The sequence below is a fragment of the Flavobacterium suncheonense GH29-5 = DSM 17707 genome (assembly GCF_000430025.1).
GTDB classification, from domain to species: domain Bacteria; phylum Bacteroidota; class Bacteroidia; order Flavobacteriales; family Flavobacteriaceae; genus Flavobacterium; species Flavobacterium suncheonense.
The window spans coordinates 1-115,343 of sequence record NZ_AUCZ01000007.1; the positions used below are offsets into that span (position 1 = coordinate 1).

Annotated in this window: 102 protein-coding genes, 4 tRNA genes and 3 pseudogenes (1 of these 109 running past the window's edge); 48 read left to right on the plus strand and 61 right to left on the minus strand. The window is 41.5% G+C overall.

Annotated features, from left to right (window positions below; genetic code table 11):
- Together G498_RS0103960 and G498_RS0103965 are read right to left on the minus strand one after the other, a co-directional pair.
- Positions 1–963 (minus strand): IS256 family transposase (locus G498_RS0103960; RefSeq protein WP_026979965.1); only part of this gene is annotated, 963 nt, incomplete at its 3' end.
- A 107-nt stretch (positions 964–1,070) separates the two neighbouring features.
- Complete coding sequence (locus G498_RS0103965) at positions 1,071–3,245, minus strand: carboxy terminal-processing peptidase (RefSeq protein WP_026979966.1); 2,175 nt, start codon at positions 3,243–3,245, stop codon at positions 1,071–1,073.
- A 166-nt stretch (positions 3,246–3,411) separates the two neighbouring features.
- Between G498_RS0103965 and surE the strand changes: the two genes are divergently transcribed.
- The 4 genes from surE to G498_RS0103985 all read left to right on the plus strand — a co-directional run bounded on the left by surE (position 3,412) and on the right by G498_RS0103985 (position 7,651).
- Positions 3,412–4,176, plus strand: coding sequence for a 5'/3'-nucleotidase SurE (surE, locus tag G498_RS0103970; protein WP_026979967.1), 765 nt, complete (start codon positions 3,412–3,414; stop codon positions 4,174–4,176).
- Between the two features lie 19 nt (positions 4,177–4,195).
- On the plus strand, positions 4,196–4,468 hold the full coding sequence (locus tag G498_RS0103975) for a hypothetical protein (RefSeq protein ID WP_026979968.1): 273 nt from the start codon (positions 4,196–4,198) through the stop codon (positions 4,466–4,468).
- Position 4,469: 1 nt separating this feature from the next.
- Complete coding sequence (gene lpxB / locus G498_RS0103980) at positions 4,470–5,582, plus strand: lipid-A-disaccharide synthase (RefSeq protein ID WP_026979969.1); 1,113 nt, start codon at positions 4,470–4,472, stop codon at positions 5,580–5,582.
- Between the two features lie 134 nt (positions 5,583–5,716).
- On the plus strand, positions 5,717–7,651 hold the full coding sequence (locus tag G498_RS0103985) for a ComEC/Rec2 family competence protein (protein WP_211227762.1): 1,935 nt from the start codon (positions 5,717–5,719) through the stop codon (positions 7,649–7,651).
- Here the strand turns inward: G498_RS0103985 and G498_RS0103990 are convergent.
- The 6 genes from G498_RS0103990 to G498_RS0104015 form a co-directional block, all read right to left on the minus strand.
- Positions 7,644–8,123: a thioredoxin family protein gene (locus tag G498_RS0103990; RefSeq protein ID WP_026979971.1), complete on the minus strand. Its 480-nt coding sequence runs from the start codon at positions 8,121–8,123 to the stop codon at positions 7,644–7,646. The genes G498_RS0103985 and G498_RS0103990 overlap by 8 nt on opposite strands.
- A 1-nt stretch (position 8,124) precedes the next feature.
- Positions 8,125–8,604 carry a thioredoxin family protein gene (locus G498_RS0103995; protein ID WP_026979972.1) on the minus strand — a complete coding sequence of 160 codons (480 nt, stop codon included), beginning with the start codon at positions 8,602–8,604 and terminating at the stop codon, positions 8,125–8,127.
- Between the two features lie 55 nt (positions 8,605–8,659).
- Positions 8,660–10,165 carry a peptide MFS transporter gene (locus G498_RS0104000; RefSeq protein ID WP_035743976.1) on the minus strand — a complete coding sequence of 502 codons (1,506 nt, stop codon included), beginning with the start codon at positions 10,163–10,165 and terminating at the stop codon, positions 8,660–8,662.
- Position 10,166: 1 nt separating this feature from the next.
- Positions 10,167–11,825, minus strand: a complete 1,659-nt coding sequence (locus G498_RS0104005; RefSeq protein WP_026979974.1) for a peptide MFS transporter — start codon at positions 11,823–11,825, stop codon at positions 10,167–10,169.
- 77 nt (positions 11,826–11,902) lie between these two features.
- Positions 11,903–13,621, minus strand: a complete 1,719-nt coding sequence (locus G498_RS0104010) for a peptide MFS transporter (RefSeq protein ID WP_026979975.1) — start codon at positions 13,619–13,621, stop codon at positions 11,903–11,905.
- Positions 13,622–13,659: 38 nt separating this feature from the next.
- The gene (locus G498_RS0104015) at positions 13,660–15,831 is read right to left on the minus strand and encodes a S9 family peptidase (RefSeq protein ID WP_051269702.1); all 2,172 of its coding nucleotides are present in this window, start codon (positions 15,829–15,831) and stop codon (positions 13,660–13,662) included.
- 229 nt (positions 15,832–16,060) lie between these two features.
- Here G498_RS0104015 and G498_RS15345 point away from each other — a divergent pair, with 229 nt between their 5' ends.
- From G498_RS15345 to G498_RS0104030, 3 genes are read left to right on the plus strand one after another with little or no spacing between them, the layout of a single operon-like run.
- The gene (locus G498_RS15345) at positions 16,061–22,582 is read left to right on the plus strand and encodes a PAS domain S-box protein (RefSeq protein WP_051269705.1); all 6,522 of its coding nucleotides are present in this window, start codon (positions 16,061–16,063) and stop codon (positions 22,580–22,582) included.
- Positions 22,583–22,623: 41 nt separating this feature from the next.
- The gene (locus G498_RS0104025) at positions 22,624–23,946 is read left to right on the plus strand and encodes a hydroxymethylglutaryl-CoA reductase, degradative (protein ID WP_026979977.1); all 1,323 of its coding nucleotides are present in this window, start codon (positions 22,624–22,626) and stop codon (positions 23,944–23,946) included.
- Positions 23,947–23,970: 24 nt separating this feature from the next.
- Positions 23,971–24,885, plus strand: a complete 915-nt coding sequence (locus tag G498_RS0104030) for a GYDIA family GHMP kinase (RefSeq protein WP_026979978.1) — start codon at positions 23,971–23,973, stop codon at positions 24,883–24,885.
- 52 nt (positions 24,886–24,937) lie between these two features.
- On the opposite strand, the gene G498_RS0104035 is transcribed toward G498_RS0104030, so the two are convergent.
- The 5 genes from G498_RS0104035 to G498_RS0104050 all read right to left on the minus strand — a co-directional run bounded on the left by G498_RS0104035 (position 24,938) and on the right by G498_RS0104050 (position 29,858).
- Positions 24,938–27,040 carry a peptidylprolyl isomerase gene (locus G498_RS0104035; RefSeq protein WP_026979979.1) on the minus strand — a complete coding sequence of 701 codons (2,103 nt, stop codon included), beginning with the start codon at positions 27,038–27,040 and terminating at the stop codon, positions 24,938–24,940.
- A 101-nt stretch (positions 27,041–27,141) separates the two neighbouring features.
- Positions 27,142–27,318: a hypothetical protein gene (locus tag G498_RS15700; RefSeq protein ID WP_154656440.1), complete on the minus strand. Its 177-nt coding sequence runs from the start codon at positions 27,316–27,318 to the stop codon at positions 27,142–27,144.
- Between the two features lie 2 nt (positions 27,319–27,320).
- Positions 27,321–27,878, minus strand: a complete 558-nt coding sequence (gene lptC / locus G498_RS0104040; RefSeq protein ID WP_035743974.1) for an LPS export ABC transporter periplasmic protein LptC — start codon at positions 27,876–27,878, stop codon at positions 27,321–27,323.
- A gap of 8 nt (positions 27,879–27,886) precedes the next feature.
- Positions 27,887–29,131: a membrane protein gene (locus G498_RS0104045; RefSeq protein ID WP_026979981.1), complete on the minus strand. Its 1,245-nt coding sequence runs from the start codon at positions 29,129–29,131 to the stop codon at positions 27,887–27,889.
- Complete coding sequence (locus tag G498_RS0104050; RefSeq protein WP_026979982.1) at positions 29,124–29,858, minus strand: type III pantothenate kinase; 735 nt, start codon at positions 29,856–29,858, stop codon at positions 29,124–29,126. The genes G498_RS0104045 and G498_RS0104050 overlap by 8 nt, the downstream gene beginning before the upstream one ends.
- A 128-nt stretch (positions 29,859–29,986) precedes the next feature.
- Here G498_RS0104050 and G498_RS0104055 point away from each other — a divergent pair.
- Positions 29,987–30,059 (plus strand) — tRNA-Phe (locus G498_RS0104055).
- Between the two features lie 67 nt (positions 30,060–30,126).
- On the opposite strand, the gene G498_RS14640 is transcribed toward G498_RS0104055, so the two are convergent.
- From G498_RS14640 to G498_RS0104090, 7 genes are all read right to left on the minus strand, one after another.
- Positions 30,127–32,895 carry an AsmA family protein gene (locus G498_RS14640; protein ID WP_240470439.1) on the minus strand — a complete coding sequence of 923 codons (2,769 nt, stop codon included), beginning with the start codon at positions 32,893–32,895 and terminating at the stop codon, positions 30,127–30,129.
- 109 nt (positions 32,896–33,004) lie between these two features.
- Complete coding sequence (locus tag G498_RS0104065; RefSeq protein ID WP_026979983.1) at positions 33,005–34,771, minus strand: DUF885 domain-containing protein; 1,767 nt, start codon at positions 34,769–34,771, stop codon at positions 33,005–33,007.
- Between the two features lie 38 nt (positions 34,772–34,809).
- The gene (locus G498_RS0104070; protein ID WP_026979984.1) at positions 34,810–35,172 is read right to left on the minus strand and encodes a nuclear transport factor 2 family protein; all 363 of its coding nucleotides are present in this window, start codon (positions 35,170–35,172) and stop codon (positions 34,810–34,812) included.
- 37 nt (positions 35,173–35,209) lie between these two features.
- On the minus strand, positions 35,210–36,079 hold the full coding sequence (locus tag G498_RS0104075) for a pseudouridine synthase (protein WP_026979985.1): 870 nt from the start codon (positions 36,077–36,079) through the stop codon (positions 35,210–35,212).
- Between the two features lie 62 nt (positions 36,080–36,141).
- Positions 36,142–37,059, minus strand: a complete 918-nt coding sequence (locus G498_RS0104080; protein WP_026979986.1) for a geranylgeranylglycerol-phosphate geranylgeranyltransferase — start codon at positions 37,057–37,059, stop codon at positions 36,142–36,144.
- Positions 37,060–37,102: 43 nt separating this feature from the next.
- The gene (locus G498_RS0104085; RefSeq protein WP_026979987.1) at positions 37,103–38,041 is read right to left on the minus strand and encodes a mevalonate kinase family protein; all 939 of its coding nucleotides are present in this window, start codon (positions 38,039–38,041) and stop codon (positions 37,103–37,105) included.
- 50 nt (positions 38,042–38,091) lie between these two features.
- Positions 38,092–39,177: a diphosphomevalonate/mevalonate 3,5-bisphosphate decarboxylase family protein gene (locus G498_RS0104090; protein ID WP_026979988.1), complete on the minus strand. Its 1,086-nt coding sequence runs from the start codon at positions 39,175–39,177 to the stop codon at positions 38,092–38,094.
- Positions 39,178–39,278: 101 nt separating this feature from the next.
- Between G498_RS0104090 and G498_RS0104095 the strand changes: the two genes are divergently transcribed.
- The gene (locus G498_RS0104095) at positions 39,279–39,758 is read left to right on the plus strand and encodes a TspO/MBR family protein (RefSeq protein WP_026979989.1); all 480 of its coding nucleotides are present in this window, start codon (positions 39,279–39,281) and stop codon (positions 39,756–39,758) included.
- Between the two features lie 138 nt (positions 39,759–39,896).
- On the plus strand, positions 39,897–40,424 hold the full coding sequence (locus tag G498_RS0104100; protein WP_035743973.1) for a hypothetical protein: 528 nt from the start codon (positions 39,897–39,899) through the stop codon (positions 40,422–40,424).
- A gap of 4 nt (positions 40,425–40,428) precedes the next feature.
- On the opposite strand, the gene G498_RS0104105 is transcribed toward G498_RS0104100, so the two are convergent.
- Positions 40,429–41,646: a BaiN/RdsA family NAD(P)/FAD-dependent oxidoreductase gene (locus tag G498_RS0104105; RefSeq protein WP_026979991.1), complete on the minus strand. Its 1,218-nt coding sequence runs from the start codon at positions 41,644–41,646 to the stop codon at positions 40,429–40,431.
- Positions 41,643–42,323 carry a glycerophosphodiester phosphodiesterase gene (locus tag G498_RS0104110; RefSeq protein ID WP_026979992.1) on the minus strand — a complete coding sequence of 227 codons (681 nt, stop codon included), beginning with the start codon at positions 42,321–42,323 and terminating at the stop codon, positions 41,643–41,645. The genes G498_RS0104105 and G498_RS0104110 overlap by 4 nt, the downstream gene beginning before the upstream one ends.
- Positions 42,324–42,408: 85 nt before the next feature.
- Between G498_RS0104110 and G498_RS14645 the strand changes: the two genes are divergently transcribed.
- Positions 42,409–42,879, plus strand: coding sequence for a hypothetical protein (locus G498_RS14645; protein WP_051269711.1), 471 nt, complete (start codon positions 42,409–42,411; stop codon positions 42,877–42,879).
- Between the two features lie 27 nt (positions 42,880–42,906).
- Here the strand turns inward: G498_RS14645 and G498_RS0104120 are convergent.
- A tRNA-Leu gene (locus tag G498_RS0104120) sits at positions 42,907–42,988 on the minus strand.
- A 248-nt stretch (positions 42,989–43,236) separates the two neighbouring features.
- Between G498_RS0104120 and G498_RS0104125 the strand changes: the two genes are divergently transcribed.
- A complete protein-coding gene (locus G498_RS0104125; protein ID WP_026979993.1) occupies positions 43,237–44,625 on the plus strand; it encodes a dipeptidase in 1,389 nt (462 codons plus the stop codon).
- A gap of 39 nt (positions 44,626–44,664) precedes the next feature.
- Here the strand turns inward: G498_RS0104125 and G498_RS0104130 are convergent, their stop codons facing one another.
- On the minus strand, positions 44,665–45,498 hold the full coding sequence (locus tag G498_RS0104130; RefSeq protein ID WP_026979994.1) for a hypothetical protein: 834 nt from the start codon (positions 45,496–45,498) through the stop codon (positions 44,665–44,667).
- A 239-nt stretch (positions 45,499–45,737) separates the two neighbouring features.
- Between G498_RS0104130 and G498_RS0104135 the strand changes: the two genes are divergently transcribed.
- Positions 45,738–46,838, plus strand: a complete 1,101-nt coding sequence (locus G498_RS0104135; protein ID WP_026979995.1) for a DUF4407 domain-containing protein — start codon at positions 45,738–45,740, stop codon at positions 46,836–46,838.
- Positions 46,839–47,030: 192 nt separating this feature from the next.
- On the opposite strand, the gene G498_RS0104140 is transcribed toward G498_RS0104135, so the two are convergent.
- A complete protein-coding gene (locus G498_RS0104140) occupies positions 47,031–47,753 on the minus strand; it encodes a PH domain-containing protein (protein ID WP_026979996.1) in 723 nt (240 codons plus the stop codon).
- A 47-nt stretch (positions 47,754–47,800) separates the two neighbouring features.
- Entirely contained in the window at positions 47,801–48,166 is a 366-nt protein-coding gene (locus G498_RS0104145; protein WP_026979997.1) for an MmcQ/YjbR family DNA-binding protein, read from the minus strand.
- Between the two features lie 419 nt (positions 48,167–48,585).
- Here G498_RS0104145 and G498_RS0104150 point away from each other — a divergent pair, with 419 nt between their 5' ends.
- Together G498_RS0104150 and G498_RS0104155 are read left to right on the plus strand one after the other, a co-directional pair.
- A complete protein-coding gene (locus G498_RS0104150) occupies positions 48,586–48,792 on the plus strand; it encodes a hypothetical protein (protein ID WP_131387668.1) in 207 nt (68 codons plus the stop codon).
- 43 nt (positions 48,793–48,835) lie between these two features.
- Positions 48,836–49,390: a hypothetical protein gene (locus G498_RS0104155; RefSeq protein WP_131387667.1), complete on the plus strand. Its 555-nt coding sequence runs from the start codon at positions 48,836–48,838 to the stop codon at positions 49,388–49,390.
- Positions 49,391–49,395: 5 nt separating this feature from the next.
- On the opposite strand, the gene G498_RS0104160 is transcribed toward G498_RS0104155, so the two are convergent.
- From G498_RS0104160 to ruvC, 5 genes and pseudogenes are all read right to left on the minus strand, one after another.
- Positions 49,396–50,163 carry a cyclase family protein gene (locus tag G498_RS0104160; RefSeq protein ID WP_026980000.1) on the minus strand — a complete coding sequence of 256 codons (768 nt, stop codon included), beginning with the start codon at positions 50,161–50,163 and terminating at the stop codon, positions 49,396–49,398.
- A gap of 50 nt (positions 50,164–50,213) precedes the next feature.
- Positions 50,214–50,591 (minus strand): annotated as a pseudogene (locus G498_RS14650) (GxxExxY protein).
- Between the two features lie 52 nt (positions 50,592–50,643).
- Positions 50,644–51,780 carry a radical SAM family heme chaperone HemW gene (gene hemW, locus G498_RS0104170; RefSeq protein ID WP_026980001.1) on the minus strand — a complete coding sequence of 379 codons (1,137 nt, stop codon included), beginning with the start codon at positions 51,778–51,780 and terminating at the stop codon, positions 50,644–50,646.
- Positions 51,781–51,863: 83 nt separating this feature from the next.
- Entirely contained in the window at positions 51,864–52,751 is an 888-nt protein-coding gene (locus tag G498_RS0104175) for a hypothetical protein (RefSeq protein WP_026980002.1), read from the minus strand.
- Between the two features lie 347 nt (positions 52,752–53,098).
- Entirely contained in the window at positions 53,099–53,653 is a 555-nt protein-coding gene (gene ruvC / locus G498_RS0104180) for a crossover junction endodeoxyribonuclease RuvC (RefSeq protein WP_026980003.1), read from the minus strand.
- Between the two features lie 23 nt (positions 53,654–53,676).
- On the opposite strand from ruvC, the gene G498_RS0104185 reads away from it, so the two are divergent.
- Entirely contained in the window at positions 53,677–54,621 is a 945-nt protein-coding gene (locus G498_RS0104185) for a lysylphosphatidylglycerol synthase domain-containing protein (protein ID WP_026980004.1), read from the plus strand.
- On the plus strand, positions 54,609–55,736 hold the full coding sequence (locus G498_RS0104190) for a glycosyltransferase family 2 protein (protein WP_026980005.1): 1,128 nt from the start codon (positions 54,609–54,611) through the stop codon (positions 55,734–55,736). Before G498_RS0104185 ends, G498_RS0104190 begins: the two co-directional genes overlap by 13 nt.
- Here the strand turns inward: G498_RS0104190 and G498_RS0104195 are convergent, their stop codons facing one another.
- Entirely contained in the window at positions 55,737–56,219 is a 483-nt protein-coding gene (locus tag G498_RS0104195; RefSeq protein WP_051269715.1) for a hypothetical protein, read from the minus strand.
- Positions 56,220–56,259: 40 nt separating this feature from the next.
- Between G498_RS0104195 and G498_RS0104200 the strand changes: the two genes are divergently transcribed.
- Complete coding sequence (locus G498_RS0104200; protein WP_026980007.1) at positions 56,260–56,760, plus strand: DUF456 domain-containing protein; 501 nt, start codon at positions 56,260–56,262, stop codon at positions 56,758–56,760.
- Here G498_RS0104200 and G498_RS0104205 read toward each other — a convergent pair.
- From G498_RS0104205 to G498_RS0104245, 7 genes are all read right to left on the minus strand, one after another.
- Complete coding sequence (locus tag G498_RS0104205; protein WP_026980008.1) at positions 56,757–57,614, minus strand: DMT family transporter; 858 nt, start codon at positions 57,612–57,614, stop codon at positions 56,757–56,759. The genes G498_RS0104200 and G498_RS0104205 overlap by 4 nt on opposite strands.
- A 62-nt stretch (positions 57,615–57,676) precedes the next feature.
- Positions 57,677–57,753 (minus strand) — tRNA-Asp (locus G498_RS0104210).
- Between the two features lie 267 nt (positions 57,754–58,020).
- Positions 58,021–58,097: transfer RNA gene (locus tag G498_RS0104215), tRNA-Asp, on the minus strand.
- Between the two features lie 87 nt (positions 58,098–58,184).
- Positions 58,185–59,111 (minus strand): DUF58 domain-containing protein, encoded by a 927-nt coding sequence (locus G498_RS0104220; RefSeq protein ID WP_026980009.1) that lies wholly within the window; start codon positions 59,109–59,111, stop codon positions 58,185–58,187.
- 328 nt (positions 59,112–59,439) lie between these two features.
- A complete protein-coding gene (gene trxA / locus G498_RS0104225) occupies positions 59,440–59,757 on the minus strand; it encodes a thioredoxin (RefSeq protein WP_026980010.1) in 318 nt (105 codons plus the stop codon).
- Between the two features lie 204 nt (positions 59,758–59,961).
- A complete protein-coding gene (gene dnaE / locus G498_RS0104235; RefSeq protein ID WP_026980011.1) occupies positions 59,962–64,485 on the minus strand; it encodes a DNA polymerase III subunit alpha in 4,524 nt (1,507 codons plus the stop codon).
- A gap of 273 nt (positions 64,486–64,758) precedes the next feature.
- Complete coding sequence (locus G498_RS0104245; RefSeq protein WP_026980012.1) at positions 64,759–65,103, minus strand: RNA recognition motif domain-containing protein; 345 nt, start codon at positions 65,101–65,103, stop codon at positions 64,759–64,761.
- A gap of 195 nt (positions 65,104–65,298) precedes the next feature.
- On the opposite strand from G498_RS0104245, the gene G498_RS0104250 reads away from it, so the two are divergent.
- The 3 genes from G498_RS0104250 to G498_RS0104260 are packed head-to-tail and all read left to right on the plus strand — an operon-like array spanning position 65,299 to position 67,151.
- The gene (locus G498_RS0104250) at positions 65,299–65,868 is read left to right on the plus strand and encodes a 30S ribosomal protein S16 (protein WP_026980013.1); all 570 of its coding nucleotides are present in this window, start codon (positions 65,299–65,301) and stop codon (positions 65,866–65,868) included.
- A gap of 18 nt (positions 65,869–65,886) precedes the next feature.
- Positions 65,887–66,414, plus strand: coding sequence for a ribosome maturation factor RimM (rimM, locus tag G498_RS0104255; protein WP_026980014.1), 528 nt, complete (start codon positions 65,887–65,889; stop codon positions 66,412–66,414).
- A gap of 32 nt (positions 66,415–66,446) precedes the next feature.
- Positions 66,447–67,151 carry a tRNA1(Val) (adenine(37)-N6)-methyltransferase gene (locus G498_RS0104260; RefSeq protein WP_026980015.1) on the plus strand — a complete coding sequence of 235 codons (705 nt, stop codon included), beginning with the start codon at positions 66,447–66,449 and terminating at the stop codon, positions 67,149–67,151.
- Here the strand turns inward: G498_RS0104260 and G498_RS15950 are convergent.
- Positions 67,148–67,273 (minus strand): annotated as a pseudogene (locus G498_RS15950) (HlyD family secretion protein); the annotation flags it as partial. The gene G498_RS0104260 and the pseudogene G498_RS15950 sit on opposite strands and share 4 nt — an antisense overlap.
- Before the next feature lie 52 nt (positions 67,274–67,325).
- Here G498_RS15950 and G498_RS15595 point away from each other — a divergent pair.
- Both G498_RS15595 and G498_RS14660 read left to right on the plus strand, forming a co-directional pair.
- Entirely contained in the window at positions 67,326–67,466 is a 141-nt protein-coding gene (locus tag G498_RS15595; RefSeq protein ID WP_035743999.1) for a transposase, read from the plus strand.
- Between the two features lie 4 nt (positions 67,467–67,470).
- A pseudogene (locus G498_RS14660) lies at positions 67,471–68,052 on the plus strand (IS3 family transposase); the annotation flags it as partial.
- Between the two features lie 8 nt (positions 68,053–68,060).
- Here G498_RS14660 and G498_RS15985 read toward each other — a convergent pair.
- Both G498_RS15985 and G498_RS0104275 read right to left on the minus strand, forming a co-directional pair.
- Positions 68,061–68,192 (minus strand): hypothetical protein, encoded by a 132-nt coding sequence (locus G498_RS15985; protein WP_262486421.1) that lies wholly within the window; start codon positions 68,190–68,192, stop codon positions 68,061–68,063.
- Positions 68,193–68,205: 13 nt separating this feature from the next.
- Positions 68,206–69,117, minus strand: coding sequence for a hypothetical protein (locus tag G498_RS0104275; protein WP_131387666.1), 912 nt, complete (start codon positions 69,115–69,117; stop codon positions 68,206–68,208).
- Between the two features lie 227 nt (positions 69,118–69,344).
- On the opposite strand from G498_RS0104275, the gene G498_RS0104280 reads away from it, so the two are divergent.
- A complete protein-coding gene (locus G498_RS0104280; RefSeq protein ID WP_026980017.1) occupies positions 69,345–70,523 on the plus strand; it encodes an acyl-CoA dehydrogenase family protein in 1,179 nt (392 codons plus the stop codon).
- A 124-nt stretch (positions 70,524–70,647) separates the two neighbouring features.
- The gene (locus G498_RS0104285) at positions 70,648–71,433 is read left to right on the plus strand and encodes a DUF3050 domain-containing protein (protein ID WP_026980018.1); all 786 of its coding nucleotides are present in this window, start codon (positions 70,648–70,650) and stop codon (positions 71,431–71,433) included.
- A gap of 32 nt (positions 71,434–71,465) precedes the next feature.
- Here the strand turns inward: G498_RS0104285 and G498_RS0104290 are convergent, their stop codons facing one another.
- From G498_RS0104290 to trmB, 7 genes are all read right to left on the minus strand, one after another.
- Positions 71,466–71,798: a 2Fe-2S iron-sulfur cluster-binding family protein gene (locus tag G498_RS0104290; RefSeq protein ID WP_026980019.1), complete on the minus strand. Its 333-nt coding sequence runs from the start codon at positions 71,796–71,798 to the stop codon at positions 71,466–71,468.
- Between the two features lies 1 nt (position 71,799).
- The gene (locus tag G498_RS0104295; RefSeq protein ID WP_026980020.1) at positions 71,800–72,858 is read right to left on the minus strand and encodes an NAD(P)/FAD-dependent oxidoreductase; all 1,059 of its coding nucleotides are present in this window, start codon (positions 72,856–72,858) and stop codon (positions 71,800–71,802) included.
- 175 nt (positions 72,859–73,033) lie between these two features.
- Entirely contained in the window at positions 73,034–73,273 is a 240-nt protein-coding gene (locus G498_RS0104300; RefSeq protein WP_026980021.1) for a NifU family protein, read from the minus strand.
- Between the two features lie 80 nt (positions 73,274–73,353).
- The gene (locus G498_RS0104305; protein ID WP_026980022.1) at positions 73,354–74,484 is read right to left on the minus strand and encodes an Mrp/NBP35 family ATP-binding protein; all 1,131 of its coding nucleotides are present in this window, start codon (positions 74,482–74,484) and stop codon (positions 73,354–73,356) included.
- Positions 74,485–74,610: 126 nt separating this feature from the next.
- On the minus strand, positions 74,611–74,943 hold the full coding sequence (locus tag G498_RS0104310) for an MGMT family protein (protein ID WP_026980023.1): 333 nt from the start codon (positions 74,941–74,943) through the stop codon (positions 74,611–74,613).
- Position 74,944: 1 nt separating this feature from the next.
- Positions 74,945–75,577 (minus strand): LysE family transporter, encoded by a 633-nt coding sequence (locus tag G498_RS0104315; RefSeq protein ID WP_026980024.1) that lies wholly within the window; start codon positions 75,575–75,577, stop codon positions 74,945–74,947.
- Complete coding sequence (trmB, locus tag G498_RS0104320) at positions 75,578–76,252, minus strand: tRNA (guanosine(46)-N7)-methyltransferase TrmB (RefSeq protein ID WP_026980025.1); 675 nt, start codon at positions 76,250–76,252, stop codon at positions 75,578–75,580.
- A 154-nt stretch (positions 76,253–76,406) separates the two neighbouring features.
- Between trmB and G498_RS0104325 the strand changes: the two genes are divergently transcribed.
- Positions 76,407–77,465 carry a glycosyltransferase gene (locus tag G498_RS0104325; protein WP_035743972.1) on the plus strand — a complete coding sequence of 353 codons (1,059 nt, stop codon included), beginning with the start codon at positions 76,407–76,409 and terminating at the stop codon, positions 77,463–77,465.
- 3 nt (positions 77,466–77,468) lie between these two features.
- Here the strand turns inward: G498_RS0104325 and G498_RS0104330 are convergent, their stop codons facing one another.
- Together G498_RS0104330 and G498_RS0104335 are read right to left on the minus strand one after the other, a co-directional pair.
- On the minus strand, positions 77,469–78,512 hold the full coding sequence (locus G498_RS0104330; RefSeq protein WP_026980027.1) for a sensor histidine kinase: 1,044 nt from the start codon (positions 78,510–78,512) through the stop codon (positions 77,469–77,471).
- Positions 78,513–79,196 (minus strand): response regulator transcription factor, encoded by a 684-nt coding sequence (locus tag G498_RS0104335; protein ID WP_026980028.1) that lies wholly within the window; start codon positions 79,194–79,196, stop codon positions 78,513–78,515. It abuts the gene before it with no gap.
- A gap of 199 nt (positions 79,197–79,395) precedes the next feature.
- Here G498_RS0104335 and G498_RS0104340 point away from each other — a divergent pair, with 199 nt between their 5' ends.
- From G498_RS0104340 to G498_RS0104370, 7 genes are all read left to right on the plus strand, one after another.
- Positions 79,396–82,137 (plus strand): TonB-dependent receptor, encoded by a 2,742-nt coding sequence (locus G498_RS0104340; protein ID WP_026980029.1) that lies wholly within the window; start codon positions 79,396–79,398, stop codon positions 82,135–82,137.
- Between the two features lie 149 nt (positions 82,138–82,286).
- Entirely contained in the window at positions 82,287–83,465 is a 1,179-nt protein-coding gene (locus tag G498_RS0104345) for a hypothetical protein (RefSeq protein WP_026980030.1), read from the plus strand.
- Between the two features lie 103 nt (positions 83,466–83,568).
- Complete coding sequence (locus G498_RS0104350) at positions 83,569–83,910, plus strand: T9SS type A sorting domain-containing protein (RefSeq protein WP_026980031.1); 342 nt, start codon at positions 83,569–83,571, stop codon at positions 83,908–83,910.
- 128 nt (positions 83,911–84,038) lie between these two features.
- Complete coding sequence (locus G498_RS0104355) at positions 84,039–85,772, plus strand: T9SS type A sorting domain-containing protein (RefSeq protein ID WP_161625334.1); 1,734 nt, start codon at positions 84,039–84,041, stop codon at positions 85,770–85,772.
- A gap of 257 nt (positions 85,773–86,029) precedes the next feature.
- Positions 86,030–86,866, plus strand: a complete 837-nt coding sequence (locus G498_RS0104360) for a hypothetical protein (RefSeq protein ID WP_026980033.1) — start codon at positions 86,030–86,032, stop codon at positions 86,864–86,866.
- Positions 86,867–86,884: 18 nt separating this feature from the next.
- Positions 86,885–90,403: a M43 family zinc metalloprotease gene (locus G498_RS0104365; RefSeq protein ID WP_026980034.1), complete on the plus strand. Its 3,519-nt coding sequence runs from the start codon at positions 86,885–86,887 to the stop codon at positions 90,401–90,403.
- Between the two features lie 66 nt (positions 90,404–90,469).
- Positions 90,470–91,450: a LuxE/PaaK family acyltransferase gene (locus tag G498_RS0104370; protein WP_026980035.1), complete on the plus strand. Its 981-nt coding sequence runs from the start codon at positions 90,470–90,472 to the stop codon at positions 91,448–91,450.
- Positions 91,451–91,543: 93 nt separating this feature from the next.
- Here G498_RS0104370 and tyrS read toward each other — a convergent pair whose 3' ends face one another.
- Positions 91,544–92,839 carry a tyrosine--tRNA ligase gene (gene tyrS, locus G498_RS0104375; RefSeq protein WP_026980036.1) on the minus strand — a complete coding sequence of 432 codons (1,296 nt, stop codon included), beginning with the start codon at positions 92,837–92,839 and terminating at the stop codon, positions 91,544–91,546.
- A gap of 99 nt (positions 92,840–92,938) precedes the next feature.
- On the opposite strand from tyrS, the gene G498_RS0104380 reads away from it, so the two are divergent.
- Positions 92,939–93,937, plus strand: coding sequence for an NAD-dependent epimerase/dehydratase family protein (locus G498_RS0104380; RefSeq protein WP_026980037.1), 999 nt, complete (start codon positions 92,939–92,941; stop codon positions 93,935–93,937).
- Here G498_RS0104380 and G498_RS14665 read toward each other — a convergent pair.
- From G498_RS14665 to G498_RS0104395, 3 genes are read right to left on the minus strand one after another with little or no spacing between them, the layout of a single operon-like run.
- Positions 93,906–94,283 carry a DUF4296 domain-containing protein gene (locus tag G498_RS14665; protein WP_051269718.1) on the minus strand — a complete coding sequence of 126 codons (378 nt, stop codon included), beginning with the start codon at positions 94,281–94,283 and terminating at the stop codon, positions 93,906–93,908. The two genes, G498_RS0104380 and G498_RS14665, sit on opposite strands and share 32 nt — an antisense overlap.
- Before the next feature lie 4 nt (positions 94,284–94,287).
- On the minus strand, positions 94,288–95,625 hold the full coding sequence (locus tag G498_RS0104390) for a dihydroorotase (RefSeq protein WP_026980038.1): 1,338 nt from the start codon (positions 95,623–95,625) through the stop codon (positions 94,288–94,290).
- 5 nt (positions 95,626–95,630) lie between these two features.
- Complete coding sequence (locus G498_RS0104395) at positions 95,631–96,353, minus strand: polyprenol monophosphomannose synthase (protein WP_026980039.1); 723 nt, start codon at positions 96,351–96,353, stop codon at positions 95,631–95,633.
- A gap of 106 nt (positions 96,354–96,459) precedes the next feature.
- Between G498_RS0104395 and G498_RS0104400 the strand changes: the two genes are divergently transcribed.
- Together G498_RS0104400 and G498_RS0104405 are read left to right on the plus strand one after the other, a co-directional pair.
- Positions 96,460–97,125, plus strand: a complete 666-nt coding sequence (locus G498_RS0104400; protein ID WP_026980040.1) for a DUF4271 domain-containing protein — start codon at positions 96,460–96,462, stop codon at positions 97,123–97,125.
- A 20-nt stretch (positions 97,126–97,145) separates the two neighbouring features.
- Positions 97,146–97,904 carry a uroporphyrinogen-III synthase gene (locus G498_RS0104405; protein WP_026980041.1) on the plus strand — a complete coding sequence of 253 codons (759 nt, stop codon included), beginning with the start codon at positions 97,146–97,148 and terminating at the stop codon, positions 97,902–97,904.
- A gap of 168 nt (positions 97,905–98,072) precedes the next feature.
- Here G498_RS0104405 and pckA read toward each other — a convergent pair whose 3' ends face one another.
- A complete protein-coding gene (pckA, locus tag G498_RS0104410) occupies positions 98,073–99,686 on the minus strand; it encodes a phosphoenolpyruvate carboxykinase (ATP) (protein ID WP_026980042.1) in 1,614 nt (537 codons plus the stop codon).
- A 78-nt stretch (positions 99,687–99,764) separates the two neighbouring features.
- The gene (locus G498_RS0104415) at positions 99,765–100,154 is read right to left on the minus strand and encodes a DUF423 domain-containing protein (protein WP_026980043.1); all 390 of its coding nucleotides are present in this window, start codon (positions 100,152–100,154) and stop codon (positions 99,765–99,767) included.
- Between the two features lie 103 nt (positions 100,155–100,257).
- Here G498_RS0104415 and G498_RS0104420 point away from each other — a divergent pair, with 103 nt between their 5' ends.
- The 3 genes from G498_RS0104420 (at position 100,258) to G498_RS0104430 (ending at position 102,816) form a co-directional block, all read left to right on the plus strand.
- A complete protein-coding gene (locus G498_RS0104420) occupies positions 100,258–101,022 on the plus strand; it encodes a DUF3108 domain-containing protein (RefSeq protein WP_051269719.1) in 765 nt (254 codons plus the stop codon).
- 12 nt (positions 101,023–101,034) lie between these two features.
- Positions 101,035–101,370, plus strand: a complete 336-nt coding sequence (locus G498_RS0104425) for a hypothetical protein (RefSeq protein ID WP_026980045.1) — start codon at positions 101,035–101,037, stop codon at positions 101,368–101,370.
- A 93-nt stretch (positions 101,371–101,463) separates the two neighbouring features.
- Positions 101,464–102,816, plus strand: a complete 1,353-nt coding sequence (locus tag G498_RS0104430; RefSeq protein WP_026980046.1) for a saccharopine dehydrogenase family protein — start codon at positions 101,464–101,466, stop codon at positions 102,814–102,816.
- A gap of 35 nt (positions 102,817–102,851) precedes the next feature.
- Here the strand turns inward: G498_RS0104430 and G498_RS0104435 are convergent, their stop codons facing one another.
- Positions 102,852–103,499: a hypothetical protein gene (locus G498_RS0104435; RefSeq protein WP_026980047.1), complete on the minus strand. Its 648-nt coding sequence runs from the start codon at positions 103,497–103,499 to the stop codon at positions 102,852–102,854.
- Positions 103,500–103,683: 184 nt separating this feature from the next.
- On the opposite strand from G498_RS0104435, the gene G498_RS0104440 reads away from it, so the two are divergent.
- The gene (locus G498_RS0104440; RefSeq protein WP_026980048.1) at positions 103,684–104,154 is read left to right on the plus strand and encodes an Lrp/AsnC family transcriptional regulator; all 471 of its coding nucleotides are present in this window, start codon (positions 103,684–103,686) and stop codon (positions 104,152–104,154) included.
- 193 nt (positions 104,155–104,347) lie between these two features.
- Here G498_RS0104440 and G498_RS0104445 read toward each other — a convergent pair whose 3' ends face one another.
- Positions 104,348–105,043: a zinc metallopeptidase gene (locus G498_RS0104445; RefSeq protein WP_026980049.1), complete on the minus strand. Its 696-nt coding sequence runs from the start codon at positions 105,041–105,043 to the stop codon at positions 104,348–104,350.
- Positions 105,044–105,287: 244 nt separating this feature from the next.
- Positions 105,288–108,371 carry a leucine--tRNA ligase gene (locus G498_RS0104450; RefSeq protein WP_026980050.1) on the minus strand — a complete coding sequence of 1,028 codons (3,084 nt, stop codon included), beginning with the start codon at positions 108,369–108,371 and terminating at the stop codon, positions 105,288–105,290.
- 181 nt (positions 108,372–108,552) lie between these two features.
- Here G498_RS0104450 and G498_RS0104455 point away from each other — a divergent pair, with 181 nt between their 5' ends.
- From G498_RS0104455 to truB, 4 genes are read left to right on the plus strand one after another with little or no spacing between them, the layout of a single operon-like run.
- Entirely contained in the window at positions 108,553–109,428 is an 876-nt protein-coding gene (locus G498_RS0104455) for a cell division protein FtsX (RefSeq protein ID WP_026980051.1), read from the plus strand.
- 24 nt (positions 109,429–109,452) lie between these two features.
- Positions 109,453–109,692, plus strand: coding sequence for a DUF3098 domain-containing protein (locus G498_RS0104460; RefSeq protein ID WP_035743968.1), 240 nt, complete (start codon positions 109,453–109,455; stop codon positions 109,690–109,692).
- Entirely contained in the window at positions 109,692–110,504 is an 813-nt protein-coding gene (locus tag G498_RS0104465) for an undecaprenyl-diphosphate phosphatase (RefSeq protein WP_026980053.1), read from the plus strand. The genes G498_RS0104460 and G498_RS0104465 overlap by 1 nt, the downstream gene beginning before the upstream one ends.
- Positions 110,501–111,211, plus strand: coding sequence for a tRNA pseudouridine(55) synthase TruB (gene truB / locus G498_RS0104470; RefSeq protein WP_035743966.1), 711 nt, complete (start codon positions 110,501–110,503; stop codon positions 111,209–111,211). The genes G498_RS0104465 and truB overlap by 4 nt, the downstream gene beginning before the upstream one ends.
- On the opposite strand, the gene G498_RS0104475 is transcribed toward truB, so the two are convergent.
- Positions 111,192–111,794, minus strand: coding sequence for a thioredoxin family protein (locus G498_RS0104475; RefSeq protein ID WP_026980055.1), 603 nt, complete (start codon positions 111,792–111,794; stop codon positions 111,192–111,194). The two genes, truB and G498_RS0104475, sit on opposite strands and share 20 nt — an antisense overlap.
- Positions 111,795–111,900: 106 nt before the next feature.
- On the opposite strand from G498_RS0104475, the gene G498_RS0104480 reads away from it, so the two are divergent.
- The 4 genes from G498_RS0104480 to G498_RS0104495 all read left to right on the plus strand — a co-directional run.
- A complete protein-coding gene (locus G498_RS0104480; RefSeq protein ID WP_026980056.1) occupies positions 111,901–112,680 on the plus strand; it encodes a patatin-like phospholipase family protein in 780 nt (259 codons plus the stop codon).
- 70 nt (positions 112,681–112,750) lie between these two features.
- Entirely contained in the window at positions 112,751–113,458 is a 708-nt protein-coding gene (gene pyrH / locus G498_RS0104485; RefSeq protein ID WP_026980057.1) for a UMP kinase, read from the plus strand.
- A 23-nt stretch (positions 113,459–113,481) separates the two neighbouring features.
- Entirely contained in the window at positions 113,482–114,045 is a 564-nt protein-coding gene (frr, locus tag G498_RS0104490) for a ribosome recycling factor (RefSeq protein WP_026980058.1), read from the plus strand.
- An 84-nt stretch (positions 114,046–114,129) separates the two neighbouring features.
- Positions 114,130–115,343 carry the start of a DUF5686 family protein gene (locus tag G498_RS0104495; RefSeq protein ID WP_026980059.1) on the plus strand. Its footprint extends 1,291 nt past the window's final position, so the window shows 1,214 of its 2,505 coding nt (coding positions 1–1,214); the start codon lies at positions 114,130–114,132; its stop codon lies off the right edge, out of view.

Genomic DNA, 115,343 nt, shown 5'->3' on the forward strand with positions numbered 1-115,343 from the left:
GTCAAAGAAAACAGTAAGTTCCTCCCAGTTTTCCTGCCATGATTTGACGGCATAAGGGTATTTATGATTCCATTTATTGGTAAAATCCTCTAATGCACCCCGAGCAGCTTGTTTTGTTGGAGCATCATAAATTTGCTTCATGTCTTTAGAAAATTCCTTTTTGTCTTTCCAAACCACATAACGAGCCGAGTTTCTAATTTGATGCACCACACAGATTTGTGTTTGAGATTCGGAGAATACGTTTTTAATGGTTTGAGTGAATCCGTTTAAATTGTCGGTAGCTGTAATGAGGATATCTTCAACGCCACGAGCTTTCAAATCAGTCAATACACCTAACCAAAAACTGGCACTCTCGTTTTTACCTAACCACATTCCCAAAACTTCCTTTTTACCATCTCTGTTCAGGCCTACAGCTAAATAGATAGTCTTATTAATAACCTTGGAACTTTCCCGAACTTTAAACACAATCCCATCCATCCAAACAATTAAGTAAACGGGATCTAATGGGCGGTTTTGCCAAGCAATAATATCATTAGCTACTGATTCGGTAATACGAGATATAGTAGAAGTCGATACATCAAAATTATACACTTCTCTGATTTGTTCTTCAATATCGCTTACACTCATTCCTTTGGCGTAAAGCGATATTATAACATTTTCCAATCCATCAGCCATACTCTGGCGTTTTGGGATAATCATCGGATTGAAAGTGGCTTCGCGGTCTCTGGGAACCTGAATTTCCGACTCTCCAAAGGAGGTTTTTATTTTTTTATTAGAAAAACCATTGCGAGAGTTGGAAGAAGTAGATTTCTCGTGTTTATCATACCCTAAATGAGCGTCCAATTCGCCTTCAAGGATTTTTTCTAAACCACGCTTTTGCAATTGTGCTAAAAAATCGTTCAAATCTTCACCCGTTTTGAACTGCTTTAAAAATTCGTCTGATAATAAATAGTCTTTTTTCATAAACTGTGTAATAATTAAAATTAAACAAAAAAATAATGGGGTTTTAAAACCCCATTATTTTTATACTTACACAGTTAGTGAGATACTACCTTTTTTTATTTTTCAGCTTATTGCTTCACTTCGGCAATTTTCTTTTTGTCTTTTAAATTGATGTTGCCTTTGCTGATAACTGCATTGGTTTTCATATCCGACAACACATTCAAAGCTTCCTCCACATAAATATCTTTGGACAGACTTTCGTGCCATCTCTCGCGTTTTTGTGCCAGAACGGTATCGTTTTTAAACAATTCCTGCTCGTAAGGCAAAGAGGTAAACTGTAAGTTGTTTTTATATTCAGAAATTCCTTTGAATTTTTTAGCCGCCGCTTCAACAGCATCTTCTTCGGCTTTGAACTTGTTGAAATTCAGGCTGTATACGTTTACATCTTTTCTTTCGTTAATCCATTTTGCATTTTCATCGATTAAACGGAAAGTCGGATTGGCCGCCATTCGCTCTTTACTTTTGGCAATCACATCGTTAAAATTTGCTGTTTTAGACACTTTATAACCGGCTTCATCGATTTTGTCCCAAGGCATTGCGTTTTCAATATCGCGCTCTCCCATATCGATATACGAATAACGATCCGGCATTACGATGTCGCTCAAAACGCCTTCGCGCTGGGTAGAACCTCCGTTAATACGGTAGAATTTCTGCGTGGTGGTTTTTAAGGCGCCTAAATCGCCATACGAATTGCTTCGCACAAACTGGTTCAAATCGATAAGGTTCTGAACGGTTCCTTTTCCGTAGCTGTGTTTGCTTCCGATCACGATACCGCGCTTGTAATCCTGAATAGCGGCTGCAAAAATTTCAGAAGCCGAAGCGGAGAAATTGTTTACCATCACTACCAGCGGACCATCCCATTGCACACGTGAATCTTTGTCGTACAACACTTCTTTTCGCTTGCCGGCCGATTTGATCTGTACCACCGGACCGTCTTCAATGAACAATCCGACCATGTCTACCACGGTTTGCAGCGAACCACCGCCGTTATCGCGTAAATCCATCACGATGCCTTCCACGCCGGCTGCTTTCAGACGTTCGATTTCTTTGGCTACGTCTTTAAATGCATCGCGGTTGTCTTTATTTTCAAAGTTGATGTAGAATTTCGGCAGATAAATAACTCCAAAAGTCTTATCGCCCTGCTTCACCACACTTGATTTCGCATAGGTTTCTTCCAGCTCCACCACTTCGCGGACAATGGAAATCACTTTAATGGTACCGTCTACTTTTTTAACGGTCAAACGCACTTCCGTACCTTTTTTCCCTTTGATTTTTTTCACCACATCGTCCAGACGCATGCCTACCACATCAACCGGTTCGGCATTGCCCTGGGCTACTTTCAGGATTAAATCGCCCTGTTCCAGCTCTTTGCCTCTCCAGGCCGGTCCGCCCGGAATCAATTCGGAAATTTCGGTGATGTCGTTTTTCTTCTGCAGACGGGCGCCGATACCTTCTAAGGTTCCGCTCATGCTGATGTCGAACTTGTCTTTTTCTTCGGGAGCAAAATAAAAGGTATGCGGATCAAAACGCTCTACGATGGCGTTGATGTAGATTGAGAACCAGTCGTTACGGTCTAAATCTCCCACAAAATCGAAATACTCATCCAAGGATTTTAAGGTTGTTTCACGGGAATTTTTCTCCAATTCTGCCAACGTTTTCATCTGATAGTTGGCATCTTTTTCCTTTTTATCTTCTTCCAGTTTTAATTTATCCGTTACCGAAGACAATACCGAAAGTTTCAGTTGTTTTTCCCAACGGTTTTTAAGTTCCGAACGGTTTTTGGAAAACGGCATTTTTTCGTAATCCGTATTGATGGTTTCCTCTTTGCTGAAATCGAACGGTTTGTCCAAAATGTCTTTGTACAGTTTTCGGGACTCTCCGATACGTTCGATCAGACGGGTATAAGTCAATTCAAAGAATCGCAAATCTTTGTTTTTAATCATATCGTCAATTTCCAGTTCGTATTTTCTGAACTCGTCGATATCCGACTGTACAAAATAACGTTTAGAAGGATCCAACGCATTCAAATACTCTTTGAAAACATTTTTGGAAAATGCATCATCCATCGCAATGGGGTCGTAATGCCCTTTTTCCAATACAAAAGTTAAAAGTTCCAGCAAAAGACGGTCTTTTTCCGGATCTTCCTTTTTGTGAGGCATAAAACTCCACAGTATTGCCGATAAAGCGGTTATCAGCAATACAACCTTATAATTTCTCTTCATAAACTGCCAAAAAGTTTTCATTAGTATTTTTCACTAAATTACATAAAAAAGCAAGCGCCTTCCTTAATGTTCCACTAATATTTTGTTAAAGATTCCTTTAAATTCCTAAATCGGTAAATCACAAAAATTGTACCAGCTTCATTTGGAAAATGCTTACTTTAGCGAAAGTAAACAATAAAGCGCAATCATGAACAAAAAACCACTGATTTTAGTAACCAACGATGACAGTATAGCAGCCCCGGGAATCCGAACACTGATTGCCATTATGAAGGAAATCGGAGAGGTTATCGTGGTCGCTCCGGACAGTCCGCAGTCGGCTATGGGACATGCCATTACCATCAACAGCACGCTGCATCTGGAAAAGGTTAGAATCGATCCGGATCTGGAAAATGAATACAGCTGTTCCGGTACTCCGGTGGATTGCGTTAAAATTGCGGTACACGAAATTCTGAAACGAAAACCCGATTTGTGCGTCTCCGGCATCAACCACGGTTCGAATTCTTCGATTAATGTGATTTATTCCGGCACGATGTCTGCCGCCGTGGAAGCCGGTATTGAAGGTATTCCCGCCATCGGTTTCTCCCTTTTGGATTTCAGTTGGAATGCCGATTTTGAACCTTCCCGGCCGTACATCAAAAAAATCGCGACGGAAGTTTTGGAAAAAGGCCTTCCCGAAGGTGTTGTGCTGAATGTGAACCTGCCCAAAACCGAAATTAAAGGCGTAAAAGTCTGTCGTCAGGCGAAAGCGGTTTGGGAAGAGCGTTTCGACAAGCGCACCAATCCGCAGGGGAAAGAATATTACTGGCTTACCGGAGAATTTGTAAATTTGGACAAAGGCGAAGATACCGACGAATGGGCTTTAAAGAACGGGTACATTTCGATAGTTCCGGTCCAGTTTGATTTAACGGCACACCACGCCATCCAGCAACTGAACACCTGGGATTTAACATAAAACGATTAAAAATACAGCAATGGACAAAAAAGAATTGTTTATCGGTTTCCTTATCGGATTGGCTGCGGCTGCTTTAGGCTGTTTTCTCTTTTTATTTTTCTTTACCGAAACCCGTTCCCTATCCGATGTAAAGATGATTCGCGCAAATGGCTACATGGGAAAACTCATTACCCTGGGCGCCATTTTCAACCTGATTGCCTTCTTCCTTTTACTGAAGTTCAACAAAGAATTCATGGCCAGAGGCGTGATTCTTGCCACGATTGTCTTAGCCATTCTAACCGTAATTTTATAAGATGAAGTACTACATCATAGCGGGTGAAGCATCGGGTGATCTGCACGGTTCGAACCTGATGAAACAACTTTTCAGGCATGATCCTCAGGCGGACATCCGTTTTTGGGGCGGTGATCTAATGCAGCAGGCTGGCGGCACCTTGGTAAAACATTACCGCAATTTAGCCTTCATGGGTTTTGCGGAAGTGGTCATGAATCTGAAGACCATCCTGAACAATATCAAATTCTGCAAAGCCGATATTTTAAAATTTCAGCCGGATGTGCTGATTTATATTGATTATCCGGGTTTTAACATGCGTATTGCCGAATGGGCCAAAAAACAAGGCATTAAAAACCATTATTATATTTCCCCACAGATTTGGGCGTGGAAGGAAAACCGCATCAGAGCCATCAAGCGCGATGTGGATAAAATGTATGTGATTCTGCCTTTTGAAAAGGATTTTTACGAGAAGAAACACGGTTTTCCGGTAGAATTTGTCGGGCATCCGCTTATCGACGCCATCCATCAGCGGCCCAAAACCGATGCGGCAGAATTTAAAAATGAAAACGGTTTAGACGAACGACCAATCATCGCCTTGCTGCCGGGCAGCCGCAAACAGGAAATCGCCAAAATGCTGACCGAAATGTTGGCCGTCATGAAGGATTTCCCCGAGTATCAGTTTGTGATTGCCGGAGCGCCCAGTCAGGAGTTTTCGTTTTACGAACAGTTTCTTACGGATGATCAGGTGCATTTTATCTCCAACAAAACCTATGATTTGTTAAGTGTTGCGCATGCCGCTTTAGTGACTTCCGGAACCGCCACTCTGGAAACGGCTTTGTTTAAAATTCCGGAAGTGGTGCTGTACAAAGGCAACTGGATTTCGTATCAAATCGCCAAACGAATCATTACTTTAAAATACATTTCCTTAGTCAATTTAATCATGGACAAGGAAGTGGTAACCGAACTGATTCAAAACGACTGCAATCCGAAACGCATTAAGGAAGAACTGCATAAAATTTTAAATGCCGAAAACAGAAACCGTCTTCTGGCCGAGTATGACCATCTGGAAAATAAACTGGGCGGCGAAGGAGCCAGTGAAAAGACAGCTCAGCTAATTATTGGCACGCTTAAATAATTTGTAAGTTTTTTCTTTTAATTTAAAATTTTTTCTACTTTTACCTTATGAAAGTAGCGAAATTTCCTATAATTATAATTGTTATATGTTTTGCTTTTGGCATTGTTCTGAATCAGTATTTACAGGCTACTCCTTTGAATACCCTATTGTGTAGCGGTTTTTGCTTCTTGCTGGTAGCCCTTACCTATTATTTTGCACAAAAGGATTTTTTACAGAAAAACTATTTTGGAGCAAGTGTTCTTTTGACCACACTGGCCATTGGAGCACTCACTTACGCGCTGCATTCCGACCGAAATTACGATAAACACTATACTCATTTTGTAAAAGACAGGAACGTCCTTATTGTCGGCACAATTTCGGAACGCTTAAAACCAAATGCGTATGCTGAAAAATATTATCTGAAAATCCGTTCGCTTGACCATCGGGATGTTTTCGGCAAAATATTGCTTACCGTACCCAAAAAAGAATTTCCAAAGCAACTCAAAGCAGGCCAACAGCTTTATATTCATCAGGAATTAAAGCCCGTTCCCAACCTGCGCAATCCGTATCAGTTTGACTATGAGGGCTATCTGGAAAAACAGCAGGTGTACCATCAATTGTACTTAAAACCTCAATCGTTCCGCATCGCTTCACAGCATTACAATTTCGATTATTATGTGGAGCGGTATCAGGACAAACTGCTGAACAGCTTCAACATTCACGGCTTTCCGGACGCCACGCATAACATCATCAAAGCCTTGCTTTTAGGGCAGCGGCAGGACATGGATTCCGAAATCAACCAGCAGTATACTGATGCCGGTGTGATCCATATTCTGGCGATTTCCGGTTTGCATATTGCCATCCTTTACGCCATGCTGCTCCTCTTTTTACGGCCGTTAATCCACCTGAAAAAAGGCAAACTCATTCAGCTTTTGGCAGTATTGGGTTTCCTCTGGAGTTTTGCGGTTCTTTCCGGATTATCGGCTTCTGTGGTACGCTCGGTGGTAATGTTCAGTTTTATGAGCCTAGCTCAGTATTGGAACAAATCGGCCAATATGTACAACGCGATGGCGGTTTCCATGCTGTCGATTCTGCTTCTCAGACCCAATTTTCTTTTTGATGTGGGTTTTCAGTTGAGTTATGCGGCGGTTTTTGCCATTGTCTGGCTGCAGCCTTTGTTCAGAAACTATCGTTTTAAAAACAACCCCGTCCTCAATTATTGCATCGATCTGGTGTTGATTTCCCTGATTGCGCAAGTTGGTGTTTTACCCATCAGTCTGTACTATTTTCACCAGTTTCCGAGTTTATTTCTGCTGGCGAATCTGGTGGTTATTCCGCTTTCGAGTTTCATACTGGTGTACGGAATTTTCATTTTAGTGCTGAATTTCGTCTGGCCGTCTTTGGCAATCCTTCTGGGAAAACTGCTGGCATTCTCCATTGCGCTGATGAATGACTACATCGCCTGGATTGCTTCCTTTGACGGTTTTACCCTGAAAGAAATTCCTTTTTCCTTTCCCTTGCTCCTGAGTATGTATTTGTTGATTGTCACTGCAGTGCTATATGGCTGTCAGCGGAATTACAGGCGCCTGTGCAGTATTTTGATTTCGGCCTTTCTCTTTCAGATTACCTTGCTGTTTTCCGTTACCGAACACCGTGATACCGAGGAGTTCATTATCTTCAACAACAAACGGTCTACCCTGTTTCTGCATAAAACCTCAAAAGAAATTATTGCCTACACCAATGACAGTTTGCAACAAGACAATCCAAATCTGAAAGCTTACCAACGCGGCAATTTCAACCGGCAACTGAAAATTCTACCGTTTCAGAATGTGGCTTATTACAAACAAAATGCTATTTTGATCGTGGACAGTCTCGGTATTTACAATCTCGAAGAAAAACCGGAAATCGTCGTGTTGACGCAATCTCCGAAACTAAATCTGGAACGGCTGATTGCTGTAGCGCATCCCAAGCAAATCGTGGCGGACGGTTCCAATTACAAAAGCTGCGTAACCCGATGGAAAGCTACTTGTGAGAAAGCAAAAATCCCTTTCCACGCGACGGCCGAAAAGGGATTTTATAAGATTAATTGATTTTTTTCAGTTCTTCCAGCATTTGCGGAGCGGTTCGGTATCCGATTAACGGTGGTTTTACTTCTCCTGTTTTGTCCAAAATATAAACGGACGGATAACCATGTACCTGCAAAAACACAGTAAATTCATGTATTGAATTTCGGCCGCTACGGTTCGGATCGAAGTTCGGGTTGGTGTATTTTTTTCCTTTGTGGTTGACTTCGGAATTTCCTTCACCGTTAAATTTTACCGGGTAGTAATTTTCCGTGATGTATTTTACAAACTCCGGATCGTGGAAAGTGTTTTTGTCTAACAATTTACAAGGACCGCACCAATCCGTATACACATCCATGAAAATAGGTTTTGCTTTTTTGGGATGTTTCTTTTGCAGCGTAAGAGCCTCGTCAAGGGTCATCCATTTAATTTCTGCCTCCTGTGCCTGAACCGCCCAACTCCCTAAAACTAAAAAGAAGGCGAAAAGTATTTTTTTCATGTTATCCTTTTTTAAAATTAGCTAATATCTGATTGGCGCCTGTAAGCCATGCTTCCGGTCCGCCCGCCACATAGCCTGTACTTCCCAGCTGTGACAAATTGATTTTACCATCATCTTTTTTCTCTGCGGTCACAAACCAAATGGTCGGATAGCCTCTTACCTGCAGGGCATTTTGCAAACCGTAATTTTGTTGCTGCATGCTGGGTTCCAACTGTTTTTTACGCGGAAAATCCAATTCCACCAAAATGACCTTGTCTTTAGCCCAGGCCGCAAATTCCGATTTGTGGAATACTTCCTTCTGCAACCTTATACACCAGCCGCACCAGTCGCTTCCGGTGAAAAACAGCATCAGAGGCTTTTTCTCCTTAAGGGAAAGCTGCATAGCTTTTTCAAAGTTGGTATGCCAGGTTAGCTCATTTTCCTGCGCCTGAACCGCGTGGAATCCAACCAAAAGAAAGAATAGTATAAGTGTTTTTTTCATCGCGTCACTGCTTAAATCTTTTACTAAATAACAAAAATAATGCCGAATAAAAATCTTATTTAACGTCCTGCATCAGTTTTTTAACCAAAGGTGAAATCGCAATAAGCAGCACACCGGCGATTAAAGCGTAAATTGCCAGTTGTTCGTACCCGTCGGCATACACGTTTAATTTTTCAAGATTGCTGGCATTGGTAGAGGCTTCTGCGATATTTGCGCCTAACAATCCGGCAAAATACTGACCGTAGGCACTCGCCAGAAACCACATCCCCATAATTACAGCCTGTGTTTTCTGTGGTGACAGTTTGGTCATGGCACTCATCCCGATTGGCGATAGACACAATTCCCCGAACGTAATGATAAACCATCCGAAGGTGAACAAATCCAGTGAGGTTTTTCCATCGGGTCCGGCAAAAAATTTGGTGTAATAGAAAATCCAGAATCCTCCGGCTAAAAACAAGAAGCCTAAGCCAAATTTCACTACAGTATTGGGCTCTATCTTTTTCTTGGCCATCCAAAGCCATACAATTCCCACTAACGCTGCAAAGGCAATTACAAACAATGAATTGGCCGAGTTATTAACGCCGTTAGGATCAAGCTTTATCCCTAAAACCGTATCGTGCAGATTGTTCGCCGCAAACAGACTTAAAGACCCTCCACTCTGTTCAAAGAAAGCCCAAAAGAAAATGGAAAAAATTATAAAAATTAAGGCCGCTAAAAGCTTCAGGTTCTCTGCTCTTGAAAAGTTCTTCATTTCATAAAACAAATACAGCACGGAAGCCGGACCGATAACCATCATGAAATAGTCGGTATACTTTGTGTTGGCCACCATGAGAATGATGATTGGTATTATGGCCAGTGATCCGATATAGGTAGCAATTTCAAAAAATTTACGTTTGGAATCTTCCAGATGACGCAGTGGTGACAGACCAATTTCTCCGAGACTTTTTTGGGTTTGGGTAAACGTCAGCAAACTGATAATCATTACGATGGAGGCAAATCCGAAAGCAAAATTCCAGCGCAAATGCTCCGGAACCAAAGACGCCCACAAACTTCCTTTGGCCACAGCAATGCAAATATACCCTCCGATAAGCGCTCCCAGATTAACTCCTGCATAAAAAAGAGAAAATCCGGCATCTCTTCGCACATCCCCGTCTTTATAAAGCTGTCCTACCATGGAAGAAATATTCGGTTTAAAAAAACCTGTTCCCACGATGGTAAACGAAATCCCCAAAAAGAAAAAGTTCTTCGGATCTACAGCTAAAATGACACTTCCGATAATCATCAGCAAACCGCCCCAAAACAAGGAACGGCGCAAACCTAAAATTTTATCGGCAAACAAGCCTCCTATAAAGGTAAAGGCATACACCCAGGCCTGAGTAGCACCATATTGTAAATTGGCGGTGGTTTCTCCCATGGACAACTGGCTTACCATGAATACCACCAACATCCCTCGCATGCCGTAGAAACTGAAGCGTTCCCACATTTCACTAAAAAATAAATACCAAAGCTGTTTTGGATATTTTCCTTTAAAATCCTGAATCTGTTCTATTGATGTGGCCATATTAATTAATTCCTTTTTCTCTCATTACTTTATTCAACTGCTTTAATAAGGCAAACATTAACAATGTTGCAAACATCAATAAAGCGAAATTCACCCAGAAGAAATCTGCTTTGTCTTCGTACTGATCCCACATACTGGCCAACACTCCCGACAATTTGTTTCCAATAGAAGTCGACAAAAACCAACCACCCATCATTAAGGACGTAATGTTGGCAGGGCTTAGTTTTGAAACTACCGACAATCCCATCGGACTTAAAAACAATTCTCCGATAGTAATCACTCCATAATTGGCAACCAACCACCACACCGAAACTTTTTCCGTTCCGTTGGCTCCCATTTTTACGGCAGCAACCATTACCAATACCGATAAAGCCGAAATCAACAAACCGAATGCGATTTTTGTCGGGGTGGTAGGTTCTTTTTTCCGGTTCCGTAAAAACGTAAAGAACGCCACCACTAAAGGCGTTAAGATAATTACCCATCCCGGGTTTATGGACTGACTTAAATTGGTTGCCCAAAGCGATACTTTAGCCCCTTCAGCCGGTTTCAGTTCTTGTTTTACATTACGGAAATATAACGGATAATTTACTTCTTTCTTCACGATTCCGTTTTCTTTCTGCAATCGGAAATTGGCATCGTACAATTCAACGGAGTCTTTTTTGAATTCGACTTCTTTCGCTAATTTCAGACTGCTGAACAGCGATTTGGAAGTTCCGGTCATTTCGCGATCGGTATAGCGGTCTGCCCAGGTGGTTAACGCCGAACCGTTCAGTTTGAAAACGGCCCAGAATAAAATTACCACCGCAAAAATGGCCAACAAAGTTCCGATAGGTCTTTTATCGTCTTCCTTCGCTTTAAAATACAGACTGGCATAAAAAACAATTACCGGAATACAGGCGAAAATAAACGCATCGGTACTGTCGGAACCAAAAATATAACTGTCGGGATTGGTATCGGAAGTAACGCCTTTCAGCAACCATCCGATTACACCAAAAACAGCTGAAGGCACCAAAATAAACATCACGATTTTCCAGAAAGGCATGTCGTTAGGCTGTACTCCTTTTTTCTCGGTTTTATTGCCATAATGCTTAGTTCCGAGTATGAAAATCATTACCCCGACAAACATCCCTACTCCGGCTGCCATGAAAGCGAACTTCCAGCCTAAAAGAATTTGCAGCGCCGCACCAAAGAAATTACAGATAAATGCTCCTACATTAATTCCCATGTAAAAGATGTTGTAGCCCTCGTCCTTCTTTTCCTTGTATTGCTCTTCGGTATAAAAATTCCCTAACAGCGTGGAAATATTCGGTTTAAAGAATCCGTTTCCGACAATTACGAGTGTCATGGCAACGTACAACATGGTCAGATTATGAATTCCCATCATAAAATAACCGGTTCCCATCATAATCCCTCCTATAATGATGGATTTTTTGTACCCCCAATACCGGTCGGCCACTAATCCGCCTATGAAGGGTGTCAGAAAAACTAAAGCGATGAACGTTCCGTACAAATCGGAAGCTTCTTTCTCGGTCATAGCAAAACCGGTTTCTACATCTTTTAAATAAAGTGTAAAAATTCCAATCATCAGGTAATAACCGAAACGTTCCCACATTTCAGATAAAAACAAGTAAGGCAATGCCTTAGGATGCGATTTCCACATATTTTTTTGTTAGGTATTAAAAAAGCCTGCAACACTTGGTTACAGGCTTGAAAGATATAAAAAATATTTTACTTGCTTTAGCTTACGCCATGCATCATTTTTTTCAGTTTTGGTGATAAGAAGGCTAAGATAACAGCAGCAATTCCGCAAAGAACCACAAACACCATGAAAAACTCATACAGGTTGTGAATTTCAAATCCTGCGAATGAGGTATTGGCCAATGGCAATTGTTCCTTTTCAAACAAAGCCACCTGCTCCGGTGTTAAGGTGATTTTTTTATCCAATACATCCTGAAGATTGATGCCTAATTTTTCCGCTTTCTGGAACTTGTCTCCGGTAGCCGGAATAATCGCTCCTAATGAACCTGCCAAAGCATAACCAGCTGCATTAGAAATAAAGAATACCCCGTACAACAAAGAAGCAAAACGTTTTGGCGCTAATTTCCCAACCAATGACAATCCGATTGGCGACAAACACAGTTCCCCCATTGTCTGAATCAGGTACAACAACATCAGCCATTTAATCGCTAATAGACCGGAATTTCCTAAATCTTTAACGTTATTGGCAATAATGAAATAACTTAAAGCAATCAGAGCTAATCCCATTGCCTGCTTCATCGGAGATACCGGCTCTTTTCCGCTGGCTCTTAATTTATCCCAAAGCAAACTGAACGGCAACGCTAACAGCACAACAAAAAGTCCGTTGAAAATCTGTACCATGGAAGGCGGCATATCCCAACCAAAGATATTTCTGTCGGTCTGATTGTCTGCAATAAACGTTAACGAGGAACCTGCCTGTTCAAAAGCAGCCCAGAAGAAAATGATGAAAAACGAAACGATATAAATTACCCAGATGCGCTGTCTTTCCACTTTGTTTTCGGCGGAACTCATAATCAGAAATGCCAGGGCAATCCCTGCTGAGTAAATAAACGGATAAATGATTCCTTTGATTAATTGTCCCATTTCGATAGAACTAAAACCAAATTCCCCTACCAATAAGTATCTGAAAACGAAAAACAAGGCTACGAATACCGCTACAGCAATTCCGATTGATTTTCCTGAAAAATGAGCCGTTTGTGTTTCTCCTTCTTCAAAATCCTCATGACTGTTGTGCTTAGGCAAACCTCCGATTGGTCTTCCTTCCGGAGTAACTACATATTTATTTTTAAGAATGAAGAATGTTACGGTTCCGATAATCATTGCAATCGATGCGGCTAAGAATCCCCATTTAAAAGCGAAGATATCACGCACCCCTGTATCACCGTCTTTAACATCTCCCAAATAAGGACAAATAAACTGCCCTAAAAAGGCTCCGATATTAATCCCCATATAGAAAATAGTGAAAGCCGAATCCAGTTTTGATTTTTCAGCTTTTGGATACAAACTTCCCACCATGGAAGAAATATTCGGTTTAAAAAATCCATTACCAAAAATGATAATAAACAACGCCAGCCACATTAAAAGCTTTGCCGTTCCTAAGTTGGAAGAGAAAGTAGACGCACTTAAAAACAATAAAAACTGTCCTATTGCCATTAAAGTACCGCCCACCAAAATACAGTTTCTGTTCCCTAAATATTTATCCGAGATGAAACCTCCCAAAAGTGGTGTTAAATAACATAACGCCAAAAATCCACCGTAAATAATTGCCGCATCAGCTTCTTTTATCAATAATGAATTTACCATGAATAAGGTAAGTAACGCTCGCATTCCGTAGAAGTTGAAACGCTCCCACATCTCGGTTCCGAATAAAACCCAAAGTCCCTTTGGATGTGCTTGTTTCGCTGTAGTTTCGCTCATTTTTAGTTTTGGTTTTGAAAAATTATAGTGTGTTAATATTAAAGTTTCTCTTTAATGAAATTTGTCATTTTCGTGTACAGCTGTAAACGCGTTTTCCCACCGTAAATCCCGTGGTTTTTGTCCGGATAAATCGCCCAGTCGAACTGTTTGTTGGCTTGTACCAATGCTTCGATCATTTTCATGGTATTTTGCACGTGTACGTTATCGTCTGCCGTTCCGTGCACTAATAAAAAGTTTCCTTTTAATTTGCTTACGTGATTGATTGGCGAATTGTTGTCGTAGCCAGATGCGTTTTCCTGCGGGGTCTGCATATAACGCTCGGTGTAAATACTGTCGTAATACCTCCAGCTGGTTACCGGGGCTACGGCGATAGCAGTTTTAAACACATCGGCACCCTGGAAAAGACAGTTGGAAGCCATAAAACCACCGTAGGACCAGCCAAAGATACCGATTCTGGATTTATCAACGTATGGATAGGTTCCGAACAATTTTGCGGCATCAATCTGGTCTTCCACTTCGTATTTTCCCAGTTCTTTCTGAGTACATTTTTTGAATTCCGCGCCTTTAAAACCCGTTCCGCGACCGTCTACACAAGCCACAATGTACCCTTGCTGTGCCAACATCATGAACCAGTAATCGTCTGTGCTGTTCCAGTTGTTGTCTACCTGTTGGGAACCCGGTCCGGAATATTGGAACATGAATACCGGATATTTTTTGTTCGGATCGAAATCTTTCGGCTTGATCATCCAGGTGTTCAGTTTATGTCCTTTTTCGGTAGTGATTTCGGAAAACTCTTTGGTTGGCAAGTCGTATTTCGCCAATTTCTCCTCCAGGGTTTCGTTGGAAACGATGGTTTTGATCAGCTTGCCTGACTTGGTTTCGTGTAACGTATATTTCGGCGCATTTTTCGCACTCGAATACGAATTGATAAAATACTGGAAATTAGGACTGAACGTCGCCCCGTTGGTTCCGGTTTGTATGGTTAAGCGTTTTTTCCCGCTTCCGTTTAATTTTATGCAGTACACATCGCGGTTAATCGAACCGTTTTCGGTAGACTGAAAGTAGATGGTTCCCGCTTTTTCATCAAAACCGTAATAAGCGGTTACTTCCCATTTTCCTTTGGTGATTTGATTTTTCAGTTTTCCGTTTTTGTCGTAATGGTAAATGTGGTTGAAGCCGTCTTTTTCGGAAGTCCAGATGAAACTGTTATCTTTCAGGAAGGTTAAATTGTCGGTTACATCCACATAGGCTTTGTCTTTTTCATTCAAAACCACTTTGGTCGTCCCGGAATTTCCGTCCACGAAAAGCAAATCCAGATTGTTCTGATGACGGTTCAACACCTGGGCGCTTAAGGTATTCGCCTCATTCGTCCACTCAATTCGGGCAATATAGAAATCGTTGTATTTGTCTAAATTGATTTTTTTGGCTGATGCGGCTTTCACATCGTAAATGTGTAACGAAACCTCGGAGTTCTTTTCTCCTGCTTTCGGGTACTTAAACACCTCTTGCGTAGGATACAACCCTTGGTTGTACATGTCCATGGAAAATTCCGGCACGTTGGTTTCGTCGAAGCGGATGAAAGCGATTTTGTCTCCGGCAGCATTCCAGTCGTAAGCGCGTACAAAGGAAAATTCTTCTTCGTAAACCCAGTCGGTAATCCCGTTGATTATGGCATTTTTCTTGCCGTCTGTAGTGATTTGCGTATGTTTTTTGGAATTTAAATCATACACGTATAAATTATTCTGATAAGCGTAAGCGATTTGGGTTCCGTCCGGTGAAAACGTTGGTTCCTGAACTTTGTAATCAGCCAGTTTCACCAGAGATTTTGACGCGGTATCGTAAATAAAATAATCCGCCACAAACGAATGACGGAAAATCTGATCGGAATGGTTGGCAATTAAAATTTTCTTTTCGTCTTTGCTGAAGGTGTAGCTGTCAATGCCTTCCAGTTCTTTATGGTTTTTGGAATCCAGCAAGGTGGCTACTTTTTCCAGCGTGGCAAAATCGTATAAATCAATTTGACTGGAACGCGTGGCACGGTCAAAATTTAAAACCGTATACTGATTCGTATTTTTCATGGCTTCCAACGCCGTCATTCCCTGTGTTCGGAACGCGCCGCCCCAGATTTCTTCAAGGGTTAGTTTTTGTTGGGCCAGTGCCGAAACCGACGTTAACACCAGTAAAAACAAACATTTCGTGATATTTTTCATAAGATTGATGATAAAAAAACTTCCAATTTTAGTGAAAATTTATCAAATGCCCTTCATTTAATTTGTTAAAAGACATTTTTTTAAAAATTCTGACACTTTCACAAAACCTGATAATTAAAAAATTACTCCCTGAATTTCAAATAGTTCACATAATATCTGTCAATTTGGTTAATATTTGTTAAATTTATTTCGTTTTCCTAAATTTCATTCCTATAAGCGAATACAGACAATGATTAAAAAAATCGTATTACTTTTTTTCTTCTGGTTGCTCTCCCTGAACATTTCAGCGCAAGTATATGATTATGAGCTAATTAATCAGGAGAAAGGATTGCCGTCCTCTACGATTTTCAGCATAATTCAGGACAGTCGTGACCTTATCTGGATTGGAACAGACGGCGCAGGTCTGGTTCGGTATAACGGAACTTCCTTTCGCGTCATTAACAAATCTGAGGAAAAAGACGGTTTTTTTGTTACCGATATTGTTGAAGATGACAATACCAATATTATAGCCGCCACAAAATACGATGGCCTCTTTGTGTACAACGGAAAAAAATTCATTAAAAACTTTACTCGGGAAAACTCTGTCTTTAAAAGCAACATCATCCAAAAGCTATACGCTGATAAAGAAGGGGTTTACTGTTTCACAGATCGGGAAATCATTTTACTTACCAAAGAATACGGCTTAAAAAAACTGATTGCATTTCAAGATGAAAATTACACGTACAACAGTATTGTCCGGGATTCCTATGGTGTATTTTATTTAGGGACCGATAAAGGAGTACTGAAGGTTACAGGGAATCACCATGAAATTATTGAGCCTTTAAAGCTGACCGGTTATCAAACATTAGCAAAGAAAACCGACACGCAAATACTGGCCGGAAATTCCAACGGAGAATTGTACACAATTAATATCCTGGGGAAGAATCGTTATCAGGCTCTTTTTTCCGAACGAATTGAATTACCAAACAACAAACCCTTTTCTATCCGCAAAATGTTTCAGGGCAGAAGCGGGTTTCTATGGATAGCCGGAGAAAAGGATCAGGGATTGATCATGTACGGGAAACATTTTTACAATCATATCGATAAGAGCAACGGTTTTGGAGGGGAAAACATTTTTTGTATGTTCCAAGACAAAATCGGAAAATTATACATCGGTACGTACGGCACCGGTCTCTACCGAACCGGACAACAACAATTTTACAATTACAACAACACCCGAGAACTCAACACACCTTACATTTTTTCCGTCCTTACCACTCCGGAAGGACTTTACGCCGGAATTCTCAACAGCGGGATTTATTATTTTGAAGGAAGTGATTATCTGGAATACGCTTTAAAAAGGAAGTACGACAACAAAATTGGCGCTTCAACGCTTTTTCAAACCGCTTCAAAACAAGTATTGGCAGGCACTAAAGAAGGTTTGTTTATTGTTGGCAAAAACGAATTACTGGCCACTCCTGTAAACAATTCGGTTCCTAAAGGGACGAATTTTCGCAAAATTGCCGAAATCCCGGGAGAAGGTTTTCTGGCCGGAACCAGTCACGGCTTGTTGGTGTTAGACAACGCGTTTCGTCTTGTCGCAACGTTAAGCCAAAACAACCGGCAGGAATTGTTTAACAACGTAACAACAATCGAACAACTCGACCAAAACAATTGGTACATAGGCACCAACGCTGGTGTTTTTCATGTAAAAAAGACAAAACCCAATCAATTTTCCGTAGATCATAAAATTGTTAATCCTTCTATAAATGCTTCCTGCAAAGACAGTTTCGGTAACTTATGGTTTTCCAGTTACAATGGACTCTTCTGCCTGACAAAAGACAAAACAATACGATATACCCCTAAAAACGGGTTGGCTTCCAGTCTGATTTTTACCCTTTCTGCAGATAAAAACGGATACATTTATGCCGGAAGTAATCTGGGGATTGACAAAATAAAAATCGATGCCTCAGGGAAATTACTGGACATCAAAAATTTCAATTCGACCAATGGCTTTTACGGACTTGAAACCAATACGAGAGCAGAAACAACCGACGAAGACGGCAACATTTACTTCGGGACCGCCAACGGTCTTTACAAGTATTTAAATGCTTACCGAAGCAAACCTAAACAGGACATCAACCTGCAAATTACCAATGTTGATGTTTTTAACGAACGACGAAATTGGTCTGATACTGAAGACAGTGATGCTTTCTGGTTTAACCGACCGGAACAAAACCATCTGTTCAAAGCAGACGAAAACCATCTTACCTTCGAATTCAACACCATCAACTCCGACCGGCTGGGGGAAAACCTTTATTCCTATTATCTTGAAGGTGTAGACAGCGATTGGTCTGTCGGGACACGTGAAAATTCCATATCCTATTCCAATTTGCCGCATGGCAACTACACCTTTCATGTAAGACTGGTCGACATTAACGGAAAAACTCTCAGCAAAACAGCCCACTATTCGTTTAGAATTGAAACCCCTTTTTATTACAAATGGTGGTTTTTGCTACCCATTTTCTTTTTCATCGGGCTCTTTTCAAAAATTGCTTTCGACAAGGCTTCTACCTACAACAAGGATTTTATCCGAAATTTTAATGAAGAGTATGACAATGCTAACGAATTACGCACGTATTTTTTCTTTTTGGGAATTATTTTTCCGCTTACGGAAGTAATTAACCTGTTCTTTATCAAGCGAAGTAATTTCGATATGATTTCCAATCTGTTAGTGGGGATTTTTTGTTTCGCCGTGTACCATTTATCCAAAAAAAACGCAAAGGTTCGCAAGTCGCTTACTTCAATTTTCATAGTGTTCATCATCTCATATGCGGTTACGGTCATCTATAAAATAATCCAGTTCCCGTTCGATTTAATCACCTATACCGAATTTTTGCTGATTCTGTTTTTCTCTTACAGTGTTTTCAAAAAAGTAAACCAGTACTTGTTCTTTGTGGTTTCCCTGATGGCTGTTCTGACAGTACTGTTGTTCAACCTTACTTCGGAAACCAAACAGATTATCACCCTGATAAATACTTCCTTCATTGTCCTGGTAATCAACTATGCCCGTCGCATTGCCATCTTGAATGCCAACGATAAAATCATGTTTACCAGCAGCATCATTAATAATTCCAACTCCTTAACCATTGCCACAGACCGGCATGGAAACTTGACATTCTGCGGTAAGTCTATCGAAAAAATTTTAGGATATACGGCCGAAGAAGTAATGGGAAAAAATTTCTGGGCGCTAACACAAGATCAGGAATTTAAAGACATTGATTACAACGATATATACGTCCCGGATTCTGTGTACACCCGCAAATTGAAATGTAAAAACGGCGAGTACAAATACATCCAATGGACCGACCAACGCTATAACGACAATCTTTTTGTGGCCACCGGACAGGATATTACACCGAAAATTTTGGTAGAAGAGCAATACCGAAATCTGGTACAATTTGCTTCCGATATTATTTTTGAAGTAGACAAAGACGGATTTTTCATCTTTGTCAATCAGTTTGCCGAAAAATCGCTGGGTTATAAAGTGGAAGACATCATCGGAAAACATTTTACCAGTTTAATCAAGCCGGAATACGTCAAAAAAGTAGAAGAATACTATCTGGAACAACGGGAAAACCGAAACGATTTCGAAATCATCGAATTCCCCATCATTAAGAGCGACGGCAGCGAAATGTGGGTGTCCCAGAAAGTCAACATCAAAAAAGACGAATCCGGCAGAATTATCGGTTACTCTTCAATTGTCCGGGATATTACCACGCTGAAAAGCATTGAGATTGAGGAAAACATCCGGATGGAGAAAAACATGCGTCTGAACAAAACCATCAACGAGCTTTCCACCCTTAACTTTTTAAAATTCGAAAATCGCGATACACTGATCAAACACATCATAAAAGAAGCCGCTTTGGCTTTAAACATCGAACGGTCCAGTTTGTGGAAAAAGAAGGATGACTCCATCGAGCTGGAATGGTTGTATGCTTCGGAAGACGGAGCTTTTTCCAAAGGAATTGAGCTGCATAAAAAAGATTTTCCTATTTATTTTAATGCGGTGGAAAACCGCCCGTTTATTGTAGCTTCCGATGCCAAGAACCATCCGGATACCGTAGAGTTTAACGAGGTATATTTCAAAAATTATGAAATAAAATCCCTGCTTGATTTTCCGATTTATGTCTCTGGCGAACTTACGGCAATAACCTGTTACGAATGTACTTCGGAAATCAGGTACTGGACTTCGGAAGATATTAATTTCGCGCGATCCATCTCCGACATTATCGCTTTGGCCATCGAAACATTAAAAAGAAAATCGGCAGAAGAACTCATCATCTATAAAAGTGAAATTCTGACGGCTATTGCCAAAACCACAGACAAACTGCTACAAAGTGACCACCTTGCGGATGTTTTCGACGAATCGCTCCGGGAAATCGGAAAATCTACAAAAGTAGACCGCATTTACTATTTCGAAAACGATCCGGGAACCAACCTGATGAGTCAGAAATTCGAATGGACCAGCCAGGAAAATCTTAAAGAAATTGACAACCCGCAACTTCAGAACATTCCGCACGATGCAATCCCGGATTTTATGGAGGTAATCATCCAAAACAAGCCTTACATGGCGCTTGTTAAGAATATTCCTCAGGGCAATTTCAAAACGCTTTTAGAAGATCAGTCGATTCTTTCCATTTTGATTTTACCGATTTTCGTAAAAGATACGTTCAGTGGCTTTATCGGTTTCGATGACTGCACCACAGAACGCATCTGGACAACCGACGAGATTAACATTTTACAAACCTTTACCAACAATATTGCCGCCACCATCGAACGCCTGCACAATGAAAAAATTATCCGTGAAAACGAAGAAAAATTCAGTTTACTGGCCAACAACATTCCGGCAGCTGTATATCTTGTAAAATACAACGAAGAGCGTACCAAAGTATTCCTGAACGACGAAATCGAAAAACTTACCGGGTACAGCAAGGAAGATTTCTTTGAAGGCAGGGTTTCGCTTAGAGACCTCTATCATCCCGATGAAGAAAAAGCCGTTAGCCGCGAAATAGAAAACTCCATTAAATCGGGGCGTCCGTTTCATGTTACCTGCAGGCTGGTCCGTAAAAACGGGGAAATTATCTGGATCGAAGAATACGGTGAAGCCATTTTCGACGAAGACAACATTTCCTACATAGAAGGCGTGGTACTCGATGCTACCGAGCGCAAAAAAATGGAAGAAGCGCTCAAAGCAAAAGAAGTAGCCGAAGCTGCCAACAAAGCCAAAACCCAATTTCTCGCCAACATGAGTCACGAAATCCGGACACCGCTTAACGGAATTATCGGGTTTAGCAATTTGCTGCTGAAATCGAAACTCAATTCCGTTCAGGAACAGTATCTGATTACCGTAAATCAATCGGCTGATGCGTTGCTGGAAATTGTAAATGACATTCTGGATTTGTCCAAAATCGAAGCCGGAAAACTCGAGCTGGACATCACCAAAACCAACCTGCATGAAATTGTAAATCAGGTTATTGACATGGTAAAATATTCCGCACACGAGAAGCATCTCGATTTGATTGTAAACATCCGAGAAGACATCCCGTGCCTGATTTGGGTAGATGAAATCCGGGTGAAACAAATCCTGGTTAACCTGCTTGGTAACGCCATCAAATTTACACAGGAAGGAGAAATCGAACTCGAGGTTCAGTATCAGGAAATCAACGAAGAAAAATCCCGCATGAGATTCCTGGTTAAAGATACCGGAATCGGAATTAAACCGGAAAACCGAAAACGCATTTTTGAAGCCTTTTCACAGGAAGACAATTCCACTACCCGAAAATATGGCGGCACGGGACTCGGCATCCCAATTACCGACAGCCTGCTGCAGCTCATGAACAGCAAACTCCAGATTGAAGACCGTCCGGGAGGCGGAACCATATTCTTCTTTGACCTCGAATTCAAAGCGGCGCATTGCGGTTCTTTAAAACAATTGGAAAACAATACGATTGATACCATTCTGATTATTGAAGACAATCAGACCAATTTTGAAATTATCAGCCGCATGCTGGAACATTATAAAATCAAATCGGTGCTAAATAAAAATTATCAGAACGCTTATAAATTCCAGAATGACTGCGATATTTTCATGGCGGATTACGAGCTGATTGGTAAAGAAGGACTCGAGGAACTATCCAAATTGGGCAAACCGATTATCCTGATGCAGAATTCCAACACAAACAATATTGCCTATCCGCCCAACGCCGTCGTGAAATCTATCGTAAAACCGGTTAAAATTCACATTCTGCAACTAATCCTGAACGAACTGAATTCCAAAGAACCGCTACCGGAAAAACCCATAACAACAGAAGTTCCGGAAAATATTTTTACCCAGAAGATCAAAATTCTGATTGTCGAAGACAACAAAATCAACATGCTGCTTTCCAAAACCCTGGTAGCGAAAATATTCCCGAAAGCGGTTATTTTTCAGGCCGCTAACGGAGAAGAAGCGGTGGAAATCCATGCTGCGGAAAAACCCGACATCATTTTGATGGATATTCAGATGCCGATTATGAACGGGTATGTTGCTACCGAAAAAATCAGGGAAACCGATTCCGATTGTGTGATTATTGCCCTGACAGCCGGTATCATCAAAGATGAAGAAGAATACTGCAAGAGCATCGGAATGAACGACTACATTGCCAAACCAATCAAGAGGGAAATTCTTGAAACCGTACTTTTAAAATGGGCGAAAACTGTCGAACAATAACCAAGTAAAATGTATCTTTGCCGTATCTAAAAAGTGTAAAAATGTCAAAAGCAGTAAGTGGTTTTTCCAAACTGTCAAAAGCAGAAAAAATACAGTGGATTGCAGAACAGCATTTTGCCAACCCTGCAGAAGCCGTTCAGGTGCTTCAAAAATACTGGAACAACGATACCGATTTGCAAAAACTTCATGACGAATTTATCGAAAACACCATTTCCAACTTTTACCTGCCGCTTGGCGTGGCACCCAATTTCGTAATCAACGGAAAGCCTTACACCATACCAATGGCCATAGAAGAAAGTTCCGTGGTGGCAGCTGCCTCCAAAGCCGCTAAATTCTGGAGCAACCGGGGCGGTTTTAAAGCACGGGTAATCAGTTCCGAAAAAATCGGTCAGGTTCATTTTATCTTTAAAGGCGACAGTCTGAAACTGAAGCGGTTCATTGAGGAAATTCAGCCTAAATTCTTTTCCGGAACCGAAGGTTTAACCAAAAACATGCAAAAAAGAGGTGGTGGAATTCTGGCGATTGAATTGCGCGACAAAACCTCCGACTTAGAGCATTACTATCAGCTGCACGCCACATTTGAAACGAAAGACAGCATGGGAGCCAACTTCATCAACTCCTGTCTGGAACAATTTGCCAAAACGCTAAAAGAAGAGGCTGCTTTGCGGGAAGATTTTTCCGAAGAAGAAAAGAACCTTCAGGTGGTGATGAGCATCCTTTCCAATTATGTGCCGAACTGTCTCGTCCGAGCCGAAGTGTCTTGTCCCGTTTCCGAATTAAAAGAAGAAAAACACATTTCTCAGGAAGAGTTTGCCGAAAAATTTGTTCGTGCCGTTCAGATTGCTGAGATTGAGCCGTACAGAGCGGTAACCCACAACAAAGGCATCATGAACGGAATTGATGCGGTTGTCATTGCTACAGGTAACGATTTCAGGGCTGTAGAGGCAGGCGTTCACGCCTACGCTTCCCGAAACGGAAAATATTCCAGTCTGTCGCACGCCAAAATCGAAAACGGCATTTTTACGTTCTGGATGGAAATTCCGTTGGCATTAGGAACGGTTGGCGGGCTTACGTCTTTACATCCTTTGGTAAAAATATCCCTGGAAATGTTGGGAAATCCTTCGGCACACGAACTCATGGAAATTGTTGCCGTTGCCGGACTTGCCCAGAATTTCGGAGCGCTGCGTTCGCTTACCACTACCGGCATCCAGCAAGGACATATGAAAATGCACCTGATGAACATCCTCAACCAGTTTCAGGCTACCGAAGAAGAACGGAAAATGGTTACCAAACATTTTCAGCATCATACCGTTTCGCATTCCGGTGTGGTGGAATATCTCGAAAGCATCCGTAATACTAAATAATACTAATTAGGTTAAACCATCCTTTTGAAACAGACGTTTTACAGCAACGGAAAACTACTGATAACCGGAGAATATGTCGTTTTGGACGGTGCGCTTGCTTTGGCATTGCCCACCAAATTCGGCCAATATCTGCACGTTGAAAAAGGAAACGGCAAAAGCATCCGCTGGATCAGTAAAGACAGCGATGGCAGCATCTGGTTTTCCGACACCCTTGCTTTTGAAGACATTATTGAAAGAAAAAAGTTTGAAAAGGAGGCTTCGGTTAAAAATACCCTGATTGAAATTCTTCATGAGGGCTATCAAAAGAACAGGGCGTTCTTAGACCATTCCGACGGCTATACTATTACAACCGAATTGACTTTTCCGAAATTTTGGGGTCTTGGCACGTCTTCCACCCTGATTAACAACATTGCCCAATGGCTGAACATTGATGCTTTTTCGTTGCTTCACAACAGTTTTGGAGGAAGCGGCTATGATATTGCCTGTGCCCAGAATAACACGCCGATTTTGTATCAACTGGAAGACGGCCTTCCGAAAGTGACACCTGTTGCTTTCAATCCTTCCTTTAAGGAAAACCTGTATTTTGTTTACCTGAATCAGAAGCAGAACAGCCGTGCGGCAATTGCCGGCTATTATGACAAGCAACCGCGCATCGGTGCTACGCTTGCCAAAATAAATAAACTTACCCATTCGGTTATAACCGCTCCAACGGTAAGCGAATTCGCCACTTTACTGGAAACCCATGAAACTATTATGAGTGATGTTCTGGAAATGCAAACGGTAAAAGAAAACTATTTTCACGATTTCAAAGGCGTTGTCAAAAGTCTTGGTGCCTGGGGCGGCGATTTTGTGCTGGCAGTGTCAAAAGAAGATCCCACCGCCTATTTTAAAGCCAAAGGATTTACAACAATCCTTCCTTATGCTGAGATGATAAAATAAAAAAGGTTTGCTGTTCGCAAACCTTTTTTATTTATTTCCTTGTTCTCTTTGATTAGAATTCTGAACGGTTGTCTTCAATATCCGCTGCGGATTTAAGCGCTTCAATTAATTTTCCGTAAACAGATCCCTGATTTTGAGATTTTAATTTTGTGATGTACGGCGCATAATTCGGTAACGCTGCAGCTTTCGCTACATTTTTAGTTCTGATGATGTAAACACCGGATTGTCCTTCAATTAAAGAAGAAGTTTTTCCGGCTCCCAAACCAAACGCTTTCCCTACTACTTTAGGCTCTGCACCAACAGCCGGGATGAATGGATTCTCTAAAGAAACCGCTGTTGCCGTAAGAACAGAAGCTCCTGATTTTTGCGATACCGCTTCCAAAGTTGCTCCTGTCATTTTAGCTTTGATTAAAGCCGCTTTTTTCTCATTTCTAAGAATTGGCGCTACAATATTTTTAGCCTCTTCTATAGACAATAAACCTGTTTCGTTTTTAGCTTTAACACGAGCAATGATATGACCTTGTACGTTGTCAAATTTTCTGATGTCGCCTTCGTTGGTTTTTTTACCGAACGCCCAAGAAATTACTGCGCGTTGTGCTCCAACTGAAGGAAGGTACTCATCTGTTACTTTCACGGTAGCCGGAGTTACCGTCAGATTCATGGCTTTTGCCACAGATTCAAAATCTTTCTCGTTGGCATCGGCTTCAAATTTAGCTGCTGTTGTATAAATAGCATCTGCCGTAGTTTCTGATGGCTCAATTTTTCTTGCAATTGTTGCTAAACGAACAGCATCGTATTTCGCATCCACTTTAATTACGTGGAAACCGAATTCTGTTTCAACCACTCCTATTTTACCAACCGGATTGCTGAACAGGAAGTTGTCGAATGCTTTTACCATTTGACCCGGTACCACATTGTCGTAAGAACCACCCGTTTGTTTTGAACCGGCATCATCTGTATTAGTCATGGCTAACATGGCAAACATCCCTGGGTTGGCCTGTGCCTGTGCCAACAACTCATTGGCTTTTGCCTGTGCTTCTTCTTTAGTACGCTTAACGGCTAAATTTGGCGTCTTACTTCCTTCGTATCCGATTAAAATATGGCTCACTTTAGCAGAAGCACCTGCTTTTCTGCCCATCATTTTAGACAGACATGAATATCCGTTGAAAACATAAGGGCCGAACACTTCTCCCTGAGGAAGGTTAAACAACGCCTCCTGATTTTCCAAAGGCAAATCTTTCTTGGCAATATAGGTCGTATCGTATTTGATATCAGAATTTGCATTCACGAACTCCTCAGTATTAGCAGCTGCCTTGAAACCTGGCAAGGTGTCGTTTTTTCCTGTTTTTTCGTTGAAAACCACTCTTCCGGTTAACAAACCGTTGATGGTTGCTTTCATTTCTGCTTCATCTTCAGCAGATGGTTTGTTTTCAATGAAAACGAATTCAATATCGCGTGATTTGTCTGATTTGTATTTTTTTGGATGTTTTTTCATATAATCCAAAAGTTCTGCATCAGAAACTTTCACTTCTTCATCTTTAATGGTAGCATATCCAACGGTTACGTAATCGAAATCAACTTTGTTGTTCTCTCTCTCGTAAGCCATTTTCCCTTCCGCTTTGGTAGCAATCATACCGGCTTTCACCATAGTGTAGTACATTTGCTCGGTAGCCATGGTTTCCACTTGTTTTTCGTATTCTAACCAGGCATTCCACTGCTCAGGCTGAGAAGCTTTGATTGTTGCCAAATACTCGTTGAATTTATTAACGTCAAAAAGTCCAGCAGCATTTAAAAATTGAGGATTTTGCGCAAAACTTGGATTTTGCTTCATTACGTTTACCAACTGATCTTTGCCAATTTTTAAACCTAATTTTTCAAACTCTTCCCCAAAAAGAATTCTTTTCACTTCTTGCTCCCATACAGAATTGGCCACCTGAGTATTGCTCATGCCTTGTCCGTTTTTTTCCATATTGGCAACCTTTTGAAGGAATTCCTGCGCTAAGATATTCTCTCCGTTTACGCTTCCGATGTTTCTTGAAGTCTGGCTAAAACCACCGCTCTGGATAATATCCCCAATTACGAATGCTAATAAACAGAATCCGATTACTCCTATCAGTAAGATTGAACGTTGTCTGATTTTTGATAAAACTGCCATTTTATTTAGTTACTTTTTTTATTCAGAGGGCGAAAATACAATTATCTATTTAATAATAAAACAGTAACTAATTTTTTTTACCCCTTAAACCTGTTTTTAAATTATTTATTCATGCGGTTTGAAAATTTTTTCCGGAAGAAAAACATAAAAACTGCCATTGCTGCAAAGAGAAAACTCACAACAGCATTTTCATCTTTCTGAACTCTGTCAATACCATCCAAAAGAAATAAAACGAAGAGGATGAGATACAAGTAGTGGGTATATTGTAGTATTTTCATAATTAATCGATTTTAGTAACCTGTCCCTGGCTGTTTTGCATGTTGAAAACTTTGAAATCTTTACTGAAATCTACCCCCGGTCCTTCCAAGTACCCACCGGCTGCATCAGTATATTTAAAGTGTTTTTCGGTAAAAAACCATTCGTTTTTCTGATCGTAATACAGTTGCTGGGTCTCCAGAACTTTTCCGTCGTGTGATGTTATTTTCACATTGCCCTGCAAGTCGATGATATCCGTTTTGGCATACGTTATTGCATAATCGGAAACCACATGGCTCTGTTGCCCTTTCTCATCATACAAGGTTACATATACGCCTTTAGGAAATTCTGTAAAGGGATATTTAATATTCGAATAGTCCAATAGTTTCGGACTTCTGAGTATTGCTTTGATTTTACCGGAATCTGTGTATTTTAAATTAACGCTGTCGGCTTCTCCGGTTGGAGCAAACGTCGCAGTGTTAATCCTCTGAACATCTTTAAAATTACTCTCACAGGAAAATAAGGTTCCCATCACAAAAAGAACCCAAAACCCTAAAGCATTATTTTGAAGCTGTTTTTTCAAGGCAACAATTAGTCATATTTTGTTTTCACAAACCAACGATCGCTGAAGGTAAGCCCTAAACTGATTCCAAAATAGTTTTCCTCTATCAGACCTTTAGCCTTGGTACCTCGTTTTCCATACTCCAATCCTAAGTTTAAACTTGAAATCGTTGTTCCCACAGGAAAACCAAACCCTAACGTCCCGGTATGATCAACAATATTTTTGTTATTTACAACTAAACCGGTATTTTCATATTTATACCCCGCTCGGTAGGTTACCCTTTTAAAATATCCCGAATAGGAATTGTATTTAGGAATAAAATAACCTCCTACTGATAATTTTGTTGCTGAGGCTGTAGTAACGCCAGTTTCTTCTCCCCAGGTAACCTCGTTTTTCCCTTGCAATGTTAATTCAGCTCCAAACATCCATTTTCTCTTACTGCCAAAAGACGATCCTATCGAAAATTTGGCAGGCATTCGCACTTTAAAATCTTCCACAGGAACATCTTGTTGGTCTTGAGCAATTTCAGTACCTTGCTGATTATAAAACACAACTGCTATATTTCTTGAATTATCAGACATCAATTTGCTTTCCGGAGAAAAAGTTAAACTGCTTTGCCAATCCCATTTATCGGCAATTTTTGTTTGATATATAGCTCCAAGAGTTGTTGAAAAACCACTGTATCTTGTTTCATTTTTAGCTCTGGATCCCAAAAGCACATCCGGGTAAAAAACAATTGCTTCTTTTTTAACCCTTCCAAAATTATACTGAAAATCCGCACCTATGCTAAATTTTTTAGTCACATTGTAAGCTGCTCCTAAAAAAACACGATTCAGCCCTCCTTCACCTCTGTAAATTTGAGACCTTGGATCAGACTCATTCGAATCTTTTGCTATTTTATAACCTACATTTGAAAAAGGCATCAACCCGAACGAAACACCCAATTTACCCATTGGAAGCCCAATCACTAAATAATCTAGAGAAGTTCTCTGAGCTTTTTCCGTTTGTTCATTAGTTTCAAAATCCACTCTGTTGTTAGAGCCTCCAACTGAAAGTGATGTAAACCTTAAAAAAGAATAAGAAGCCGGATTTTGCAAATTAACGCGAACACTGTCCGCCATTACTCCCAAACCTCCCATCGAACGGTTTTCTACAGTTCCTTTAAATTTCACATCTCCGATTCCGTAAAACGAATACGGCGAAGCAGTTCCTTCCTGAGCAAAAATTGTGGTTGAAAAAAGTATACTAATTCCTAAGATTATCTTTTTAATCATTGTCGCTTATATAATTGTGTAAGTGGTTCAAACTCTCCAGTAAGAAATTTGAATTGGCAAATATGGTGTTTTTTATGTTTTCAGCCAAAAATTCCGCATCGCCTCCTGTTAAAATTACTGTTAAATGTTGATATTGTTCATGGTACCGGCTCACAAACCCTTCGATCTCGTTTACAATACCGTTTACCACACCGGAATGAATCGACTGTTTCGTGGAATTTCCGATAAAGCCCTCCGGTTGTTCTAAGGTCAGTAACGGCAATTTGGCAGTGTAATTGTGAAGCGATTCGTAGCGCAAACGAAAGCCAGGCGAAATGGCACCGCCCAAATACTGATTTTCAGCATTGATAAAATCGTAAGTGATACAGGTTCCCGCATCGATTACCAGTCGGTTTTGGTCTGGATACAACAACGTCGCCCCGGAAGCCAGTACCATACGGTCTACTCCCAAAGTTTTCGGCGTTTCGTATTTGTTGTCAAAGGGAAAATGCGTTTCGGAAGAAATAACCGTCAGTTTTGAGTTTTGAGCCAGCCGATTCACCACCGATTCGTCCGGTTGGCCTACCGAAGAAAACACCGAATTTTCGATTTCCGGAAATTTTTCAAAAATTTTTTCGATTTTTTTTCCGGCTTCTTCTTTCCGAAAGACGTCCCTCCACAAAAGACTATCTTTCTCAAAAACAGCAACTTTAATTCGGGTATTCCCCACATCGATGGCTAAAAGCATATTTTTTGAATTGTGTCAGCAAAGATACAAATTGATTTTTTTAAAAATTTGTTTTGCATAAATGAAAAATGGTTCTATATTTGCACCCGCAATCAACAAGCAATACACGCTTAACGAAAGCACCGAAAGGTACCTTAGCTCAGTTGGTAGAGCAACGGACTGAAAATCCGTGTGTCCCTGGTTCGATTCCTGGAGGTACCACAACAAAACCCGCTCAATGAGCGGGTTTTTTGTTTTTAAACTTTTCCGAAAAACAAAAAAGCCAATCTTAAGGATTGGCTTTGGTAATAGTATCGTTCGCTACGGCTTCATATTCGGATTCTTCTAAATCTTCCGTGTTTTTTCCGATTTTGATTTTAGGATTTTCAGACGTTCCCGTAATCTTTAACGGAATCCCGATGATTCCCAAAGGCGGTAATCCCAGACGCATTTTCAGGTTCAGTTTGCCGTCGAGGGAGGTTTGTCCTTCAATTCTCGGACGGAATCCGGCCACTTTAAACTTGAAGCGCTCAATTGTCATTATATTGTTCTTCACCGTGGTTTTGATGTCGATTTCCTTTAAATTCGGATCTTTTATCTCATCTTTTCCGGTTTTCTTACTTACTGTATTGAACAGCTTAAATCCTTTCATTTTCACATCACGCACAGACAACACGCCGCCGCCGCTTAACGATGGATAAATCGGTTGCATGTTGCCGTCCAAATGACCGGCAATTTTGTAATCCAAAGAAACGATTCCTTCTGCATTTTCCGCTGCCGAAGCCATATCGCGAAACATTTTGATTTCGTTATACGCTTTCTTCACGTCGAAATCTTTCGCTTTAATCTGATAGTTAAACGCGGCCTTTTGCAGATTCAGGCTTCCGTAAGTGGCTTCCATGTTAAATTTGCTTCCGATAAGGTCAAAACCGGTGTTTTGGAGTTTCAGCACGCCGTTTTGCAAGGAAAGACGGCCTTTCAGCTTTTCGATGTTCAACCCTTCAAAATTTACTTTTTGGGCATTTGCCGTCAGACTGAAATCCAAATTGGACGGGATAATCACTACGCCGGTTTCCGGATTTTCAGTTTTCGGCGTTTCTTCTGCGGTTTTTTCTCCAGCTGTCGGAGCGGCATTCACCATAAACTCATCCACATTGATATAATTGGCCTCTACGGTGAAATTTCCTTTCAGCACGGCTTTGTCCGACATCATAAAGTTGATGACGTTCTGCATCTGTCCGTTCATTTTAAAATCGGACTGTCCGTACGTAGCGAGGAAATTCTTGAAATTCATTTGGTTCTGATGAAATGCAAACACGCCTTCCTGAATCACAAACGGTTTCGGCAGATAATCGGATTTGGTGCGGATATTGCGCAACACCAGCGTTCCTTTATTGTTGAGTTTGTCATAATTGCCGTTGGTCGCATCGCTTTGCTTTCCTTTCAGCGCCAAATCTGCTTTTACATAGCCTTTTACGTCTAAATCTTTTCGGGCAAATACTTTGTAAATACGCTCCAGATCCAGTTCGCCTTTGGCTTTGATATCGTATATTATATCATCGAAATTCGTAAAACTCGCGTCCACAAAAACCGGTTTCCCTTCAAAAACAAATTGGGCCGGCTTTACGCGGACCGCCAAATCTTTGTACTTGCCCGAAGCGTTCAAAATACTGGCCGTCAGATTAATATTATCGATAGGACTCGGATAATAGGTCGTCTGTAAAAACCCGTGCTGCAACACCAAATTACCTCTGGTAACCGGAAACAAATGGGCTGCGGCATTGTATTGTCCGTTGGCGACAATATCCGTCTTCAAAATTCCTTTAAACTGCATGTTCTGAATTCCCAAAGCGCGGTGCAGCGTTTGCAGGTTGAGTTGCGACTTGATTTTCGCTTTTACGTCAGGCGTTTCCAGACCGACCGTTTCCACGATACCGCTGAAGTAGTCTTTCCCCAGATTAAAATACAGCGAATCGACTTTTACATTCAGCTTATTCGGGTTCAGCCCCGGCAATCTGGTTTCAAAATTCAGGTAGATGTCCGAAGCTGGTACCGGCGCCTTGTTGTAAGCCACATAACCGTCCCGCACCTTAAAATTAAAGGTCAGATCGGGTTGTTTTTTTTCGGCTACGTTATAGCGGCCTTTAAAGGTGAGGAGCAAATCGGTATTGCCTTCCATTTCGGTTTTTTCCAGCCATTTTACGTAATGCGGCGGCAAGGCGGTAAAAACGTCGTGCAGATCGCTGTCTTCCGATTTTACGCTGAAATCAATGTCGTAACCGCTTTTCAGGAAATCCAGCTTTCCTTTAAAATCAATAGGCAGCTTGTTAATTATCAGATTGTTTTGCTGAAAGATAAACGACAGGGAATTGGTGTTCACCTGGGTCAGCAAATCGGCATTTACTTTTTTGTTTTTCAGGTATTCTTCTCCGTCAAAAACGAAATCGAACGATTCAATTTTCATTTTGGTTTTCAGATCGAAAATTGCCTGATCCAAATCGCCTTTCCCGCGGTAATTGAACCCTTTGGCATCCATTAAAATTTTAGCCGATTTATCGTTGTACACCAAATGACTGTCTTCGATTACAATTTTATCCAAGCGCAGCGACGTATTCGAACTTTCGGTTTTTTCTTCTTTGGCTTCCGAAACGTAAACATTGTAATTGGCTTCCCCTTTTTCATTCACCAAAACGTTCATTTCGGCCTTGGAAACAAAAATCTGATCGATGTTTACTTCCCCGTCGAAAATCAAATTTTTAAGGTTAATTCCGAAAGCCACCTCTTCCGAAGCAATCAGCGTCTGGTTCTGATACGGTGCCGAGCCTTTCAGCGAAAAATCCGTTAGGGTTAAGGTTAAGGACGGAAAATGATTGAAAAAGGAAAGATTGGCTTCCTTGAAATTCAGTTCTCCGTTAAGTTTACGATTGGCAAATGCTTTTACCTCTTCGGCAATTTGTCCCGGAAAAAGTATCGGCAGTAAAAACAGCAGTAAAAGGATGGAACCCGCCGTTATTCCTGTAATTTTTAAAATTCTGAGCAGTGTATTTTTCTTCTTCATTTCCATACTGCAAAATTACTGCGCCAATTTTATTTTATAACGTATTTGCTTACTTAAACAGTGATAAATATTTGTTAAATAATCGATTGGTGCATAAAAAAACGGGAAGCTATTTTCCCGTTTTGATCCATTCGTTGATTTTTTGTTCGAGCAGTGCCAGTGGCATAACGCCGGATTCCAGTACTTTCTGATGGAAAACTTTGATATCGAATTTGGCCTTCATCTGCGTTTCCGCTTTTTTACGCAGTTCCATGATTTTCAGCTGACCGATTTTGTACGACAAAGCCTGCCCCGGAATCGCCATGTAGCGCTCCACTTCCGAGATAATGCTCGCTTCACTTTCGGCTTCATTCTCGAGCGAATATTTTATTGCCTGTTCGCGTGTCCAGCCTTTAGTGTGCAGGCCTGTATCGACCACCAGACGAATCGCGCGGTGCATTTCGTTTCCTAACATTCCGAAGTACTGATACGGATCGCTGTACAAGCCCAATTCTTTCCCTAAACTTTCGGTATACAGGGCCCAGCCTTCTCCATACGCGCCAAACCAGTTGAATTTTCTAAAATCCGGCAATTCCTTATTCTCCTGTTGCAAAGAAATCTGGAAATGATGTCCCGGAATCGCTTCGTGCAAAAACAGGTCTTCGTCGCCGTAATAATTGTAATTCTTCACATCCGGAATCGGCACATAGAAAATTCCCGGTCTTGATCCGTCTGCGGTACCCTGTATATATTCCGCACTGGCGGTTTTTTCGCGAAACGCTTCCGTCCTGCGGATTTCGAAAGGTGTTTTTGGCTGTAAGGAAAAGAATTTGTCTACGTTTGGTTTTATTTTTTTGTGAATGGACTCAAAATTGGCAAGTACTTCTTCCGGTTTTTTAAACGGTTTCAGTTCGGGCTTGTTTCGCACGTAATCAAAAAATTCCACTATCGTACCCTGAAACCCAACCTGTTGCTTCACTTTTTCCATTTCCGCTTTCAGCCGCGCCACTTCTTTTAAACCCAATTCATGGATTTCCTCCGGCTTCATATCGGTCGTGGTCCATTGTTTAACATACACCGCATACAAATCCTTTCCTCCGGGCAGGCTTCCGATCCCGCTTGAAGTACGGGAAGCCGGCAAATATTTGGTTTTTAAAAACTGAACCATTTTTTGGTATTGCGGCATCAGTTTCTCTGAAATGACTTTGGAATAGTCCTGTTTCAGCGCCGATTGTGTTTCTGCTGAAAACGATTTCGGCATGGTTTTGATGGTTGTGTAAAACAGGTTGTCCTCCACCTTGGCAGTGATTTGCTCTTCAAATTGCGGAATCAGCTTTTCGGTCAGTGCTTTTGGCAGCACCATTCGCTTCTGGATTCCTTTTTCCATGTAAATCATTGCCGAATCAATCCATACCACGTAGGATTCCATACGCTTCAGGAAATTGCGGTAATCCTGTTCGGTTTTAAAAGGCTGTGCCGAAGTGCCGCTGGCAAATTGCGACATGGTCAGATGGGTTCCCCAAAACTGATGCACCGGCATTAAATTGGCTTCCTGTTTCAGCAAATCTTTCCCGATAGCCGTTTCCCATTTAATAATCTGGTAACTGATTTTTTCTTCCGGAGAAAGGCTTGCCGTATCCACATCGGTGAGTTGTTTTTCGTATTTGCCGAAGAATTCCCCCTGTTTTTCACGATACGCATCGGTCATTTCAAACACAAACTTGTCGTTGTATTCGTTTTGGCCGTTCAAAGTGGCATCCAACGGGTTCAGTTCATTTTTTTCCCGGAAGTAATTTTCGGTAATCGCTTTAAAATCGACCATTTTTTCTTCTTTTTTACAGTTCACAAAAAGCAAGGACAGCGCAAAAGCAGCCGAAAGAAAGATTATTTTTTTCATAAGGTCGGATTGAAGATTGAAGAGTAAAGCTACAAATTTTATCCGTGATACACACGGGAAGCAATGATTTTTCCGTCGCGGACTTCCAGAACCTCAGCCACCAGCATGTCGCCTTCACCCTCTACCTGACGGATGTATTCCATAAAAATCCGGTCAGTATTGGCCGTTAACGAAGTTACTTTGTAATGCAGCGAAGGCAAACGCTCGAAAGCATCCTGCCACCAGGCGCGCATGGCTTCTTTTCCCACCACCAGACCGTTGGTTTCCGGCTTACGGATTTTTAGTTTCGGACTGAAATGCTGCGCTTCATCATCATAAAGCGATAATAATTTCTCCAGCTGCTTGGTGTTGAACGCTTCAAACCAACGAAAGGCAATCGATTGTAAATTCTCAGGTGTCATATAATGATTAAAAAATCCCGACTTAGCGGGATTGGGTTCAGATATTTCTTAAATTGATGATTTCCTGTTCGGTAAGGAATCTCCAGTTTCCTCTTGGTAAATTCTTTTTGGTCAGCCCGGCAAAAACAACACGGTCTACTTTTAAGACATTATAGCCCAAATGCTCAAAAATGGAACGCACCACTTTTACATTGGACGTTTTCATTTTCAATCCGATTTCGCTTTTCGGCTGGTCTTCGATATAGCTCACTTCTTCCACAAAAACGCGATGATTGTCGATGGTTAAACCGGAAGCAATTCGCTCCAAATCTTCAAACTTCAGATTTTTGTCTAAGGAAACCTGATACACTTTGGAAGAACGCTGGTTAGGTGCCGTAAACTTTCTAATCATATCACTGTCGTTGGTAAACAACAGCAAACCGGTAGTGGTTTTATCCATTCGGCCCACCGGCTGCAACTTAGCGCGGGTAGCATTGCGCACCAAATCCAATACGTTATTCGAATTCATGTCTTCTTCTTTGGAAGTCGTGAAGCCTTTAGGCTTGTTCAGCAACAGGTATTCTTTCTTTTCAGGAGTAATGACTGTGCCGTCAAAGTTCACCACATCGCCGGGTTTTACCTTATACCCCATTTCGGTTACCACTTCCCCGTTCACTTTCACATTGCCGGACTGGATATAGATATCGGCATCGCGACGGGAACAAACGCCGGAATTGGAGATGTATTTGTTCAAACGGATTTCATCCGAATCTTTTGGTTTAGCTGCCTTAGGTTTGCGTTCAAAATCAGGTTTCGGTTTTGAAAACCCTTCTTTTTTAAACCCTGGCTTTCCAAAAGCAGGCTTCTTACCCCCAAAATTGGATTTTCCCGAGGTATTTCTTTTATTATTTCCTTTTCCGTTGTTCATTTCGCTAAAATTTCTGCAAAGATAGGAATTTAGAAATTGGGTTTAGGCGATGGTTTCGGATTTTATATTTTCAGCAGGTTCCGGCCGTGCACCAATACCGACGGATCGATCAAAACGATGCAGAAAACTCCGGCTACAATGAGCGATTTCAGAATGTTGTGAAGCTGTAAATACTCGTTGTGGGTTTGCGATTTCCAGAGTTTCAGCAGGAAGAAAATCAGCACTATAAGACTGATATAGAAGTAAATGTCCATATAGCCGACGTCGTATTTGTCAATCAGGATGAATATCGGAAGTATGGTGGAAACCGTTAAAACCGTAATGACCTGTTTCGAGACTTTTTCCCCAAAACGTACCGGAATCGTCTGGTAATTGTTCGCCACATCGCCTTTGATGTTCTCCAAATCTTTAATCATTTCGCGGATTAAAATCAGCAGGAACAAAAACGTGGCGTGGGCAAAAATCACGTGGTAAAAGTTTTTGAAGTACAGCAGAATTCCGAAGAAAGGCAAAACGGCCAATAAAGACGCGGTCAGGTTGCCAATCATCGGGTATTTTTTCAGTTTGTGGGAATAGAACCAGATTAGGAAAATATATACCGCAAAAAACAACGCGGCACGCCAGGAAATGATAAACGCCAAAGCCGTAGCGATAAAATTCAGACTGAAATACACCTGCAGTTTGGTCTTTTGGCTCACCAAACGGTCCAGCATGGATTTGTTCGGCCGGTTGATCAGATCTTTCTCAGAATCGTAAAAATTGTTGATGATGTAGCCCGAAGCTATCGTTAAAGTCGAAACGAAAACGATAATGAAAAGCCGCCAGTCGAGAAGCACGTCCAACGCTCTTCTTTCGAGAGCCAGGATAAATATCGAAGACAAATACTGTGCTAAAACAATGATGGGAATGTTGTACCCGCGCACCACAGAAAACAAACTGAGAATTTTCATCAGCAGTAATTTTGTTTTTCGTGTGAGCATGGCTAAAAATCGAAAGTTTGGGTTAACAGTTTAAAATTAGCTTTTAAAACTGATACACCACTTCCAATTTGTAATCTTTTAACGATTGTTTAGCTTTTTCAAGGTCCTGAGTGAAGCCCAAAATGTAACCTCCGCCACCGGAACCACACAATTTCAGGTAGTAATCATTGGTATCGATTCCTTTTTGCCAAACCTGATGGAATTGCTCGGGAATCATCGGTTTAAAGTTGTTCAACACCACTTTTGACAGTTTTTTGGTGTTGGCGAAAAGGGATTTCATGTCGCCGTGCAGGAAGTTCTCCACACAAGCATCGGTATATTTGATGAATTGGGATTTCAGCATTTTGCGGAAACCTTCTTCTTTTAAATTCTCCATGAAGATGTTTACCATCGGAGCCGTTTCGCCGACAATTCCGGAATCAATCAAGAAAACCGCACCTTTTCCTTGAGCACTTTGCGAAGGAATTCCAGTGGGTTCGATATTGTCTTTGGAATTGATTAAAATCGGCAAACTCAAATAACTGTTCAGCGGATCCAAACCGGAACTTTTCCCGTGGAAAAACGATTCCATCTGAGAGAAAATCGCTTTCAGCTGCAACAATTTCTCGCGCGTTAAATTTTCCAAAACCGTGATTTTGTTGTGCGCGTATTTATCGTAAATCGCCGCTACCAAAGCACCGCTGCTTCCCACACCGTAACCTTGCGGAATACTGGAATCGAAATACATGCCGCGCTCCACATCGGCTTTCAAAGCTTCTAAATTGAACGTAACCAACTCGGGCTGTTCGGTTTGCAGATCTTTTAAATAAGACACAAAACGTTTTAAACTCGCGTTGGATTTTACGGCTTCTTCCGATGGATTTTCGTCCACCTTTAAAGCGCCGTTGTAAAAATTATAAGGAATAGACAAGCCTTTGGAATCTTTGATGATGCCGTATTCTCCGAAAAGCAGAATTTTTGAGTAAAAAAGCGGTCCTTTCATTTTTTGCTTTGGTTTTATTTGGGTATTTACAAAGTAAATGTAGTGAAAAATCAATTACACTTTACAGCACCTTTGCCAATTTCATCACAAATGTACTGACCATTTTGACAATAGCCAACTAATTCGTCTTGAATAAATTGCAAAACGTTTTCTTTTACATTCGCTGGATACAGCACATGCACATTCGCGCCCGCGTCCAGCGTAAAACAAAGCGGAATTTGCGTTTCGCTTCTGAATTTCCAGATTTTATTGATGATTTCCAAAGTGTTTGGTTTCATTAAAATAAAATACGGCATCGAGGTCATCATCATGGCATGTAGCGTTAAGGCTTCACTTTCCACTATTTTGATGAACGATTCCAGATAGCCGTTTTCCAAAACGCCTTTTATGGCTGATAAATTGTGATGCGCCTGCAAAAAACGCTGCTCCGCAAACGGATGTCCGTGCATTAAATCGTGTCCGACCGTGCTGGACACTTGTTTTTCGCCTTTGTCTACCAATAAAATGGTGTCCTGATAGTTTTTAAAATCGGGATGAACAGGCCATGGAAATTCCACTCCGAACAAATCGGAACTTCCGTCGATTTCCTTGTGCTTGCCCCAAACGACCACTTCCCCTTTCACACTTCGGCAGGCACTTCCGGAACCCAAACGCGCTAAAAAGGACGCTTTCTGATTGAAATAATCTTCAGAAATATTCGGGTTCAGGACTTTTTCAAGACTCATGATGTTCATCGCCAAAGCTGCCATTCCCGAAGCCGAAGAAGCAATTCCGGAGCTGTGCGGAAAGGTGTTTTCCGTGTCAATCGTAAAATGAAAGTCTTTCAGATACGGACAATACGATTCAATACGCTGGAAGAATTTTAAAATTTTCGGTTTAAAATCTTCTTTGGGCTGTCCTTCAAACAACAAATCGAAAGAAAAAGTACCGTCATTTTCTTTTTTAGCGAATGCAAGTTTCGTAATCGTTTTGCAATGGTTAAGCGTAAAACTCACAGATGGATTCGCCGGAATCTGGTTATCCTTTTTTCCCCAGTATTTCACCAAGGCGATGTTACTGGGCGCGCTCCATTGGAAACTTCCGTTTTCTATCGCCAGATTGTAGTGGTTTTGAATAAAATCCTTTTCGGACATCATAAACTTGAAAATTTGAGCAAAGATACTATTTTCCGCTGTTTGATGTTCAGTCCTTTTATATTCTTCGGAATTTGTTATTTTTGAAAAAGAGAAACAACCCTATGAACCGAAGAATAACCAAAGTCCTGATGGTAGTCGTAACCTGTTTGTGTATCGGCTATTTTTCAGGAATCATTACCAAAGAAAGCATTGCCAACTGGTATCCGACCCTTGAAAAACCCTTTTTCAACCCGCCCAACTGGGTTTTTGCGCCGGTCTGGACCACGTTATACATTCTGATGGGAGTGGCTGCGGGTATCGTTTGGAATAAAATGGATTCGGACCGCATCAATGTTCGCAAAGGCTTGCAGTTTTTTGCCATTCAGCTGGCCTTGAACTTTCTGTGGTCGTATCTTTTCTTCGGGCTGCACAATCCGCTTTTGGCACTTATCGAATTGCTGCTGCTCTGGCTGATGATTTACGAAACCTTCGTGGTTTTCAGACGGGTCGATAAACTGGCCGGATTGTTGTTCTTGCCTTATTTGGGCTGGGTAACTTTTGCAGGAATTTTAAACGCCGCCATTTTCTGGTTAAACCGATAACATTCATCGATTTTTTTCCCGTTTTGACCAATTCCAAAACCCAATAACTTTCTCATACTAAATATTTTAGCTAATTTTATACTGTAACAGCTTTCTTCGGAAAGACACCTAATGTATAACTCCTAAAAAGATTTAATTATGAGTACGTTACTTGTTGTAATCATTGGCCTGATAGGCGTTTTATTAGGCTACATCATTGGAAAATCCGGAGGCTTCGGCAATAACTCTCTGGCCAATTTAATAACCGAACTGGATCATAAGAAACTGCAACTACAGGAACTGCAGGCTGAAATTGACGAATTGAAATCAAAAAAAGATTCCGGCAGCCATATTCTGGGCTTTACTTCCGGCGAACCGGTTCCTGTTGCGTTTGATCCCGAACTGGCTTCTTCTGTCATCGGAAGAAAAGTCGAAGAAAACGATTTGAAAATCATCGAAGGCATTGGTCCGAAAATCGAAGAACTGTTCAAAACCTCCGGCATCATGAGCTGGAAACGGTTATCCGAAACTTCGGTAGACCGCTGCAACGAGATTCTGATGAAAGCCGGCGACCGTTTTGCCTTTCACAACCCAACGACATGGCCGCGTCAGGCGCGTTTGGCTTACGAAGGCAAATGGCGTGATTTAAAAGTTTGGCAGGATTCTTTAATGGGTGGCCTGGAATAAAACATTACGCTTCCGTTATCGCTTTGGCTACCAAAAAACCGCCCGTCCAGGCATTCTGAAAATTGAAGCCGCCTGTAATGGCATCTATGTTTAAAATTTCACCGGCAAAATACAGGTTTTCGTGCACTTTGCTTTCCATGGTTTTGAAGTTGATTTCTTTTAAATCTATGCCGCCTGCCGTCACAAATTCTTCTTTAAACGTGCTTTTGCCGTTCACCTGAAATTGCCCGTTGGTGAGCTGGTTCGTTAAATCCGACAGTTGTTTTTTGGACACATCTGCCCATTTGGTTTCCACAGCAATTCCCGAAGCCATCAGCAAACTTTCCCAAAGGCGTTTCGGGAATTCGAACGGACAGAATTTCAGCACCAGTTTTTTGGCGTGTTCTTCTTTCAGCTCTTTAAGGGTTTCCATAGCGGATTCAAAATCCATTTCGTGCAGCCAATTGACCTGTAAAGTGAAATGGTAATTTTTAGCCGCCAATTCTCTTGCGCCCCATGCGGATAAACGCAAAATACCGGGTCCGCTCATCCCCCAATGGGTAATCAATAACGGACCGGACGCTTTTAATTTGGAATCTTTGACTTTAACGGATGCTAATGCCGAAACACCCATTAAATTTTTAATCCGTGCATCTTTGATATTGAAGGTGAACAGCGACGGAACCGGTTGCACGACGGAATGACCAAGCGTTTGCATCAGCTCCCATATTTTCGGATTGCTTCCGGTGGTCATGACCAGTTTGCCGCATTTATAACTTTGCTGATTCGTTTCCACTTTCCAGTAACCGTCTCCTTTAAAAATTGACTGCACACTTTGCCCTGTTAACACCTCGATTCCGAGTTTTTTAGTGGCCGATACAAAACAATCGATTATGGTTTGCGAACTGTCGGAAACCGGAAACATGCGGCCGTCGTCTTCTATTTTCAGTTCGACTCCGTGCTTTTCAAACCATTCGATGGTATCGCCCGAACAAAACTGATGGAACGGTCCTTTCAGTTCTTTTTCGCCTCTCGGATAAAATTTTACCAATTCGTTGGGCACAAAGCACGCGTGGGTGACATTACAACGTCCGCCTCCGGAGATTTTCACTTTGGTCAGCATTTCTTTTCCGCGTTCCAGAATGGCTATTTTTAATTTGGAATTATTTTCGGCCACATTGATGGCGGTAAAAAAACCGGCCGCACCTCCGCCAACTATCAATACATCGTAATTTACCATCATAATCTGTCGGGAAAATCGGAAATTATACCGTCAATCTTGTAGGTTTCCAGACGCTGAATATCTTCGTCATGATTAACCGTCCACACGTTTATTTTATAGCCTCTGGATTTGGCCACCATTATATTGTCTTCCGTCAATAGTGAAAAATGCGGGTGAATGGCATAGGCGGAAAGCTCATCGGCCCATTCCAGCGCCTGTTCCACACTGGCCTGCGACAAAGCCGCCAACCGGATTTTGGGATTGATTGCCTTGGTTCGCTCCAACTCTTCTTTCTGAAAACTGGACACGATAAAATCTTCGTAGTGCCAGCCTCTTTCGGTTACATATTCTTCGATCAGCTGACAAACTGGTTCGGCTGTGCTGTGTCCTTTCAATTCGACATTGATCCAGCACTTCCGGTTGATTAACTCGAAGGTTTCCACTAAAGTAGGAATGCTGAACTCGCCGGCAACCGTTAACCTTTTTAGTTGCTCCAGCGTTAATTTATGAACTTCTCCGGAACCATTGGTCATCCGGTCTACGGTAAAATCGTGAAAAACCACCAATTCACCCGTTGCGCATACGTGTACATCCAGCTCAACGGCATTGGCACCTAAATCCAAAGCTTTCTGAAAAGACTCCAGCGTGTTTTCGGCCACGTACCCTTTCGCCCCGCGATGTCCGATTTTCTGTACCATAAAACTTTGGCATTTATTTAACGCCACAAAGATAATAGATTGTTGCGGGCCTCGTTACACTTTAAACCGAAGATTGAAAAGGATTATGAAAAAACTACTTCTGCTGGCAGCGGTAAGCCTACTTCTTACGAATTGCTCTTCTAAAAAAGCAGCGGCCGAAAAGGCTTCGGAACCGACGGTACAATACCGCGATGATTTCCGCTCGGTTTCAGATAAAAGCAAAACTGTTTTCCTAAAAGGACTTAACGCAACTTCTGAAAACTATTCCGTAATTATCCTGACCAAAGGTTTTATGGGAGAACATGTTACTGTTTTTAACGGGGAAAAAGCACTTTACAAGGGCAATCCCATCAGTCATCTGGAAACAGGAATTGCCGGCTATTTCAGAATTAAGAATACGGTCGCCACAAAAATCACGGATAAAATGAGTCAGAAAGAAGCGGTAATCGACAGCGAAAATGCCCAGAAATACAAGTTCATTTATATCATGAAGGACAATACGCTGCCCAATCCCTACAAAATAACATACAGCAATACGCTGAGACCGCTGAAATAAAAAAAGCCTCTCAAATGAGAGGCTTTGTGCGGGTGATAGGACTCGAACCTACACACCGTGAGGCACCAGATCCTAAGTCTGGCGTGTCTACCAATTTCACCACACCCGCGGGCTTATAAAACAAGTAGTTGTTTCAGTAAGTGGGTGCAAAGATAGACATATTTTTGAAATTCCAAAACCTAAACCTCAAATTCTGAACAAACTTTTTATAAGTGTTTCATTTTTAAAAAAATAAAAAACATCATTTTGGGTTTTAAGCCACCTTTTGCTAATTTAAATTCAAAAAAAATTGGGTTTCGGAATTTCAGTTTTGGGATTTCTATTTGTATATTTGGCTTTCATCATTTTAAAAATATAATGGACAACATCAAACAGTACGTTCAGAACAACAAGGAACGTTTTCTTAATGAGTTAATCGAATTGTTAAAAATACCTTCCGTAAGTGCGGACAGTGCTTATTCTCAGGACGTAATTGACACAGCCAATGCGGTAAAATCCAGTCTGGAAAAAGCAGGCTGCGATTTCGTGGAACTTTGCGAAACTCCGGGCTATCCAATCGTTTACGGAGAAAAAATCATTGATAAAAACCTACCAACCGTTTTGGTGTACGGGCATTACGACGTGCAACCGGCAGATCCGATAGAATTGTGGACCTCTCCTCCGTTCGAACCGGTCATCAAAACTACGGAATTACATCCGGAAGGTGCCATTTTCGCGCGCGGAGCCTGTGACGACAAAGGTCAGATGTACATGCACGTAAAAGCGTTCGAATACATGATTCAGAACAACTGTTTGCCGTGTAACGTAAAATTCATGATTGAAGGCGAAGAAGAAGTCGGATCGTCCAGTTTGGGCTGGTTTGTGGAACGCAATCAGGCAAAATTAGCCAACGATGTGATTCTGATTTCCGATACCGGCATGATTTCCAACCAGCAACCGTCCATTACCACAGGACTGCGCGGCTTAAGTTATGTGGAAGTGGAAGTAACCGGACCGAACCGCGATTTACATTCCGGTTTATACGGCGGCGCGGTGGCCAACCCTATCAACGTATTGGCCAAGATGATTGCTTCTCTGCACGATGAAAACAATCGCATTACGATTCCGGGCTTCTACGACAAAGTGGAAGAATTATCGATGGCTGAAAGAGAAAAAATGGCACAACGCCCTTATTCGGAAGAGGCTTATAAAAAAGCGTTGGATATTGAAGAAGTATACGGAGAAACCGGCTACACCACCAACGAAAGAAACTCCATCCGTCCGACTTTAGACGTAAACGGAATCTGGGGCGGTTATACCGGAGAAGGAGCCAAAACGGTAATTGCCAGCAAAGCCTATGCGAAAATTTCGATGCGTCTGGTACCGAATCAGGACTGGGAAGAAATTACCGAATTGTTCAAAAAACACTTCGAAAGCATCGCTCCGAAAGCCGTAAAAGTAAAAGTAACGCCGCACCACGGCGGACAAGGCTATGTAACCCCGATTGATTCCATCGGTTACCAGGCCGCCGCCAAAGCCTATGCCGATACTTTTGGTGTACAACCGATTCCGGTGCGCTCCGGAGGCAGTATCCCGATTGTCGCCTTGTTTGAAAAGGAACTGAAATCCAAAACCATCATGATGGGCTTCGGTTTGGACAGCGATGCGATTCACTCACCGAACGAACATTTCGGAGTATTCAATTATCTGAAAGGCATTGAGACCATTCCGTTATTCTACAAATATTTCGCCGAACTTTCGAAATAAATTATAAAAAAAGGCATCAATCTGATGCCTTTTCTTTTGTTATTTTTTCTGTACCATCTTAAACAATTCAGGAACGGAACGATAAATATAATCCGCATGTTGCCCGGTAAAATATTTATCAAATTTCTTATTGAACGCTTCTCTGTTTTTTTCGTCTTTCCATTTGGCTTTGAACAGTTCGTCGTCTTTGTCCCAAGCTTTTTCCAGATCACCCAAGGCATCCACCACAAAAACTTCCACAAACTCCATATTGTTGGAACCCCAGGCGTGGGTATAGGCAAAATAGGCTTTTAGAATATCATTCTTCATGGTCAGGTTCTCAAAAAGTTCTTTGTTGCATTCGTCAAATTCCTTATCAGTGCCGTCTTTCGGGGTGGCAAAAACGCTTTTACGCACATAATAAATCATGGGTTTGTCCGGTGCTTTGGCCATCATTTTAGGATCGCCGTAAGTGGTGTAAATTTCATCGGAATGATTCGGAACATAATACTTTTCGCGTTTGTCAAAAAAGGCTTTACGAGCTTTTTCATCGGGCCAGGCCTGTTTCACAAGTTCCTGATTTTTCATCCAGGCTTTGTCGATGGCTTCCCAGTTCTCATACACATTTACAAAAACGATTTCGCTGTTATCGGCAGTAAAATAGTGATTCAAAACATTGTGCCCCACGATGAATTCGTTCTTCTTTACCACCTTTTCAAAGTATTCTTTTTCCAGTGCCAGCCATTCTTCAGCTTTGGCATTTTCAGCGGCAAAGTTGCGATGCGCCGTGGTAACCGTGAGATAATACATTTTCTTATCCTGTGCAAAAGACGATAACGGATACAGAAATACGATCAAAAAAAGGGCATAAAAACAAGTAGTTGCAGTTTTCATAATTTCAAAATTTATAGTGATGACTCTTAAACCTATATTTTGAAATTCGAGGCAGTGTGGTGTTTGAAAACATGCGGTATTTAACGCAAATTTACGCTTTTTTTAACACAAGACCGTGATTTTCAACGGAATATCACCAGATTATAACACAAAAAAAATAAAAATAACCTCCTGACTTACAAGAAAATATAAAATTTGGCGTTACATTTGCTGTATCATCATCAATCAAAATCATCATCATGTTAAAACGTTTTTTTATTCTGTGCTCCGGCGCGGATAAGACCTTACTCGACACTTGCAGCGAAGGCGAACAAACCAAGTATGTAGGCGTAGGCGCCACCGTTTTTTTTACCGCCGTTATGGCTTTTATCGCAGGAAGTTACGCCTTATACACGGTTTTCGACAATGTGTATTTCGCCGTTTTCTTCGGAATCGTCTGGGGATTGCTTATCTTCAATTTAGACCGTTTCATCGTTTCGACTATCCGCAAACGCGATAATTTCAGAAGTGAATTTTTACAGGCTTCCCCACGGATTGTACTAGCCATGATTATCGCTATTGTAATTTCAAAACCGCTGGAAATCAAAATCTTTGAAAAAGAAATCAATACGGTTTTACTGAAAGAGAAAAACGAAATGGCGATTGCCAACAAAAATCAGGTGACCAATTATTTCAAAGGCGATGTGACTAAAAATCAGGCGGAAATCGACAGCATCAAAGCGAACATCAAAGCCAAGGAAAAAGAAGTGGCCGATTTGTACCAATCCTACATCACCGAAGCCGAAGGAACCGCCGGAACCAAAAAAATGGGAAAAGGCCCAATCTATAAAGAAAAAAGAGCCGCTCACGATTTGGCTTTAAAACAGTTGGATTCGTTAAAAACCGCCTCAACGAAAGCCATAACCGAAAAAGAAGCCCGCGCGAAAACGCTTCAGGCGGATTTAGACAAAAAAGTAGCCGATTCCAAGCCTATTATTGACGGTTTCGACGGGCTCATGGCACGGATTACTGCTTTGGACAAATTGCCCTGGCTGCCGTCGTTCTTTATCATGCTGTTGTTTTTAGCGGTGGAAACGTCGCCGATTATAGCCAAATTGTTGTCACCGCGCGGCGAATACGATTTCAAACTGGAAGACAACGAAACGGCTTTAAAAACCCATATCGAACAGAATGTGTACCAGCGCAACCTGCAAAAACAAACCGACGCCGGTATTTACGACCAGGTTTATGCAGACCTCCGCGACGACAAGGAACTTTACGATTACAAACGCAAAGCCGCTTCGGAATTGCTGAAACTGCAGTCGGATGCGTATGTGGAAAAGCAGAAAAATGTGATGTAGTTTGTATTTAACCGCAAAGAGCGCAAAGGTTTACGCGATGAACACAAAGAAAAAAAATCAAAAGTAAAAGTTTGATTTATAACTTTTTATTACGAAAAAAGATTCCTTAAAAAAATAGGGCTGTTCAGTATTTTGAACAGCCCTATTTTTATTGCGAACCTTGTGCAAACCTTTGCGCTCTTTGCGGTTAAACTACATATACTGTAAAACTTCCGCTTTCAGTTTATCGTATTCGCCCTGAAGAATCAAACCGTTGTCCAACAGTTTTTTATAATTCTGCAATTTGGCAAACAACTCTTCACTGGACATTTCGCTTAGCTTTTTCTCGCCGGAAGTTGCTTGCTGTACTGGTTCCTGAACAGCTGGAGCTGCAGGCATAATTTCCGCAAAGGATGTTACTTCTTCGGTTTCCACTTCTTCGACGATTTGCTCCGTCAATTCGCTAACGCTCGGGTCCTCCTGAATTGGTGCTGCTTCTACTATTGGAGCAGCTTCAGTAACCGGATTGGAAACCACAGGATTTTTCAACGCGTCCAATTGTTCTTTGGCAAAGGTGTACAATTTGCGCGCCTGGTTTTTCGGAAGGTAATCGATTGTATGCGTCAATTCGTTTTTGGTGGAAAAGGTAAATTCGGCACCTAAAATTCCCTCTTTTACAAAGGAAGCGGCAATTTCATCCCAGTTGAAATCGATGAATTCCATAGACAAACCCAAATTTTTCGGTTTACAGATGATGATGCGCTTGTTAGTCACCACTATACTGTCCGGAAGAATGGTTACGGCCGGTTTTTTCTGTACGGCGATATAGCCCACTTCTTCGTTGGTCATTAACAGGTTTTCCAGTTTGGACGTGATTTTTTCAATCGCTTTCGGATCCTGGTCTTCGTTTAATATTTTCTTTAAATTGTCGATCATAATGCTGTACTACGTTTAAAAAACTGCCGCAAAAGTAATGCCTATTTTTAAGATTCCAGCACTTCCTGCTGTTGTTTTTTCGTTAAACTCTTAAAAACCAAGTCGTAAGAATGGTCGATCAGCTTTTTCACCAAAGCATCCGGAACTGAAGCATTAATTTTCACGGTATTCCAATGTATTTTGCTCATATGGTAGCCGGCCTGAATATCGTCGTACTGCCCGCGCAATTCCAGTGCCCAATCCGGATCGCACTTTAAATTGACACCCGGCGTTCCGTTTTCCCATTCCTGCAGCGAAGACAGAGCAAACATTTTTCCGCCTACTTTAAACACCAGCGTATCTTCATCAAACGGAAAATGCTCGGTGACGCCTTTTTTGGAGAGGCAATAGTCGTAATATACATCGATCGTCATATTTTGTACGATTTTTCTTGTTTTAAATTATTTTTATTAATTTTGAAATCTATTTCTTTCAAAATAGCTGATCGCGAGCAATCATTTTGTGAAATAAATTAAACTTAATTAATAAATTACAACATGAAAAAAATCTTTTATTATCAAATTTAATTCTTTTCTGTATTTCTTTTGTATCTTGTGAGAACTCCGACAGTTTCAACGAGACTAAATCAAACAGCAGTTCTCTGTCATCATTAGCTGCAAAAAAACAATATTATATTTATTTTGTAGACTGGGACGAATGGGGAAGGGCCAGTAAAGACTGCAAAAGCTGGGGACTCTGTAATTTTACAGACTGTTGGTCTTGCTGCGTGGACGAAGGAGTGATAGTAAATTGTAAAGACAAAACCATAAATTATAACTCTGGAAAAATAGTCTTGGACACTGATACTAAACAAGGGTTTCTCTTTATTGAACTCAACGCTAATGACAGTATCCAAAACCAAGCAATTCTTAACAAAGAAACACTCTATATTGATAATGATTTAACCAGTACAAGAACTGTGTTATATAAAGGAGAATACGCTTTTGACCCTTCAATTGGAAAACATGGTGGTTATAAAATAAATGCTTCCGAATTATAAACCCAAAGACTGGCCTAAAAGCCAGTCTTTATTCAAAAAAGTCATGAAATTCAAAACACTTATAGTTACAGCAGCAGTATTACTGGTATCATCTTGTAAAATAAATGGATCATTCCAAGGATTGTACGGCTATTACAATAAAACAAATTTAAGGGTTCCAGAACTTTTCATAAATCACACAAACATAAGCAATTGTAATTTAAACGAAATAACCAGCAACAAGATTGTTATAACCACAGGTGAATTACTTAAATCATGTATTCCCCAAGACAAAACCATCATTTATATGTGGTCACCCAAATGTCGAAGCAAATTTTGCTATGATTTAAATTTGTTGCAACAGCTATGCAATCAAAAAAAAATAAATTTACTTATCGTTGCCGAATATTATGATTTTAAAAGTATGACAACAGAATACTATTTAAAAAATCCAATCTTCGGAATTGACACTGAGTATTACAAAACAAATCTCACTTCAAAATACAGTGCTCTTTTTTATGAAGATTTAATAAATCAAAAGACAGTTGTTCACAGACTGCTCTACTTTGAAAAAGGAGTTTACAAAGACTCATATACTACCATCAATGAAATAAATTAATAATATTAATAAATTTCAAAAATAACCGGCTTGCTCGGACTTGCATCATTCTCAAACGAAGCGATTTGCAGGTTGAGGATGTAGCTGCCGTCTGCTATTTTATCGTCAACATAAATCAGTTCGGTAATGGTACAATTCAATCGGGCATCATCATTTAACTGATTCACATCCTTTACATTCCAGAACGCTTTGTGCGCCAGTAATTTCCCTTCGTCGTGCTCTTTATCGACACTCGGCAAATCAATCAGCAGATGTTGAATAGCGCTTTCGCGGATAAAGGTCGCGGCTTCTTCCAAAAGGTACGGCCAGTTCGTATTCGAGTATTTTTTGGACGTTTTATCCGATGAATTCGGCAAGGTGCGAATGATGATGGCCTCCGGAACTTTTCCCTGTAAAGCCTTCTCGATTTGCGCTTTGGTGATAACAAAATCATCGCCTTGTGCTTCCGGAGTTACCGATACCACTTCCGCAGTAAAAAAGAACTGTTTCAGACATTGGTTGATACTGTAAAATTCGCGCGTAATGTGTCCCAGGCACTCCGTATGCGTGCCGTGCCCGTGCGGATTGAAAAAAATGTTGTTGAAATTCGTCGAAGAACTTCCTACCGACACTTTTCCCACCCAATCCCCGAAACGAACGGGTTCGATTTCCGGTTTTTCGATGTACCAGGCAATAGGATTCTGCTCGGTATTGGACAAGGGCAACGAAATGTCAAGTGGTTTCGACAAGTCGATTTTGTATTCTTGAGTATGGTGTTGAATTTTGGCTTTCATTTTGAATTAACCGCAAAGAACGCAAAGAGATGCGCTAAGTGCACTGAGTTTTATAAGTTGTTTACGACTCTTCTTATTCCGTTTTTAATTAAAGAAACATTGAAATTCATTAAGAGCCCTAATTTACAGTTGGTCAACTTCAAGTAAGTCAATAATTGGGCAAAATGAACATCATTTAACATTTCAACAGCCTTTATTTCTAATATCAATTTATTTTCAACTATAATATCAAGCCGATAACCGACATCTAATTTTACTTCTTCATAAATCAATGGAAGAGGCTTTTGTTTTTCCACTTTAAGTCCGGACTTTTGAAGCTCATAAAATAAACATTCTTCCTAAGCACTTTCAAGAAGACCGGGTCCTAAATTTTGATGTACTTTAAGTGCACTATCAAATACAATTTTGGCTAATTCATTTTCTGCCATCATTAATTTCTTTTACGTTCATGGCGTATATCTTTGCGAGCTTTGCGGTTGATCAGATTTCCAAATTTAAGTAAAATAAATCCGATGCAATTCCGTCGCAGAAGAATTTTCCTTTTTTAGTGGTGCGCAAAATGTTGTTTTCCAGCTGCAACTTTTCGTCTTTAAGATAGCGTTCGGCATTTTCCAACAAATAATGCAGCATATTTTCGCCGAATTCCGCTTTAATTCTGTCTAGGGAAACGCCCCAAACGGTTCGCAATCCGGTCATGATGTATTCGTTGTAGCGGTCGGTTTCGGTTAAGGTTTCGATTTCACTTGGCAATTTATTTTCGGCAAGCGATTTTAGATACAGACTGTTATTGGCGATGTTCCAGCTTCGGTTGGTACTGTTATAACTGTGTGCCGATGGACCAATGCCTAAATATTTTTTCCCCAGCCAATACGCGGAATTGTTCTTCGAAAAATACTCCGGTTTCCCGAAATTCGACAATTCATAATGTACAAAACCGTTGGCTTCCAGTTTATCCACGAGCATCAGAAACTGTTCGTGGGCCACTGTGTCATCGGGTTGCGGAATAATTCCTTTTTTGATGAATTGCTGCAAAGCGGTTTTCGGCTCAACTGTTAACGCATAACTCGAAATGTGCGGAATGTTCAAATCCAATAACGTTTGAATATTTTTCAGCCATTTTTCGTTGGTCAAACCCGGTATGCCGTAAATCAAATCGGCGGTAATGTTGTTGAAATACTTTGTGGCGATTTCCAGGCATTTTTTGGCTTCTTCGGCGTTGTGGCCGCGGTTCATCAGTTGTAAATCTTCTTCAAAAAAAGACTGGATACCAATACTCAAACGGTTGATTTTATTTTCCGATAAGGCGATGATTCGCGCTTCGGATAAGTCGTCAGGATTGGCTTCCACCGTGATTTCCGGAGTCTTGATGACGGTGTAATTCGCATATACTTCATCAATCAGCAGCTGCAAATCTGAAATTTCTAAAATGCTGGGAGTGCCGCCGCCGAAATATATGGTTTCGACCACTTCATCAGCAAATTCTTCTTTCCGCAGACGGATTTCTTTAGCCAACGCCTGCACCATTTCGTCTTTCTTCTTCAGCGAAGTCGAGAAATGAAAATCGCAGTAATGACACGCCTGCTTGCAAAAGGGAATATGGATGTAGATGCCGCTCATACTGCAAAATTAAAAAAGCTGTTGAATACAACAGCTTTTTTAAAATATTCTTTACGCTTATTATTAATAAGTTACATAGGTTATTAATAAGTTTCATAGGAGGAGACAAAATCGCCTCCTGACACTGTTATTTGAGTTGAGTTCTCCGGATTTGTAGCAGTAAAACTAAAAGTCCCTTTAACAACTGTGAATTGTGTCCCTACAATTTTCTCTGTAATCGTTAGAGTTCCAGATGTTAAATAATCAACATAGGTTTGGGTAGCAGTATCAAATTTTGATATGATTACATTATTTACAGTCGAACCATTATTAAAGTTGTAAGTCCCTACTGAAGTATTATCATGATTGGAATTAAACGTTAAAGTATATTCACTGTTATTGTAATAGGTTAAAGCGATATCGCTTCCATTAAAAAAGCCCCCTGATTGATCATTGGTAGCACTCATAAACACATTACCCCCAATATTTGCTCGAAAACCTAAATCATTTACCATCGGCTGTATGTCTGTATATCTTACTTTAAAACTTCCGCTAATTTGAACGGTATTACCCCCTAAAACATACTGATCTTCGTACAAATCCCCTGTAAAACTTACTTCAACAGTTTTAGCCTGACTGTTTAATTCAATCAAATTCAGGGTAAAATAATGAGAAGGATAATTTCTGTAACTTGAATACAAATCATATACAGCTGCAGAGCTCGATGAAGTGGGATAAGTATGTACATTCCCAATGTCTCCCAATTCATTAATCTCAAAACTTATTCCTAATCCATCTGCAGCAACAGCGGTAACTGCAATTGTTTGTTCACTTCTTTGTGCCTGAAATTGGGTTATGTTAACGGCCGCGCCTTCATAATTTAAATTAAAATATTCCCCATTAGACGAAGAAGAAGCATCATCACTGGAAGAGGAACAGGAAAACAAAGCCACTGCAACAAAAAATGCAGCTAAAAATCTAAAAATTTTCATACGTTAGGTTTTATAATTTTGACAAATATATACTGTTTTTTAATTTTATAATTCAAAATTTTATCAGCTTTATTTTAAGCAGTTCATTTATAAATCTTTATTCATCAAATAAGAAAAAATCGACAACAATAACGATGAATTTGAAAGCACGAAAGAAGGAACTATTATCATTACGGCTGTTAACCCTACCACAAAAATTGTAACTGGGACATTTACCTTTACTACTTCAAATGATGCCAATGAGCCTAGCGCACCGGTAAACTATACCGTTACCAACGGAACGTTCAACTACAAATACATGGATTAATTAAAATTTCAATTATAAAAAGTAGTCAACAGATTTTTGGCTATTTTTTTATTCTGTTTTCATTCTGTTTTACAAACGCGTCCCAACCGGAATAACTTTTCCCCACTTCCACTCTGCCGGAATTGAAAAAATGACAAACCGCTGCCGCCAATCCATCGGTGGAATCCAGATTTTTGGGTAATTCTTTCAGACCAAGCAACTGCTGCAACATTTTGGCAACCTGTTCTTTACTAGCGGTTCCGTTACCGGTGATGGCCATTTTGATTTTCTTGGGCTCGTATTCGGTAATCGGGATTTGTCGGGACAAACCTGCAGCCATTGCTACGCCCTGAGCGCGTCCTAACTTTAACATCGACTGTACGTTTTTGCCGAAGAACGGTGCTTCAATGGCAATTTCGTCGGGATGATAGGTGTCAATTAGCTCAATGGTGCGCTCGAAAATACGAGCCAAACGCATGTAATGGTCGTCCATTTTGTTGAGTTGCAATTCGTTCAACTGAATGAATTCCATCTTTTTGTTCACCACGCGGATCAGTCCGAAACCCATGATGGTCGTTCCGGGATCAATGCCTAAGATAATGCGTTCGTTTGCCAATTTAAATTCGTTATTTTGTACCGATGATTTCCGTATCCGACAAAACTAAACAATTCCTGGTTCTTATTATCAAACTTTTGATTGTAGGAGGCGCTTTTTATTTTATCTACAACCAATTGGCCAACAACGATAAGCTGGATTGGGGGAAATTCATCACGCTTTTAAAAGAAAAGCAGTCTTTCGGCAACATCGCCCTGATTTTGTTCCTGACGTTTTTAAACCGTTTTCTGGAAATTCTGAAATGGCAGAATCTGGTTAAAGTCATCCGCAGCATTTCGGTTGGCGAAGCTTCGAAGCAAGTATTAGCCGCTTTAACTGCCGGATTGTTCACTCCAAACGGCATCGGGGAATACGCCGGAAAAGCGCTTTTTTTCGAGAAATCGCAAGCAAAGAAAATTGTCTTTTTAAATCTTATCTGCAACGGGATTCAGATGGTGCTGACGATACTTTTCGGCATTTTCGGGTTATTCTATTTTAATGCGAATTTCAACGTGATTACCCCAACCACCGTGGGTATTTTATTCGGCGCTTTGACGGTGCTGCTCCTGATTTTATTCTTCACAAAGGGAATCAGCATTAAAGGCTATTCGCTGGAAAAACTGATTCACAAGATCAATGAAATTCCAAAACCCATCCATCGGCAAAACATTTTATTAGCCGTCGGCCGCTATTTGGTTTTTTCGCATCAATATTATTTCCTATTTTTAATTTTCGAAGTTGATTTGCCGTATTGGCTGTTGATGGCGACGATAACGAGCGTTTACTTTTTGGCATCTTCCCTGCCTACGTTCCAGTTTTTGGATTTTGCGGTAAAAGGAAGCGTAGCCGTGTATTTTTTCGGATTGCTGGGCGTAAACGAATGGGTTGTGGTTTTTATCAGCACGCTAATGTGGTTTTTAAACACGGTGATTCCGGTTACCGTTGGCAGTTATTTTGTCTTAAATTTTAAAGCGCAATGGAAATCGTAACCTTACTGTTCGTCCTTATTTTTATCAATTATGCCCTTTTCATCGGATTGCTGATTTGGGGCTTTTCCAAGGTAAAACCGTTTGAAAAAACAGCTTCCGAGAACAAAACGTCCTTTTCGGTAATCATTCCGTTTCGCAACGAGGAGAAAAACCTGCCGGATTTACTGGAATCGTTTTCACATTTGCAATACAGTAAAGAGCAGTTCGAACTTATTTTCGTAAACGACAACTCTACGGATGATTCGGAGCGCGTTATTAACCGCTGGCGCATGGAAAACCCGTGGGTACATTTAACGATTCTGGATAACGTCCGCATTTCGAAATCGCCTAAAAAAGATGCCATCACCCGCGCAATAACCATTGCCAAACATCCCTGGATTATCACCACCGATGCCGATTGCGAAGTCCAACCGGAATGGCTTTCGGTTTACGACAGTTACATTCAACATCACGACACTGAAATGATTGCCGGAGCTGTTCGCTATCCGAAAAAAGGCTTTGTATTGTCGCATTTCCAGCAGATGGATTTGTTGAGTTTGCAAGGTGCTACCATCGGAAGTTTCGGTTTGAACGAAGCATTTTTGTGCAACGGCGCCAATTTCGCTTACACCAAAAAACTGTTCTGGGAGCTTGGCGGATTTAACGGCAACAATCACATTGCCAGCGGCGACGATGTATTCCTGCTGCAAAAAGCAGTGCATTTGGTTCCGAAAAAGGTTCAGTATTTGAAAGCAAAAAATGCAATTGTTACTACCAAAGCAGAAAAAACCTGGGTTCACTTATTCAAACAAAGAGTGCGTTGGGCTTCTAAAACAGCAGCCTATCAGAGTGATTTTTCAAAAGCATTAGCGGTAATGGTTTTTCTGGCAAATTTCTCCCTGTTGGTTATTACCCTGCTGGTAGCTTTTGGTAAAATGGAATGGTCTTTCCTGGCTATTGTGTTCACCCTAAAATTCCTGATGGATATTATGCTGATGCTGAAAACCAATACTTTCCTGAAAATGAGCTTGGTATCCGCTCCGATCAGCTTTTTACTCTACCCTGTTTTCAGTACGCTGGTTGCGGTGTATTCGCTGGTGGGCGGGTTTGAATGGAAACGCGAGAATATCAAATAACTATTCCGATTTTAAAATAACCGGCAGCACAAACTGTGTTTTTACCGGAATTCCTCGTTTGATGGCCGGGTTAATTTTAGGCATGTCCACCAATTTGGTATGCAGAATACTGTCAATTTTGATTTTGTCGTAGGCCAAGCTGTCTTTTGGAAATTGGGGTTCAAATTTTAGCGTTGCATCCGGAAAAACAGTCACTTTCACTTCGATGGTGTCAATTTCGGGATAAAAAATCCGTAAGGTGTCGACGCTTAATTTATCCTGTATCGTTTGGGTTAAATACTCGAAAAAACACTGACGGCGCTGGGATTCATCGGTGATAACTTCGCAGGCATCTACCGTTGGGAAAGCATCTACTTTTTTCCAGTCGATTTTCTGCAGTTCGTTTTGCAGCAATTCGTCTTCCGATGGCGCCTTCTTGTCAAAAAACTGACAGGACACCAGGGTTGCCGAAAAGAAAAACACTACAAAAAGGTTTTTTAGCATGAATATTGTAACTTTAGAAACCAAAAATAGTAAAAAAAATATGGAATACTTTTTATTGATAACCGGATTTGTTTGCATGCTGATCGGAATTTTAGGAAGTTTTCTACCGGTTTTGCCCGGACCGCCTATTAGTTGGGCTGGTTTATTGCTCCTGTATCTTACAAATGCTGTTCCGAATGACTATTGGGTTTTAGGCATCACCTTGCTCATTGCAGTCATCGTTGCCATATTGGATTATGTGATTCCCGCCAAAGGTACCAAACGGTTCGGCGGCAGCCAATACGGCATCTGGGGCACCAACGTCGGATTGCTTATCGGACTCATTGCCCCAATTCCCTTTGGAGTAGTTATCGGGCCTTTTGTCGGGGCCCTAATCGGCGAACTGATTCACGACAGTCAGGACCATAAACGGGCAGTTAAGGCCGCTACCGGTTCGTTTATCGGTTTTCTGGCTTCCACCTTTATGAAATTCGTGGTTTGTATGATATTTTTTGGTTTGTTTCTGATGAAAGTCTGGGAATTCCGTTCGAGCTGGTTCTAAGCTTCCTGCTTTTTATAGAAGGTGATGCCGATGCCTACCAAAATAATACAACCGCCGACGAACATCTGAAAGGTAATGGTTTCTTTCAAAAACAACCAGGCAATGATGGAAGCAAAAAGCACCTGCAAAAGCAAACTCAGAGAAACCCGATTGGCTTCCATGTGCTGGGTGGCATAACTTATCAAAAGCCAGGCGATTAACTGACATACCACGCCTTCCACCAGCAAAACGCTCCAAACGGTTGGTGAAAAGCCGAAAAACGGTTCTCCGGAAACAAGACAAATTATCCCGATAAAAACCGCTGAAACCGCCATGCTGTAGGTCATAAAACTAATCGGCTGCAGCTGTCGCAAAACGGATTTGCTGAGCAGCATGTAAAACGCATAAAAAATACCCGACAAGACCCCAAAAAGAAAACCGATGTCAAATTTCAAGGTATAAAAAGTTTCAAAACCGATTAAAACTACCATCCCAAAAACGGCCAGTGCGGCGCCGATCCAAAAATTTCGCTTGGGTTTATTCGGCAGAAAAAAGAACATCAACAATCCGACCCAAATTGGTGCCAGATTTGCCAAAAGGGTAGCCTGTGTAGCCGTGGATTTTTGAATGGCGATATTCCAGACTGCGATATCACTTCCGAAAAACAACCCGCATAAAACAATAAGCCAGGCCGTTTTCCGGTTGGGAAATTCCAGTTTCTTTCGCAACAACACGATAGTCAACACCACGGCAAAAGCAATCGCCATTCTGTAAAAAGCCGAACTCAGGGCAGAAACAGGCGTCCATTTGACCAGAATCGGAAAAACGGAAATGCAGAATATGCCTAAAAGAAGCGCCAGTCTGGGATTTTTCATTTCATTAACTTGAGAAGCAAATATAAAATAAAAAAGCTCCGATAACGGAGCTTCTTTTTTACTGGCGGTCTGGACGGGACTCGAACCCGCGACCCCATGCGTGACAGGCATGTATTCTAACCAACTGAACTACCAAACCAGTGTTATATTCTGCTGCGAAAGTACTATCCTTTTTGAGGATTTCCAAGCATTTGTCCAAGAAAAATTAATATTTTTTATAAGTTCCTGTGTTTCAATTTTTAAAAACCGGAATCGGTATAAATCAAAAAAGCCTTCCATAAATGGAAAGCTTTTCATTGGTCTAACTACTAAACCTGGTACTTTCGTACCTAAACAACACAACTAATTTTAAATTTCTTAAGAGGGCAAAAAAGCCTTTCTTTGTGTCGAAAGGCTTCCTCTTTACTGGCGGTCTGGACGGGACTCGAACCCGCGACCCCATGCGTGACAGGCATGTATTCTAACCAACTGAACTACCAAACCAGTGCTTTATTGCGGATGCAAATATACAACCCTTTTTATATCCTGCAACAATTTTTTATATCTTTTTTACATTTTAACATTTAGATTTTATCCAAACTTCTGTTTTTCAACAAGATAGGTAGTTAAAATTTTTTCAAATTTTTCATCCACCGATACTGGAACGTACTTAATTTTGTACTGCGAACAGGTATTGGCCACTTTCTCAAAATAGGCTTCCACCAGTTTTTCATACTCCGCTTTTACGTTTTCAGCAAACAGATTGACTTGTTCTCCTGTTTCCAAATCGATAAATTTTCTCGGTGCATTGTCAAAATCAAACCGGAATTCCGTCTTTTTATCAATCACATGAAATAAAACCACTTTGTGTTTGTTGTGTTTTAAATGCTGTAACGCCTTAAACAAACGCTCGTCGTCTTCGCCCTGAAACATGTCGGTAAACAAAATCACCATGGAACGGCGGTGCAGTTTCTCGGCGATGTGGTGCAGATAGGTAATCGTGTCGGTGGTTTTGGTTTCTTTTGGCGTTTGCAAAATTCCTTCCAGCTGATTCAGCAACATGCGGTGATGGCGCTCGCTTCCTTTTTCGGGTGCATAATATTCATAGGTATCCGAATACACGCTTAACCCGACGGCATCGCGTTGTTTTTTCAAAAGATTCATCAAAACGGCCGAAGCCAGTACCGAAAAACCTATTTTATTCTCGTAAAACAACTGCCCCTCCTTCAGTTTCGGATAATGCATGGACGAGGAATTGTCAAGAATTAAATGACAGCGCAAATTGGTTTCTTCTTCAAAGCGCTTGGTATACAAACGGTCGGTTTTGGCGAAGAGTTTCCAGTCGATGTGTTTGGTGCTTTCGCCGGCGTTGTAGATTTTATGCTCGGCAAATTCAGCCGAAAAACCGTGAAACGGCGATTTGTGCATGCCCGAAATAAAACCTTCCACAATTTGGTTGGCCAGCAGTTCGAGATGCTGAAAACTGGATATTTTGGCGATTTGACTGTCGATGTTCATCTTCCAAAGATATTGAAAGATTGAATGATTGAAAAATTTAAAGATTAAAAGATTGAAAAACTTAAATGAACTTATATGTCTTATATGGTCATCATTAATCGCTTATGAAAATCTTAAAATATTTTTAGCCAAGAATTACACAGATTGATCTCTGAACGCTCCCAAAAAAGCAAACAGTCTCTCCTTTAGCCCTGATGGGAGCAAGCTACCGTGTAGCGCGGACAGCAGGAACAAGGATACCAAAAACACCCGAACCTATCGCTCCAAAAAACAAACAAAAAAGGCCCGACTTGCGCCGGACCTTATATTTTGAACACTTCTGCTAAGATTATAACAAAGCGTCGATTGCGTCTGTGTAGGTGTTTTTCGGTGCAACGCCAACCTGACGGCCAACCACTTCCCCGTTTTGAAATACCAATACCGTAGGAATGTTACGAACACCGTATTTAGCTGCAAATTCCTGATTCGCGTCTACATCTACCTTCCCGATTACGGCTTTTCCTTCATATTCCTCACTGATCTGGTCAATAATAGGTGCCACCATACGACACGGTCCACACCAAGCTGCCCAAAAATCCACCAATACGGGTTTATCTGATTTTAACACTACTTCTTCGAAAGTAGCATCTGTAATTGCTAATGCCATTTTAATGTTGTTTAAAATTGAAAGACAAAAATAGCACTTTATTTTAAATCGCAACCGGTTTGAAAATCAGTTTTGATTATGATGCAATTGGTATTTTTTATCTGGAGCTTTTTCCCGCTGTACGCTGTATCTTTTCCGGTAGCTTCGAGAGCCTCAGCCACCGGAAAAGGATGTCGCTCCCATCGGGGCTAGGACCTTGGCGCTTTAATTGAGCCTGAAATTAACCTGCAGACGTTCCAGTTCGTTCAAAACCGTATTGGAAATCCCGACTTTCAGTTTACGGCTCGGCATAGACAGCTTCGTCACGATGCGGATTTCTTCTTTTTCCTCCGGAACGGTCAGTTCCATTTCGTCCAGATTTTCGTCGGCATCACCCACCTCATCGGAATCGTTCATTTCGTTTACGACTGGCACTTCGACTATGGTTTTCACGCGTTCGAGTTCCATGACTTCAAAGGTTACGGTGGTTTCTCCGGCGTTGGCCTTGAACAGTTCGTTGAGCTCCATGATAAGTTGTTCGCGCAAATCGGCAATGGAGAACTGTAAAATCAGCTTTTTGGAAAATTTCGGCAGGACGTCCTGCAATTGGATGACGTCCACAAACTGCAAACGCGGATCGGAGCGCTTTCCGGTTTCTTTATTTATCCAGCCCTCTTTTACATTCAAACGGATGTACACGAAATGGTTTTGTCCTAAATAATGGCGGAATTTCAGATATTCCTCGTCAAAAATCCGAAACTCGTAACTCTCGTCGTAGCCTTCCAGATTGAAGGTGGCCCAGCCTTTTCCGTTTTTGGCTACCCGATGTTGTACATTGGTCACAATCCCGCCCACAGCAATGTTTTTCCCCACAAACGGCGTCAGGTCTTTTAAGGCTTCCAGACGCGTCGGGCAGAAATATTTCATCTCAAACTTGTAATCGTCCAGCGGATGCCCGGAAATGTAAATCCCAACCACTTCTTTCTCTTTGGCCAGTTTTTCCATGGTATGCCATTCTTCGCACGGCGGCACGGTCGGCTCCGGAATCTGTACTTCAGACGCATCGCCAAACAGACTTACCTGCGACGAATTTTCATTTTCCTGTGTTTTCGAACCGTAGCGCATCGCTTTTTCCAAAAAGGTAATGTTGTCGCCATCGTGATGGAAATATTGCGCACGGTGCGTGTTTTCAAAACAGTCGAAACCGCCTGCCAACGCTAAGTTTTCAAAGGCTTTTTTGTTGGCCGCGCGCAAATCAATCCGTTTGGCCAAATCGAATATGGATTTGTATTTGCCTTCTTTGCGGCATTCCACAATGGTTTTTACGGCGCCTTCTCCTACACCTTTTATGGCTCCCATACCAAAACGCACGGCACCCTGATCGTTTACGGTAAATTTGTAAAAGGATTCGTTTACATCGGGACCTAAAACCTGCAAGCCCATGCGCTTACATTCTTCCATAAAGAACGAGACCTGTTTGATGTCGTTCATGTTGTTGGACAGTACCGCCGCCATGTATTCCGCCGGATAATGCGCTTTCAGATAAGCGGTTTGATACGCAATCCAGGCGTAACAGGTCGAGTGGGATTTGTTGAAGGCGTAACTCGCAAACGCTTCCCAGTCCGTCCAGATTTTATCGAGTTTTTGTTCGTCGTGCCCGTTGGCTTTCGCCTGATCGATGAACTTGGATTTCATTTTATCCAAGACGTCTTTCTGCTTCTTACCCATCGCTTTACGAAGGACGTCGGCATCTCCTTTGGAGAAGTTCGCGAGCTTCTGTGACAAAAGCATCACCTGCTCCTGATACACGGTAATTCCGTAGGTTTCCGAAAGATACTCTTCACAGGCATCCAAGTCATACGTAATGGGTTCTTCGCCGTTTTTTCTGCGGACGAAACTCGGAATGTACTCCAACGGTCCCGGACGATAGAGCGCGTTCATCGCAATCAAATCTCCGAAAACAGTCGGTTTCAGCTCTTTCATGTATTTCTGCATCCCGGGTGACTCGTACTGGAAAATCCCGACGGTTTCTCCCCTTTGAAACAGTTCGTAGGTTTTTTGATCGTCAATTGGAAACGTATCCGGATCGAGCTGGATGCCGGTACGGTATTTCACCAATTTGACGGTATCTTTTATTAAGGTAAGGGTTTTTAAGCCCAGGAAGTCCATTTTCAAGAGTCCGGCACTTTCCGCTACGGAGTTGTCGAACTGGGTTACGTACAAATCGGAATCCTTCGCGGTGGTTACCGGCACGAAATTCGTAATGTCGTCGGGTGTGATGATTACCCCACAGGCGTGAATTCCGGTATTTCGCAAGGAACCCTCCAGCATTTTGGCCTGCTGAATGGTTTCTCCGGCTAAATCTTCTTCGTTGGCAATGGCAATCAGTTCTTTTACGCGGTCGAATTCTTCGGAAGATTTTAAGGCTTTTTTTACTTCGCTTTCGTCTTCGGCAAGAAAACGGGCCAGATTCCATTTGCTCGGCATCATGCCCGGAATCAGTTTGGCGATTCGGTCAGCTTCAAAAAGCGGCAAATCCAAAACACGCGCGGTGTCCCTAATTGCAGATTTAGTGGCCATTTTACCATAAGTGATAATCTGCGCCACCTGATTCGCCCCGTATTTATTGATTACATAATCCATAACCAGCCCACGGCCTTCATCGTCGAAATCGATATCGATATCGGGCATGGAAACCCGGTCAGGATTCAGGAAACGCTCAAATAGCAAATCGTATTTAATCGGGTCGATGTTGGTGATTCCTAAACAATAGGCTACTGCGGAACCTGCTGCGGAACCACGGCCAGGACCCACGGAAACTCCCATTTTTCGGGCTTCGGCAATGAAATCCTGTACAATCAGAAAGTAGCCCGGATATCCGGAATTGGAAATGGTTAACAGCTCAAAATCCAGTCTTTCCTGAATTTCCGGTGTGATTTCCTGATACCTTCTCTTGGCGCCTTCCATGGTTAAATGACGTAAATAGGCGTTTTCACCCCGTACGCCGCCATCGGCTTTGTCTTCTTCGACTTTAAATTCATCGGGAATGTCGAATTTCGGAAGCAAGACGTCGCGGTACAGCGAATAGGCTTCAATTTTATCGATAATTTCCTGTATGTTGATGATGGCTTCGGGCAAATCGGCGAAGAGTTTTTTCATCTCCGCTTCCGATTTGAAATAGTATTCCTGATTTGGCAAGCCGTAACGGTAACCGCGCCCTCTTCCGATTGGCGTAGCCTGTTTTTCACCGTCTTTTACACACAATAAAATATCGTGGGCATTGGCGTCTTCTTTGGCTACGTAGTAGGTATTGTTAGTGGCAATCAGTTTGATGTTGTGCTTTCGGGCAAAGGCAATCAGGGTTTGGTTCACGCGGTTTTCGTCTTCCTGATGGTGGCGCATGATTTCGATGTAGAAATCGTCTCCGAATTGGGTTTTCCACCAGATAAGCGCTTCTTCGGCCTGATTTTCACCGATATTTAAAATTTTGCTCGGAATTTCCCCATAGAGGTTTCCGGACAAAACGATAAGGTCTTCTTTGTATTGTTCGACTACCGAGCGGTTGATGCGTGGTACATAATAAAACCCTTCCGTGTAGGCAATGGACGCCATTTTGGCCAGATTGTGGTAGCCTTTTTTGTTCTTGGCCAGGAAAACCACCTGATAGCCGTTGTCTTTTTTGGTCTTGTCTTTATGGTCGTCGCAGATATTGAACGTGCAGCCTACAATGGGTTTTACTATGGTTTCTGTTGGAGCTTCCCCGTTTTCTTCCGCGGCTTTGTTTTTGGCTTCGGCAGCTTTGTTGTGGTTGAACACGGCACTTACGAAATGAAAGGCGCCCATCATGTTGCCGATGTCGGTCATGGCTACCGCCGGCATTTTGTTCTTTACTGCGGCATTGACCAACGCATTAACGGAAATCGTAGACTGCAGTACCGAAAACTGGGTGTGATTATGCAGGTGCGCAAACGCCGCATGCTCCAAATCTTTTTTATCTTCTTCGGAAACGGCCTGCCCGACTTCCTCCTGCTGGATTTGTTTTAAACGCGCCCGGATTGCATCGGAAGCTTTTTTCAGGTTGATGTGCTGCAACCCGATGAGCTGAATTTCCTGCGGATTGTTTTCGCGGAAACGGCCGTAATAATCTTCGGTGACGTCGAGTTCTTCTTTGGTAAAAACCTCGCGTTTGATTAATTCGAGAAAACAGCGTGTCGTGGCTTCCACGTCGGCGGTGGCGTTGTGGGCTTCGGCAAAGGGTTCTCCGAAAAGGTATTGGTGTAACTCCGTCAGGGTAGGCAGTTTGTATTTTCCCCCGCGTCCTCCGGGTAGTTTTAACAATTCGGCGGTCGTTTCGGTACAGGTATCTAAAACCGGCATTTTGACCATGTCGGAACTGATGTTCATCCGGTGGAATTCACAGCCCATGATATTGACGTCGAAACCGACATTCTGACCGACAATGTATTTGGCTTTCGATAGCGCGATGTTGAATTTTTCCAGCACTTCCAATAACGGAACGCCCTGTTCCATCGCCAATTCGGTGGAAATTCCGTGAATGCGCTCGGCGTCGTAAGGAATGTTGAAGCCTTCCGGTTTGACCAGATAGTCCTGATGCTCGACAAGATTTCCCATCGCGTCGTGCAATTGCCAGGCAATTTGAATACAGCGCGGCCAGTTATCGGTATCGGTTATGGGCGCCGACCAGCTGCGCGGTAATCCGGTGGTTTCGGTATCGAAAATTAAATACATCAGGCTGATATTTAGATTGTAAGCCAAAAACCACAAACCGGTTTTAGCCAAACACAAAAGTACGTTTTCAGAAGCGGATTGTCAATTTTAGTTATTAACAAACACAAAAGACAACAGCTTCTTAGCCCCGGTTGAGCCGGTAGCTTCCCCGCCGCCGCGGGGAACTTGAGGCGAAGACGGGAACAAGGATTCCAAGAAAGCCCGAAACATTCGCTCCAAAAAAAAACCACCTCTAATGAGATGGTCTTTCGTAAATTGTATCGAAAACGCTTCTTAGTATCTTCCTCCACGATTTCCGCCGTAGTTCCCACCACCGCGGTTGTTTCCGTAACCTCCGCCGGAACGGTTGTTATTGAAACTTCTTCTTTCACCTTCCGGTTTCGGCTCGGATTTGTTTACTACGATGGCACGCCCTTCTACAGTTGCCCCGTTAAGTTCTTCGATGGCTTTCTGTGCGTCTGCATCATTTTCCATTTCCACAAAACCAAATCCTTTACTTCTTCCGGTAAATTTATCGGTGATGATTTTAACTGAAGTCACTTCTCCGTACACTTCAAAAGACGATCTTAAGTCTGCTTCGTCTAATGAAAACGGAAGACTTCCAACAAAAATGTTCATATAACTATTTTAAAAATTTTGGTAAAGGTAGGCTATTAATTTTCTAAATCACTCATTCTTAAGCTTTTTCTTTTAAAATAATTATTGTATATAAAACATATTTTGTGAAATTAAATTATTTTGTATGCTAAACTTTTATATCTTTGCACCCTTAAATAACCGAGGTCGTGTACCTCAAATTAATCATTAAAGATTATGTCAGTAAAAATCAGATTACAAAGACATGGTAAAAAAGGGAAACCTTTTTACTGGATCGTAGCGGCAGATGCCCGCGCGAAAAGAGATGGTAGATTCCTTGAAAAAATCGGAACTTACAATCCAAACACTAACCCTGCAACTATCGACTTGAACTTAGACAAGGCAGTTACTTGGTTATTCAACGGTGCTCAGCCAACTGACACTGCAAGAGCTATCCTTTCTTACAAAGGTGCTTTATTAAAACACCACTTAGAAGGCGGTGTTCGCAAAGGTGCTTTAACTGCTGAACAGGCTGAAGCTAAATTGGCTGCCTGGTTAGAAGAAAAGGCAAACAAAGTTACTGCGAAAAAAGACGGTTTAGCAAAATCGAAAGCGGATGTTAAAGCTGCGGCTTTAAAAGCTGAGAAAGAAGCTAACGCAAAACGTATCGCTGCTCAGACTGAGGCTGCAAAAGCTGCTGAAGCTACAGAAGAGGTTGCTGAAGAAGCAGAAGAAGCACCAGTTGCTGAAGCTGCTACTGAAGAAACTCCGGCTGTTGAGGAGAACAACGAAGAAACAGAAGCTTAATTTTTCAGGAGCGGTTCCATGCGTAAAGAAGAGTGTTTCTATTTAGGTAAAATCGCGAAAAAATTTAGTTTTAAGGGAGAAGTCCTTATTTATTTGGATACGGACGAACCCGAAATGTATGAAGATATGGAATCAGTTTTTGTCGAACTCGGCAGAAATCTGGTTCCATTTTTTATTGAAAAAAGTGCGCTTCACAAAGGCGACTTTCTGAGAGTCAAATTTGAAGAAGTAGACAGCGAAGACGACGCCGATAAAATCATCGGTTGCGAAATTTACCTTCCGCTTGCAATGCTGCCGAAACTGGACGGCAAAAAATTTTACTTCCACGAAGTGATTGGTTTTGATGTGGAAGATACACGTTTAGGGAACATCGGGAAAATTGTTTCCATTAACGATTCTACCGCGCAGCCACTATTCGAAATCATGAAAGACGACACGGAAATCTTAATTCCGATGATTGACGATTTTATTGTGGAAATCGACCGAACCAACAAAAAAGTGGTTTTGGATACGCCGGAAGGCTTGGTGGATCTTTACTTAGGATAGTTTACAGTCCCGTTTGACAAAAATCACAAATCATGTTTCAGTTTAAACAGTTCAAAATAGAACAAGACCGTTGCGCCATGAAAGTGGGGACCGATGGGGTTTTATTGGGCGCCTGGACACCTTTAATCAACAATCCTTACACCATTTTAGACATTGGTGCCGGAACGGGTTTAGTTGCTTTGATGCTGGCCCAACGCAGTAATGCCGAACAAATCGATGCTATTGAAATTGACGACGACGCTTACGAACAGGCCACCGAAAATTTCGAAAATTCGCCGTGGAACGACCGTTTGTACTGTTACCACGCCGGTCTGGACGAATTTGTGGATGAAGTGGACGAGGAATTTGACCTAATTGTTTCCAACCCGCCGTTTTATACCGACAATTACAAATCCGGTGATGAACAACGCGATAATGCCCGGTTTGAAGATTCGCTCCCTTTTGAAGATTTGGTGGAAGCTGCGGATTTTTTTCTGTCGGAAAACGGTATACTTTCGGTGATTATTCCTTTTAAAGAGGAAGACAAATTCATTGGACTTTGCCGGGAAAGGGATTTGTTTCCTTTGAAAATTACCCGCGTAAAAGGAACGCCCACTACCGAAATCAAACGAAGTTTATTGACCTTTTGCCGTATAGAACAAACGCCGGTGGTGGATGAACTGGTGATTGAAACCGCGCGGCATCAGTATACGCCGGAATACATTGAATTGACTAAAGATTTTTATCTGAAACTTTAATTTGGTTTAAACATCTCCCGAAACTGATAAAGTATTCGTTCGATTAAGCGCAAATCTTCGGTGATGATTTCTGCGGTGCCCTTCATTTCCTGCTGAAACGGGATGACTTTTTTGTAATTGGATATGCAACTTAGCGTGGAGTTAGAATTAAGAACAAAATCTTAATTTTAAACTATGAAAGAACCCCGTAAAACTTACAATCGCGTATTTAAAGAACAAGCCGTTCAATTAAGTCATGAGAGAAACAATATCTCAGAACTTGCTAGAGAGCTTGGAATAACCGCTGTATTGCTTTATAAATGGAGAAAAGATTAGCAGGAAATTCAAAGTGACAACAAATTCAAAACACAATCACTTTGTTGTCCAGAATGTCTTGAATAGAGAGTTTACAGCTAATAAACCTTCTAAGGTTTGGGTTTCTGATATTACTTATATTCAGACTACCGAAGGTTTCTTGTATCTTACTACGGTTCTTGATTTATTTGACAGAAAAGTAATTGATTGGAGTTTGAGCAATGGTTTGGGGACTGAACAAACTTCACTGGCAGCACGGAAAATGGCTGTTAGAAATCGAAAAATAAGGCAAGGATTAGTTTTTAAATCTGACAGAGGTATTCAATATGCTAATAAAAAGTTTACCAATACGCTTGATTCTTATACAGTCACACGAAGTATGAGCCGAAAAGGTGATTGTTGGGATAATGCAGTTGCAGAAAGTTTCTTCAAATCCTTAAAAACTGAACTGATTTATGGAAACAAATTAATATCCAGAAAGCAAATGAGGCTTGAAATTTTTGAATACATCGAAATCTGGTACAACAAAAAAAGAAGGCACTCAGCTTTAAATTACAAAACAATTGAAGAATTTAACAACTTAGATATGTACAATAATATAGCTTAACTTTTACTCTACTTTTTGTTTGTATATTCATAGGAACTGGACTCTTCAAGCGCTTTTCCGCTCATTACCATACCCATTTCTTTAGATGTCAGTTCTTCTGTTTCATTGACAAATGAACTAATTGAAGCTAGTTTTCTCATATTATATATTTAATTAATGTTTCGGAAATAATTTGTTAATCCTCCATTTTTCGTAACCGTAGTTCGGCAATCCAATAGTGGCTCGTCTTCTATTTAATTCCTTAATTGGAATTTGTGTTTTGTTGTCATATGACCCATAATACTGCTCTTGGCCTTTATATAACAAATACTGGTCATACATATTAGCATAATATTGCGATTTAGCTTTTCCTTCTTTTATAAAATCCATAATTTTAGGTAGAAAATAATTTATACGTAAAGAATCTTTCGTATGAAGAAGCAACACTCCTACATCAACAATTTTTCCATCTACTAGTGAATTTCCAATTATTTTTTCATCAGGAAAACCATAATCATTAAAGATCTCAATTAATCTTTTACTATTGATTGAATCGATTGTATTTTGCTTATCAATATTTGCATGATAAGATTGCTTTCTATATAATTGGTCATTTTCAATCATTAACGAAATTTCTTTTCTTAATTCTAATTTCAATGAAGACTTATTTATTTCATTCAATTTGGCATAATTTTTATCAAAAAAATTTTTTTCTTTTAAATAATAAATATTAAAGATTGAATCCTTTTTTAATGTAGTATCGGTTAATCTGTACTTACTTATTAATTTTAAGAAATCTTCATTCTTAATCTTTTTATCCAATATGATTTTCAATTGATAATACCTATTAACCTCATAATAGCTAGGCATATTTAAGGGCTCATATTTCTGAAACAGACTATCTAAAATATCGTAACTTCTCTGATAGTTTTTAGTGATGTACAGACTATCCGCTTCATAAACTTTTAAATAGTAAGGAATATAATTCAATTCCTTTTTAACCTCAACTCCTTTTATTGCATTTGTTTTACAAGAAAACAAAATTGCAATTGTAATTATTGAGAACATCAAACATTTAATTTTCATTTTTTTAATCTTTCTAGGTTTTATAACTAATAAACCATACAATCATTTCTTACATGTAAGAATACACTGCAAATAAAAAACATTTGTAAGAATATTCCAAGTTTTTATAAAACTATTTTTCTTACGAAAAAACAGCATTCCATTCAACGATTAAAAAAATATCACTCACACAAAATGATAAGTTAAATATCTTTCTGTACTTTTGTGAACCAAAATAACAAACAACAATGAAACCAGATTTATTTCAAGCTCCTGATTACTACCTGTTAGACGATTTACTAACAGAAGAACATAAATTAGTACGTGACGCTGCCCGTGCCTGGGTAAAGCGCGATGTATCTCCAATCATTGAAGAATACGCCCAAAAAGCGGAATTCCCAAAACAACTGATTAAAGGTCTGGCGGAAATCGGTGGTTTTGGCCCTTATATCCCGGCGGAATATGGCGGTGCCGGTTTAGACCAGATCTCTTACGGATTGATCATGCAGGAAATCGAGCGCGGGGATTCCGGAGTTCGTTCGACTTCTTCCGTTCAGTCTTCGCTGGTAATGTATCCGATTTGGAAATACGGAAACGAAGAACAACGCATGAAATACCTGCCTAAATTAGCTACCGGAGAATGGATTGGCTGTTTCGGTTTGACCGAGCCGGATTACGGTTCCAACCCGGGTGGCATGGTAACGAATTTCAAAGATATGGGCGACCATTACTTATTAAACGGAGCCAAAATGTGGATTTCCAACGCACCTTTCGCGGATATCGCAGTGGTTTGGGCTAAAAACGAAGAAGGCCGCATTCACGGATTAATCGTGGAAAGAGGTATGGAAGGCTTCTCTACTCCGGAAACGCACAACAAATGGTCTTTGAGAGCTTCCGCTACCGGAGAGCTTATCTTCGATAATGTAAAAGTTCCGAAAGAAAACCTTTTACCGAACAAATCCGGCTTAGGTGCTCCGCTGGGCTGTTTGGATTCAGCGCGTTACGGAATTGCCTGGGGTGCTATCGGTGCCGCTATGGACTGTTACGATACGGCTTTAAGATATTCCAAAGAACGTATCCAGTTCGACAAACCAATCGGTGCGACGCAATTACAGCAAAAGAAATTGGCGGAAATGATTACTGAAATCACTAAAGCACAGTTATTAACCTGGAGATTAGGCGTTTTACGCAACGAAGGAAGAGCGACTTCTGCTCAGATTTCCATGGCGAAACGCAACAACGTGAACATGGCTATTGAAATTGCCCGTGAAGCAAGACAAATGTTAGGCGGAATGGGAATCACCGGTGAATACTCTATCATGCGACACATGATGAACTTAGAATCGGTGATTACTTACGAAGGAACTCACGATATCCACCTGTTAATCACCGGTATGGATGTGACTGGTTTCTCGGCCTTCAAATAAGATTCCTTCTTAATTTTTGATAAAAATCAATGTTAAAAGCTTCTCTAAAACGGGAAGCTTTTTTAATTTTGTATAGCAAACACCAATGCAACCCATTTGTTTTTGCAATTAATACAAATGCCCCATGAAAATTCAAACCATCAATCAGGCGGTTCAACCGTTAAAAGAACAACTGCTGAACCACGAGTTATACGCTCAGATTCAAAACCTTGACGATTTACACCACTTTCTGGAATATCACGTGTATGCCGTTTGGGATTTCATGTCCCTGCTGAAAGCTTTACAGATGAAACTCACCTGTACCACTGCGCCTTGGTTTGCCTCACCCAATCCGGAGATGCGCTATTTAATCAACGCCATTGTGCTGGCGGAAGAATCGGATCTCAATGCAGACGGCAAAAGACAAAGCCATTTTGAGATGTATCTCGATGCCATGAAAGCCTGTGGTGCCAACACCCAGGAAATTGATGTTTTTCTGGAGAGCGTCATTGCGATGCAAAACATTTTTGTTTCCATCCGCATCAGCGATCTGAATCCGAAAATCAAAGACTTTCTGGACTTTACCTTCCGCGTGATTGAACAGGGAAAACCGCATGAAATTGCCGCGGCCTTTACTTTTGGACGGGAAGATTTGATTCCGGAGATGTTTACCGAAATTCTGAAAAACTTCAAAACCAATTTCCCGCAAGCGGATTTATCCAAACTGATTTACTATTTCGAGCGCCACATCGAACTGGATGCCGACGACCACGGCCCGATGGCCCTGCAGATGATTACCGAATTGTGCGGTGAAGACAGCCAAAAATGGAAAGAAGTGGAAGCGGTTTCCAAACAGGCTTTGGAGAAACGCATCGGTTTATGGGACGCCATCGAAGAACAGATTAAAGAAAAGCATTTGGCTACTACATAAAAAAATCCCGAGTGTATCGGGATTTTTGTTTTTTATTGTTCCGGAGCAATTTCAAGCTCCAAGCCTTCTAAATCTTCGGTAATGGGAATCTGGCAGCCTAAACGCGAATTGTCTTTAACGTGATAAGCCTCCCAAAGCATCGCCTCTTCTTCCGGATTGCGCTCTAACGAAACCACATCGTTGAGAATATAACACTGACAGGACGCACACATAGCCATACCGCCACAAATCCCGATGGTTCCTTCCTCTGCCAATTCGTAGGAGCGGATAACTTCCATCACATTCATGTTCATGTCGGTGGGTGCCTGAACTTCGTGTCTTTGACCGTTGCGGTCGGTGATATATATGGTTACATCTTGACTCATCTTACTCTATAGCTTTTACGACAGCTTTTTCCGCTTCTTTTCGGCTTCCGTCGAAACCGTCTACACCGGAAACCGTGGTGTATTTCAACACGTATTTTTTACCCGGATTCAATTTGTTGTATACCGATTGGCACATTAACGTCGCTTCGTGAAAACCACAAAGAATCAGTTTTAATTTGCCCGGATAGGTGTTCACATCGCCAATCGCATAAATGCCTTCGATATTGGTCTGATAGTCCAAGGCGTTGTTTACGACGATGGCGTTCTTCTCGATTTCCAAGCCCCAGTGTGCAATTGGGCCTAATTTTGGCGTTAACCCAAAGAGCGGAATAAAATAATCCGTTTCCACGTTCATGCGGGCGCCGTTTACTTCGATGTCTACCGATTCGATGCGTTCCGAACCCTTAAAACCAATGACTTCACCCGGCGTGATGAGTCTGATTTTCCCGGCATGTTTCAGTTCCTGTACTTTTTCCACGGAGTCCAAAGCGCCGCGGAATTCGTTTCTGCGGTGTACCAAAGTTACCTCGGAAGCCACATTGGAAAGGAAAATACTCCAGTCCAGCGCCGAATCACCACCTCCGGAAATTACTACGCGTTTGCCACGGTATTTTTCGGGATCTTTTACAAAATATTCCACACCTCTATCTTCCAGTTCGTAGAATTCCAAATCTTTCAGAATGGGTTTTCGGGGTTCGAAACTTCCCAAACCGCCGGCAATGGCTACTGCTTTGGCTTTATGTTCCGTTCCTTTGTTGGTGGTTACGATGAAGGTGCCGTCGTCCAGTTTTTGGATTTTTTCGGCTACTTCGCCTAAGGTAAACCCCGGCTGGAACTGTTTGATTTGTTCCATTAAGTTGTTGACCAAGTCACCGGCCAAAACCGAAGGAAACCCCGGAATATCGAAGATGGGTTTTTTAGGGTACAATTCGGTTAACTGTCCGCCCGGTTGCGGCAGCCCGTCGATGATATGGCATTTTAATTTTAAAAGCCCGGCTTCAAAAACGGCAAAAAGCCCCGTAGGACCAGCACCGATGATGAGTATATCTGTTTCAATCATTTTTTTAAAGTTACTGACTAACTATGTTATTGAATGACAAAGTTAGTTCATTATAAAACTACCAAACATGATTAATGTCAGGTTTGCGTGAGATTTGAAATTAAAAGGAGGACAGCCAGTGACTGTCAGGTATTTTCTTCCTTCAACAAATCACCATGCTCTATCATGTTTTATACTACGCTACGTTTACCACGGTTTCGATTTGTGGCGCATACTTTTTAATGGTGGTTTCCACTCCTGCTTTCAAGGTCATCTGGTTGATTTTGCACGAGGTACAAGCCCCTTCCAAACGCACTTTCACGTGTTTATCGTCTTCAATATCGACCAAGGTGATGTCGCCTCCGTCGGAATTTAAAAACGGACGGATTTCCTCCAGCGCTTTTTCTATGGTTGATTTTAATTCTTGTGTATTCATAATCTTATTTAAAGATTGAAAAATTTAAAGATTGAAAAAATTAGGTATTCCGCCATTTCAAATCTTCAAATTTCAATTAACTAATTCCTTTTTACCGCTGAACAGCCTGCCATAGTGGTTATTTTAATCGCTTCGGTAGGCGGAAGGTTGTCGTTGCGGCGAATGGTTTCTTCCACTACGTTTCTTGCTAAAGCTTCGAAAGCGGCCTGTACCGGTGTTGCGGTTTGCATGGCTGCCGGACGACCATAATCCCCTGCTTCGCGGATGCTTTGTACGATAGGCACTTCACCTAAAAACGGCACGTTTAAGTCTTCTGCAAGGTTTTTGGCACCTTCTTTTCCGAAGATGTAATATTTGTTATTTGGCAATTCTTCCGGTGTGAAGTAGGCCATATTTTCGATAATCCCCAAAACCGGCACGTTGATGCTTTCGTTCTGGAACATCGCTACGCCTTTTTTGGCATCGGCTAAGGCTACGGCCTGCGGGGTACTCACGACAACCGCTCCGGTAATCGGCAACGATTGCATGATGGACAAGTGAATGTCTCCGGTTCCCGGTGGCAAGTCTAACAACATGAAATCCAGTTCACCCCAATCGGCATCGAAAATCATTTGGTTTAAGGCTTTAGCTGCCATGGGGCCTCTCCAGATTACCGCCTGATCCGGGCTGGTGAAGAATCCGATAGACAAAATTTCCACGCCATAACCGGTAATCGGCTTCATTTTGGATTTTCCGTCTACCTCAACCGAGATCGGTTTCGCGCCTTCCACGTCGAACATAATCGGCATGGACGGCCCATAAATATCGGCATCCAAAACCCCGACTTTAAAGCCCATGTTGGCTAAGGTTACGGCTAAATTTGCGGTGATAGTCGATTTCCCCACACCACCTTTTCCAGAAGAAACGGCAATAATATTGCTGATGCCCGGAATGGCTTTCCCTTTGATTTGCGGTTTTTCCGGCGCTTCCACCTTGATGTTCACTTTTACTTTGGCTTTATCGTAGATTTTTTCGTGGATAACTTTCATGATGTCTACCTCGGCGCGTTTTTTAATGTGCATCGCTGGGGTGGTTAACAACAAATCTACTACTACCTCGTCGCCGAAAGTCATGACGTTTTGCACGGCACCGCTTTCGACCATATTTTTTCCTTCTCCGGCTATGGAAATGGTTTCCAACGCGCTAAGAATTTCTTTTCTGTCTAATTTCATGGTATTGTGAATGCTTTAAATCTTTCGGAATCAATTCTTTATTAAGACTGATTCTCGATTGCAAAGATAACCTGAAAAGTTTAATCCCGGTACCGGAAATCGTAAAAGTTTTGTGAAAAAATCCGTTTAAAATTGAATTTCAGGTGTCCAGAAATGTTTTTCAAAATCCACAATCTGATTGTTTTTCACCTTAATGCCTTCGCTTTCCAGCAACTGCTGCATAAGATTGGTGCCGTCAAAATGGTGCTTTCCGGTTAAAACACCGTTGCGGTTTACTACGCGATGGGCCGGAATGTCGTCTTGTAAATGAGATGCGTTCATCGCCCAACCCACCATTCTGGCGGAACGGGCAGCTCCTAATGCTTTGGCGATTGCACCATACGAGGTTACTTTTCCGTACGGAATCTGTCGGGCGACGACATAAACGCGTTCGAAGAAATTATCAGTATCGGCGGCCATATCAGCTCTTTAAAATCTTTATCAAGGTAACCACGGAAATGATTCCGGTAACAGTTCCGATGATGTAATTGCCGTTTTTCATCAGAAAAGAAGGTTCTGTGGTTTCTCTCTTTTTAAAAAACAAAATATAGAGGTAAAACATTAAAAAAGAACCTACTACCGTTCCCAAAACAAACAGCCAGATGTACGATTGGTTAAAGAAAAACCATCCTTTCCGGGAAAACCAGACACTCAGAAACACATAGTACGGAATCGGCAATAAATTCAGAAAAGACAGCAGCATTCCGAGAAAAAAACGACTGGTTTTGCTCTTTATTTTGAGTTCTTCCGCCTGCGTCTTTTTTTTCTTTTTACCGGCCCAGAAGAAATATCCGGTGAGTCCGATAAAAATAAACAATCCGACTTCCTGAAGCAAAATGACCACATCGGGGTTTCTGTCGATAAATTTGGCAAATAAAACCGCCACATACGTCTGAAACAAAACGGTGACACTCGCGCCCAGGGCAAAAATCAAGGCCCGGTTACGACCGTCGACGGCGCTTACTTTTGCCGCGGTCATATTTAATAAACCCGGCGGCGCCACTCCGATGGAAGCGGCCGTAAACCCTAATATGAGCGGCAAAAAGTAGTTCATCTATCTGATTTTAAACTGGATGTAGGTAATTGGTTTGTTCTGTTCCAGATACTGGCTTTCGTAAAACGTCTGAATGGCGGTTACCTCTTCCGGAGCGCCTTCGTTTCGGTACACGTTATGGTTGGCGTAAATCACTTCGTGTCCCTGTCCGTGCAACAAACCTAAGGTGTACCCGTGCATGAATTCGCTGTCGGTTTTCAGGTTCATCAGTCCACCGTGTTTCAGAATTTTTTTGTAGCGCTGTAAAAACTCCGAGTTGGTCAGTCGGTGTTTGGTGCGTTTGTATTTGATTTGCGGATCGGGGAAGGTAATCCAGATTTCAGACACTTCGCCTTCGGCAAAACAGTTTTCAATCAGTTCGATTTGCGTGCGTAAAAAGGCTACGTTATGCATACCGCCTTCTACCGCGGTCTTGGCGCCTCTCCAAAAGCGCGCGCCTTTGATATCAATCCCGATAAAATTTTTCTCCGGATAGCGTTCTGCCAATCCGACCGAATATTCGCCTTTCCCGCAACCCAACTCCAGAACCAAAGGATGGTTGTTTTTAAATACTTCTTTATTCCACTTGCCTTTCAACGGAAATTCACCATTAATCAGTTCTTCGCGCGTTGGCTGAAACACGTTATTAAAGGTAGCATTTTCGTTGAATCGTTTTAATTTATTTTTACTTCCCACAGCTTAATTTGAATTTTTGGCAAAATTAAGGAATAATATACCAATAAAAATAGCGTTACTTTGCAGTAATTATTTCGCTCTAAAGATATAAATTTAATCGAAATTCATTGGTTTTGAAATAGTTACCGTAATTTATAGCTGTTTACCTGAAAAAATGTCTAAAAAAAGAATTCTGGTCACCCCGTTAAATTGGGGTTTAGGACATGCCACCCGATGCATCCCAATCCTTGAAGCGTTGGAAAAAAACAGCTTCGAACCGGTTATCGCCTCAGACGGCAACGCCTTGGCCTTACTGAAAAAAGAATTCCCGCATTTACAGGCGTTGGAACTTCCTTCTTACAATATTGAATACGCCCAAAACGGTGAAAATTTCAAATGGAAACTTTTCAGACAACTCCCAAAACTGATTACAGCGGTTCGAGCAGAACGCAAAATTGTCCGAAAATGGGTAACCGAACTGCAACTTGACGGCATTATTTCCGATAACCGACTGGGCATTCATTCCGCAAAGGTTCCGTCGGTTTTCATCACCCATCAACTAAATGTTTTAACAGGAAACACGTCTTGGCTGTCCACCAAAATGCATCATTATTTCATCAAAAAATTTGCGGAATGCTGGGTGCCTGACAACGCCAAAAAACCAAATCTTTCCGGAAAACTCGGCCATTTAAAAGACAACAGTACATTAAACATAAAACACCTTGGCCCGTTAAGCCGTTTCCGGAAAAAACCAACGGAAAAAATTTATGACCTAATGGTTGTACTTTCAGGCCCGGAACCACAACGTACCCTTCTGGAAACCAAACTGAAAGACGAACTGCAGCATTACGACGGCAGTATTATTTTTATCCGCGGTGTGGTGGAACCCGAACAGCAAATTACCCGGGAAGGGAAGCTGACGTATTACAATTTTATGACTTCTGACCAACTCGAATGGACCTTCAACCAAAGTAAAATGGTGGTAAGCCGCTCCGGTTATACGACGATTATGGATTTGGCGAAACTCGGCAAAAAAGCCTTTTTCATTCCGACGCCGGGACAATACGAACAGGAATATCTGGCGAAAAAATTAAAGAAAAAAGGACTGGTGCCGTACTGCAAACAAGACGATTTCAGAGTAGAACGCCTATTGGAAGTGGATTTGTACAAAGGCTTAAAAGAGACCGGCAAAAACGAAACGGACTGGAACCAACTTTTTACGGTTTTTACATAATATTTATTCGGCTTTTTCCAGCGTGAAGGAGAATTCTGAGCCGTACCCGTATTTGCTTTCCACGTATATTTTCTGATGGTGGGCTTCGATGATGTGTTTTACTATGGACAAGCCCAGGCCGGAACCGCCTTCGGAACGCGCGCCGCTTTTGTCGACCCGGAAGAAACGCTCAAACAGACGCGGAATGTATTGTTTCTGAATGCCTTCGCCGTTGTCGGTAACGCGGACGATGATTTTGTTGTTGACCAAATCTTCTATACTGATTTCCGTAGTGCCGTTTTCTTTGCCGTGCTTGATGGAATTCATCACCAGATTTGTTAAAACCTGCTGGATTTTTTCCTCATCAGCCCACACCATAATCGGTTTGGTGTATTTCATGTCGAACATGAGCATGATGTTCTTTTCATCGGCTTTCATTTCAAGCAGATCGAACACATTCTGTACCACGTCTACGATGTTGAATCTGGTGAAATCGAGATTAAGGTCGCCGGCTTCCAGTTTGGTAATCATGTCGAGATCTTTTACAATGTGGATAAGGCGCTCCACACCTTTTTCGGCCCTTTCCAAATATTTTTTGCGGATGGTTTTGTCGTTCATGGCGCCGTCCAATAATGTGGAAAGATAACCCTGCACGGTAAACAACGGGGTTTTCAGTTCGTGCGACACATTCCCCAGAAATTCTCTCCGGTATTCTTCGCGGATTTTTAAGGTTTCGATTTCGATTTTCTTCTCCCGGGCAAACTTCTGAACGTCCTGAGTTAAGGTGGCCATATCGGTGGTAATGGGCTGATTGCGCAGTGTTGTGGAATCCAAAAGCGATACGTCGTCGTAGATTTTTTTCACGCGTTTGTAGATGAATTTTTCCACGCGGAACTGCAACACAAAAAAAGAAAAGCAAAGTGTGGCCAGTCCGAACAACGCAAGGAATTGGTAATTGATTTCAAAAAAAAGATACAGCAAAACAGCAACCAAACCCGTAGCAAAAAGGGTAACGTAAAACGATGATTTGATCGCAAATTTGTACGATTTCTTGAAATTGATACTCATTTACAGCTCCAGCTTATAGCCTACTCCTTTTATAGTTTTAAACAGTTCGTCGCCGATTTTTTCCCTTAATTTTCTGATGTGTACATCGATGGTTCTCCCGCCTACCACAACTTCGTTGCCCCAAACCTTGTCCAGGATTTCTTCCCTTTTGAATACTTTTCCGGGTTTGGAAGCCAATAGGTAGAACAGTTCGAACTCTTTTCTTGGTAAAACGATTTCAGTACCCGCGTTGATGATTTTATACTCCTCACGGTTAATTTCGATATCGCCGATTTTCAGCACATCGCTGCTTTTTTCCGCTTCTTTCAGACGACGCAGCAAGGCTTTTACTTTGCTCACCAGTACTTTGGGTTTGATGGGTTTGGCAATATAATCGTCGGCTCCGGCATCAAAACCGGCTACCTGGGAATAATCTTCGCTTCTGGCGGTTAGGAAGGTGATGATTACATGAGACAGTTCCGGAATCCGGCGGATGTTTTCGCAAGCCTCTATCCCATCCATTTCCGGCATCATCACGTCCATGATAATAAGGTGTGGCAATTCTTTTTTGGCTTTGGCAATCGCTTCTTTACCGTTATTTGCGGTTATAATCTGATACCCTTCCTGAGACAGGTTATACCCCACAATTTCGAGGATGTCCTGCTCGTCGTCAACCAGTAAAATCTTAATGTCTTTCTTTTTCATACCTGTGACACTCTTATGTGTTTTCGGGTTGTAAAGGTAAAGATAATACAAAACGCTGTACGTTGCACGACAACAGTTAACGATTATTTAATGTCTTAACAATTTGGTAATGCAACACCAACAAAAGGATAACAAGGGTGTAACACCCGATTAACGTATCCGGAGTTCCTTTGCTCCAAAATTAAAGCAACACACACTGATGAAATTTAAGTTTTTACTTGTCGCTTTCTTTGCTACACTTTCAGGTTTTGCCCAAAAAGGAACAGTAGCCGGAATGATTACCGACAAAAACCTGAACAACGAAGTTCTTCCGTTTGCAACGGTACTGGTAAAAGGCACCACCAACGGTACAAATACCGATGAAAACGGAAAATACACCTTAACCGTTTCCGAAGGAAGCCATGTTCTGGTCGTTTCTTTCCTGGGGTACGAAAGCGCAGAAGTACCGTTTACCATTGCCGCAAACGAAACCAAAACCATCAATCTGGCGTTGGACATGAAAGGCGTTGCGCTTGAAGATGTAGTCATAAAAACAGAACCAAACCGCCATAAAGAAACCACTTTATTGGCCGAACAGAAAAAAGCGGTGGAAATCAAACAAACCATCGGGGCCCAGGAATTGTCCCGCAAAGGGGTAAGTGATGTCGCTACAGCGGTTGCCAAGACTACCGGGATTACCAAACAGGAAGGTTCCGGAAACATTTACGTTAGGGGTCTGGGCGATCGTTACAACTCGACTACCCTGAACGGTTTGCCGATTCCGTCCAACAATCCGGAGAAGAAAAACATTTCCCTGGATATTTTCCCGACCGATATTGTGGAATTGGTTTCCATCGATAAAGTTTACACCGGAAGAATTACCGGAGATTTTGCCGGCGGAAATATCGATATTGTATCGAAAGATTTTAAAGGCATCGGAATGTTCAGACTGGATATCGGCACGGGCGCGAATACCAATGCCGTTTCCGAAGATCATTTTAAATTACAGAAAGGCTATAATGTGTTTGGCTTCAGCAATCCTTCAAATCCTAAAACCATTGGTACTTACGAATTCAAAACACTTACAATGGAAGAACGTGCACCTTTTTCCGGTTCGTTTGGGGTTTCGGGCGGAAAATCTTTCAACGTGGGTGTTTCAGGAAAATTGAGTGTTTTTGCTACCGGTTCCTTCAACAACGAATATACGTCAAGACAGCACGGTCGTGTTAAAGGCGGTGTGAATGGTGATGCCAGTTTAATCAATAAGGATTTCGAAACGTACTCGGCTAATGGTTACAACACCAATACTACCGGATTGGCCAACATCGGATACAAAATCAACAGCAATCATAAAATAAATTTCAACTCGGTTTTCATCAATACATCCGGCGAATCCAACAGTGAGTATTTTGGTTATGTTGCTGATTTAGCCAACGATCGAAACGGTTTGATCCGTCGTACCAAATACGAAAAAAACACTTTGTCTATCAGCCAGTTATTAGGAGAACATAAATTTGGCGAGCGCATCAAAGCCAATTGGGGCATGGCGAGAAACACCATCGAAGGTGACATGCCGGACCGGGTAACGAACAGTTTTCGAAAAACCGACACCGGCTACCAGATTATTTCACAGTCCCGTCCGGACAACAACCGTTACTATCAACGTTTAACCGAGGAAGAAAATGTAGTGAACGCCTCCTTATCCTATGCTTTTCAAAAAAATCAGAATGAAGAATTTAAAGGAAAATTAACCGCGGGATACAACGGCCGTTCCAAAACCAGAACGTTTAAAGCGACGCAATTTAACTTTAAAACCGAAGTGCCTTATTTAACTACGCTCGTAGACATTGACAATCTGGATTTGTTTTACAATCCGGAAAATTATACCAACGAATATTTCAACATCTTCACCTATTCCGGCGGTGTTGACGATCCTGCCGCCTTAACACCGCAACGTTATACCGGCGCTCAGTACATTCACGGGATCTATCTTACGGCAGACTATAAATTTTCCGACAAACTGACCGCTTCGCTGAGTGTTAGAGGCGAAACCATTTATCAGAAGGTAAAATGGAAAACCCAGCTGGACCCGATTGGCGCTAAAGATGTTTTTGAGAAAAATGCTTTCTTGCCGAATGCCATTTTAAAATACGAAGTAAACAACAAACAAAACCTGCGTTTCGGAACCAGCAAAACATATACGTTGCCGCAATTTAAAGAAAGAGCGCTGTTTGTATACGAAGAAATTGACGAGGTAAAAGTCGGAAATCCTTATTTGTATCCTTCTGACAACTATAATGTGGACATCAAATGGGAACTGTTCCCTAAATCGGAAGAAATCATCTCGGTGGGTGCTTTCGGAAAATACATTATGAACCCGATTAATGAAATCACCATTGCCTCTTCCACCAACGATATTTCCTTCGTAAACACCGGAGACAAGGGTTATGTAGCGGGAATTGAAGCTGAAGTACGAAAAGTAATCGGCGAATTCAGCAACAACAAGTTAACAGCCGGTCTAAACGCTTCTTACATGTACACCACGCAAGACTTAAGCAGTGAAAAAGTACAAAAAGAAACAAAATACGGTGTGGTATTTACGAACAGTAAATCCGGTTTTACAGGCGCTTCTCCATTATTGGTTAATGCCGATCTTACTTTACTGAGAGAATGGAACAACAAAGAGAGTAACATTATGGGAACCTTGGCGTACTCTTACTTTTCAGATCGTTTGTACTCTATCGGAACCAATTTCAGAGGCGATGTGGTGGATAAAGCGGTCGGTACGCTGGATTTTATCTTCAAATCAAAAATCAACAAGAATTTAGGACTGAACTTCAGCGCCAAAAACCTTCTGAATCCCAAAATTGAAAGAGTACAGGAAAACAACAACGGTGATGTTACCTTGTTAACCTACACCAAAGGCATCAGCTTAAGTTTGGGCATGAATTACCAATTCTGATTTTCTTCAGCTAATTTATTACCGTTCATAACATTAGGGCAACGCAAAACGCAACAAAACTTAAACAAATATTCACAATCGCTTAACGCCTTTCCGCAAAACATCCCGCAACTTTGTTTCATCAAATAACTATTAAACACAAAGAAAAAATGAAAAATTCCTTTTTTAAATTATTCGGACTTTTTATGATGTCGGCTGCGGTTTTAACCGGTTGTACAAAACCGGAAGAGGATGCACCAACAGCTCCGTCTTCTTCCTTTGTTGCCGATGTTACTAATTTTCAGGGCAACATTAACGACGGAACTGTTACTTTACAGGCAGGCTCTGTGTACAAGCTGACTGGTAAAATACAGGTAAACACAGGAGCAACCCTTATAATCCCTGCAGGAACCCGAATTGAAGGCATGAACGGAACCAGTTCGTACATCGCCGTGGCTCAGGGTGGAAAAATCAACGTATTGGGAACAGCGGCCAATCCGGTAATCTTTACGAGCGGAAAAGCAAACAAAGCTCCGGGCGACTGGGGCGGATTGGTTATTTGCGGAAAAGCGCCCATCAATATCGGTTCGGTTACGGCACAATCTGAAGTGGCTGATTTAACCTACGGCGGTACGATTGCGAACGACAATTCCGGAATCCTTCAGTATTTGCGAATTGAGTATGCCGGTGCGGCTTTCAATGCGACTAAAGAATTTAACGGGATTTCTTTCTTTGGCGTGGGTTCAGGAACTATTGTGGAAAACGTTCAGGCATTTCACGGTGCTGATGACGGTTTTGAATTCTTTGGCGGAACGGTAAACACTTCAAACTTAGTAGCTATCGGCAACGAAGACGATCAGTTCGACTGGACTGAAGGATGGAGCGGAACCAACACCAACTGGTACGGAAAATTAGATTTCGGAAAAGGAAACAGAGGAATCGAAGCGGACAACTATGAATTTAACTTTGATGCTACGCCAACTTCCAACCCTACAATCTCTAATATAACCTTAATCGGACCCGGAAGTGATGCAGACGCCAACATCTACACAGAAAATCAGGCCATAAAACTGCGAAGAGGCACCAAAGGCATTTTCACAAATGTATTTCTAAAAGATTTCAAAACCGGCATTGATGTGGAGCACGACCAGACCATCAGCTATGTTGCCAACGCTACGCTAAAAGCGACAACAGTAGGTTTCGACGGCGTGGCTTTCAGCACTAATGGCAAGAAAACAGACGGCACGACGGCTGATGTAACGGCAGTTGCGGAAACCGGTACGGCAACCGGAGCAGGAAACGGAGCAGCGGTACCCTCATGGGCTACTCAGTGGACGATTGGATTCTAAAAAAACAACTTTAAACACAAAAAGCGTTCTTTTCTTCGAAGAACGTTTTTTTTTGGCATGTATTTTGAAAAATATTTTTTATATTTACACAATATAATTCCATATGAAGAAAAACTACTTGTATATTATTCTTATCGCAACCTTCTTATTCACCCTTGGCGCAAGTGCTCAGGAGAGTAAGGGAACTTCTAATGGAAAAATCCAGGAAAACACAATTGAAGGCTTAAGCATCTACCCGAACCCGGTTTCAGGAGACCGCATCTTCATTTCCACCAAAGCCAATACCGAAAAAGAAGTAGAGATTTTCGACGTATTGGGCAAACGGGTTTTACAAGCCAACCTTACCAACAAAGAGTTGTATATCGGAACGATTTCACCCGGAGTATACATCATCAAGATTAAAGAAGGCGACGCCGCAGCAACCAGAAAGCTAATTATCAGATAATTATACGTTCTCCGCTTGCCCCTAATTTAACCTTAATTTCACATTAAAAGTTTTACAGATTCGTAATTACTTCCTATCTTTGTTGTCCAATTTTTAAAAATCATTTCAATATGAAAAAAATTTACTCTTTGCTTTTGCTTGTCGTTTTTGGTTTGACTACACAGGCTCAAGTTGTAATTTCCCAAGTGTATGGTGGTGGCGGTAACACAGGCGCACAATACAAAAACGATTTTATTGAAATTTTCAATAGAGGAGCAGCACCCCAAAACCTTAACGGATGGTCAGTTCAATATGCCAGTGCTACTGGTGGTTCATGGACAGTTGGTGCTTTACCAAACATCGACCTGCAACCAGGACAATATTTATTAATCCAAGGACAAGGAGGGGCAAATGGCGCTGATTTACCTGCATCAGATGCCACCATAGCTATTAACTTATCAGGAACTAATGGCAAAGTTGTTTTGGCTAACACTACAACCCGTATGAATGACATTTACACAACTCCTCCAGGAAGCCTCAACCCTGTTGGTCCTGAAATTGTTGATAAAGTTGGATTCGGAACAGCTAACGGAAACGAAACTGCATCAATGGTTGCTTTATCGAACACAACTGCAGGATTCCGTTTAAACAATGGTTGTACAGACACCGATAACAATGCTGCAGACTTTATTGCAGCTGCTCCAAGCCCAAGAAATACTGCTACAGCTTTATCAGTTTGTTCTTCAGCTCCATCCATATTGATCACTTCTCCAGCTAATGGAACCACTTTTTCACCGGAGACCACAAACGTAAATGTCGTTTTAAGCATCAGTAACTTCAATGTTGCCAACGGCACTGGAGATGGACACATTCATTACACAATCAATGGAGGAGCAACTGTTATGAAATATGACACCACTCCTATTGCTGTTCCCACAACTCCAGGAAGCTATACGGTATTTGTACAACTTGTAGACAATTCTCATAATCCGATTGTTCCAGCCCAAAATGCAACTGTTACTTTTACCGTAGCCGCATACACTCCTGTAGCAAACCTAGCAGCTTTACGTGCAGATGTAATTGCTAATGGAATTGGTAAATATTATCAAATTGCAAGCAACCCTGTAGTTACTTATACAAGAACAGCCAATAACCAGAAGTACGTTCAGGACGCTACAGCTGCCATTTTAATACATGACCCTAATCCTGCAGTAATCACCACACCTATGGTTATCGGCGATGCTATTTCAGGATTAAAAGGCAAGTCTGAAAACTTCAACGGAACTCTTGAACTTTTACCAACAACAAATGCAACTGTTGCTTCTTCTGGAAACACAGTGACTCCGCAAATTGTAACAGCAGCTACAATTAGCGCAAATATAGAAGCTTACGAGAGTGAATTAGTTCAAATAAACAACGCTACATTTACTACCGCTGACGGTTCTATTACATTTGCTTCAGGTCAAAACTATAACCTTAATGACGGCACTGATATTGTCTTCAGAACACTATTCTCTGAAGCCGATTACATCGGAGAAATCATCCCTCAAGGAGCCGCTAACAGAGTGGTTTTAGTTTCAGATTTCAACGGAACTGCCCAAGTGGTTTCAAGATCAATCAACGATGTAACGTTAGGCACAACGTCTTTCAACAACATTTCCGGTTTAAACGTTTACCCTAACCCGGCAAACGATTTCCTACACATTACTACAGCTATCAACGGGGTGAAAACCATCGCAGTTTATGATGTAATGGGTAAAGAAGTTTTAAATACCACGACTGCAAACGAAACCATTAACGTTTCTTCATTGAATGCAGGTATTTACATGGTTAAAATCACGGAAGAAGGAAAAACGGCTACTAGAAAATTAGTAATCAAGTAATTCTTCTTACTTTATAAAGAAAGCACCGGCGAAAGTTGGTGCTTTTTTTGTTTTTTAACAAAAAAAACAAATTTTGTCCTATTTATTTTAAAATTTTCATACGATTTTTCTTCATATTTTTGAAAACAGAGAACTAATTGAAATCAAACAATTCTTAAACCCTTGATTAACCACCTCTAATCGCCAACCAATACACAATTAGAAAACAGTTGTGCTTTCAGCACAATATTATCCATAAACCAATTAACACAACAAACATGAAAATCACTCAAACATTATTCACTTCATTAATTGGATTGGTTGCACTATTCAGTTCAGCCCAAAACGTACAATCGGATGCTATAGCAACAAGCGGTGGGCTGAACGCAGGCACATCAACAAGTGGAGGAAATACATTCTACGGTTATTATGCAGGTAATTCCTCAACGGGTTGGGGTAACACTTTTATTGGACAATATGCTGGAGGATATAGCACCGGAAGCGGTAACACATTGATAGGCTCCCTTGTCGGCTCAACAGAAGGAAACTTTAATGTTTGTATTGGCTACAATAGTGCTCCTGAAGCCGGAATAAACACCTCTAGAAATGTATTTATCGGCACTTCTTCCGGCTTTACAGAAACCGGAAGTGATAAATTAGTCATCGCCAATAATGAAGAAAAGCAACTCATTTGGGGTGATTTTGCTGAAAACAAACTGAAATTTAACGCAAAAGTAGGTATTGGATTTGGATTTGGCAATTATCCAACCAGTGCTGGTGGCATAAACCTAACAAATTATAATTTGTTCGTAAAAGGAGGTATATTATCAGAAGAAATAAGAGTGAACTTACAATCAGAATGGGCAGACTACGTCTTTAGCGAGGATTACAAGCTACCATCTATTGAAGAAGTTGAAAAACACATTAAAGATAAAGGTCACTTGCCAAATGTACCTTCTGCTGAAAAAGTAAAAGAAGAAGGTATTGAGCTTGGCGAAATGGCAAAAATACAACAGGAAAAAATTGAGGAGCTAACCTTGTATATCATAGCGCTTAATAAAAAGCTGGAAGCACAGGAAAAACGTTTGAAGGAATTAGAAGATAATAACAAATAATCATTTCAAAGCTATTTTATGAAAAAATTATTTTTCTTCTTTTTAAACGCTTTTTTGATTGTAAGCAGCTATTCGCAAAAAACAACTTCATCTGCCGGAGAAGGAATCGCTCCTTGCGGCACTGATTATCTTCACGAAAAAAGCATAAAGGAAAATCCGAACATTGTTTTTGAGTTAGAGGAGCTTGAAAAAATATATAAAAAAGAGTATGAAAAAGTACCTCTGATGAAATCAGGCAGTTATAATATCACAATACCTGTCGTATTTTATGTTGTTCATGACGGAGGAACTTCCAATATTCCGGATTCGCAAGTTCAAAGTCAATTGACAGCCCTGAACAGCTATTTTTCTCCGCACAACATAAATTTTTGCCTGGCAACTAAATTGGGGGCAAGCCCAACTTTGCCTACGGTAGGTAATTCCGTTCAGACCACTCCTGGGATAATTCATGTATTAAGCTCCACTCTTGCCAATCATAACATTAATACAGCAGCCAGCCAGCAGGCCTTAATTACAGGTACTGCCGGCTACAACATCACCTCTGACAAGTTTTTGAGAATCTGGATCGTAAAAGATATCCTGGACAATAACCAGCCAACAGGCATATTAGGATATGCTCCGGTTCCTTTAACAACATCATTACTGGATGGGATAGTGGTTAAATACAACACCATAGGAAATGCCGCAGACTGCCCTAATTGCTTAACGAATTACAATCAGGGAAAAACATTAATCCATGAAGTAGGCCATTATTTTGGATTATACCATACTTTCCATGAAGGATGTCAAGGTTCAGAATCCGGAACATGCCTGGATAAGGGGGACAAGGTTTGTGACACTCCCCAATCGAGCGTCCCTATGGCAAATTGCAATACTGTTACAAACAGCTGTCCTGAAAATGCAGACAATGACGATCTGTCAAATTTTATGGGCTACACCGTTGATCCTTGCAAAGATCATTTTACACAAGGACAAGCTGACAGGATGTTTGCCGTATTAAGCAGCTTCAGGAGCGTTCTTTTTTCAACAGAAAATCTGGTCGATGTGGGAGCTTGTTCTGCTAATTTAATTTCTTCCGCAATTAATCCTAGTTCTTATTTGTCGTGCACAAACAATACAATTACTTTTAGTTCGCCATATACCAGTACTTCACAATACAGCTACATCTGGGATTTTGGAGACCCTTCCTCTCCAAATAATATTGCCACAACTCCATCTGCGGCGCACAGCTATCAAAGCGCAGCCAATTCCCCATATACCGTAACTCTTACAGTAACCCGTAACAGTGATAATGTAAGTTCTACAAGTACTAAAAAAATCTATATAACAGCCTGCCAACCAATTCAAAGCTCACAAGGAACATGGATTGTAAGTTCAAGCAATCTTTTAAAATTTAATACCGGAGTCCCTGTTTTTGATCCTGGTTTTCCTAATAATCAAATCATTAATCCCTATACGATTGCAAACCAAAACGACAGCAATGGCAATCTATTATTTTTCACAGATAAAACATACGTATACAACAACACCCCAAGTGCCATAAATACAACACCAATAGCTTTAGATCCCTGGCAAGGCAGAGGCTTTTCAACATTAATACTCCCTAAGCCAAATTCAACAGATAAATATTACATCTTTTCTAATACCATTAAAACCACAGTCCAGTCATTTAACGATTCTCATGGTTTCAGATTTAGCGAAATCCAGGAAAATTCAGGAAACATATCAATGAATTCTATAAGACAACCCATTTTTGATTCTGCCATGGGTTCTTTTTTTCAAACACAATTAGGAGCGTTTTACAATGGAAGCGGCATAACTGCCATTAAAAAGAACAACTCACAAAATGAGGAATCTTATTGGATTCTTACTACTTTGAAAGGTGTTGACAATAAAACCTATATAGCCGTATTTCTATTTGACAATATATCCGGCATAAAATATCACAGCCATTATCTTTCTCCGTTAAATATAGAAACCAATCTTATCATGTTAGAGGCCTCACCAAATGGAAATAAAATTTTTATGTATAACCCAAACTGGGGATCGAGCTCCTTTATTCTTGATTTTAATAAAGCACAAGGAATTATCAATAATCCAAAATTAATCTCTTATGACCCTATGGGAATAAATGAAAGTGCAAGTTTTAGCCCGGATTCCAATTTACTATACTATATTGAGGCGCAAAGACGTTTGTACCAGGTAAATTTAAATTCCACCGATCCTGATCAAACAAAAATTTTAGTGGCAACGGAAAATTATCCAAAAGTATTAGGACAGATGCAATTAGGCCCTGATGGGAAAATATATATTGATGGAACTTATTCTGATTGCTTAAAGGTCATCCACAACCCGAACAACCTTTGTACTACTGATAATTACAATAATTGCAATTATTATTTCTACGGCCCTAAAAAGAATCCCGGCGGAAATCAATATTTAAGCTTTGGATTGCCAAATATGATTGATGCGCAACAATCCACCGCATACATAAATAGCACAAACTCTATTTCGCATTATTTAGAAGGTTGTAATACATACAAATTTTTCCCGGATTATTACGGACAATCTTTTTCATGGGATTTTGGAGATATTGCATCAGGATCAAATAACACATCTACTGCCGCAAATCCGACACATACATTTACAGTTGGGAACGATCCTCAATATACTTTCACCGTAACATTAAAAAATAGCTCCGGTACAGTAATAGCACAAAAGCAAATTGTAATTAACAATACAACTAATACTATTACAGGCAGTAGTGACACTTGTGCAGATAGTGGTGAAAATATCACCAATAATTTCATCAACTTACAACAAGGGCAATCTGTTATTTGGACTATAACCGGAGGTTCCGGAACAATTCAGGGAAGTAATGACCAGGAAAATGTTTTGGTTGCCTGGACACAGTTACCCGGAATATTAAAAGCCACCATTACAAATGAGTTTGGATGTCAAAAAGAATTTGATACGCAAATTTTAGAAAACTGCTGCCCGGTTTCTTTAGTTTTCTCAAATACAGAGACGGGCAGTTCAGTTGTTTATAACGCATCTGATAATATTGTTACCAACAACAATTACTCCGTAAATTCAGGTATAGATGTTTCGTTAAAAGCAGGTAGCCATATTCTTTTACAACCTGATTCTCATATAAAAAGTGGGGCAGTTTTTTTAGCCAGAATTGAAAATTGTGATGGCACTTCTAATAGATATATCTCTGCATTATCAGAAAAAAATAACCCTCCGAGAAAACCGCATAATTATAATTTTATCAAATCTACTTCACGATCTACACAAGATAACGAAATAAACGGTTTAAACGTTTACCCTAACCCGGCAAACAGCTTCTTATACATCACTACTGCCGCTAACGGTGTTAAAAACATCACTATTTATGATGTAGTTGGAAAAGAAGTTTTAAACACTACGACAGCAAACGAAACCATTAACGTTTCTTCATTGAATGCAGGTATTTACATGGTTAAAATTACTGAAGAAGGAAAAACGGCTACCAGAAAATTAGTAATCCAATAATTCTTTTTCTCCTTACAAAGAAAGCACCGGTGAAAGCTGGTGCTTTTTTATTTGTACCTTTGCCGCATGTTTACCACTTCGGATATTTTTCACATCAGCTCCAAAAAAGAATTTGAGAAGCTCACGCTCAAAGTGTTTCGTTATCAATACGAGAACAATACGGTCTACCGAAATTTTTGTGATTTACTGAAAAAAGACAAAACCAATGTGAAATCGCTACAGGAAATTCCGTTTTTGCCAATTCAGTTCTTCAAATCACATGAGGTTTTAAGTTCCGCAGAACCCGTTCAGGTTACCTTTACCAGCAGCGGAACCACTGGCATGACAACGAGCCGTCACTTAGTAACCGATCTGAATTTCTACGAAGAAAGTTTCCGCCTGGCATTTTCACAATTTTACGGCAATATTGAAGACTATGTCGTACTGGCGCTATTGCCGTCCTATCTGGAGCGCGAAGGTTCTTCCTTGATTTATATGGTGGAAAATTTAATCGAACATTCCAACCAACCGGAAAGCGGTTTCTATCTGAACAATTACGACGAATTAATCCAGAAACTGACCGAATTGGATGCATCCGGTCAAAATGTTTTACTGATCGGCGTAACGTATGCTTTGCTGGACTTGATTGAAAAGCAAAATTTTCAGCTGAAAAACACTATCATCATGGAAACCGGCGGCATGAAAGGCAAACGCAGGGAGATCATCCGCGAAGAACTGCACGAAATACTGTGCAAAGGCTTCGGCGTTTCCAAAATCCATTCGGAATACGGAATGACGGAATTATTATCGCAGGCGTATTCGCTGGGTGATGGTATTTTTGAATGCCCGCCCTGGATGGAAATTTTAATCCGCGATACGGAAGACGCTTTAAGCTATGTTGCGGAAGGCAAAACCGGCGGTATCAACGTGATTGATCTGGCCAATGTGAATTCCTGTTCGTTTATCGCAACGCAGGATTTGGGTAAAAAATATCCCAACCATTCGTTTGAAGTGTTAGGACGTTTTGACAATTCGGATATTCGCGGTTGTAACCTGATGGTCATGTAACGCTTAGTGCATTTTACTTATAAAAAATCGTGAATTCGTAGCCTTAAAACTTTACTGCCACGAATTCACGAATCAAAAACAATTACTTCGGTATTATTTAACCTTTATTACGTAGTAATTTTTCTTTCCTTTCTGTAATAACAAAAACTTGTGGTTAATCAAATCGGATTGGGTGATTTTATAATCTTCGCCTACTTTTTCTTTGTTCAGGGAGACAGCGTTTTGTTTTAATTCGCGACGCGCATCACTGTTTGAAGCCAAGAAGCCGGTTTTAGCCGAAAGCGCGGCAATCATATCCAGTCCTTCTTCCAGATCTGCCATGGCAATTTCGGCATGCGGAACACCTTCAAACACCTCCAAAAAGGTTTTGTCATCCAATTTTTTCAGTGCCTCCATCGTAGGACTAAAGAACGCTGCCGAGGCTTCAATTGCTTTTTCCAGCTCTTCTTCGCCATGCACAAAAGTCGTTACTTCTTCGGCCAAACGCTTCTGCAGCACACGTAAATGCGGCGCTTCATGGTGCTCGGCAATCAGTTTTTCAATTTCCTCCTGACCTAAAAAGGTGAAAATTTTGATGTATTTCTCCGCGTCGATGTCGGTCGTGTTCAGCCAGAACTGGTAAAACTTGTACACCGACGTTTTATCTGCCGTCAACCAAACATTACCGCCTTCTGATTTTCCGAATTTGGAACCGTCGGCTTTGGTAATCAACGGACAGGTCATCGCATAGGCTTTGGCGCCTTCCCCTCCCATTCTGCGGATCAATTCGGTACCGGTAGTAATATTCCCCCACTGATCAGAACCGCCCATCTGCAACAAACAGTTGTGTGTTTTGTACAAATGGTAGAAATCGTACCCCTGAATCAGCTGGTACGTAAACTCGGTAAACGACATGCCTTCGCCAATTTCTCCGTTCAGACGTTTTTTCACGGAATCTTTGGCCATCATGTAGTTCACCGTGATGCGTTTCCCTACGTCGCGCGCAAAGTTGATAAAAGAGAAGTCTTTCATCCAGTCGTAATTGTTCACCAAAATCGGCGCGTTGGGACCGGTAGCATTAAAATCTAAAAAACGGGACAAAACCTTTTTGATACCTTCCACATTTTTGTTCAGGGTGGCTTCATCCAGCAAATTACGCTCATCCGATTTTCCGGACGGATCGCCAATCATCCCCGTAGCACCGCCTACCAAAGCCACGGGTTTGTGTCCGAAGTTTTTCAGGTGCACCAACAAAATGATCGGCACCAGACTTCCGATGTGTAACGAGTCTGCGGTGGGATCAAACCCTATATAAGTAGCGGTCGGTTCTTTAGTGAGTTGCTCCTCCGTTCCCGGCATCATATCGTGCACTAAACCTCTCCAGCGTAATTCTTCAACAATATTTTTCATGCTTTTAAAATTTACGCAAAGATAAGGGTTAATGCACAATATGAAAATCTTAAGTTTCTAAAATTCCAATAATCCGGCAATCTGTTTATCTTTGTCAACATGATATTAGTTACAGGCGGAACCGGTTTGGTGGGAGCCCATCTCCTGCTGCACTTACTTCAGAAAAATGAAGCGGTCCGGGCAATCTACCGCTCGGAAAAAAGCATCGAAAAGACCCGGAATCTTTTCAAGCTGGAAAACCAGCAGGAACTGTTCCACAAGATTGAATGGATGGAAGCCGATATCAACGACATTCCGGCGTTGGAAAAAGCGTTTCAAGGCATCACAGTCGTGTACCATTGTGCCGCTTTAATCTCTTTTGATCCGGGTGATGAAGAGGCCCTGCGAAAAGTCAATATCGAAGGAACGGCCAATATGGTGAACTGCGCCTTGGATTTCGGGGTAACCAAATTCTGTTACGTGAGTTCGATTGCCGCCTTGGGCGACACCCGGGAAGGCGAAAACCTGATTACGGAAGAAACCGAATGGAATCCTGAGAAAAACCACGGTGATTACGCCCTGACCAAATACGGCGCAGAAATGGAAGTCTGGCGTGCCTCGCAGGAAGGTTTGAATGTCGTCGTGGTAAATCCCGGTGTGATTTTCGGAAAAGGTTTTGATTCGGGCAGTGGCGAATTGCTGCAAAAAATCCGGAATGGCTTTCCTTTTTACACCAAAGGCTCTACCGGAATTACCTCTGTGGAGGACCTCGTAGCCATCATGATACAACTAATGGACAACAATGTTTTTGGGGAACGTTTCACGATTGTATCCGAAAACATCCGTCTTCAGGTATTGCTTAACATTATTGCCGATGCCATGCATAAAAAAAAGCCTTACCTTTATGCAAGCCCTCTTATGACGGCTCTCGCCTGGCGTGCCGACTGGTTGCTTTCAAAACTTTTATTCCGGAAAAGAACTTTTACGAAAGCCACTGCAAAATCTTCCCATTCATTGGATATTTATGACAATTCCAAAATTACCGGGCGATTGCCTTATACGTTTAAGCCGATGCGGGAGTACCTGATTACTGTATCGCAGGCGCATCTGAAGGTGTAGTGGCTTTACCCGTTTTTTCGTCCATCTCCTGTTGTTTTAATTCGAAACGATGGTACACTTCTCCGAACATTTTTTTATAATTGTGCGGATCGGAAGCGTAATAGCGGTTGCTTTGCGCAAAGGTAACGCTGTCTATGTTGTATTTTTTGTAGATAAACTCATTTGCCTTAACGCCTTGCTCATACAGTTTTGCCGTATTTACATTTTCCGCCGATTGCAGCAACGTGATATCGTACAAAATGTTGATCATCTCCTCTTTTTCAATAAGATTAGCCGGCTTTTCCACAGCTTTGTCGTTGCAGGAAATCATCAGCATCAACCCTAAAAACACAAACAGTTTTTTCATTTTTCTATCTTTCAAACAATAAACGTTGCCCATAATGTTCTTCTTTCACTTTTCCGTGGTGGTACGCTAAATGGCCATTCACAAACGTATGTGAAATTCGCGATTTGAAATTGGTTCCTTCCAGCGGCGACCATCCGCATTTGTACAAAATATTCTCTTTGTTAACCGTCCAGGGTGCCGTGGTATTGACAATCGCCAAATCGGCAAAATAGCCTTCCCGAATAAAGCCTCGTTTTTCAATTTTAAAGATTTTCGCCGGATTGTGTGCCATTTTTTCCACGATTTTCTCTACAGAAATCTTTCCCTGCAGATGTGCCTCAAACATCGCGACTACGGCATGTTGCACCAAAGGCGCTCCCGAAGGCGCAGACGTATACGGATTTTGTTTTTCTTCAAAAGTATGCGGCGCGTGATCGGTGGCAATCACATCGATTCTGTCGTCCAAAAGCGCTTTCCACAACCCGTCCTTATCGGCCTGGGTTTTTACCGCCGGATTCCATTTGATTAACGTGCCTTTGGTCTTATAATCTTCGTCGGTAAACCACAAATGGTGTACACAGACTTCCGCGGTGATTTTCTTGTCTTCCAGCGGAATTTTATTGGTGAACAATTCCGTTTCTTTCGCGGTCGATACGTGAAAAATATGCAGACGCGCTCCGGTTTTCCTCGCCAGTTCAATCGCTTTGGAAGAAGACAGGTAACAGGCTTCCTCGCTTCGGATTAAATGGTGAAATCCCATCGGAATGTTGTCGCCGTATTGCGCTTTGTAGTGTTCCAGATTGGCTTTTATCGTCGCTTCATCTTCGCAATGTACCGCGATTAACATCGGGGTGCTCGAAAAAATCTTTTCCAGTGCTTCTTCATTGTCTACCAGCATATTCCCGGTGGAAGAACCTAAAAACAGCTTAATGCCCGCCACATTCCGCGGATTGGTTTTCAGCACTTCCTCCAGATTGTCGTTGGTTCCGCCCATCATGAACGAATAATTGGCAAACGATTTCTGAGCGGCAATGTCGTATTTCTGCTCCAGCAGTTTCTGGGTCACGGCATTCGGCACGGTATTGGGCTGTTCGATAAAAGACGTGATGCCTCCGGCTATAGCGGCCCGCGATTCGGAAGCGATATCGCCTTTGTGGGTTAAGCCCGGCTCGCGAAAATGCACCTGATCGTCGATGGCGCCCGGAATCAGGTAACTGCCTTCCGCATCCACGACGGTGAAATTCGGTTTTACACTGATATTTTCTCCTATCTCTTTAATGAATTCGCCTTCAATTAGCAGATCGCCTTCAAAAACGGTTCCTTCATTGACAATCTTTGCATTTTTTATAAGTGTGCTGTTCATGATGTTTACAAACGGTTAAACATTTTACGGAAGCGCAGCGAAATAACGCCGAATATCGCTTCTTTAATAATAGCATTACTCATCTTCGACTGCCCTTTGGTCCGGTCGGTGAAGATGATGGGCACTTCTACGATTTTGAACTGCTTCAAAAAAGTACGGTACTTCATTTCAATCTGGAACGCATAACCGATAAAGGTAATGCGGTCGAGATTGATGGTTTCTAAAACTTTTCGTTTATAACACACAAAACCGGCTGTGGTGTCGTGAATTTTCATCCCGGTAATCAGGTTTACATAAATCGAGGCAAAATAGGACAACAACACGCGGCTTAACGGCCAGTTGACCACATTCACTCCAGTTACATAACGCGACCCGATAGACATATCGGCACCTTCACTACAGGCTTGGTAGAGTTTTTCCAGATCGGCGGGATTATGGGAGAAATCGGCATCCATTTCGAAAATGTATTCGAAATCGCGTTCCAATGCCCATCTAAAACCGTGCACGTACGCAGTACCCAATCCTGCTTTTTTTTCCCGTTGTTCCAGATGGAGCTGTTGCGGATAATCGTTTTGCAGCTCCTTTACTTTGGCGGCGGTTCCGTCGGGCGAATTATCGTCTACAATTAAAACGTGGAAAGGTGTTGCTAAGGAAAATACCGCTTTGATGATACTTTCGATATTTTCAATTTCGTTATACGTCGGAATGATGACAACCCCTTTGCCCATTTGCTGTTTAATTTTACGTGCAAAAATAATGTATTTCTAACGCTTGTTTCACAATAAAATTATAATAAAATAATTGCAATTAAAAATTAGTACTTTTACAGTCGAAATGATGGATTTAGTATTAAACGAAAGAATTACGGAAAGTAAAGACTGGGCAACAGTATTGTTTGTCCTGTGTTTTGCATTGATTGCTGTAAACCGGGCAGTTTTTGAGGTACGTTTCAACGAATTTGTCCGCATTGCCATTTCCGACAAATACCTTAAAATTTACAAGGACAGCGGCAACATGCAAAGCTGGTTCACCATTTCCATGTTTGTGGTACAACTGATTTCCTTTGCGTTTTTAATTCAGCTGACACTGAGTGTTTTCGGGATAACTACCAAAACCAACTGGATTTCCTTTATTCAGATTACAACGCTTTTGGGCGTGTTTATCCTGTCGAAATACCTTGTCGAAAAAATCATTGCCACCACTTTTTCCATTGAAGATTTTAACGAACAGTTTAATTTACAGAAAGTTAACTACAGGACTTATATCGGAATGTTGATCTTACCCATCAACCTGTTTCTTTTTTACAATGATTTTTTATCAAAAACTTTGATTCTGAGCCTTATCGCTATCATTTTGATAATAAACATAATAACTTATTTCTTTTCATTGAAAAATTATCAAAACTTAATCCTCAGTAAGTTCTTTTATTTTATTTTGTATCTTTGCACACTTGAAATAGCGCCCTATTATTTCATGTATTATTGGTTTACAAAAAGATAGAATAATAGATTTTTTTACATATGAAAGTAAAAACTATCCTGGTATCACAACCAGAGCCTAAAGTGGAAAATTCACCGTACTTTGAACTTCAGCAGAAGCTGAAAATCAAAATCGACTTTAGACCATTCATTCACGTTGAGGGCGTTCCGGCGAAAGAGATTCGAGCGCAGAAAATCGATTTAAACAATTTCACGGCAATTATTTTAACCAGCAAGAATTCTATCGACCATTTCTTTAGAGTAGCCGAAGAAATGCGCTATAAAGTGCCGGAAGATTTGAAATATTTCTGCCAATCGGAAGCCATTGCTTTTTACCTTCAGAAATATGTGGTGTACCGAAAACGCAAAATATATGTGGGTCAGAAAGATTTTGCGGATTTGTCGCCACTGATTAAAAAATACAAAGACGAAAAATTCCTGTTACCGTCTTCCGACCAGCTGAATGCGGATATCCCGCAAACGCTTAACAGCCTTAAAGTAGACTGGACACCGGGTACGTTTTACAGAACCGTAATGAGCGACCTTTCCGATTTAGCGGATGTGTATTACGATGTATTGGCATTTTTCAGCCCGACCGGAATCAAATCGTTGTTTAAAAACTTCCCGGATTTCGTACAGAACAATACCCGAATCGCTGTTTTTGGAAGCACTACACAGAAAGAAGCTTTGGAGCACGGTTTACGCGTAGACATCATGGCACCAACCCCGGAAACCCCTTCGATGACTATGGCTTTGGAAAAATACATCACAAAAGTCAACAAAGAATCCAAAGACAAATAACATTACAATATAAAGACCAAAAAAAGCAGCCAATGGCTGCTTTTTTTATTTCAAGACTATACCGTCCAGACTACTCAGGCTTTACTAAAAACACGTATTTGTTGGTAAACTTAACAAAAAAAATCCCAACCTTTCGATTGGGATTAACTATAGTCTAATTTGTATTTCTTACAATTGCGGACCGGCTTTTACAAGGTTTTTACCTTCTTCATTGTCGGTATACTGTGCAAAGTTTTTGATAAATCTGCCTGCCAAATCCTCAGCTTTTGCTGTCCATTCGGAAGCATCAGCATACGTATTTCTCGGATCTAAGATTTCGGTATTTACACCCTCTAAAGCAGTTGGCACGGCCAGGTTGAAAATCGGCACGATTTGCGTTGCTGCTTTTTCGATGGAACCGTCTAAGATTCGGTCGATAATGGCACGGGTATCTTTAATGGAGATACGTTTCCCGGTTCCGTTCCATCCTGTGTTTACCATGTATGCGGTAGCATTGTGTTGCTCCATTTTCTTCACCAATTCTTCCCCGTATTTGGTTGGGTGTAAGCATAAGAACGCTTTACCGAAACACGCTGAAAATGTTGGCTCAGGTTGCGTTACGCCTCTTTCGGTTCCGGCTAATTTTGCCGTAAATCCGGACAAGAAATAGTATTTGGTTTGCTCCGGCGTCAATTTGGAAACCGGTGGCATTACGCCGAAAGCATCTGCCGTTAAGAAGATTACTTTGGATGCGTGACCCGCTTTGGAAACCGGCTTAACAATGTTTTCAATATGGTCAATCGGATAGGAAACACGGGTGTTTTGTGTAACCGAACCGTCTTTGAAGTCGATAACGCCATTAGCATCTACGGTTACGTTTTCCAACAACGCATTTCTTTTGATGGCTCCGTAAATATCCGGCTCATTTTCTTTGCTCAGGTCGATGGTTTTCGCATAACAACCCCCTTCGAAGTTGAATACGCCGTCGTTGTCCCAACCGTGCTCGTCGTCTCCGATTAATTCGCGTTTCGGATCGGTAGACAACGTGGTTTTTCCGGTTCCGGATAATCCGAAGAATACGGCCACATCACCATCTTTGCCTTTGTTCGCCGAACAGTGCATTGAAGCGATTCCTTTTAACGGCAAGTAGTAGTTCATCATCGAGAACAACCCTTTTTTCATTTCTCCGCCGTACCAGGTTCCTCCAATCAACTGGATTTTTTCGGTAAGGTTAAAGGCGATATACACTTCGGAATTCAATCCGTGCGCTGCGTAATCTTTGAAAGTTGTTTTGGAAGCGTTCATTACAATAAAATCCGGCTCTCCAAAGTTTTCCAGTTCTGCTTCCGTTGGACGGATGAACATGTTTTTCACGAAATGCGCCTGCCAGGCCACTTCCATGATAAAACGTACTTTTAAACGAGTGTCTTCGTTCGCTCCGCAAAAAGCATCCACCACATACAATCTTTTTCCTGAAAGTTGTTTAACTGTAGTTTCCTTTAAAGCATTCCAGGTATCCTGAGAAATAGCCTTATTGTCGTTTACCGCTTTTTCAGATGTCCACCAGATGGTATCTCTGGTTACATCATCCATTACAATATATTTATCTTTAGGGGATCTTCCCGTGAAAACACCTGTCATTACATTAACAGCACCAAGCTCCGACAACTGCCCTTTTTCATAACCTTCCAGGCTTGGATTTAACTCTTCATTATACAAGAAATCGTATGACGGATTGTAAATAACTTCAACAGTGTTGCTGATTCCGTATTTCTCTAATGAAATGGTTTTGGTAACATTCATAATTAAAAATGTGTTGTTTGTTTGTTTTTAAGAACGCAAAATTAAAAATTTAATTTTATATATATTTTTTTTAACCCATTAATCTGTTTTTTTACTAAAAATTTTAGCGAAAAGCAGTATCCATGCCGCTATCAGCAACATCCCTCCTATGGGTGTTACCGGCCCCAGAAATTTCACCTCCAAACCCGTTGCCGTTGCTGTGGAAAGCAGGTAAATCGACCCCGAAAAAAACAAAACGCCCAACCCAGTGAGCCACAGTATTTTCTTCTTAGAGGTTTCCGACAATAAACCTGTAGTCCCGACAAAAAGCAGAAACAAAGCATGGTACATCTGATACTTAACACCCGTTTCAAAAGTAAGGAGTTGGCTTTCACTTAAAATTTCTTTCAGTCCGTGGGCGCCAAAAGCTCCCAAAATAATGGCTACCGCTCCCATAAAAGCAGCAACCGCAATGATTTTCTTATCCATTGGTATTTAAGTTATACTAAAACCCAAATTTATTTGTTATGAATGACATCTGAAACTTTAGAAAAGGAAATAATCATACATTTGCACAGAATTTGTGAAAAACATGAAAAAAACCACTGTATTCCTATCCGCTTTAGCAGTTATGCTTTCCGTGAGCAGCTATGGACAAACCATCAAATCCGGAGAAAAACTGATTTATTCCGGCTCGTACAACATGAGCGGCCTAATGACCCAACTGGCACAGGTAACCATGGAAGTCGAAACCGTTTCCACTTCCAAAAACAATTACCTTCATCTAAGCTGTCAGGCGGCGACGTACAGCAAATGGGATTCGTTTTTTAAAATCCGGGATTTGTATGAGTCGTATGTAAATCCGAAAACCCTGGAACCGAGTTTGTACAAGCGCAACATCAGCGAAGGCGGCTATACCAAAAAAGAAAAATACGTTTTCAAAAACGGCGGCAAAACCATTACCAGCACGCTGAACAAAAAGAACATGCCGGAAAGAACCCGCACGTTCAGCATCAATCCGAACGCGCAGGATGTGGTGAGTTTGCTGTATAAAATAAGAACCCTGGATTTCAGCGGAATGAAAGTCGGGCAGACCCAATCGTTTACCATTGTTTTTGACGAAAAGGAAATTCCGGTTTCCGTCAAATACATGGGTATTGAAAGTGCTAATGCCGGCAATCTGGGCAAAAAGAACTGTCATAAAATCGCTATCGGTGCTAAAACCCAGGCGCTGAAAGGAAAAGACGCCAATTTAATCTGGCTTACGGCCGATGCCAAAAAAATACCGGCTTTAATCAAATTCAGCATTCCCGTAGGAACCGGACAATTAACCCTGACCAGCGCCAGCGGCCTTTAAATCGTTTTACCCATGAGAAAAACATTCATCATCCTCGCTTCTGTTTTTACGCTTTTAAGCGTTGTTTTTAGCGTATTGCCTTTGGGAACCATCGCAGTGCTTCCCATTGCCATAGCATTACTTCTTAGTTTTTTAGCCCTGCAAAAATCGGATGCCGACAGCAAGAAGTTGCCGAAAATACTGTTGCTCATTGCAGCAATTTGTCTGGTTGCCGTTATCGGAAAACAGCTTTTGGTTAAGGAAGAAGTGGCCAAAGACGCGCAATTTGAGCAAACCATCGAAAAATCCAAAGAAGAAGACAAAAAGGAACTGGAAGAACTGGAAAACTTAGAAGGTGATTTAGAGTAAATTACACCGGAATTTAACAAGCCCTTATGTAATTGTTAATCTTCTAACTTTTATAGGTTCAAATTCATACCTTTGTGTCCTATTGTTAAAACCATGAGAAATATTCTGATTATCGGAGCAGGCCGTTCTGCTTCGTCGCTTATCAAATACCTTTTAGACAAATCCGTTTCGGAAAACCTGCACCTTACCATTGGCGATTTATCGCTGGAATTGGCGCAGCGCAAAACCAACAACCATCCCAATGCCACAGCCATTCAGCTGGATATTGCCAATGTGGCACAACGTCAGGCGGAAATTCAGAAAGCGGACATTGTGATTTCGATGTTGCCGGCTTTCATGCACATCGACGTAGCCAAAGACTGTGTACAGTTTAAAAAACACATGGTTACGGCTTCGTACATTTCGGAGGCGATGCAGGCATTGGATGCCGAGGTAAAAGCCAACAACCTAGTATTCATGAACGAAATCGGTCTGGATCCGGGAATTGATCACATGAGCGCCATGAAAGTATTGGATGAAATCAAGGAAAAAGGCGGACACACCATTTTGTTTGAATCGTTCTGCGGCGGTTTGGTAGCACCGGAATCCGATAACAACCTTTGGAATTACAAATTTACCTGGAACCCGAGAAACGTGGTTTTGGCCGGACAGGGCGGTGCCGCAAAATTCATTCAGGAAGGCAAATACAAATACATTCCGTACCATAAATTATTCAGAAGAACCGAATTCCTGGAAGTGGAAGGCTACGGCCGTTTTGAAGGCTATGCCAACCGCGATTCGCTGAAATACCGAAGCGTTTACGGCCTGGACGACGCGTTAACCGTTTACCGCGGTACGATTCGTCGCGTGGGCTATTCCAAAGCCTGGGACATGTTTGTGCAATTGGGTATGACCGATGATACGTATGTGATTGACGATTCCGAAACGATGAGTTACCGTGAGTTTGTCAATTTGTTTTTACCGTACCATCCTTCGGATTCTGTGGAAATCAAGCTGCGCCACCAGCTGAAAATCGATCAGGACGATGTGATGTGGGACAAATTGGTCGAACTGGACATTTTCAATCCGAACAAAATTATCGGACTGAAAAATGCCACACCGGCACAAATTCTAGAGAAAATCCTAACCGACAGCTGGACACTGGAACCGCACGACAAAGACATGATAGTGATGTACCACAAATTCGGTTACGAAATCAACGGCGAACGAAAACAAATCGACTCAACCATGGTTTGCATTGGCGACGACCAGACGTATACCGCCATGGCAAAAACCGTTGGCTTACCGGTGGCGATGGCTACCCTTCAGATTCTGAACGGCAACATCAAAACGCCGGGCGTACAATTGCCCATTAAAAAAGAAGTCTACCAGCCAATTCTGAAAGAACTGGAAGAATACGGCGTGGTTTTTCACGAAAAAGCAGTGCCTTACAAAGGTTACAAATAATAAAAAGTCCCGATGCTTATCGGGACTTTTTGTTTTTAATTTGATTGCAATTCAATATTCGATTCGGCGGATTTTTTCTGTTTGTTGATTTCGTCCTGCAGCTGACGGCGCAGTTTCTGCTCTCTTTCGATGGCATTGCGTTTAAACGCTTCATATTCATCTTCTAAATCTCTGAGCAATCCTTTGGAGTTTTGGGTTATCTCGTTGGCTCTTATAAATTTTCGGATCAGAACCGCAACAGCTATCAGTGAGGTTAGCACCAATGTCCACATAACGGAATGGTACAGGTCTTTGGAAAGGGATACTCCGAAAAAATCAACCTGCCCGCCGCTGGCTTGCACTTGGGCAAGTTCAGATTTTAATTTAGCGTTTTCGGCTTGTACTGATTGCAGCTGATTGACTTTTTGATTTAGTGCCTGCTGTACTAATTCCAGTTCATCTTCGGATTTGGCCAAAAAAACCTGAAAATCGGCTTTTAATTGTTCCAGAAGTGTTTTTTTAACCAGTTTCACATCCTGATAATCGACCGATTTTTGAAGCATATTATTAATCTGGCTCTCAACCGAAGCCTTGGAAACAGGTTTTTCCTGAACGGTTTCAATGCTCTTTACCGGGGTTGCATAAAGTGTTGTATTCAGCGAGAGTATCGCAAGAAGGCACAAGGTGTAGTTAAGTTTTTTCATTTTACCAGATTTTGGGGTTAGCTGTGTAATTTGATTTTCAAAGTTTTACATCCTACTGAAAACGTTTTCTTTCCTTTTTTATAGATGCGTAAAATTTTACACTTTTGCGATTTTTTAAGTTTTAACAGAAAATTATCATTATATTTAAACCATTAATAACACAACAGCTTTCAAAAATTTAAAAATGAAGTTAAATCACCTACAAATTGAAATCGACGGGATTGACAAACAAATCCTTCGGGATTTAATGGAAGACGCCCGAAAACCTATTTTACAGATTGCTAACAAGATAGGCATTTCCGGTGCGGCGATTCACCAGCGGCTGCGGAAACTGGAACAGGCCGGCGTGATTTCCGGATCGAAGTTTATTGTAAACACCAAGGTTTTGGGTTACAGCACGATGGCTTTCGTAGGCATTTACCTGGACAAAGCCGCCCGAAACTCAGAAGCCGTGAAAGAACTTAAAAAAATCCCGGAAGTGCTGGAATGCCATTACACCACCGGAAACTGGAGTATTTTAATCAAAATCATCTGCCGCGACAACGAACATTTAATGCAATTACTTAACAAAAAAATCCAGTCGATTGACGGGGTGTCGCGCACGGAAACGTATATTTCGCTGGAACAGCAGATTGAACGGCAGATACAGTTGTGATTTGGGGATTTGGTTATTTAGTTATTTGAGAAGACACAAAAAGTAAAATAGTTTGCTGCCTAGCCCCGATTGCAGCGGCACGAAGTACAGCGGAAAGCGGGAACAGGGTTTGCCGACTCCTCCCGAACCATTCGCTCCCAAACAAAAAAATCCGCTACGCTCGTAACGGATTTCTTTTTTTATAACTGTTTTTTTAGTCTCTTCTTCCCAGAATCTGCATCGCCCAGTACAGTAGCGAAGCTAAAGCACCCAAAGCAGCGACTACATACGTTCTGGCCGCCCATTTAAGAGAATCTTCGGCGCCGGCGTATTCTTCCTGGCTTAACATGTTTTTGTTTTTCAGCCACGCTAAGGCACGGTTACTCGCGTCGTATTCTACTGGTAAAGTAATGAAACTGAATACGGTGGCTACCGCCATTAACACCAATCCGGCTACGGCTACGTAAAAACCAATGGAAGATTTCGCCCCGAACCCTAAAATCAGTCCTCCCATGATTAACCATTGGGACAGGCTGGACGATACGTTGACCATCGGCACCATTTTGGAACGCATGGTTAACCATTCATAGGCTTGGGCGTGTTGTACGGCGTGACCGCATTCGTGCGCGGCTACGGCTGCTGCTGCGGCATTGCGTTGGTTGTATACCGCTTCACTTAAGTTTACGGTTTTGTTTACTGGGTTGTAATGGTCGGTAAGCTGACCGGGTGTGGAAATGACTTTTACGTCGTAAATCCCGTTATCGGCTAACATTTTTTCGGCAATTTCGGCTCCGGACATGCCGTTGCGCAAATGCACTTTGGAATACTGCTCAAACTTGCTCTTCAGTCGTGCGCTTACTAAAAAACTCGCCAAGGCGATGGCTCCTAATAAAATATAATATCCAATCATGGTTTTGTGTTTACTTAATTTGTACTTGGGTTATTGCAAACTGTGCGCCAAATTTCATTTCGTGACAGTTTGGCATTTTTGTTTGCTGTTATACGTAAAAATACAAAAAGGTTACAAAAGGAAATCCCAAATTCTTGTTAGAATTCGGGATTGTTGCTTTTCTGATTCAGAAACCGCAGATTCGCAGGTTGTACAGCAAAATATTATTTTAAAATATTTACAATCTGCGAATCTGCGGTAAAAATTAACCTACCAGGTTGATGATTTTCCCCGGCACGATGATTACTTTGTTTGGCGTGCGTCCCTGCAATTGCTGTTGGGTTCTTTCATCGGCCATGACGATTTCCTCGATTTCCGCTGCCGTTAAATCTAAAGGCAATTTAATCGTGAAACGCATTTTTCCGTTGAACGACACCGGATATTCTTTTTCGGATTCCACCAGATGTTTTTCGTCGAATTTCGGAAAAGGTTGTTCTGAAATACCTTTATAATCTTTTAATTCTTCAATTTTTAAATCTTTCAATTTCAGATTGTACCACAATTCTTCCGCGATGTGCGGCGCGTATGGCGACACCAGAATCGCCAACGGTTCTAAAATCGCGCGGTGATGGCATTTTTGCTGTGCCAATTCGTTCACGCAAATCATAAACTGCGAAACCGACGTATTGAACGAGAAGTTTTCAATATCTTCCGTTACTTTTTTGATGGTTTTGTGCAGCGATTTGTACATGTCTTTGGTCGGCTCTTCGTCAGTTACGATGAAACCGTTGTCGTCGAAATACAAACGCCATAGTTTTTTTAAGAATCCGGAGACTCCTGTAATACCGGCTGTGTTCCAAGGTTTTGCCTGTTCTAAAGGTCCTAAGAACATTTCGTACAAACGTAAGGTGTCGGCGCCGTATTCGTTGCAGATGTCGTCCGGGTTGACTACGTTGTATTTGGATTTGGACATTTTTTCGACTTCGCGTCCTACGATGTATTTGCCGTCTTCTAAAATGAATTCGGCATTTTTATATTGCGAGAACTTATTGTCATTTAAAAACCTTTGTAAATCCAATTCATTAGTGATTGGATCAACAAAATCGACATCCACATTTAACTCATAGAAAGGCAAGAATTCTGAAATATCAATCAAATTTCTATCAATATCCTTTAACGCGAATAAATCTTTTATTCTATTTATGTCCTTATCAGAAATATTACTTTTGACAAAATCTCTAATAGTAACTCTTAAATTCTCATTCTCCAACACTGGAAACAATCCATCTCTATGAATCTTTGATTCTTTGAAAATTTTTGAACTAATTATAAAAGATTTATTACTAATTGTTCTTGGCAAAGAAGTCATTGGCGTGCTGAATACTTTATATTCAAAGCTACTTGGATTTACCACATAAAATTTAGCACTCATCCCCAAAATCATCCCCTGATTGATCAGCTTTTTGAACGGTTCTTCCGTAGGTGCAAAACCGCGATCTTTCAAAAATTTGTTCCAGAAACGGGAATACAACAAGTGACCGGTTGCGTGCTCGCTTCCGCCGATATACAAATCCACGTTTTCCCAGTATTTCAAAGCATCCGCTGAAGCGAAATCGTTGGTGTTGTGCGCGTCCATGTAACGCATCCAGTACCAGGAACTTCCCGCCCAACCCGGCATGGTGTTCAGTTCCAAAGGAAATACGGTTTGATGATCGATTTTATCATTGGCCACTACTGAATTGCTAACAGTGTCCCAAGCCCAAACGGAAGCGTTGCCTAATGGCGGTTGTCCGTCTTCGGTTGGCAGGTATTTTTCCACTTCCGGCAATACGATTGGCAAGTGTTCTTTGGCAATCATTTGCGGTAAGCCGTTTACGTAATACACCGGGAACGGCTCGCCCCAATATCTTTGTCTTGAGAAAACGGCGTCGCGCAAGCGGTAATTTACTTTCGCGGTTCCGGCGCCTATTTTTTCCAGTTCTTCGATGATTTTTTTCGTCGCTTCCTTGTAACTTAAACCGTTTAAGAATTCGGAATTGGCTAAAATCGTGGTGTTTTTATCGGCATGAGCGGCTTCGGAAATATCCACGCCTTCCAAGATGTTTTTAATCGGTAAATCGAAATGTTTCGCAAACGCATAATCGCGCTCGTCGCCACACGGAACGGCCATTACTGCTCCGGTTCCGTAACCCGCCAACACGTAATCGCCAATCCAGACCGGAATGGCTTCTTTGGTAAACGGATGTTCGGCATACGCTCCGGTAAACACGCCGGAAATGGTTTTCACATCGGCCATACGCTCGCGCTCGGAACGTTTGGCTGTAGCTTCCACGTATGCTTCAACTGCTGCTTTTTGCTCCGGTGTGGTGATTTTGGCCACCAATTCGTGTTCCGGTGCCAACGTCATAAACGTTACGCCAAAAATGGTATCAGGACGGGTGGTAAACACTTCGATTACGTCCTCGTGGTTTTTCAAATTAAAAGTAACAGAAGCCCCAACCGATTTTCCGATCCAGTTACGTTGCGATTCTTTCAGGGATTCGGTCCAGTCGATGGTTTCCAGACCTTGCAACAAACGCTCGGCATAGGCAGAAATGCGCATCGACCATTGCGTCATTTTTTTACGGATCACCGGATGTCCGCCGCGCTCGGAAACGCCGTTCACGATTTCGTCGTTCGCCAAAACGGTTCCCAAAGCCGGACACCAGTTGACTTCGGTTTCCGCCAAATAGGTTAATCGGTATTGCAATAAGATGCTTTGTTGTTCTTCAGAAGAAAAAGCGTTCCATTGTGCTGCGGTAAAACTCGGCACATTTTCATCGCATACGGCATTTACATTCGCATTCCCGTTTTGCTCGAATTGCACTGTCAGGGTTTCGATGCTTTCGGCTTTATCGGAAGTTTTATTGTACCAAGAATTGAACAACTGAATAAAAATCCATTGGGTATGTTTGTAGTAATCAGGATTTGACGTGCGTACTTCACGGCTCCAATCGAACGAAAAACCGATTTTATCCAACTGCTCGCGGTAACGGGCAATGTTTTCACGAGTTGTTTTCTCCGGATGTTGTCCCGTTTGAATCGCGTACTGTTCCGCCGGCAACCCGAACGAATCGTAACCTTGCGGATGCAACACGTTAAAACCCTGATGTCTTTTATAACGGGCTACAATATCAGAAGCTATGTACCCCAGCGGATGCCCCACGTGCAAGCCCGCTCCCGACGGATAGGGAAACATGTCCAACACATAATATTTGGGTTTCTCGGAGTTATTCGATGCGGCAAAAGTTTGATGCTCTGCCCAGTATTGTTGCCATTTGGCTTCGATTTCGTTGTGGAAGTACTTCATTCGTCTTTTATATTTTACCTAAAGACTCATGCTTTCGCAAGCTCAAGTCATTTCTTTTATTAAGGTTCTAAGTTTTCAAGGGTGCAAATTTACATTATATTATAAGAAAGTTAAAACTTTGGGCGTTATAAAGGTGAAAAACGATTTTCTTTATTATTTTTACGGCTTAATTCAGATTTATATGGCATCATCGTTCGAAAAGTTTCAAAAAAGACGGCTTATTTCATCTTATTTTTCTGTGGTTTTAAGTATTTTTTTAGTGCTGTTCCTTTTGGGCGCCTTGGGATTGTTCGTGATCCATTCTGAAAAAATCTCCAACAGTTTCAAAGAAGATATTCCGATGTCGGTTTACTTTAAAGACGAAGCCAACGATTCCATTTTAAAAGCTTTCGACGCGAAATTAAAAGGTTCGAACTACGTTAAAGACTACGCATTTGTTTCCAAAGACGATGCGGCCAAAAACAACAAAGACATTGTAGGAGAAGATTTTCTTGAGTTTTTGGGGATGAACCCGTTGCCAAATTCTTTCGACATCCACTTAAAAGGCGAATATGTGGAAGCCGCGAAAATCAAACAGGTTGAAAGCGACATCAAAACCAACGATATGGTTTCCGAAGTGATTTACGACAAACGTCTGGTGGATTTGGCCAACGAAAACATCAAAAAAATCAGTTTCTGGATTTTGGTCATCAGCGGTGTTTTTGCGGTGATTTCCATGCTTTTAATTAACAGTTCGCTGCGCTTATCGGTATATTCCAACCGTTTCATCATCAAAACCATGCAAATGGTGGGCGCTACCAAATCGTTTATCCGCAAGCCGTTTATCTGGCGCGGTATTCGTTTGGGGTTAATCGGTTCGGTGTTGGCTATAGCGGCATTAATTGCCCTGAATTATTATGTAGACAGTTTGTTCCCGAGTTTAGGAATCGCCAAAGATTACGTTTCGTTAGGTATCGTACTGGCCGGTGTGATATTGGTTGGCATCATCATCACCTGGATTAGCACTTTCTTTGCTACCCAGCGCTTTTTAAATCTGAAAACCGACGATTTATACTAAACCGGGTTCATAAAACAACAAAAAATGGAAAACAAACAAAAACCGGACTTTCTTTTCGAAAGCAGCAACTATAAAATTTTAATCATCGGATTAGCGGTTATCGGATTAGGCTTTTTGCTGATGTCCGGCGGCGGCAGTGATGATCCGAAAGTTTTCAGCGAAGATATTTTCAGCTTCCGTCGCATCCGTCTGGCGCCAACCGTAGTGCTGATTGGGTTTGGCGTGGTGATTTATTCAATATTCAAAAAGTCGGATAAGCAGTAATGGATGTATTTCAGGCACTAATCATCGCGATTATTGAAGGATTAACCGAATATCTACCCGTTTCCTCCACCGGACACATGGTTTTTGCCAGTTCTTATTTCGGGATTCAGGAAGACGATTTCGTAAAACTGTTTCAGGTTTCCATACAATTTGGCGCCATTTTGGCCGTTGTAGCACTGTATTGGAAGAAATTTTTCGATTTTAGCAAATTCAGTTTCTTTATCAAATTAGCCTGTGCCGTGTTACCGGCTTTGGTGTTGGGCAAACTGTTCGACGATAAAATCGAAGCAGTTTTGGGTAACCCGATTCCGATTGCGATTGCTCTGATTATAGGCGGAGTCATTTTGTTGTTCATCGACAGCCGCTTTCAAAACCCGACCGTAGCACACGAAGAGGATATTTCCGTCAAAAAAGCCGTAATTATCGGTTTCTGGCAGTGTCTGGCGATGATGCCGGGTACGAGTCGTTCGGCGGCTTCCATTATTGGCGGCATGCAACAAGGACTAACCCGACACGCCGCAGCAGAATTCTCCTTCTTTTTGGCGGTACCAACCATGTTGGCCGTTACCTGTTATTCCGTGTTCCTCAAAACCTACGAGCATACTCAACTGAAAGGTTACGAACTGATTACACAGTCTTCCGAAACGATAAAAATGTTCCTGATTGGCAATGTAATCGCGTTTATAGTTGCCGTTTTGGCGATTAAGTTTTTTATTGGCATCATCAAACAATACGGTTTCAAACCCTGGGGTTGGTATCGTATCATAGTGGGTATCGGACTTTTAATTTACTTCACTTCCCTAAAGCCATGATTCCCAAAACAGCCGAAGCCTTTCAGGAAGGACAGATTTTACTGTTCGATAAACCCTTAACCTGGTCGTCATTTCAGGCGGTTAACAAGGTGAAATGGGCGCTGATCAAAAACCTGCATCTGCCTAAAAAATTCAAAATCGGTCATGCCGGAACCCTAGATCCGTTGGCAACAGGACTGCTGATTGTCTGCACGGGGAAATTCACCAAAAAGATTCCCGAACTGATGGGCATGACGAAGGAATATACCGGAACGTTTCACATCGGTGCCACCACGCCTTCGTATGATTTAGAAACCCAGATTGACAAAACTTTCCCCACCGATCATATCACTCCGGAATTAATCGAACAGGCACGTTTAAAATTTATAGGCGAAATTGATCAGATTCCACCGGTTTTTTCCGCCATCAAAAAGGACGGCAAACGCTTGTACGAACATGCCCGCGCCGGTGAAGAAGTGGAAATCCAATCGCGGAAAATTGAAATTCTGGAATTCGAACTCACCCGAATTGCACTGCCGGAAATCGATTTCAGAGTGGTGTGTAGTAAAGGAACCTACATTCGTTCCCTGGCGTATGACTTTGGATTGGCCGTAAATTCAGGCGCGCACCTTACTGCTTTGCGCAGAACAAAAATTGGCGCTTTCGATGTAAAAAACGCTGTTTCAGTAACCGATTTTCAGGCCTTGGTTACTCCAAGGCCTGCATAATTTTAACTATTTCGGCCATGGTCGAAAGCCCTTTGTCGTGAAGATACCATTTCTGCAATTCCGTTTTGGCTTCTTCATTCACCACGCCGAATTTTGCTTTGTACTCTTTGATAAGACGCGCTGCCGCTTCCGGTCTTGGTCCCCATGCGGCTAAAACTTCGTGATTGTCTGCATTTAAAATAATTAATTTGGGAATCGAACGGGCACCGTTGGTTAAAAATTCCTGCATCAGAGCGTCGTTTTCATCCCGGAAGACTATGCGCAAATCAATAGTGGCAACCATTTCGGTCATTTTCTCCATGATGGGTAACAATTGTGCCGCATCACCACACCAGCCTTCAGCCAAAACCAACCAAAGGTATTTTTTGCGGAGAGCCTGCAATGGCTTCTTCACTTCCTCGGGTACAACTATGGTTTTATCCAAGCGGTTCATCCGCACTTCATTCAACTGACTGTAATGCAGCAAATCTTCAGATTGTTCGTTACCGGAAGATTTTCCTTCGGCCAGTAAATCGGATACTTTTTTACGGTATTCGAGATAACTGTAACTATTTTTATGGCTGTTTTCGATTATATTTTTCATTGTTGTGAAATTAACTACAAAGCTACTTCAAATTTAAAAAAGGAAACGTGACAAAAGTCACAATTCCTAAACTAAAAAACGTAATTTTATCGGGTAAAGACTTGCCATGGATTTAAAAACAAAATCAATCGGTTTAATTCTGTCGGGTGGCGGCACCAAAGGTTTGGCGCATGCCGGTGTACTCAAATTCCTGGAAGAAGTTAACATCCGTCCGATTCACATTGCCGGAACCAGTGCCGGTGCCATCGTGGGCGCTTTGTATGCCGGCGGAAAATCTCCGGAAGAAATTCTCGAATTTTTCAAATCGATTTATTTTTTCAACTGGAAGCATTTTACGTTCCGGAAAGCCGGGATTATCGATTCGGACGCTTTTAAATTTTACTTTAACGCGGTTTTTGTCGATACCCGAATTGGCGACCTGAAAATTCATACCCACATTACGGCTACCGATTTGGTAAAAGGAAAACTGAAAGTTTTCAGCCCGGACACCAAAGTGGTGGATGCGGTTTTAGCTTCCTCTTCTTTTCCCGGCGTTTTGTCGCCTTATGAAATCAACGGGAATCTGTATAGCGACGGTGGCATCCTGAACCATTTTCCTACCGATATTTTGCAAGGCCGCTGCGAAACGTTAATCGGCGTTTATGTAAGCCCGATACAAAAAATTGAAGCAAAAGATTTATCGTCCATCAAAGCGGTTACGGCAAGAGCCTTCGACTTGTTTTCCGCCAATTCCAACACCAACAAGTTCAATATTTGTGATTGGGTGATTGAACCGGAAGAACTGGCCAGATTCGGCACCTTTGAAACCAGCAAAGCCAAAATGGACATGATTTTCAGAATTGGCTATGAAGCGGCAAAAAAATCGTACGAAGAACTGAACCTATAATTTTTAACGAACCTGTTTCAAAAAAACAGATTATAACTATATTTGCACCACTAAAACCATAGTCCATCCCATGAAGTACAAAAGAATTCTTCTGAAACTTAGCGGTGAAGCCTTGATGGGCGACCGTCAATACGGCATTGATCCGAAACGCTTAGCAGAATATGCAGCCGAAATCAAGCAAATTCACGACAAAGGCGTTGAGATTGCCATTGTAATTGGGGGTGGAAATATCTTCAGAGGCGTGGCCGGAGCCAGCAACGGCATGGACCGCGTTCAGGGCGATTATATGGGAATGCTGGCTACGGTAATCAACGGTATGGCGTTACAGGGCGCTTTGGAAGAAGCCGGTATGCCAACCCGTTTGCAAACCGCTTTAAAAATTGAAGCCATAGCCGAGCCGTACATCAAAAGAAGAGCGACACGCCACCTGGAAAAAGGACGCATCGTAATTTTTGGAGCCGGAACCGGAAATCCGTATTTCACCACCGATACGGCCGCGGTTTTAAGAGGGATTGAAGTAGATGCCGATGTAATCCTGAAAGGAACTCGCGTAGACGGCGTTTACGATTCCGATCCGGAAAAGAATGCCGATGCGGTGAAATACGACCAGATTACTTTCGACGATGTAATCAGCAAAGGACTGAATATTATGGACACGACGGCTTTTACATTAAGTCAGGAAAATAAATTACCGATTATCGTTTTCGACATGAACAAACCGGGAAATCTGTTAAAAGTTTGTCAGGGCGATATGGTGGGAACCACTGTTAATGTTTAATTTAGTTTTTTAAAATTAAGACGATGACTGAAGAAATCAAATTCATTTTAGATAGCACGAAAGAATCTATGAACGGTTCTATTGCACACCTTGAAAAAGAATTTTTAAACATCCGTGCCGGAAAAGCCTCACCGCAAATGCTGGGCGGCGTATATGTTGACTATTACGGATCGCAGACACCGCTTTCCCAGGTAGCCAATATCAACACCCCGGATGCGAGAACCATCACGGTTACCCCTTGGGAAAAATCGATGTTGCAACCCATCGAGAAGGCCATCATGATTGCCAATCTTGGTTTTAATCCGATGAACAACGGCGACAACATCATCATCAGCGTGCCGCCTCTAACGGAAGAACGCCGTAAGGAACTTGTAAAACAAGCCAAAGCGGAAGCGGAAGACGCCAAAATCAGTATCCGAAACGCCCGTAAGGATGCCAATACCGAGATTAAAAAATTAGAAAAAGAAGGCACTTCGGAAGACATCTGCAAAACGGCGGAAGAAGATGTTCAGAAGCTGACGGATGCTTTCATCAAAAAAATCGACGAGCATTTAGTGATTAAGGAAGCCGAAATCATGAAAGTATAATTTAAGTCCCGATGGTATTCGGGATTTTTTATTTATTACCTTTACCTGATTTTGTACCATTGTTCTGAAAGACAGTTTACCGATTTGAAGCGTTTTTTTCTCCTTTTGTGTTTTCTCTTTTGCATTTTCAGCAATGCGCAAAACACTGTTTCCGGTAGTGTCCGAAATGAGAACAACAACAAACCTTTAGCCTTTGCCACCGTTCGTCTGAGCGACGGAAAAACAGTTATTGTGGATGTAGACGGGAAATTTACCATCGAAAACACCAAAGGATTAGACCATTTTTCTGTTTCGTATTCCGGTTTTGAAACGGTTTCCGTGCCTCTCGAACCGGGAAAGAAATTTTATACGGTAAAACTCCGGGAAAAAGCCACGGAAATTTCAGAACTGATTATCGGCGGAAATCCAGCGCCCGGCATCGTCAAAAAAGCTATCGAAAAAAAATACTATAACGATCCGAAAAGACGGTTGGCCAGTTTTCAGTTTAAGACCTACAACAAACTGATTGTGACCGCCAATCCCGATTCTATCAGCGGTAAAATCGATTCGGTTTTCCTTTATGAAAAAATCGGGTCGCGTTTACTCAAACTGGATTCTTCTGATTACAAGTTCAAGAAAATCATCCAGAAACAGCATCTCTATCAGACTGAAAAAGTATCAGAATTCCGGTTTAACCAAAAGGAAGGACTCAAAGAAACTATCATTGCTGCCCGAATGGCTGGCTTTAAACAGCCTATTTACGAATACATCAGTTTAAAATTACAGTCGTTTTCCGATTACAACAACCGTATTCAGCTGTTCGAAAACAAATACATCAGTCCGGTTTCCGACGAAAGCCTCAAACACTACAATTTTAAAATTCTGGATACGGTTTTCATAGGAACGCGGAAAGTTTTCATGATTCATTTCAAAGACAAAAAACAGTCTAAGAAAGCAAAACTCGAAGGTATTCTCTATATCGACAAAGAAACGCATGCCATAACCAAAAGCATCTACCGCATCAAAAGCGTATTGGATATTAGTGCCACCACCTACTACACCTATGACAAAGAGGAAGATTTGTGGTTTCCGGAGCGCCAGTCTTTAAAAATTGTAAAAGGCAACAAAAAAGGCGACATCAAAATACTGGGGGAAACCATCCGGTTTTCTCAGGAAGACGAAGCGGAAAACAAAAACCCAAAAAAGAAAGAAGCCTCTGATTTTGTCTACATCCTTTCCGAATCTAAAAATTCCGAGGTTGAGTTCAATGTACCGGTACAAATCCGGCATCGGTATGTGGGCATCGAAATCCGTGAGGA

Bases quoted from the DNA above. Each gene is read 5' to 3' on its own strand.
- G498_RS0103995 (WP_026979972.1), bottom strand. From the start codon at position 8,604: ATGAAAAAAACACTTATACTATTCTTTCTTTTGGTTGGATTCCACGCG.
- pckA (WP_026980042.1), bottom strand. From the start codon at position 99,686: ATGAATGTTACCAAAACCATTTCATTAGAGAAATACGGAATCAGCAAC.
- G498_RS0104080 (WP_026979986.1), bottom strand. From the start codon at position 37,059: ATGCTCACACGAAAAACAAAATTACTGCTGATGAAAATTCTCAGTTTG.
- tyrS (WP_026980036.1), bottom strand. From the start codon at position 92,839: ATGAAAAATATTGTTGAAGAATTACGCTGGAGAGGTTTAGTGCACGAT.
- G498_RS0104015 (WP_051269702.1), bottom strand. From the start codon at position 15,831: ATGAAAAATATCACGAAATGTTTGTTTTTACTGGTGTTAACGTCGGTT.
- G498_RS0104285 (WP_026980018.1), top strand. From the start codon at position 70,648: ATGAAAATTCAAACCATCAATCAGGCGGTTCAACCGTTAAAAGAACAA.
- truB (WP_035743966.1), top strand. From the start codon at position 110,501: ATGATTCCCAAAACAGCCGAAGCCTTTCAGGAAGGACAGATTTTACTG.
- G498_RS0104480 (WP_026980056.1), top strand. From the start codon at position 111,901: ATGGATTTAAAAACAAAATCAATCGGTTTAATTCTGTCGGGTGGCGGC.
- surE (WP_026979967.1), top strand. From the start codon at position 3,412: ATGAACAAAAAACCACTGATTTTAGTAACCAACGATGACAGTATAGCA.
- G498_RS0104065 (WP_026979983.1), bottom strand. From the start codon at position 34,771: ATGAAAAAAATAATCTTTCTTTCGGCTGCTTTTGCGCTGTCCTTGCTT.
- G498_RS0104185 (WP_026980004.1), top strand. From the start codon at position 53,677: ATGATTTCCGTATCCGACAAAACTAAACAATTCCTGGTTCTTATTATC.
- G498_RS0104340 (WP_026980029.1), top strand. From the start codon at position 79,396: ATGAAATTTAAGTTTTTACTTGTCGCTTTCTTTGCTACACTTTCAGGT.
- G498_RS0104435 (WP_026980047.1), bottom strand. From the start codon at position 103,499: ATGAAAAAACTTAACTACACCTTGTGCCTTCTTGCGATACTCTCGCTG.
- G498_RS14640 (WP_240470439.1), bottom strand. From the start codon at position 32,895: ATGAAGAAGAAAAATACACTGCTCAGAATTTTAAAAATTACAGGAATA.
- G498_RS0104070 (WP_026979984.1), bottom strand. From the start codon at position 35,172: ATGACACCTGAGAATTTACAATCGATTGCCTTTCGTTGGTTTGAAGCG.
- G498_RS0104010 (WP_026979975.1), bottom strand. From the start codon at position 13,621: ATGAGCGAAACTACAGCGAAACAAGCACATCCAAAGGGACTTTGGGTT.
- G498_RS15700 (WP_154656440.1), bottom strand. From the start codon at position 27,318: ATGAAAATACTACAATATACCCACTACTTGTATCTCATCCTCTTCGTT.
- G498_RS0104145 (WP_026979997.1), bottom strand. From the start codon at position 48,166: ATGACGATCGATGTATATTACGACTATTGCCTCTCCAAAAAAGGCGTC.
- G498_RS0104260 (WP_026980015.1), top strand. From the start codon at position 66,447: ATGTTTCAGTTTAAACAGTTCAAAATAGAACAAGACCGTTGCGCCATG.
- G498_RS15345 (WP_051269705.1), top strand. From the start codon at position 16,061: ATGATTAAAAAAATCGTATTACTTTTTTTCTTCTGGTTGCTCTCCCTG.
- G498_RS14665 (WP_051269718.1), bottom strand. From the start codon at position 94,283: ATGAAAAAACTGTTTGTGTTTTTAGGGTTGATGCTGATGATTTCCTGC.
- G498_RS0104460 (WP_035743968.1), top strand. From the start codon at position 109,453: ATGGAAAACAAACAAAAACCGGACTTTCTTTTCGAAAGCAGCAACTAT.
- G498_RS0104425 (WP_026980045.1), top strand. From the start codon at position 101,035: ATGAGAAAAACATTCATCATCCTCGCTTCTGTTTTTACGCTTTTAAGC.
- G498_RS0104330 (WP_026980027.1), bottom strand. From the start codon at position 78,512: ATGAGTATCAATTTCAAGAAATCGTACAAATTTGCGATCAAATCATCG.
- G498_RS0104155 (WP_131387667.1), top strand. From the start codon at position 48,836: ATGAAATTCAAAACACTTATAGTTACAGCAGCAGTATTACTGGTATCA.
- G498_RS0104305 (WP_026980022.1), bottom strand. From the start codon at position 74,484: ATGAAATTAGACAGAAAAGAAATTCTTAGCGCGTTGGAAACCATTTCC.
- G498_RS0104400 (WP_026980040.1), top strand. From the start codon at position 96,460: ATGATGGATTTAGTATTAAACGAAAGAATTACGGAAAGTAAAGACTGG.
- G498_RS0104380 (WP_026980037.1), top strand. From the start codon at position 92,939: ATGATATTAGTTACAGGCGGAACCGGTTTGGTGGGAGCCCATCTCCTG.
- G498_RS0104350 (WP_026980031.1), top strand. From the start codon at position 83,569: ATGAAGAAAAACTACTTGTATATTATTCTTATCGCAACCTTCTTATTC.
- G498_RS0104335 (WP_026980028.1), bottom strand. From the start codon at position 79,196: ATGAAAAAGAAAGACATTAAGATTTTACTGGTTGACGACGAGCAGGAC.
- G498_RS0104000 (WP_035743976.1), bottom strand. From the start codon at position 10,165: ATGGCCACATCAATAGAACAGATTCAGGATTTTAAAGGAAAATATCCA.
- lpxB (WP_026979969.1), top strand. From the start codon at position 4,470: ATGAAGTACTACATCATAGCGGGTGAAGCATCGGGTGATCTGCACGGT.
- G498_RS0104130 (WP_026979994.1), bottom strand. From the start codon at position 45,498: ATGAAAACTGCAACTACTTGTTTTTATGCCCTTTTTTTGATCGTATTT.
- G498_RS0104135 (WP_026979995.1), top strand. From the start codon at position 45,738: ATGTTAAAACGTTTTTTTATTCTGTGCTCCGGCGCGGATAAGACCTTA.
- trxA (WP_026980010.1), bottom strand. From the start codon at position 59,757: ATGGCATTAGCAATTACAGATGCTACTTTCGAAGAAGTAGTGTTAAAA.
- G498_RS0104035 (WP_026979979.1), bottom strand. From the start codon at position 27,040: ATGGCAGTTTTATCAAAAATCAGACAACGTTCAATCTTACTGATAGGA.
- G498_RS0104085 (WP_026979987.1), bottom strand. From the start codon at position 38,041: ATGAAAGGACCGCTTTTTTACTCAAAAATTCTGCTTTTCGGAGAATAC.
- G498_RS0104390 (WP_026980038.1), bottom strand. From the start codon at position 95,625: ATGAACAGCACACTTATAAAAAATGCAAAGATTGTCAATGAAGGAACC.
- G498_RS0104325 (WP_035743972.1), top strand. From the start codon at position 76,407: ATGTCTAAAAAAAGAATTCTGGTCACCCCGTTAAATTGGGGTTTAGGA.
- G498_RS0104025 (WP_026979977.1), top strand. From the start codon at position 22,624: ATGTCAAAAGCAGTAAGTGGTTTTTCCAAACTGTCAAAAGCAGAAAAA.
- pyrH (WP_026980057.1), top strand. From the start codon at position 112,751: ATGAAGTACAAAAGAATTCTTCTGAAACTTAGCGGTGAAGCCTTGATG.
- G498_RS0104395 (WP_026980039.1), bottom strand. From the start codon at position 96,353: ATGGGCAAAGGGGTTGTCATCATTCCGACGTATAACGAAATTGAAAAT.
- G498_RS0104295 (WP_026980020.1), bottom strand. From the start codon at position 72,858: ATGATTGAAACAGATATACTCATCATCGGTGCTGGTCCTACGGGGCTT.
- G498_RS0104345 (WP_026980030.1), top strand. From the start codon at position 82,287: ATGAAAAATTCCTTTTTTAAATTATTCGGACTTTTTATGATGTCGGCT.
- rimM (WP_026980014.1), top strand. From the start codon at position 65,887: ATGCGTAAAGAAGAGTGTTTCTATTTAGGTAAAATCGCGAAAAAATTT.
- G498_RS0104415 (WP_026980043.1), bottom strand. From the start codon at position 100,154: ATGGATAAGAAAATCATTGCGGTTGCTGCTTTTATGGGAGCGGTAGCC.
- G498_RS0104140 (WP_026979996.1), bottom strand. From the start codon at position 47,753: ATGATCGACAATTTAAAGAAAATATTAAACGAAGACCAGGATCCGAAA.
- G498_RS0104445 (WP_026980049.1), bottom strand. From the start codon at position 105,043: ATGATTGGATATTATATTTTATTAGGAGCCATCGCCTTGGCGAGTTTT.
- G498_RS0103965 (WP_026979966.1), bottom strand. From the start codon at position 3,245: ATGAAAACTTTTTGGCAGTTTATGAAGAGAAATTATAAGGTTGTATTG.
- G498_RS0104275 (WP_131387666.1), bottom strand. From the start codon at position 69,117: ATGAAAATTAAATGTTTGATGTTCTCAATAATTACAATTGCAATTTTG.
- G498_RS15985 (WP_262486421.1), bottom strand. From the start codon at position 68,192: ATGAGAAAACTAGCTTCAATTAGTTCATTTGTCAATGAAACAGAAGAA.
- G498_RS0104475 (WP_026980055.1), bottom strand. From the start codon at position 111,794: ATGAAAAATATAATCGAAAACAGCCATAAAAATAGTTACAGTTATCTC.
- G498_RS0104450 (WP_026980050.1), bottom strand. From the start codon at position 108,371: ATGAAGTACTTCCACAACGAAATCGAAGCCAAATGGCAACAATACTGG.
- G498_RS0104405 (WP_026980041.1), top strand. From the start codon at position 97,146: ATGAAAGTAAAAACTATCCTGGTATCACAACCAGAGCCTAAAGTGGAA.
- G498_RS0104100 (WP_035743973.1), top strand. From the start codon at position 39,897: ATGAGTACGTTACTTGTTGTAATCATTGGCCTGATAGGCGTTTTATTA.
- G498_RS0104430 (WP_026980046.1), top strand. From the start codon at position 101,464: ATGAGAAATATTCTGATTATCGGAGCAGGCCGTTCTGCTTCGTCGCTT.
- G498_RS0104175 (WP_026980002.1), bottom strand. From the start codon at position 52,751: ATGAAAATTTTTAGATTTTTAGCTGCATTTTTTGTTGCAGTGGCTTTG.
- G498_RS0104125 (WP_026979993.1), top strand. From the start codon at position 43,237: ATGGACAACATCAAACAGTACGTTCAGAACAACAAGGAACGTTTTCTT.
- G498_RS0104190 (WP_026980005.1), top strand. From the start codon at position 54,609: ATGGAAATCGTAACCTTACTGTTCGTCCTTATTTTTATCAATTATGCC.
- G498_RS0104075 (WP_026979985.1), bottom strand. From the start codon at position 36,079: ATGAACAACGGAAAAGGAAATAATAAAAGAAATACCTCGGGAAAATCC.
- G498_RS0104205 (WP_026980008.1), bottom strand. From the start codon at position 57,614: ATGAAAAATCCCAGACTGGCGCTTCTTTTAGGCATATTCTGCATTTCC.
- G498_RS14645 (WP_051269711.1), top strand. From the start codon at position 42,409: ATGAAAAAACTACTTCTGCTGGCAGCGGTAAGCCTACTTCTTACGAAT.
- G498_RS0104300 (WP_026980021.1), bottom strand. From the start codon at position 73,273: ATGAATACACAAGAATTAAAATCAACCATAGAAAAAGCGCTGGAGGAA.
- G498_RS0104105 (WP_026979991.1), bottom strand. From the start codon at position 41,646: ATGATGGTAAATTACGATGTATTGATAGTTGGCGGAGGTGCGGCCGGT.
- G498_RS0103990 (WP_026979971.1), bottom strand. From the start codon at position 8,123: ATGAAAAAAATACTTTTCGCCTTCTTTTTAGTTTTAGGGAGTTGGGCG.
- G498_RS15595 (WP_035743999.1), top strand. From the start codon at position 67,326: ATGAAAGAACCCCGTAAAACTTACAATCGCGTATTTAAAGAACAAGCC.
- G498_RS0104160 (WP_026980000.1), bottom strand. From the start codon at position 50,163: ATGAAAGCCAAAATTCAACACCATACTCAAGAATACAAAATCGACTTG.
- frr (WP_026980058.1), top strand. From the start codon at position 113,482: ATGACTGAAGAAATCAAATTCATTTTAGATAGCACGAAAGAATCTATG.
- G498_RS0104200 (WP_026980007.1), top strand. From the start codon at position 56,260: ATGGAATACTTTTTATTGATAACCGGATTTGTTTGCATGCTGATCGGA.
- G498_RS0104050 (WP_026979982.1), bottom strand. From the start codon at position 29,858: ATGCTTTTAGCCATCGATGTGGGGAATACCCGAATTAAAGTTGCTGTT.
- G498_RS0104110 (WP_026979992.1), bottom strand. From the start codon at position 42,323: ATGGTACAGAAAATCGGACATCGCGGGGCGAAAGGGTACGTGGCCGAA.
- G498_RS0104290 (WP_026980019.1), bottom strand. From the start codon at position 71,798: ATGAGTCAAGATGTAACCATATATATCACCGACCGCAACGGTCAAAGA.
- G498_RS0104315 (WP_026980024.1), bottom strand. From the start codon at position 75,577: ATGAACTACTTTTTGCCGCTCATATTAGGGTTTACGGCCGCTTCCATC.
- G498_RS0104095 (WP_026979989.1), top strand. From the start codon at position 39,279: ATGAACCGAAGAATAACCAAAGTCCTGATGGTAGTCGTAACCTGTTTG.
- G498_RS0104220 (WP_026980009.1), bottom strand. From the start codon at position 59,111: ATGAACATCGACAGTCAAATCGCCAAAATATCCAGTTTTCAGCATCTC.
- G498_RS0103975 (WP_026979968.1), top strand. From the start codon at position 4,196: ATGGACAAAAAAGAATTGTTTATCGGTTTCCTTATCGGATTGGCTGCG.
- G498_RS0104455 (WP_026980051.1), top strand. From the start codon at position 108,553: ATGGCATCATCGTTCGAAAAGTTTCAAAAAAGACGGCTTATTTCATCT.
- hemW (WP_026980001.1), bottom strand. From the start codon at position 51,780: ATGAGCGGCATCTACATCCATATTCCCTTTTGCAAGCAGGCGTGTCAT.
- G498_RS0104280 (WP_026980017.1), top strand. From the start codon at position 69,345: ATGAAACCAGATTTATTTCAAGCTCCTGATTACTACCTGTTAGACGAT.
- dnaE (WP_026980011.1), bottom strand. From the start codon at position 64,485: ATGTATTTAATTTTCGATACCGAAACCACCGGATTACCGCGCAGCTGG.
- G498_RS0104195 (WP_051269715.1), bottom strand. From the start codon at position 56,219: ATGCTAAAAAACCTTTTTGTAGTGTTTTTCTTTTCGGCAACCCTGGTG.
- G498_RS0104365 (WP_026980034.1), top strand. From the start codon at position 86,885: ATGAAAAAATTATTTTTCTTCTTTTTAAACGCTTTTTTGATTGTAAGC.
- G498_RS0104005 (WP_026979974.1), bottom strand. From the start codon at position 11,825: ATGTGGAAATCGCATCCTAAGGCATTGCCTTACTTGTTTTTATCTGAA.
- G498_RS0104465 (WP_026980053.1), top strand. From the start codon at position 109,692: ATGGATGTATTTCAGGCACTAATCATCGCGATTATTGAAGGATTAACC.
- G498_RS0104045 (WP_026979981.1), bottom strand. From the start codon at position 29,131: ATGATTAAAAAGATAATCTTAGGAATTAGTATACTTTTTTCAACCACA.
- G498_RS0104250 (WP_026980013.1), top strand. From the start codon at position 65,299: ATGTCAGTAAAAATCAGATTACAAAGACATGGTAAAAAAGGGAAACCT.
- G498_RS0104090 (WP_026979988.1), bottom strand. From the start codon at position 39,177: ATGATGTCCGAAAAGGATTTTATTCAAAACCACTACAATCTGGCGATA.
- G498_RS0104370 (WP_026980035.1), top strand. From the start codon at position 90,470: ATGTTTACCACTTCGGATATTTTTCACATCAGCTCCAAAAAAGAATTT.
- G498_RS0104310 (WP_026980023.1), bottom strand. From the start codon at position 74,943: ATGGCCGCCGATACTGATAATTTCTTCGAACGCGTTTATGTCGTCGCC.
- G498_RS0104440 (WP_026980048.1), top strand. From the start codon at position 103,684: ATGAAGTTAAATCACCTACAAATTGAAATCGACGGGATTGACAAACAA.
- G498_RS0104360 (WP_026980033.1), top strand. From the start codon at position 86,030: ATGAAAATCACTCAAACATTATTCACTTCATTAATTGGATTGGTTGCA.
- G498_RS0104245 (WP_026980012.1), bottom strand. From the start codon at position 65,103: ATGAACATTTTTGTTGGAAGTCTTCCGTTTTCATTAGACGAAGCAGAC.
- G498_RS0104420 (WP_051269719.1), top strand. From the start codon at position 100,258: ATGAAAAAAACCACTGTATTCCTATCCGCTTTAGCAGTTATGCTTTCC.